General features: G+C 66.1%; 103 protein-coding genes (1 of these 103 only partly in view). 67 read left to right on the top strand and 36 right to left on the bottom strand.

What is annotated here, in order from left to right; translation table 11 throughout:
• From OC372_RS11165 to OC372_RS11150, 4 genes are all read left to right on the top strand, one after another.
• A protein-coding gene (locus tag OC372_RS11165) for a peptidoglycan DD-metalloendopeptidase family protein (RefSeq protein WP_262002070.1) crosses the window boundary here: on the top strand, positions 1-1,301 show its 3' portion. 28 nt of this gene lie to the left of the window's left edge; 1,301 of the gene's 1,329 nt are visible here — the last part of the coding sequence; its start codon lies beyond the left edge, outside the window; the stop codon is at positions 1,299-1,301.
• Positions 1,302-1,375: 74 nt separating this feature from the next.
• A complete protein-coding gene (locus OC372_RS11160; protein ID WP_262002069.1) occupies positions 1,376-2,083 on the top strand; it encodes a response regulator transcription factor in 708 nt (235 codons plus the stop codon).
• Positions 2,084-2,170: 87 nt separating this feature from the next.
• On the top strand, positions 2,171-2,788 hold the full coding sequence (locus OC372_RS11155) for a ClpP family protease (protein WP_262002067.1): 618 nt from the start codon (positions 2,171-2,173) through the stop codon (positions 2,786-2,788).
• On the top strand, positions 2,785-3,378 hold the full coding sequence (locus OC372_RS11150) for a ClpP family protease (RefSeq protein WP_262002064.1): 594 nt from the start codon (positions 2,785-2,787) through the stop codon (positions 3,376-3,378). Before OC372_RS11155 ends, OC372_RS11150 begins: the two co-directional genes overlap by 4 nt.
• A gap of 1 nt (position 3,379) precedes the next feature.
• On the opposite strand, the gene OC372_RS11145 is transcribed toward OC372_RS11150, so the two are convergent.
• From OC372_RS11145 to ribA, 3 genes are all read right to left on the bottom strand, one after another.
• The gene (locus OC372_RS11145; RefSeq protein WP_262002062.1) at positions 3,380-3,751 is read right to left on the bottom strand and encodes a helix-turn-helix domain-containing protein; all 372 of its coding nucleotides are present in this window, start codon (positions 3,749-3,751) and stop codon (positions 3,380-3,382) included.
• 107 nt (positions 3,752-3,858) lie between these two features.
• A complete protein-coding gene (locus tag OC372_RS11140; RefSeq protein ID WP_262002060.1) occupies positions 3,859-4,332 on the bottom strand; it encodes a MarR family winged helix-turn-helix transcriptional regulator in 474 nt (157 codons plus the stop codon).
• A gap of 28 nt (positions 4,333-4,360) precedes the next feature.
• Positions 4,361-5,020: a GTP cyclohydrolase II gene (ribA, locus tag OC372_RS11135; protein ID WP_262002058.1), complete on the bottom strand. Its 660-nt coding sequence runs from the start codon at positions 5,018-5,020 to the stop codon at positions 4,361-4,363.
• 128 nt (positions 5,021-5,148) lie between these two features.
• On the opposite strand from ribA, the gene OC372_RS11130 reads away from it, so the two are divergent.
• Together OC372_RS11130 and OC372_RS11125 are read left to right on the top strand one after the other, a co-directional pair.
• A complete protein-coding gene (locus OC372_RS11130; RefSeq protein WP_262002056.1) occupies positions 5,149-6,168 on the top strand; it encodes a zinc-dependent alcohol dehydrogenase family protein in 1,020 nt (339 codons plus the stop codon).
• 57 nt (positions 6,169-6,225) lie between these two features.
• A complete protein-coding gene (locus OC372_RS11125) occupies positions 6,226-6,627 on the top strand; it encodes a cupin domain-containing protein (protein ID WP_262002054.1) in 402 nt (133 codons plus the stop codon).
• An 89-nt stretch (positions 6,628-6,716) separates the two neighbouring features.
• Here the strand turns inward: OC372_RS11125 and OC372_RS11120 are convergent, their stop codons facing one another.
• Positions 6,717-7,676, bottom strand: coding sequence for a DMT family transporter (locus OC372_RS11120; RefSeq protein WP_262002051.1), 960 nt, complete (start codon positions 7,674-7,676; stop codon positions 6,717-6,719).
• Positions 7,677-7,782: 106 nt separating this feature from the next.
• Here OC372_RS11120 and OC372_RS11115 point away from each other — a divergent pair, with 106 nt between their 5' ends.
• Complete coding sequence (locus OC372_RS11115) at positions 7,783-8,622, top strand: sulfurtransferase (RefSeq protein WP_262002049.1); 840 nt, start codon at positions 7,783-7,785, stop codon at positions 8,620-8,622.
• Here the strand turns inward: OC372_RS11115 and OC372_RS11110 are convergent.
• Positions 8,610-9,533 carry a hypothetical protein gene (locus OC372_RS11110; protein ID WP_262002047.1) on the bottom strand — a complete coding sequence of 308 codons (924 nt, stop codon included), beginning with the start codon at positions 9,531-9,533 and terminating at the stop codon, positions 8,610-8,612. The two genes, OC372_RS11115 and OC372_RS11110, sit on opposite strands and share 13 nt — an antisense overlap.
• Positions 9,534-9,837: 304 nt before the next feature.
• On the opposite strand from OC372_RS11110, the gene OC372_RS11105 reads away from it, so the two are divergent.
• The 3 genes from OC372_RS11105 to OC372_RS11095 all read left to right on the top strand — a co-directional run bounded on the left by OC372_RS11105 (position 9,838) and on the right by OC372_RS11095 (position 12,342).
• Positions 9,838-10,488 carry an acyl-CoA synthetase gene (locus tag OC372_RS11105; protein ID WP_262002045.1) on the top strand — a complete coding sequence of 217 codons (651 nt, stop codon included), beginning with the start codon at positions 9,838-9,840 and terminating at the stop codon, positions 10,486-10,488.
• A complete protein-coding gene (locus OC372_RS11100; protein WP_029264364.1) occupies positions 10,485-10,838 on the top strand; it encodes a hypothetical protein in 354 nt (117 codons plus the stop codon). Before OC372_RS11105 ends, OC372_RS11100 begins: the two co-directional genes overlap by 4 nt.
• Positions 10,839-10,908: 70 nt before the next feature.
• On the top strand, positions 10,909-12,342 hold the full coding sequence (locus OC372_RS11095) for an MDR family MFS transporter (RefSeq protein ID WP_105711715.1): 1,434 nt from the start codon (positions 10,909-10,911) through the stop codon (positions 12,340-12,342).
• Positions 12,343-12,542: 200 nt separating this feature from the next.
• Here the strand turns inward: OC372_RS11095 and purB are convergent, their stop codons facing one another.
• Together purB and OC372_RS11085 are read right to left on the bottom strand one after the other, a co-directional pair.
• A complete protein-coding gene (purB, locus tag OC372_RS11090; RefSeq protein ID WP_262002105.1) occupies positions 12,543-13,925 on the bottom strand; it encodes an adenylosuccinate lyase in 1,383 nt (460 codons plus the stop codon).
• Positions 13,922-14,461 carry a low molecular weight protein-tyrosine-phosphatase gene (locus tag OC372_RS11085; RefSeq protein ID WP_029264367.1) on the bottom strand — a complete coding sequence of 180 codons (540 nt, stop codon included), beginning with the start codon at positions 14,459-14,461 and terminating at the stop codon, positions 13,922-13,924. The genes purB and OC372_RS11085 overlap by 4 nt, the downstream gene beginning before the upstream one ends.
• Before the next feature lie 148 nt (positions 14,462-14,609).
• On the opposite strand from OC372_RS11085, the gene OC372_RS11080 reads away from it, so the two are divergent.
• From OC372_RS11080 to OC372_RS19380, 3 genes are read left to right on the top strand one after another with little or no spacing between them, the layout of a single operon-like run.
• Positions 14,610-14,873, top strand: a complete 264-nt coding sequence (locus OC372_RS11080; protein ID WP_262002042.1) for a hypothetical protein — start codon at positions 14,610-14,612, stop codon at positions 14,871-14,873.
• The gene (locus OC372_RS11075; RefSeq protein WP_262002039.1) at positions 14,870-16,156 is read left to right on the top strand and encodes a hypothetical protein; all 1,287 of its coding nucleotides are present in this window, start codon (positions 14,870-14,872) and stop codon (positions 16,154-16,156) included. The genes OC372_RS11080 and OC372_RS11075 overlap by 4 nt, the downstream gene beginning before the upstream one ends.
• A gap of 42 nt (positions 16,157-16,198) precedes the next feature.
• Complete coding sequence (locus OC372_RS19380) at positions 16,199-16,318, top strand: hypothetical protein (RefSeq protein ID WP_410054863.1); 120 nt, start codon at positions 16,199-16,201, stop codon at positions 16,316-16,318.
• A gap of 35 nt (positions 16,319-16,353) precedes the next feature.
• On the opposite strand, the gene OC372_RS11070 is transcribed toward OC372_RS19380, so the two are convergent.
• The 3 genes from OC372_RS11070 to OC372_RS11060 form a co-directional block, all read right to left on the bottom strand.
• The gene (locus tag OC372_RS11070) at positions 16,354-16,758 is read right to left on the bottom strand and encodes a phage holin family protein (RefSeq protein WP_029264370.1); all 405 of its coding nucleotides are present in this window, start codon (positions 16,756-16,758) and stop codon (positions 16,354-16,356) included.
• A gap of 66 nt (positions 16,759-16,824) precedes the next feature.
• Positions 16,825-17,187, bottom strand: coding sequence for a type II toxin-antitoxin system death-on-curing family toxin (locus tag OC372_RS11065; protein WP_262002037.1), 363 nt, complete (start codon positions 17,185-17,187; stop codon positions 16,825-16,827).
• Positions 17,184-17,390: a ribbon-helix-helix protein, CopG family gene (locus OC372_RS11060; protein ID WP_091032192.1), complete on the bottom strand. Its 207-nt coding sequence runs from the start codon at positions 17,388-17,390 to the stop codon at positions 17,184-17,186. The genes OC372_RS11065 and OC372_RS11060 overlap by 4 nt, the downstream gene beginning before the upstream one ends.
• Positions 17,391-17,474: 84 nt before the next feature.
• Between OC372_RS11060 and OC372_RS11055 the strand changes: the two genes are divergently transcribed.
• The 5 genes from OC372_RS11055 to OC372_RS19375 all read left to right on the top strand — a co-directional run bounded on the left by OC372_RS11055 (position 17,475) and on the right by OC372_RS19375 (position 22,616).
• Complete coding sequence (locus OC372_RS11055) at positions 17,475-18,542, top strand: histidinol-phosphate transaminase (RefSeq protein ID WP_262002035.1); 1,068 nt, start codon at positions 17,475-17,477, stop codon at positions 18,540-18,542.
• 105 nt (positions 18,543-18,647) lie between these two features.
• Positions 18,648-19,775 carry a thiamine pyrophosphate-dependent dehydrogenase E1 component subunit alpha gene (locus tag OC372_RS11050; RefSeq protein ID WP_105711709.1) on the top strand — a complete coding sequence of 376 codons (1,128 nt, stop codon included), beginning with the start codon at positions 18,648-18,650 and terminating at the stop codon, positions 19,773-19,775.
• Positions 19,772-20,752 carry an alpha-ketoacid dehydrogenase subunit beta gene (locus OC372_RS11045; protein WP_091032185.1) on the top strand — a complete coding sequence of 327 codons (981 nt, stop codon included), beginning with the start codon at positions 19,772-19,774 and terminating at the stop codon, positions 20,750-20,752. The genes OC372_RS11050 and OC372_RS11045 overlap by 4 nt, the downstream gene beginning before the upstream one ends.
• 120 nt (positions 20,753-20,872) lie before the next feature.
• Positions 20,873-22,225: a dihydrolipoamide acetyltransferase family protein gene (locus OC372_RS11040; RefSeq protein ID WP_262002033.1), complete on the top strand. Its 1,353-nt coding sequence runs from the start codon at positions 20,873-20,875 to the stop codon at positions 22,223-22,225.
• A 121-nt stretch (positions 22,226-22,346) separates the two neighbouring features.
• Complete coding sequence (locus tag OC372_RS19375) at positions 22,347-22,616, top strand: helix-turn-helix domain-containing protein (protein ID WP_410054862.1); 270 nt, start codon at positions 22,347-22,349, stop codon at positions 22,614-22,616.
• Here OC372_RS19375 and OC372_RS11035 read toward each other — a convergent pair.
• The gene (locus OC372_RS11035) at positions 22,604-23,374 is read right to left on the bottom strand and encodes a hypothetical protein (RefSeq protein WP_262002031.1); all 771 of its coding nucleotides are present in this window, start codon (positions 23,372-23,374) and stop codon (positions 22,604-22,606) included. The two genes, OC372_RS19375 and OC372_RS11035, sit on opposite strands and share 13 nt — an antisense overlap.
• A 93-nt stretch (positions 23,375-23,467) precedes the next feature.
• Here OC372_RS11035 and OC372_RS11030 point away from each other — a divergent pair, with 93 nt between their 5' ends.
• The gene (locus tag OC372_RS11030) at positions 23,468-23,836 is read left to right on the top strand and encodes a hypothetical protein (protein WP_262002029.1); all 369 of its coding nucleotides are present in this window, start codon (positions 23,468-23,470) and stop codon (positions 23,834-23,836) included.
• A gap of 151 nt (positions 23,837-23,987) precedes the next feature.
• Here OC372_RS11030 and OC372_RS11025 read toward each other — a convergent pair whose 3' ends face one another.
• From OC372_RS11025 to OC372_RS11010, 4 genes are read right to left on the bottom strand one after another with little or no spacing between them, the layout of a single operon-like run.
• On the bottom strand, positions 23,988-26,045 hold the full coding sequence (locus tag OC372_RS11025) for a zinc-ribbon domain-containing protein (RefSeq protein ID WP_262002027.1): 2,058 nt from the start codon (positions 26,043-26,045) through the stop codon (positions 23,988-23,990).
• A gap of 43 nt (positions 26,046-26,088) precedes the next feature.
• Positions 26,089-27,147, bottom strand: a complete 1,059-nt coding sequence (locus OC372_RS11020) for a TniB family NTP-binding protein (RefSeq protein WP_262002025.1) — start codon at positions 27,145-27,147, stop codon at positions 26,089-26,091.
• A gap of 21 nt (positions 27,148-27,168) precedes the next feature.
• Positions 27,169-29,169, bottom strand: coding sequence for a Mu transposase C-terminal domain-containing protein (locus OC372_RS11015; protein ID WP_262002023.1), 2,001 nt, complete (start codon positions 29,167-29,169; stop codon positions 27,169-27,171).
• A gap of 21 nt (positions 29,170-29,190) precedes the next feature.
• Positions 29,191-29,931 (bottom strand): TnsA-like heteromeric transposase endonuclease subunit, encoded by a 741-nt coding sequence (locus OC372_RS11010; RefSeq protein ID WP_262002020.1) that lies wholly within the window; start codon positions 29,929-29,931, stop codon positions 29,191-29,193.
• Positions 29,932-30,027: 96 nt separating this feature from the next.
• On the opposite strand from OC372_RS11010, the gene OC372_RS11005 reads away from it, so the two are divergent.
• From OC372_RS11005 to OC372_RS10995, 3 genes are all read left to right on the top strand, one after another.
• Positions 30,028-30,459, top strand: coding sequence for a hypothetical protein (locus tag OC372_RS11005; RefSeq protein WP_262002018.1), 432 nt, complete (start codon positions 30,028-30,030; stop codon positions 30,457-30,459).
• 100 nt (positions 30,460-30,559) lie between these two features.
• Positions 30,560-31,591, top strand: a complete 1,032-nt coding sequence (locus OC372_RS11000) for a metallophosphoesterase (RefSeq protein WP_262002016.1) — start codon at positions 30,560-30,562, stop codon at positions 31,589-31,591.
• A 139-nt stretch (positions 31,592-31,730) separates the two neighbouring features.
• Complete coding sequence (locus OC372_RS10995) at positions 31,731-31,970, top strand: hypothetical protein (protein ID WP_262002014.1); 240 nt, start codon at positions 31,731-31,733, stop codon at positions 31,968-31,970.
• Between the two features lie 493 nt (positions 31,971-32,463).
• Here the strand turns inward: OC372_RS10995 and OC372_RS10990 are convergent, their stop codons facing one another.
• Positions 32,464-33,165: a helix-turn-helix domain-containing protein gene (locus tag OC372_RS10990; RefSeq protein WP_262002012.1), complete on the bottom strand. Its 702-nt coding sequence runs from the start codon at positions 33,163-33,165 to the stop codon at positions 32,464-32,466.
• Between the two features lie 639 nt (positions 33,166-33,804).
• Between OC372_RS10990 and OC372_RS10985 the strand changes: the two genes are divergently transcribed.
• Complete coding sequence (locus tag OC372_RS10985; protein WP_262002011.1) at positions 33,805-35,274, top strand: hypothetical protein; 1,470 nt, start codon at positions 33,805-33,807, stop codon at positions 35,272-35,274.
• The gene (locus OC372_RS10980; protein WP_262002010.1) at positions 35,271-37,661 is read left to right on the top strand and encodes a hypothetical protein; all 2,391 of its coding nucleotides are present in this window, start codon (positions 35,271-35,273) and stop codon (positions 37,659-37,661) included. The genes OC372_RS10985 and OC372_RS10980 overlap by 4 nt, the downstream gene beginning before the upstream one ends.
• 250 nt (positions 37,662-37,911) lie before the next feature.
• Here OC372_RS10980 and OC372_RS10975 read toward each other — a convergent pair whose 3' ends face one another.
• Complete coding sequence (locus OC372_RS10975) at positions 37,912-39,684, bottom strand: ABC transporter ATP-binding protein (RefSeq protein WP_262002009.1); 1,773 nt, start codon at positions 39,682-39,684, stop codon at positions 37,912-37,914.
• A 309-nt stretch (positions 39,685-39,993) separates the two neighbouring features.
• On the opposite strand from OC372_RS10975, the gene OC372_RS10970 reads away from it, so the two are divergent.
• Positions 39,994-42,660, top strand: a complete 2,667-nt coding sequence (locus OC372_RS10970) for a glycoside hydrolase family 3 N-terminal domain-containing protein (protein ID WP_262002008.1) — start codon at positions 39,994-39,996, stop codon at positions 42,658-42,660.
• 63 nt (positions 42,661-42,723) lie between these two features.
• Here the strand turns inward: OC372_RS10970 and OC372_RS10965 are convergent, their stop codons facing one another.
• Complete coding sequence (locus OC372_RS10965) at positions 42,724-43,686, bottom strand: LacI family DNA-binding transcriptional regulator (protein ID WP_262002007.1); 963 nt, start codon at positions 43,684-43,686, stop codon at positions 42,724-42,726.
• 58 nt (positions 43,687-43,744) lie between these two features.
• Positions 43,745-45,085, bottom strand: a complete 1,341-nt coding sequence (locus OC372_RS10960; protein ID WP_262002006.1) for an MFS transporter — start codon at positions 45,083-45,085, stop codon at positions 43,745-43,747.
• Positions 45,086-45,275: 190 nt separating this feature from the next.
• Between OC372_RS10960 and OC372_RS10955 the strand changes: the two genes are divergently transcribed.
• From OC372_RS10955 to OC372_RS10935, 5 genes are all read left to right on the top strand, one after another.
• Positions 45,276-47,750, top strand: coding sequence for a glycoside hydrolase family 2 TIM barrel-domain containing protein (locus tag OC372_RS10955; RefSeq protein ID WP_262002005.1), 2,475 nt, complete (start codon positions 45,276-45,278; stop codon positions 47,748-47,750).
• A gap of 22 nt (positions 47,751-47,772) precedes the next feature.
• Entirely contained in the window at positions 47,773-50,013 is a 2,241-nt protein-coding gene (locus OC372_RS10950) for a glycoside hydrolase family 3 C-terminal domain-containing protein (protein WP_262002004.1), read from the top strand.
• A 50-nt stretch (positions 50,014-50,063) separates the two neighbouring features.
• Positions 50,064-51,230, top strand: a complete 1,167-nt coding sequence (locus OC372_RS10945) for a glycoside hydrolase family 1 protein (RefSeq protein ID WP_262002003.1) — start codon at positions 50,064-50,066, stop codon at positions 51,228-51,230.
• A gap of 132 nt (positions 51,231-51,362) precedes the next feature.
• The gene (locus OC372_RS10940) at positions 51,363-52,145 is read left to right on the top strand and encodes an SDR family NAD(P)-dependent oxidoreductase (RefSeq protein ID WP_262002002.1); all 783 of its coding nucleotides are present in this window, start codon (positions 51,363-51,365) and stop codon (positions 52,143-52,145) included.
• 39 nt (positions 52,146-52,184) lie between these two features.
• Positions 52,185-53,801 carry an FAD-binding protein gene (locus OC372_RS10935; protein WP_262002001.1) on the top strand — a complete coding sequence of 539 codons (1,617 nt, stop codon included), beginning with the start codon at positions 52,185-52,187 and terminating at the stop codon, positions 53,799-53,801.
• Between the two features lie 104 nt (positions 53,802-53,905).
• Here OC372_RS10935 and OC372_RS10930 read toward each other — a convergent pair whose 3' ends face one another.
• The 3 genes from OC372_RS10930 to OC372_RS10920 form a co-directional block, all read right to left on the bottom strand.
• The gene (locus OC372_RS10930) at positions 53,906-55,531 is read right to left on the bottom strand and encodes a DUF5597 domain-containing protein (protein ID WP_262002000.1); all 1,626 of its coding nucleotides are present in this window, start codon (positions 55,529-55,531) and stop codon (positions 53,906-53,908) included.
• A 61-nt stretch (positions 55,532-55,592) separates the two neighbouring features.
• Positions 55,593-56,525, bottom strand: a complete 933-nt coding sequence (locus OC372_RS10925; RefSeq protein ID WP_262001999.1) for an aldo/keto reductase — start codon at positions 56,523-56,525, stop codon at positions 55,593-55,595.
• A 107-nt stretch (positions 56,526-56,632) separates the two neighbouring features.
• Entirely contained in the window at positions 56,633-57,274 is a 642-nt protein-coding gene (locus tag OC372_RS10920; protein WP_262001998.1) for a TetR/AcrR family transcriptional regulator, read from the bottom strand.
• A 156-nt stretch (positions 57,275-57,430) separates the two neighbouring features.
• Between OC372_RS10920 and OC372_RS10915 the strand changes: the two genes are divergently transcribed.
• The 6 genes from OC372_RS10915 to OC372_RS10890 all read left to right on the top strand — a co-directional run bounded on the left by OC372_RS10915 (position 57,431) and on the right by OC372_RS10890 (position 64,888).
• On the top strand, positions 57,431-58,768 hold the full coding sequence (locus tag OC372_RS10915) for an ABC transporter substrate-binding protein (RefSeq protein ID WP_262001997.1): 1,338 nt from the start codon (positions 57,431-57,433) through the stop codon (positions 58,766-58,768).
• 4 nt (positions 58,769-58,772) lie between these two features.
• Positions 58,773-59,708, top strand: coding sequence for a carbohydrate ABC transporter permease (locus OC372_RS10910; protein WP_262001996.1), 936 nt, complete (start codon positions 58,773-58,775; stop codon positions 59,706-59,708).
• A complete protein-coding gene (locus OC372_RS10905) occupies positions 59,705-60,613 on the top strand; it encodes a carbohydrate ABC transporter permease (RefSeq protein WP_262001995.1) in 909 nt (302 codons plus the stop codon). Before OC372_RS10910 ends, OC372_RS10905 begins: the two co-directional genes overlap by 4 nt.
• A 110-nt stretch (positions 60,614-60,723) precedes the next feature.
• Positions 60,724-62,181, top strand: coding sequence for a GH1 family beta-glucosidase (locus tag OC372_RS10900; RefSeq protein ID WP_262001994.1), 1,458 nt, complete (start codon positions 60,724-60,726; stop codon positions 62,179-62,181).
• A gap of 15 nt (positions 62,182-62,196) precedes the next feature.
• The gene (locus OC372_RS10895) at positions 62,197-64,035 is read left to right on the top strand and encodes a glycoside hydrolase family 3 protein (RefSeq protein ID WP_262001993.1); all 1,839 of its coding nucleotides are present in this window, start codon (positions 62,197-62,199) and stop codon (positions 64,033-64,035) included.
• A gap of 64 nt (positions 64,036-64,099) precedes the next feature.
• Complete coding sequence (locus OC372_RS10890; protein WP_262001992.1) at positions 64,100-64,888, top strand: SDR family NAD(P)-dependent oxidoreductase; 789 nt, start codon at positions 64,100-64,102, stop codon at positions 64,886-64,888.
• Positions 64,889-64,994: 106 nt separating this feature from the next.
• On the opposite strand, the gene OC372_RS10885 is transcribed toward OC372_RS10890, so the two are convergent.
• From OC372_RS10885 to OC372_RS10870, 4 genes are all read right to left on the bottom strand, one after another.
• Positions 64,995-66,632: an endo-1,4-beta-xylanase gene (locus tag OC372_RS10885; protein ID WP_262001991.1), complete on the bottom strand. Its 1,638-nt coding sequence runs from the start codon at positions 66,630-66,632 to the stop codon at positions 64,995-64,997.
• A 320-nt stretch (positions 66,633-66,952) separates the two neighbouring features.
• Positions 66,953-67,618: a response regulator gene (locus OC372_RS10880; RefSeq protein WP_262001990.1), complete on the bottom strand. Its 666-nt coding sequence runs from the start codon at positions 67,616-67,618 to the stop codon at positions 66,953-66,955.
• Entirely contained in the window at positions 67,615-68,757 is a 1,143-nt protein-coding gene (locus OC372_RS10875) for a sensor histidine kinase (protein ID WP_262001989.1), read from the bottom strand. Before OC372_RS10875 ends, OC372_RS10880 begins: the two co-directional genes overlap by 4 nt.
• Before the next feature lie 8 nt (positions 68,758-68,765).
• Positions 68,766-70,994, bottom strand: coding sequence for an MMPL family transporter (locus tag OC372_RS10870; RefSeq protein ID WP_262001988.1), 2,229 nt, complete (start codon positions 70,992-70,994; stop codon positions 68,766-68,768).
• Between the two features lie 220 nt (positions 70,995-71,214).
• Here OC372_RS10870 and OC372_RS19370 point away from each other — a divergent pair, with 220 nt between their 5' ends.
• Positions 71,215-71,466 (top strand): DUF2188 domain-containing protein, encoded by a 252-nt coding sequence (locus OC372_RS19370; protein WP_410054867.1) that lies wholly within the window; start codon positions 71,215-71,217, stop codon positions 71,464-71,466.
• 776 nt (positions 71,467-72,242) lie between these two features.
• On the opposite strand, the gene OC372_RS10865 is transcribed toward OC372_RS19370, so the two are convergent.
• The gene (locus tag OC372_RS10865) at positions 72,243-73,457 is read right to left on the bottom strand and encodes a HEPN-associated N-terminal domain-containing protein (protein WP_262001987.1); all 1,215 of its coding nucleotides are present in this window, start codon (positions 73,455-73,457) and stop codon (positions 72,243-72,245) included.
• Positions 73,458-73,504: 47 nt separating this feature from the next.
• Here OC372_RS10865 and OC372_RS10860 point away from each other — a divergent pair, with 47 nt between their 5' ends.
• Positions 73,505-74,410: a hypothetical protein gene (locus OC372_RS10860; RefSeq protein WP_262001986.1), complete on the top strand. Its 906-nt coding sequence runs from the start codon at positions 73,505-73,507 to the stop codon at positions 74,408-74,410.
• 139 nt (positions 74,411-74,549) lie between these two features.
• Positions 74,550-75,434 carry a hypothetical protein gene (locus OC372_RS10855; RefSeq protein WP_262001985.1) on the top strand — a complete coding sequence of 295 codons (885 nt, stop codon included), beginning with the start codon at positions 74,550-74,552 and terminating at the stop codon, positions 75,432-75,434.
• A gap of 196 nt (positions 75,435-75,630) precedes the next feature.
• Here the strand turns inward: OC372_RS10855 and OC372_RS10850 are convergent, their stop codons facing one another.
• The 3 genes from OC372_RS10850 to OC372_RS10840 all read right to left on the bottom strand — a co-directional run bounded on the left by OC372_RS10850 (position 75,631) and on the right by OC372_RS10840 (position 79,241).
• Positions 75,631-77,298 (bottom strand): SIR2 family protein, encoded by a 1,668-nt coding sequence (locus OC372_RS10850; protein WP_262001984.1) that lies wholly within the window; start codon positions 77,296-77,298, stop codon positions 75,631-75,633.
• Between the two features lie 87 nt (positions 77,299-77,385).
• Positions 77,386-78,474, bottom strand: a complete 1,089-nt coding sequence (locus tag OC372_RS10845) for an XRE family transcriptional regulator (RefSeq protein WP_262001983.1) — start codon at positions 78,472-78,474, stop codon at positions 77,386-77,388.
• A gap of 50 nt (positions 78,475-78,524) precedes the next feature.
• The gene (locus tag OC372_RS10840) at positions 78,525-79,241 is read right to left on the bottom strand and encodes a hypothetical protein (protein ID WP_262001982.1); all 717 of its coding nucleotides are present in this window, start codon (positions 79,239-79,241) and stop codon (positions 78,525-78,527) included.
• Between the two features lie 868 nt (positions 79,242-80,109).
• Here OC372_RS10840 and OC372_RS10835 point away from each other — a divergent pair.
• The 12 genes from OC372_RS10835 (at position 80,110) to OC372_RS10780 (ending at position 89,900) form a co-directional block, all read left to right on the top strand.
• Complete coding sequence (locus OC372_RS10835; RefSeq protein WP_262001981.1) at positions 80,110-81,108, top strand: metal ABC transporter solute-binding protein, Zn/Mn family; 999 nt, start codon at positions 80,110-80,112, stop codon at positions 81,106-81,108.
• Positions 81,105-81,926 carry a metal ABC transporter ATP-binding protein gene (locus tag OC372_RS10830; protein ID WP_262001980.1) on the top strand — a complete coding sequence of 274 codons (822 nt, stop codon included), beginning with the start codon at positions 81,105-81,107 and terminating at the stop codon, positions 81,924-81,926. Before OC372_RS10835 ends, OC372_RS10830 begins: the two co-directional genes overlap by 4 nt.
• Positions 81,923-82,783, top strand: a complete 861-nt coding sequence (locus tag OC372_RS10825) for a metal ABC transporter permease (protein WP_029264379.1) — start codon at positions 81,923-81,925, stop codon at positions 82,781-82,783. Before OC372_RS10830 ends, OC372_RS10825 begins: the two co-directional genes overlap by 4 nt.
• A 60-nt stretch (positions 82,784-82,843) precedes the next feature.
• Positions 82,844-83,260, top strand: coding sequence for a Fur family transcriptional regulator (locus OC372_RS10820; RefSeq protein ID WP_029264380.1), 417 nt, complete (start codon positions 82,844-82,846; stop codon positions 83,258-83,260).
• Positions 83,257-84,297 carry a permease gene (locus OC372_RS10815; protein WP_105711704.1) on the top strand — a complete coding sequence of 347 codons (1,041 nt, stop codon included), beginning with the start codon at positions 83,257-83,259 and terminating at the stop codon, positions 84,295-84,297. Before OC372_RS10820 ends, OC372_RS10815 begins: the two co-directional genes overlap by 4 nt.
• A complete protein-coding gene (locus OC372_RS10810) occupies positions 84,290-85,102 on the top strand; it encodes a TIGR03943 family putative permease subunit (protein WP_081859923.1) in 813 nt (270 codons plus the stop codon). The genes OC372_RS10815 and OC372_RS10810 overlap by 8 nt, the downstream gene beginning before the upstream one ends.
• Positions 85,092-87,005, top strand: a complete 1,914-nt coding sequence (locus tag OC372_RS10805) for a hypothetical protein (RefSeq protein ID WP_262001979.1) — start codon at positions 85,092-85,094, stop codon at positions 87,003-87,005. Before OC372_RS10810 ends, OC372_RS10805 begins: the two co-directional genes overlap by 11 nt.
• A gap of 1 nt (position 87,006) precedes the next feature.
• Positions 87,007-87,738 carry a DNA-3-methyladenine glycosylase gene (locus OC372_RS10800; protein WP_262001978.1) on the top strand — a complete coding sequence of 244 codons (732 nt, stop codon included), beginning with the start codon at positions 87,007-87,009 and terminating at the stop codon, positions 87,736-87,738.
• A 139-nt stretch (positions 87,739-87,877) separates the two neighbouring features.
• Positions 87,878-88,114: a 50S ribosomal protein L28 gene (rpmB, locus tag OC372_RS10795; RefSeq protein ID WP_017203559.1), complete on the top strand. Its 237-nt coding sequence runs from the start codon at positions 87,878-87,880 to the stop codon at positions 88,112-88,114.
• Complete coding sequence (gene rpmG / locus OC372_RS10790; protein WP_017203558.1) at positions 88,114-88,284, top strand: 50S ribosomal protein L33; 171 nt, start codon at positions 88,114-88,116, stop codon at positions 88,282-88,284. The genes rpmB and rpmG overlap by 1 nt, the downstream gene beginning before the upstream one ends.
• A 3-nt stretch (positions 88,285-88,287) precedes the next feature.
• Positions 88,288-88,593: a 30S ribosomal protein S14 gene (gene rpsN, locus OC372_RS10785; RefSeq protein WP_017829734.1), complete on the top strand. Its 306-nt coding sequence runs from the start codon at positions 88,288-88,290 to the stop codon at positions 88,591-88,593.
• Between the two features lie 482 nt (positions 88,594-89,075).
• A complete protein-coding gene (locus OC372_RS10780; protein WP_262001977.1) occupies positions 89,076-89,900 on the top strand; it encodes a DUF559 domain-containing protein in 825 nt (274 codons plus the stop codon).
• A 126-nt stretch (positions 89,901-90,026) separates the two neighbouring features.
• Here OC372_RS10780 and OC372_RS10775 read toward each other — a convergent pair whose 3' ends face one another.
• Positions 90,027-90,854, bottom strand: coding sequence for an alpha/beta hydrolase (locus tag OC372_RS10775; protein ID WP_105711701.1), 828 nt, complete (start codon positions 90,852-90,854; stop codon positions 90,027-90,029).
• Positions 90,855-91,001: 147 nt separating this feature from the next.
• On the opposite strand from OC372_RS10775, the gene OC372_RS10770 reads away from it, so the two are divergent.
• The 12 genes from OC372_RS10770 to OC372_RS10715 all read left to right on the top strand — a co-directional run bounded on the left by OC372_RS10770 (position 91,002) and on the right by OC372_RS10715 (position 106,791).
• Positions 91,002-91,583, top strand: coding sequence for a TetR/AcrR family transcriptional regulator (locus OC372_RS10770; protein WP_262001976.1), 582 nt, complete (start codon positions 91,002-91,004; stop codon positions 91,581-91,583).
• Positions 91,584-91,765: 182 nt separating this feature from the next.
• On the top strand, positions 91,766-92,053 hold the full coding sequence (locus OC372_RS10765) for an HU family DNA-binding protein (RefSeq protein ID WP_017203554.1): 288 nt from the start codon (positions 91,766-91,768) through the stop codon (positions 92,051-92,053).
• An 88-nt stretch (positions 92,054-92,141) separates the two neighbouring features.
• Positions 92,142-94,151 (top strand): bifunctional copper resistance protein CopD/cytochrome c oxidase assembly protein, encoded by a 2,010-nt coding sequence (locus OC372_RS10760; protein WP_262001975.1) that lies wholly within the window; start codon positions 92,142-92,144, stop codon positions 94,149-94,151.
• A gap of 107 nt (positions 94,152-94,258) precedes the next feature.
• Complete coding sequence (kdgD, locus tag OC372_RS10755; protein ID WP_105711700.1) at positions 94,259-95,176, top strand: 5-dehydro-4-deoxyglucarate dehydratase; 918 nt, start codon at positions 94,259-94,261, stop codon at positions 95,174-95,176.
• On the top strand, positions 95,173-96,678 hold the full coding sequence (locus OC372_RS10750) for an aldehyde dehydrogenase (NADP(+)) (RefSeq protein WP_262001974.1): 1,506 nt from the start codon (positions 95,173-95,175) through the stop codon (positions 96,676-96,678). The genes kdgD and OC372_RS10750 overlap by 4 nt, the downstream gene beginning before the upstream one ends.
• Positions 96,679-96,732: 54 nt before the next feature.
• A complete protein-coding gene (locus OC372_RS10745; RefSeq protein WP_262001973.1) occupies positions 96,733-98,085 on the top strand; it encodes an ABC transporter substrate-binding protein in 1,353 nt (450 codons plus the stop codon).
• A gap of 66 nt (positions 98,086-98,151) precedes the next feature.
• Positions 98,152-99,696: an alpha-N-arabinofuranosidase gene (locus OC372_RS10740; protein WP_262001972.1), complete on the top strand. Its 1,545-nt coding sequence runs from the start codon at positions 98,152-98,154 to the stop codon at positions 99,694-99,696.
• The gene (locus tag OC372_RS10735; RefSeq protein ID WP_262001971.1) at positions 99,693-100,970 is read left to right on the top strand and encodes an enolase C-terminal domain-like protein; all 1,278 of its coding nucleotides are present in this window, start codon (positions 99,693-99,695) and stop codon (positions 100,968-100,970) included. Before OC372_RS10740 ends, OC372_RS10735 begins: the two co-directional genes overlap by 4 nt.
• The gene (locus tag OC372_RS10730) at positions 100,967-103,954 is read left to right on the top strand and encodes a glycoside hydrolase family 2 TIM barrel-domain containing protein (protein WP_262001970.1); all 2,988 of its coding nucleotides are present in this window, start codon (positions 100,967-100,969) and stop codon (positions 103,952-103,954) included. The genes OC372_RS10735 and OC372_RS10730 overlap by 4 nt, the downstream gene beginning before the upstream one ends.
• A gap of 96 nt (positions 103,955-104,050) precedes the next feature.
• A complete protein-coding gene (locus OC372_RS10725) occupies positions 104,051-104,971 on the top strand; it encodes a carbohydrate ABC transporter permease (RefSeq protein ID WP_410054861.1) in 921 nt (306 codons plus the stop codon).
• Complete coding sequence (locus tag OC372_RS10720; RefSeq protein ID WP_105711694.1) at positions 104,971-105,864, top strand: carbohydrate ABC transporter permease; 894 nt, start codon at positions 104,971-104,973, stop codon at positions 105,862-105,864. Before OC372_RS10725 ends, OC372_RS10720 begins: the two co-directional genes overlap by 1 nt.
• A gap of 24 nt (positions 105,865-105,888) precedes the next feature.
• A complete protein-coding gene (locus OC372_RS10715) occupies positions 105,889-106,791 on the top strand; it encodes a LysR family transcriptional regulator (protein WP_262001968.1) in 903 nt (300 codons plus the stop codon).
• A gap of 9 nt (positions 106,792-106,800) precedes the next feature.
• On the opposite strand, the gene OC372_RS10710 is transcribed toward OC372_RS10715, so the two are convergent.
• Complete coding sequence (locus OC372_RS10710; RefSeq protein WP_262001967.1) at positions 106,801-107,871, bottom strand: hypothetical protein; 1,071 nt, start codon at positions 107,869-107,871, stop codon at positions 106,801-106,803.
• A 114-nt stretch (positions 107,872-107,985) separates the two neighbouring features.
• Here OC372_RS10710 and OC372_RS10705 point away from each other — a divergent pair, with 114 nt between their 5' ends.
• On the top strand, positions 107,986-109,371 hold the full coding sequence (locus OC372_RS10705; protein ID WP_181156341.1) for an ATP-dependent RecD-like DNA helicase: 1,386 nt from the start codon (positions 107,986-107,988) through the stop codon (positions 109,369-109,371).
• Positions 109,372-109,381: 10 nt separating this feature from the next.
• On the opposite strand, the gene OC372_RS10700 is transcribed toward OC372_RS10705, so the two are convergent.
• Both OC372_RS10700 and OC372_RS10695 read right to left on the bottom strand, forming a co-directional pair.
• The gene (locus OC372_RS10700) at positions 109,382-110,029 is read right to left on the bottom strand and encodes a heme oxygenase (biliverdin-producing) (protein WP_029264391.1); all 648 of its coding nucleotides are present in this window, start codon (positions 110,027-110,029) and stop codon (positions 109,382-109,384) included.
• A gap of 81 nt (positions 110,030-110,110) precedes the next feature.
• Complete coding sequence (locus OC372_RS10695; protein ID WP_262001966.1) at positions 110,111-110,422, bottom strand: DUF2470 domain-containing protein; 312 nt, start codon at positions 110,420-110,422, stop codon at positions 110,111-110,113.
• Positions 110,423-110,518: 96 nt separating this feature from the next.
• Between OC372_RS10695 and OC372_RS10690 the strand changes: the two genes are divergently transcribed.
• The 3 genes from OC372_RS10690 to OC372_RS10680 all read left to right on the top strand — a co-directional run bounded on the left by OC372_RS10690 (position 110,519) and on the right by OC372_RS10680 (position 113,504).
• A complete protein-coding gene (locus OC372_RS10690) occupies positions 110,519-111,796 on the top strand; it encodes a serine hydrolase domain-containing protein (RefSeq protein WP_262001965.1) in 1,278 nt (425 codons plus the stop codon).
• 38 nt (positions 111,797-111,834) lie between these two features.
• Positions 111,835-112,851: a magnesium/cobalt transporter CorA gene (gene corA, locus OC372_RS10685; protein ID WP_262001964.1), complete on the top strand. Its 1,017-nt coding sequence runs from the start codon at positions 111,835-111,837 to the stop codon at positions 112,849-112,851.
• Positions 112,852-112,925: 74 nt separating this feature from the next.
• Entirely contained in the window at positions 112,926-113,504 is a 579-nt protein-coding gene (locus OC372_RS10680) for an isochorismatase family protein (protein WP_262001963.1), read from the top strand.
• Positions 113,505-113,512: 8 nt separating this feature from the next.
• On the opposite strand, the gene OC372_RS10675 is transcribed toward OC372_RS10680, so the two are convergent.
• Positions 113,513-113,719 (bottom strand): multidrug transporter, encoded by a 207-nt coding sequence (locus OC372_RS10675; protein ID WP_105711687.1) that lies wholly within the window; start codon positions 113,717-113,719, stop codon positions 113,513-113,515.
• A complete protein-coding gene (locus tag OC372_RS10670) occupies positions 113,706-115,097 on the bottom strand; it encodes an APC family permease (protein WP_262001960.1) in 1,392 nt (463 codons plus the stop codon). Before OC372_RS10670 ends, OC372_RS10675 begins: the two co-directional genes overlap by 14 nt.
• Positions 115,098-115,343: the final 246 nt, after the last annotated feature.

The following is a 115,343-nucleotide window of genomic DNA, read 5'->3' as shown; positions in this document are numbered from 1 at the left end:
TCGCGGTGGGCGCGCTCGCCGCCTCATTCGCGACGCCCACGGCAGCAGCATCCCCTCAGGAAGAGGCGCGGGGGCCAGATCTCCGGTCCGCCGTGCAGAAGTCGCTCACGGACGCTCCCGGTGCGGATGCGGAAGCACCGATCGTGGAGCCCCGCGGCTACACCGCGGGGGACACCTGGGCGTTCGGCTCCGGCACCACTTTCGCAGAAGAGGATCCGCACATGACGCTGTTCGTCGCGCAGCAGGTCGATGGCGACTGGAAGGTCGCGCTCGAAGGGTCGGCGGCGTTCGGCGCCCTCGCCCGGAAGGCGCCGGATGACGTCGTCCCTCGTAGCGAAGGCAATGCCCTCGCCAAGGCTCAGGAGCACGCCGCAGGCGGCATCGAAGGCGCCGTCGACCCCGGGCTGAGTCTCCCGTGGCGCACAGGGGACAGCTGGTATCTCGGGGGTGGCCCCCACACGGACACCGGAAGCGGTGATGGTGCGCGCAACTCGGTCGACTTCAGCGGTGAGGGCAGCGTGGTCGCCCCGCGCGACGGCATCGTCTACAAGAGCTGCGTCAGCGCGACCAGCGCTCTCGTGAAGATCGTCCACGACAACGGCTACAGCACGACGTACTACCACATGGTCGATGTCACGCAGATGGCCGACGGCTCGCCGATCACGGCGGGAACTCCGATCGGACGCATCGGGAACGAGCTGCCGTGCGACGGGCACACCACCGGTGCCCACGTGCACTTCTCGCTGTTGAAGGGCGACGAGCCCGTCTCGCTGGAGGGCGTCGAGCTCGGTGGATGGGTGTTCCACGCCGGCGCGGACAACTACCAGGGCTGGGCGGAACGAGACGGTCAGCGGGTCGATGTCGGCGGACAGCTTCTGAACGATGGTCGCACCGCGCCTGCTACGGGGGAGAACCCGCCTGCCGGTGAGGAGAACCCATCCGCGGAAGGGGAGAACCCGCCGGCGGAAGAGGGGAACCCGCCTGCGGAAGGGGAGAACCCGCCGGCTGCGGACGAGAACCCGCCGGCTGCGGGGGAGAACCCCGCACTGTCGTCGGGCACTGTCCGGGCCCCGAACGCGAGTGTGAACCTTCGCGGCGCTCCTCGACTCGATGCGCCCGTCGTCGGCACCGTCGAGGTCGGCGAGACGGTGCAGATCACGTGCACGGCGCGCGGTGACGAACTGGTCGGGTACTGGGGTCAGTCGACGGATCTCTGGGATCAGCTCCCGACCGGCGAGTGGATCAGCGATGGCTTCCTCGATACCGGAACAACGGAGCCGACGGCCCCCGCCTGCGACTAAGCTGTCGCAGATCTAAAATGTTAGCCGCTGACATGTGCGGGTGACGGTCGAGCGCGACATGAAGTGGAGGCCAGATGCGAGTTCTCATAGCCGAGCCCAACGTGCAGACGGCGAATCGGATGCAGAGCACTCTCATCCGCAACTGCATGGCTGTGGACACGGTGTCCGACAGCCGGTCGGCCGAACTCCTTCTGGCCTCCACGACGTACGACGTGCTGATCCTCGAGAGGGCTCTTCCGCCGCTGCCTGGCGAGAGATCGTGCACCACTCTGATCACCGGCGCGCCGGAGGTGCGGACCCTCATGATCAGTCAGCGCGGCAGTTCCCAGGCCAAGGTCGAAGGCCTCGTCCTCGGAGCGGACGACTACCTCGCCAAACCCTTCAACCATGAGGAGCTGCTCGCACGGGTCAGGGCGCTCGGCAGGCGCCCGGCGATCAGGATCCCGCCGACACTCGTATACGGCGAGCTTCGATTCGACCTGTTCGCCCAGGAGGTGACGCGTTCTGGGCGTGCGATCGAACTCACGTCGAAGGAACGGGCGGTGCTCGAGACGATCATGGGCGCCGGCGGGGGGATCGTCAGCTCGGAGGAGCTGCTCGAGAAGGCGTGGGATATCCACACCGACCCGTTCAGCCAGGTGGTGAAGGTCACGATCTGCTCGCTGCGTCGCAAGCTCGGCGGCCCTCCGGTCATCGACACCATCCGCCGCCAGGGGTACCGGCTCAGGGGCGCGGGCGACGAGGTCGGCGGAGAAGGCGGAGTTCGCAGGCCGAGGTGTTGAAGGTCGTCCACCCGGCATCCGCTCAGGGCAGAGCCGCTCACGGCAGAATCCGTCCCGTAGCGCGAAACGGCGACGGATGCTGGGGGCATGAGCGAAGACAACCCCTCCATCCCGCAGTTCGGCCCTGAGGCCCGGCGCGCACTGTTCCACGAGCGCGTGCTCGTGCTCGACGGTGCGCTCGACGACGACAACGGCACGCTGTTGATGACGCAGCTGCTCGCCCTGTCGGCCGAGGATCCCGTCGCCGACATCGCCCTCTGGATCCACTCACCCGGGGGCTCGGTGCCGTCGATGCTCGCGATCCGCGACATCATGCGGCTCATCCCCAATGACGTGGCGACCCTCGCCCTCGGGCTGGCCTGCAGCGCGGGGCAGTTCCTGCTCTCCGCGGGCACCCCGGGCAAGCGGCGGGCGCTGCCGCACGCGCGCATCCTCATGCATCAGGGCTCGGCCGGCATCGGGGGCTCCGCGGGCGAGATCGAGACGCAGGCCGACGACCTGCGGCACATGCGCGACACGGTGCTGGGCCTCATCTCGGCCGACACCGGCCAGCCGCTCGAGCGCATCTTCGAGGACTCGCTGCACGACCGCTGGTACACCGCGACCCAGGCGCAGGACTACGGCTTCATCGACGGGATCGTGGCCTCGATCGCCGAGGTGATGCCGCGACAACGCGCGCGCGTCGGACTGGGGGTGAACGCATGAGCACGTACTCGATCCCCAACGTCATCGCGCAGCATCCGCGGGGCGAGCGCATCATGGACGTCTACTCCCACCTGCTCGCCGAGCGCGTTATCTATCTCGGTACCGGCATCGACGCGGGTGTGGCGAACGCGCTCATCGCGCAGCTGCTGCACCTCGACGCGGACAGTCCGGAGAGCGGCATCCAGTTCTACATCAACAGCGAGGGCGGTGACCCCGGAGCGGCCCTGGCGATCTACGACACCATGCAGCACATCCGTCCGGCGATCGCGACGACCTGCGTCGGACAGGCGATCGGTCCCGCTGCGCTGCTCGTCGCGGCGGGTGCGGAGGGCCAGCGCGCCGCGCTCGCGCACGCCCGCATCGTCCTGCATCAGCCGGCCGGCCAGTCGCGCGGTGCGATCCCCGATCTGATCCTCGCGGCCGACGAGGTGGTGCGGGTGCGGTCCGACATGGAGGAGATCCTCGCGAGGCACAGCGGGCGCACGGTTGCGGAGCTCCGCGCCGACACCGACCGCGACCGGGTGTTCACGGCATCCGCTGCCCTGGACTACGGACTGATCGACACGGTGCTCGGACCGCGGGGGCTGTGAGTCAGGCGGCGAGGGCGAAGGAGCCGCGCGACACCGACACCGCAGCGGACACCGACACCGCAGCGGATGCCGGCACCGCGGCCGAGCGCAGGTCATCGGCCACGGCGCTCGTGAGCTCGATCAGGCTCGTGTCGAGTGCGCCGGCGATGGCCGCGATCATCTCGCTCGACGGCTCCTTCAGCCCCCGCTCGACCTCGGAGAGGTACTGGGGCGAGACGCCCGCCTTCTCCGCGGTCTCGGTGAGGGTCTCCTCGCGCTCGTGTCGGCGGCGACGCAGCTGGTCGCCCAGCATCTGACGCCACAGCGGCTCGGGGCCGCCCGACTTCGGGCGATCGGGGCGAGGGGTGCGCGGGAACGAGATCAGGTCGGCCATGCCTCACGATAAACCGCGGCATCCGGCGGGTTCGAGCTGTTCTGCTCAGAGCAGAACAGCTGCCTGTTCAGGAGAGGAACTCGCGCACCTCGCCGCGGGTGATCGGGCTACAGCGCCGCGGTCACGCCGGGCAGGAGCTTGCCGAGGATCGCCTCGAGCTGCTCGCGTTCCTCCGCCGTGAGTGGATCGAGCACCAGTTCCCGCACCTGCTCGACGTGCACCGGAGCGGCCGTGCGCAGCATCTCGCGGCCTTCGGCGGTCAGGGTGGCCGAGAGCGTGCGCTTGTCGGACCTGCACGAGGTGCGCTCCACCCAGCCGCGCTCCTCGAGCGAGTCGAGGGCGTGGCTCAGGCGTGAGCGGCTGAGGCCGGCGATGCGCGCGAGCTCCGTCATCGTGACGGTGCCTTCGCCCTGCCCGGCCAGCGTGACGAGGATGGCGTAGCGGGCGTGATTGAGCCCGACCTCTTCCTTCAAGGTGCGATCGAGCACCTGCGGCAGCAGCTGGACGAACCGGATGACGGGAAGCCATGTCGCCATCTCTCCGTCGTCGAGTCGACGCGGATGCTGTCCTGCCGCGGTCATGGTGCCCTCCTCGAGTGTCACGTCGGTGTCACGCCGCCGACAGGTCGAGCGTGTGCGCGGTGTGGTCGCGCTTGGCCTGCAGGTAACGGGAGTTCGCCTCCGACAGGTGCACCTCGGTGGGCACGCGCTCGGTGACGCGGATGCCGAGGGCCCCGAGCTGCACGGCCTTGTCGGGGTTGTTGCTCAGCAGGCGGATGCCGTCGACGCCGACCGCGTTCAGCATCTGCGCGGCGACGGTGTAGTCGCGCTCGTCTTCGCCGTGGCCCAGGGCGACGTTCGCCTCATACGTGTCGAGTCCGGCGTCCTGCAGCGCGTAGGCGTCGAGCTTGGCGTACAGGCCGATTCCTCGACCCTCCTGGCGCAGGTAGAGCAGGAATCCGCCCTCGTCGGCGATGCGCTCCACGGCCTCGCGCAGCTGGGGGCCGCAGTCGCAGCGCTCCGAGCCGAAGACGTCACCGGTCAGGCACTCGCTGTGCGGGCGCACGAGGGGTGCGGCGCCTCCGTCGGCCGCGCGCTCGAGTGCCGCGCGCCAGTCGCCGAGGCCGAGCAGCAGGTGCTCGCGGCCGTCGATCAGGCCGTCGAAGGTGACGACGTCGGCGGTGGTGGAGAAGCCGTCGCCGAAGCGCAGCGGCACGCGGACGCGGGTGCGCTCCGTGGCGACCGGAGCGACGGTTGAAGTTTCAATCATGTCGGGTGCAACGCGCGGCCCGTCGAACTATTCCCGTCCGCCGTGATCCCAGGGGTGCCATGAGAGAGCCTCCCACGCGTGGCGGAATCGGCGTTGACTGGATTCACACGACAGAAGGAGCAGTAAGAATGCGTGGAGTAGTCATGTACGCCCCCGGCGACGTCCGGGTCGAGGAGCGCGAGAAGCCGACGATCACCCGGCCGACGGATGCCGTCATCCGGCTCGCCGCGACCTGCATCTGCGGGTCGGACCTGTGGCCGTACCGCGGCGACGACGACGTCGATCACACCCCGATGGGGCACGAGTACGTCGGCGTCGTCGAGGAGATCGGCGCCGAGGTGCAGACCCTGAAGGTCGGCGACTTCGTGGTCGGCTCGTTCATGGCCTCGGACAACACCTGCGAGATCTGCCAGGCGGGATACCAGTCCCGCTGCGTGCACGTCGTCCCGATGGGGAAGTACGGCACGCAGGCCGAGTACTCGCTCATCCCGCACGCCGACGGCACGCTCGTCGTCACGCCGGGGCAGCCCGACGCCGACCTGATCCCCTCGCTGCTCGCGGCATCCGACGTGCTCGGCACGGGGTGGTTCGCGGCGGTCGCCGCCGAGGCCGGACCCGGCAAGACGGTCGCCGTCGTCGGTGACGGAGCGGTGGGCCTGCTGGGCATCCTCGCCGCCCGCGAACTCGGGGCCGAGCGCATCATCGCGATGAGCCGGCACGCCGACCGGCAGGCACTGGCGCGCGAGTTCGGCGCCACCGACATCGTCGAAGAGCGCGGGGACGAGGGCGTGGCGCGCATCAGGGAGCTCACGAACGGGCTCGGCGCGCACTCGGTGATCGAGGCGGTCGGCACGCAGGAGTCGATGATGCAGGCGATCCGTTCGACGCGTCCCGGCGGACATGTCGGCTACGTCGGCGTCTCGCACGACGTGGCACTGCCCGGCGAGGAGCTGTTCTTCTCCGGCGTGCATCTGCACGGTGGCCCCGCGCCGGTGAGGCGCTTCCTGCCCCAGCTGATCCAGCTCATCTGGGACCGCAAGATCGACCCCGGCAAGGTGTTCGACCTCACCCTCCCACTCGAGGATGCCGCCGAGGGATATCGCGCGATGGACGAGCGTCGCGCCACCAAGGTGCTGCTCACGGTCTGAAAGCCCGACTTCCGCGCATCCGCACATCCGAACATCCGAACATCCGAAGGAGATCTCATGCACATCGAACCTCGCACCCCGACGGTGAAGAATCCGCCGGAGCAGTTCACCGGAGACGTCTGGCTCGACGTCATCGCCGCGCCGAAGGAGGGCGATCAGCGGATGTTCGCCGGTCTGGTGCGCTTCGCCCCCGGTGCGCGCACCGCCTGGCACTCGCACGCGCGCGGACAGTTCCTGCGCGTCACCGAGGGGACGGCGCTGTGCGGCACCCGCGACGGCGCGGTCGTCGAGGCGCGGCCCGGCGACACCATCTACACGCCGCCGGGGGAGGAGCACTGGCACGGCGCCACCGCGGACTGCTTCATGTCGCACATCGCGATGATCGAGAACGCCGATGACCCCGCGACGTCGACGACGTGGCTCGAGCACGTGACTGACGCGGAGCACTCCCGCCGCTGACCTTGCGTCGGCACCCTCACTCTGCGCACCGCCCCGCGCTTCGTGCGGTGAAATCCATCTCTGACGGCCGGATCGACCAGATCCGGCCGTCAGAGATGCGATTGGCCGTCGGAAGGTGCCGGGGCTTCGGGGGCTCCCGGCCCCGGCCCCGGCTCCTGCGCCTGCGCTCGCCGCCGCCGCCGCACGAGCTTCAGCTCGCTCGCGAGGATCCCGAGCACGACGAGCGCTCCGCCGATGAGCGCGGTCGCGGGCAGTCGCTCACCCGCGATGCGCCCGATGACCCCTGCCCACACCGGCTCTCCGGCGTAGATGATGGTCGCGCGGGTGGGGGAGACCGACTTCTGCGCCCAGTTCATGGTCAGCTGGATCAGGCAGCTCGCCGCACCCAGCCCCACCGCGCAGCCGACCCAGATCCATGAGAACTCCGGCACGCCCTCACCCACCACCGGCATCGTGAGCAGCCCCAGCACTCCGGCGGTCAGCAGCTGGATGACGGTGATGCGGCCGAGGTCGATCTTCCCGGCGAACAGGCTGATCAGGATGATCTCGGCCGCGATGGGCAGAGTGCTGATCATGGTCGCGATCTCGCCCATGCCGAGGGTGAGCGCGAAGGCGTCGGGCCCGGCGATCAGCAGCAGCCCCACGAACGCCAGCCCGGCACCCGCGAAGGCCGTGGCCGGCGGTCGCTTTCGGAACACGGCCCACTGCGCGAACGGAACCAGCGGCACGTACATCGCGGTGATGAAGGCCGAGGTGCTGCTGTCGATGGTCTGCAGCCCGAGCGTCTGCAGCCCGTAGCCGAGGTAGATCATGACGCCGATCGCGACGCCGGCGCCGACATCACGCCAGCGGATGCCGCGCAGCACGCGGCGGAAGATCACGACGCTGATCAGTCCCGCGATCAGGAACCGGATGCCGACGAAGAACCAGGGCCCCGAGTGCTCCATCGCCCAGTGCACGAGCAGGAACGTGCCGCCCCACACCGCGGTGATCGCGATGAGTGCGGCCTCCTGCGGGCGGAGCCGCATCCACCGAAGACGAGAGGGCATCGCTGCCCCTTCCTCGACGTTGCCGGATCGAGCATAGTCGCGCGGATCGTGACGGGATAAGACGGCCCCGAACCGGATGCTGCCGCAGACTCGGTAGCCTCGCAGGATGAGCGACTTCGTGAGTGCATCCGAGCTGAATGACCTGCTGAGCCGAGGCGCGCCGGTGCGTGTGATCGACGTGCGGTGGCGGCTCGATCGGCCCGACGCCGGGCATGACGACTACCTGACGGGCCACATCCCCGGTGCCGTTTTCGCCGCGCTCGACACGGAGCTCGCCACCCACGGCGAACCGTCGGAGGGGCGGCATCCGCTGCCGTCGACGGCCACCCTCCAGGCCGCGGCTCGTCGCTGGGGCGTCCGTGCGGGCGACACCGTCGTGGCCTACGACGACTTCACGGGCATCTCGGCGGCACGCGCCTGGTGGCTGCTGCGCCAGGGCGGTGTCGATGTGCGTGTGCTCGACGGCGGCATCCGGGGCTGGCAGGCCGAAGGCTTCGAGGTCGCGACCGATGATGTGGTGCCCGAGCCCGGCGATGTCGTGCTCGACGAGATCGGCGGCGACGCGCTGTCGATCGACGAGACGGCCGCATTCCCGCAGTCTGGCGTGCTGATCGACGCGCGAGCGGCCGACCGGTACCGCGGCGAGTCGGAGCCGTACGACCCGGTCGCCGGACACATCCCCGGCGCGCGGAACCTCCCCGAATCCGTGCACTTCGATGCGGCGGGCCGGATCCTCGACCGCGAGACGATCCTGGCGTCCTTCGCCGAGATCGGGGTGACACCCGGCACGCCGGTCGCCGCCTACTGCGGGTCCGGCGTCACGGCCGCCCACACCGCACTCGTCCTGCACGAGGTCGGCATCGACGCCCGGGTCTTCCCCGGCTCGTGGAGCCAGTGGTCCAACACTCCGGGCCGGCCGGTCGCCACGGGAGATCAGCCCGGCTGATCCTCCCGTGTGCCGTACCCCCAGTGCAGCCCGAGCGCGCCGGGACCGAACGCGCGCCGCACCAGGTGCACCGACGTCCCGCGGGTGAGCGGCACCGCGGTCACGGTGACGCCCTCCGGGGTCTCGACCCGCTCCTCGCACCAGTCCGGCACGGCATCCGGGTGGAACCGCGTCCACACCAGCAGCTCTCTGGCCTTCTGTGCCAGGGCGTGACCGGTGTCCCGCATCGGCGGGTAGTCGGGCGGATACGTCACCGACCACTCGACCATCGCCGTGTCCGGTGCGGTCAGGGGCACGTCGAGCTCGAAGAGCACCCCGTGCACCTCGCCGTCGGGGTGCGAGTACCGGGCGGTGATGCGTCCGCCGGACACCGCGCTCAGGATCGGTGCCGGCGTGCTGACTCCCGGCGAGATCTCGAGGAACGGGATGGCCGTGATGGTGCCGATCGTGGACTGCACGATGCTGCGGGTGATGCTGAACGCGACGTTGCCGTCGGCGTCGACGTCGGTCACGGAGTGGGTCGTCAGCTCGCGTGAGGTGTCGGGGTACGAGGCGCCCAGCGCGTCGAAGGCGACCATGACAGCACGTTCCAGTTCCTCCTCGTCGAGGGGGAACCGGTTCGGTCCGAGGGGACCTGTCCGGTTCGTGGGGCCGAGGTGTCGACGCAGCGCCCCGGCGTCGAGGCAGAGGAGGTCTTCGATGTCGACCAGCGCGGCGAGCGACTGCGCACCTTCCGGGCGTCGCGCGCCCGAGCGCCAATAGCTCAGCGTGGCCATCGACACGCGGTTCCCGCGCATGTTGAGCTGCTGATGCAGCCAGGACAGGGTCACGTGCCTCGCGTTGATCGCGTCGCGCAGGGCCGCCGCGAAGGCATCGGATACGGACCTGCGTTCGTCATACTCGTAACTCATCACAGCCCCCGTCCGGTATGTGAAGACCACCGCCCTAAAGTGAGCATACGACCGCACGCGCGCACCTCAGGGGACCGGGTGGGCATGTGGGGTCACTTGGCCGTCATCGCAGGCAGGGTGCCCGACCCTGCGAAGGCCGGCCTGACGCAGTGATGCCCCCCTTGCTGCGTACGTCGTGAAGCCCGGCAATCGATCTGGGGAGATCAGCCGGGCTTCACGAATCCTCCTCCGCACGCCCGCGGGCGCTGCGGCTCCGCGCCCCCGCGTAGACTGGGAGGAACACCCCGGAGGACTCTGGACCGTCATGTCTGCCCCTGTTCGCGCATTCACCATGCGCCACGTGCAATTGCTGCGCGCGCTGTTCGCCGCCGTCGCCGCATTGATGATCACGTTCTCATCGGACCACTCCGCTCCTGTCGGCCTCTCGGTCTTCAGCGGCTTCGTCTTCACCACCGCGCTCGTGCAGCTGCTCGCGGCCTGGCTGGTGCTCCCGGCGGGCTCGCGCTGGTCGTACATCCTGCTCGCCGCGCTCGGCGTCGTCGCCGGTGGCGTGAGCGGCATCCCGGCCTGGCGATCCGACGACCTGTTCTTCATCGTCGTGTCCTCCTGGGCGATCGTGAGCGGCGGCATCGAGATCCTCGCCGGCATCCGCTCGCGTCGTACCGCTGATCCGCTCTCGCGCGACGCGATCACCGTCGGCGCGCTGGGCGTGCTGCTGGGCGTCGTCCTGCTGCTGATCCCGGCCGGATTCCTGCAGGAGTACACGATCGAGAAGGCCGGCACGTTCGTCCTGTCCGGCATCATCCTCGGTGTCGGCATGTTCGGCGGCTACGCGGCGATCGTCGCGGTCTTCCTCGGCATCGCCGGACTCACCCCGAAGCGGGTGGATGCCGCCGCCGCGGCCACCGAATCGAACGACAGCACCGCCCCTGCGGAGCACGGAGGAGAGCGATGAGCGACGAGAAGCCCACCCGTCGGGACATCCTGCGCCCGCTGCACCTCCTGCTGATCGCGCTGGGCTGCGGCGTGTTCGCCATGGTTGTCACGCTCGTCTCCACCGGCGCTTTCACCACGCGTGTGAACACGGCGATCGCGAACGGCACCTACGACGGGCTCACGCCGATCGCGCTCGGGCTCGTCGTCGGCGGAGGGGCGTTCATCGTCACTCTGCTGATCCTGGCGATGCTGATCCTCGCGGTCGACCCCGCCGACGTCACCAAGACCATCGACCGTCCGGTGCTGTACGACCCGGAGCCCGAGGGCGAGGCGGAGGGCGACGAGCCCGGCCGCACGTCGTCCTCGTGACGGGCGAGGGAGCCGCGCCTTTCGCGGCACTCGTCGGAATAGTCCCGGCGCCACGGGGCTTGTCCCTGAAGTGACTGCCTCCGTCGACCGCGCCTCCATCGGACTCCGGTCGCCGAGAGGCCCCATCCTCGGCGCGTTGATGCTCGCGACCGGGCTCATCGCGATCGATGCCACGATCCTCGCCACCGCGGTGCCCAGCATCGTCCGCGATCTCGGCAGCTATCAGCAGTTCCCGTGGTTGTTCTCGGTGTATCTGCTGGCGCAGGCCGTGAGCGTCCCCATCTACTCCCGGTTCGCCGACACGGTCGGCCGCAAGCCGATCATCCTGCTCGGCATCGCCCTGTTCCTCCTCGGCTCGATCCTCTGCGGCTTCGCGTGGAGCATGCCCGCGCTGATCGTCTTCCGCATCATCCAGGGGCTCGGCGCGGGGGCGGTCGCGCCGATGGCCATGACGATCGTCGGAGACATCTACACCGTCGCCGAGCGCGCCAAGGTGCAGGGGTACATCGCGAGTGTGTGGGCGATCTCCTCCGTCGTCGGCCCGGCGCTCGGCGGCGTCTTCGCCCAGCTCGACGCGTGGCGCTGGATCTTCTGGGTCAACATCCCGCTGTGTCTGATCGCGGCCTGGATGCTGCAGCTCAAGTACAAGGAGCAGAAGCAGACCGAGCGGCACCGGATCGACTACGCCGGAGCCGTGCTGCTCACGGTCGGGTTGACGGGCTTGATCCTCGGGATGCTCGAGGGGGGCAACGCCTGGGCGTGGATCTCCGTCCAGAGCGCCCTGTGTTTCGGGATCGGCATCGTGGCTCTCGTGCTCTTCGCGATGGTCGAACGCCGCGTCGCGGAGCCCATCGTCGACCTCCGCCTCGCGGCGAGGCCGCTGATCCTGACCACCACCCTCGTCTCGCTCGGGGTGGGCGCGCTCATGATCGGCGTCACCAGCTTCGCCCCCGCCTACCTCGAGGGCTCGTTGGGCATCGCGCCACTGCTGTCGGGTCTGGCGGTCGCCGCGTTGACGCTCGGGTGGCCGATCGCCGCAGCGAACGTGGGGCGTCTGTATCTGCGCATCGGGTTCCGTCGCACCACACTCATCGGGATGAGCATCGCCTCGGTCGCGGCGATCGTCCTCGCCTCGGTGTCGGCTTGGCCGAACCCCTGGGTGCTGTCGCTGATCGCGTTCGTCCTCGGGTTCGGGCTCGGGTGGAGCGCCGCGCCGACCCTCATCGCCGCCCAGTCCTCCGTGGGGTGGGGCGAGCGCGGAGCCGTGACGGGCATGAATGCGTTCGCGCGCTCAGCGGGCAGCGCCGTGGGAGTTGCGGTGTTCGGGGCGATCTCGAACGCGGCCATCGCGCAGGGCGCCGGCCCCGATGACCCCGACACGATCATCCACGCATCGGTCTGGGTGTTCGTCGCGGTCGCCGTAACCGCCCTGCTCACGCTGCTCGCCGCCGCGTTCATGCCGAAGGACAAGGTCGAGGACCACTCCGGGGAACCCGCCTCCTAGCCCGCTGCGCGTCCGTTCCCGCTCCCCCGCGCCCGCTCCCCCGCTCCCGCCATCCGTCGCCGAGTGCACGGGATCGTGTCGACTGCACGGGAACCCTGCGTGAATCGGCGGTGTACTCGGCAACAAGCCGTGCACTCGGCGATCCTGCGTGGCGGGACCGGGACCGGGACCGGGACCGGGACCGGGTGCGGGTGCGCGTGTTAGCGGGCGAGGCGCTCGGCGATGCCGGTGTACGTGGCCGGAGTCAGCGCGAGGAGGCGCTGCTTCGCGGCATCGCCGATCTCGAGCCCCTGCACGAACTCGGCGAGGTCGGCGGCGCCCACCCGGTGGCCGCGCGTCAGCTCCTTGAGCAGGGCGTACGGGTCGGTGATCGTGGACCGACCGGCGACGACCTCGGCACGGATGACGGTCTGGATGGCCTCGGCGAGCACCTCCCAGTTCACGTCGAGGTCGGCCAGCAGCACGTCGCGCGAGAGCGAGATCGCATTGAGGCCGCGGCGCAGGTTGTCGAGGGCGAGCAGCGAGTGCCCGAACGCGACGCCGATGTTGCGCTGCGTGGTGGAGTCGGTGAGGTCGCGCTGCAGGCGGCTGGTGACCAGGGTCTGACCGAGCGAGGCGAGCAGGGCACCCGAGATCTCGAGGTTCGCCTCGGCGTTCTCGAAGCGGATCGGGTTGATCTTGTGCGGCATCGTCGACGAGCCGGTGGCCCCGGCGACCGGGATCTGCGCGAAGTAGCCGAGCGAGATGTAGGTCCAGATGTCGGTGGCGAGGTTGTGCAGGATGCCGCCGGCGTGGCGCACGCGGTCGTAGAGCTCGACCTGCCAGTCGTGCGACTCGATCTGGGTGGTGAGGATGTTGAAGCCGAGTCCGAGGCCCTCGATGTACTCGCGGGCGATGGTCGGCCAGTCGGCGTCGGGGTCGGCCGCCAGGTGCGCCGACCAGGTGCCGGTCGCGCCCGAGAACTTGGCCAGGTAGTCGGATGCGGCGATCTGGCCGCGCACGCGCTCGAGGCGCCATGCGAAGACCGCGATCTCCTTGCCCATGGTCGAGGGCGTCGCGGGCTGGCCGTGCGTGCGGGAGAGCATCGCGGCGTCGGCGTGCTCGACCGCGAGTTCGCGGAGCTTCGCGATCACGGTGTCCAGGGCCGGCAGCCAGACCTCCTCCACGGCGCGCTTCACGGTGAGCGCGTAGGAGGCGGAGTTGATGTCCTCGCTGGTGGCGGCGAAGTGCGTGAGCTCGGCGATGGCGTCGAGTCCGAGCGTCGAGAGGCGGTCGCGCACGAGGTACTCGATGGCCTTCACGTCGTGCTGGGTGACGGCTTCCTTCTCGGCGAGCCAGTCGATCTCGGCCTGCCCGAAGTCGCGGTACAGCGCACGCAGGCGTTCCTTGTCGGCATCCGACAGCGGGGTCGTCTCGAACAGCGAGCGGTCGGTGAGGGCGATCAGCCACTCCACCTCGACCTCGACCCGTGCGCGGTTGAGCCCCGCCTCGGAGAGGAAGTCGGCGAGACCGGTGACGGCGCCGCGGTAGCGACCGTCGAGAGGGCTCAGGGGCTGCGGCGGGAGCGAAGGCTGGAAAGTCAGGGGAGTCCTCCTGATGAGGCCCCGAAGGTTCGGGGCGAGCGGGGGAGACGGAGAGCGGGTTCGAGCTGGCGGAACAGGCCCCGAGTCGCCGCCTCAATCATACCGAGCACCGAATCGAACATCGCCGCCCCCGCGTAGTACGGGTCGGGGACGTCATGGGTGGAGGCGTCCGGGTCGAACGCGAGGAGCAGCGTGACCTTGCCCTCCTCGTCCTCGTCGTGCGCCCACTCCCGCAGGATGCGCTCGTGGGTGCGGTCGAGCGCTACCACGAGGTCGTTGTCGGCGAAAGCCGCGGCGGTGAACTGGCGCGCCCGATGCCGAGAGCCGTCGTATCCGCGCCGGGCGAGGGAGTCGATCGTGCGGTCGTCGGCGCGCTCGCCCAGATGCCAGTCGCCGGTGCCGGCGCTGCGCGAGACGATACGCGAGCCGAGTCCCTGCCGCTCGGCGAGGTCGCGGAAGACGACCTCGGCCATGGGAGAGCGGCAGATGTTCCCCGTGCAGACGAAGATCACGCGGAAGGGATCCGGGGATGTCACAGATACATTCTGCCCGCCTCCGACGATCCTGCACAGCGCGGGGTGCTCAGGCGCGCCCTCTCTGCACACCCAGATCCGGGTTTCCTCTCTCCACTGACCGCGAGAATCCGGTCGGGCCCGGACCCGTCGAACGCAGAGGCTGAGGGCCATGTACTCCCTCGCGCAGAATCATGCCATCGCCTCCGAGGCCAGCTGGGTCTGGATGCTGACCAGTCGCGAGATCGGTTCGGCGATCTCGCTGATCGAAGACGCGGGAGCCGTGCTGGTGTCGCTCGTCGATGCGTCGGATTGGGAGTCCGAGGGGTTCCGCGCCCTGCATGAGCGGCTGGCACGACTGCGTGAAGACTGCGGCGCCGAGATCGGGCATCTCCACGTGCGTCAGTGGGAGCTGAACGCCGGAGGAGCGGAATGAGCGGCCTGGAGATCGGGCACGGCGGGGTGATCGCCGTCGACACCCAGCAGCTGCGCGATGTCGGTTCCCGGATGCAGACGGTGGCGACGCAGTGCGAGGAGGCTCGGGCCGCGATCGCCCGCGCCGGTGCGCTCCTGGCCTCTGCGCCGGAGGCCGCCCCGCAGGTCGATATCGGTGCGCTGCATCGCAGCGGGGAGCGTGTCGGAGAGCTGCGTGCCGAACTCGAGGATGCCTGCGCGGGCACCCTCCTGATGGCGGACGCGTTCGAGGTGGTGGAGCTTCGGGCGGAGGCCGAAGCTCTCGCCCTGGGGGATCGCGCGGGCGCGAGTGCCCTTCGGGCGCGTATCCATCGACTCCTCGACGGCGACGCGCGCGTCGGAGTGATGGCCGACTGGCTCGTTGCCGACTGGGCGGGGCGACGTCACGGAGGCGTGCCCGAACCGATGGGCGTCTTCGGACTGCTGCCGTCACTGCTCCTGGCCGGGGCGTTCGCCGGCCTCACGTCCACGCTCGGGAAGGTGCCGTCGGGAGCCCGGCTCACGGGGGCCGCAGATCCCGTGCGGGTGACTCCGACCGCCACATCGACCCCGGCCGGTGCGCCGAAGGGCGTGGCCGGTGCACTGAAGCGCATGCCGTCGTCGAGTGCGCAGGTGGCGGTCGAGAAGTACACCATGGCCGACGGCGCGACCCGCTACGTGACCTACGTCAAAGGGACGCAGAACTCCGTGCCCTGGGAGGGTGGCGAAGAGGATCCGTGGGACATGAAGTCGAACCTGGAGCTCTATCAGGGGCAGCGGTCGGCGTCGTATCAGGCGACCGTCGACGCGCTGGCCGCCGCGGGCGCGGAGCCCGGAGACCGGGTGGACATCGTGGGCTACTCGCAGGGCGGGATGATCGCGGCGCACCTCGCGATGGAGAGCGACTACGACGTCGCGATGCAGCTGACGGCGGGAAGCCCGCAGGAGTCGTCGCTCGGTGACGGCCAGACTCTCATCCAGCTCTCGCACTCCGACGACGTCGTCGCGAAGCTCGCTGCGGGAGGATCGGCCACGGGCACCGGTTCTCCCGACAGCTTCACCGCGACACGCGAAGTCGACCCGCAGGACGGCCTGTACGACCTGTCGCTGCAGCCGCACGCGCTCGAGGCTTACATCGAGACCGCACAGATGGTGGACGACTCGTCCGATCCGCGTGCCGAGGCGCTCGACGCGTACTGGCGGGAGCTCGGCGATGCCGTCGAGATCGAACGCACCGAGTTCCATGCCGAGCGGGTGAAGCAGTGACCGCGATGAGCCTCGGCGGCCAACGGCCACCCGATCCGCAGCATGATCGACTGCCTGATCGCCGCCGTCGCGATTCGCCGTGACATCCCGCTCCTGCACGGCGACCGCGACTTCGGATTCCTCGCCGAGATCAGTCCGCTTCGCCTCGACGTTCCGGCGTGATCGCCGGGCTCAGTCGCCGGGCTCAGTCGCCGGGTTCAGTCGCGGCGGGCGGCCTTCTTCTGCGGGCGCAGGATGAAGCCGAAGATGCCGTTGATCACCGAGATGATGAGCGCGGCGAGCACGCCCCACCAGAAGTCGCCGACCGTCAGGCCCCAGCCGAAGCCGCTCGTGATCCACGCGGTCAGCCACAGCAGGAATCCGTTGATCAGGAAACCGATCAGGCCGAACGTGATGATGTAGAGCGGGAACGCGACGATCTTCACGACCGTGCCGATGATCGTGTTGACGATGGCGAAGATCGCGGCCACCGCCAGCAGCGTCAGCACCACCTGCAGGGTCTCGCCGGGCGGGAACGCCCTGATCGTGACCTGGAGGGCGGGGATCAGCGTGACGACCCAGATGGCGAAGGCGTTGACGACGACGCGGATGATGAAGCGCATAGTCCGACCAGTGTCGCACGGACGCCGGCGAGAGTCAGCCTGCGGTGTCGTTACCCACTGCTGTTTTCAGCGACGATGGTCGCGGAGTAGGGCGGCGATCTCATCGAGGCTGGCTTTGCTCTGTGCCGTCCGAAGGATCAAGTCGAAAGCAAGCTCCGTGTCCATATCGATGAGGACACCGTTCATCTCGAGGAACGTCAGGGTGAGAACCCAGGAGAAGCGCTTGTTCCCATCGAACAGCGGGTGATTCTGGCTCAGGGATGACAGCAGAGATGCGGCCTTGACCTCAAGATCCGGATAGGCCTCGACGCCGAACATAGAACTCGACGGCCTGGCTAGCGCCGAGGAGAGCAACCCGATGTCTCGGATGTGGAGGCCCAGTTCCTCGGCGACTCCCACGGCGTGCGGAAGCTCCACGTACCGCGTCACGCGTCTTCGAGCTTCTTGAGGAGATCGGCGTACCGGTCGGCCACGCCTCGGGCGATCGTCACCGCTTGTTCTGTCGTCACCTCTTCGCGGAGAAATCGATCTGCGGCCTCGATCAGGAGTGCATGCTTGGACGTGTGTCGTCGCGATGCCAGCTCACTCAGCTGTACATCGAGTTCTTCGGGAAGTCGCACTGTCATCGCCATACCAAAATGGTACCACCGCAGATGTCGCGTGAACAGGGCCATCCCGGGCCATCCCCGCCTCCGTCACCCTCGTAGACTCGACCCGTGACCGAGCCGATCCTGCCCCGCATCCGCCCCGCCATCGCTGCCCTTGCGCCGTATCGACAGGGCAAGCAGGCAGGACCCGATGCGTTCAAGCTCTCCAGCAACGAGAACCCGTTCGATCCGCTGCCGTCGGTGCTCGAAGCGCTGCAGCGCACGACCCCGATCAACCGCTACCCGGACGCCACCGCCGGTCGTCTGCGTGAGCGCCTGGGTGCGCGCTACGGCGTCGACCCCGAGCAGGTGCACGTCGCCTCCGGCAGCGTCTCGATCCTGCACCAGCTGATCCTCGCGACCGCCTCCGTCGGCGACGAGGTCATCTACGCCTGGCGCTCCTTCGAGGCATACCCGAGCCTTCCGCTCGTCGCCGGTGCGACAGGAATCCAGGTGCCGCTCACCGCCGACTCCCGCCACGACCTCGACGCGATGGCGGATGCCGTCACCGAGCGCACGCGCGCGATCATCCTGTGCACCCCGAACAACCCGACCGGACCGATCATCACCTCGGCCGAGTTCGCGGCCTTCGTCGAGCGTGTCCCGAGCGACATCCTGATCATCCTCGACGAGGCGTACGCCGAGTTCGTGACCGCACCGGATGCCGTCGACGGTCTCGCCGAGCGCGTGTTCGACCAGCACCCGAATGTCGTGGTGCTGCGCACCTTCTCGAAGGCCTACGGTCTCGCCGGCCTCCGCATCGGGTACGCGATCGGCCACGAGAAGGTGCTGGACGCCGCACGCACCACCGGCATCCCGCTCTCGGTCACCTCCGCTGCCGAGAACGCCGCCATCGCGAGCCTCGACGCCGAGGGCGAGCTGCTCGAGCGCGTCGCCGTCATCGTCGAGCGGCGCACCCGTCTCGTGGCAGGACTCCGCGCGCAGGGCTGGGACGTCCCCGACTCCCAGTCCAACTTCGTGTGGCTGCCGGCCGGCGAGCGCACCGACGAGGTGGCTGCCGCGTTCGTCGAGAACGACCTCATCGTGCGTCCCTTCTCGGGCGACGGCATCCGCATCTCCGTCGGCGAGGAAGCCTCCCTCGACCGCGTGCTCGAGGTCGCCGCCGCGGTTCGCTGATCCGCGCTCGCCGCGGCTTTCCGCGGTTTTCTCCGGCTTCCGGGCAGTTACGAGGGTGTCCTAGGTATGCGTGACCGGGCATGCCGACGCGGGTAGCGTGAGAGCGTGACCACCCCCGAGACCCCCCTTGTGAGCGTTCTGGACGAGACCGGACGGTTCGCGCCGTCCGCCGCCGCCGAGCGGTATCTCCCCCTGATCGAGGCGATCAGCGATGCGGAGCTCGAGCAGTTCTACCGTGACATGGTCGTCATCCGCGCGATCGACACCCAGGCGACGAACCTGCAGCGGCAGGGCCAGCTCGCCCTGTGGCCGCCGAGTCGCGGGCAGGAGGCGGCGCAGGTCGGATCCGGTCGTGCGGCCCGTGCGCAGGACACGATCTTCCCCTCGTACCGCGAGCACGCCGTCACCCGCATCCGCGGCGTCGACCCGGTCGACATCATCAAGCTGATGCGCGGCGTCTCCCACGGCGGGTGGGACCCGACCGACCCGAAGAACGGCAACACGCGGCTCTACACGCTCGTGCTCGGCTCGCAGGTGCTGCACGCCGCCGGCTACGGGATGGGGCTCGTCTTCGACGGGCGCACCGGCACGGGTGAGATCGACCGCGACGAAGCCGTCATCACCTACTACGGCGACGGGGCCTCCAGCCAGGGCGACGTGCACGAGGCGATGGTCTTCGCCGCGAGCTACCAGGCGCCGACCGTCTTCTTCCTGCAGAACAACCACTGGGCGATCTCCGTGCCGGTGTCGACGCAGTCGCGCGTCCCGCTCGTGCAGCGCAGCGCCGGATACGGCATCCCGAGCGTCCGCGTCGACGGCAACGACGTGCTCGCCAGCTACGCCGTCTCGCGGGTGGCACTCGACGAGGCCCGCAGCGGCAAGGGCCCGCAGGCGATCGAGGCCGTCACCTACCGCCTCGGCGCGCACACCACGAGCGACGACCCGACGAAATACCGCGGCAGCGACGAGGAGCAGTACTGGGCCGGTCGTGACCCGATCGTCCGGATGCGCGCGTTCCTCGAGAACCGCGGTGCATCCGCGCAGCTGTTCGCCGATGTCGAGGCCGAGGCGGCGGATGCCGCGGAAGACCTTCGCGCCCGCAGCGTCGAGCTCGGACCCCCCAGCGTCGGCAAGATGTTCGACCACGTGTACAGCGAACCGCATCCGCTGATCGATCAGCAGAAGGCCTGGCACGCGCAGTACGAGGCGTCGTTCGAAGGAGAAGCCCGATGACCCTCGAGACGATGCCGCTCAGCAAGGCGCTGAACGCGGGGATGCGCAAGGCGATGGAGAACGACCCGAAGGTCCTGCTCATGGGCGAGGACATCGGCAAGCTCGGCGGAGTGTTCCGTGTGACCGAGCACCTGCAGCGCGACTTCGGCGACCGTCGGGTGCTCGACACCCCGCTCGCCGAGTCCGGGATCGTCGGCACCGCGATCGGCATGGCGATGGTCGGCTACCGCCCGGTCATCGAGATCCAGTTCGACGGATTCGTGTTCCCGGCGTTCGACCAGATCACCACGCAGCTCGCGAAGCTCACCAACCGGCACGAGGGCGCGCTCAGCATGCCGATCGTGATCCGCATCCCCTACGGCGGGCACATCGGCGCGGTCGAGCACCACCAGGAGAGTCCGGAGGCGTACTTCGCCCACACTCCCGGCCTGCGCGTGGTGTCGCCGTCGACGCCCAACGACGCGTATTGGATGATCCAGGAGGCGATCGCCTCGAACGACCCCGTGATCTTCATGGAGCCGAAGAGCCGGTACTGGCAGAAGGGCGAGGTCGACCTCGACGCCTCCGCCGTTCCGCTGCACTCCTCGCGCGTCGTGCGGACCGGCAGTGACGTGACGCTCGTCGGCCACGGCGCCATGGTCACCACGCTGTTGCAGGCCGCCGCGCTCGCCGAAGCCGAGGGCACGAGCTGTGAGGTCGTCGACGTGCGCTCGCTCTCTCCGGTCGACTACGAGCCCATCCTGGACTCGATCCGCAAGACCGGGCGCATGGTCTACGCGCAGGAGGCCCAGGGCTTCGCCAGCATCGGCGGTGAGATCGCGGCCACCGTCATGGAGCGCGCCTTCTACGCGCTCGAGGCGCCGGTGCTTCGCGTCTCCGGCTACGACACCCCGTTCCCGCCGGCGAAGCTCGAGGGCGTGTACCTCCCGGATGCCGACCGCATCCTCGAAGCCGTCGACCGTTCCCTGGCCTACTGACCGACGTTCCATGTTCACAACTCCTCAGAAATCCAGCGAGCGGGGCTCCGATGCGCCTGAGTCAGGGCGATTCGCCTCGCTTTTGAGGAGTTGTGCACACGGTCCACGAGAGGATCAATCATGAGCACGCAGAACTTCAACCTCCCCGACGTCGGGGAGGGCCTGACCGAGGCGGAGATCGTCGCCTGGAAGGTCGCCCCGGGCGACACGGTCGCGATCAACGACGTCATCTGCGAGATCGAGACGGCCAAGTCGCTCGTCGAGCTGCCGTCTCCGCACGCGGGCGTCGTTGGCGAGCTGCTCGTCGCCGAGGGGGCGACGGTCGAGGTCGGTGCGCCGATCATCACCTTCGTGACGGATGCCCGTGACGATGCCGGCCCCGGCGTCGTCGCGACGGCCGAGGCCCCCGCGCCGGAGGAGGGCGGCGGCTCGGTGCTCGTCGGCTACGGCACGGGCGGCGGTGCGACCTCGCGCCGCAAGCGCCCGGCCGAGCGTCCGGTGCGCTCCTCGGTGGGCGTGATCGCCAAGCCGCCGATCCGCAAGCTCGCGCGCGATCTCGGCGTCGACCTCACCGCGGTCGCCGCGACCGGTGCCGACGGCGAGGTCACCCGGGACGACGTGGTCAAACACGCCTCGCAGGCGAGTGTCTTCCGCAACATCGAGACGCCGGAGTGGGGCGACGTCCGTGAAGAGACCGTGCCCGCGCCCCAGGCCGCTCCGGCCGGACTCGCGCGGGGCCTCACCGCGACCCGTCCCTCCGCCGCCGGCGACGACCGCACCGAGTCGATCCCGGTCAAGGGTGTGCGCAAGGCCACCTCCTCTGCCATGGTGCAGAGCGCGTACTCGGCTCCGCACGTGACGGTGTGGAAAGAGGTCGACGCGAGCCGCACGATGGAACTCGTGAAGCGGCTCAAGGCCTCGCCCGACTACGCCGACATCAAGGTCTCGCCGCTGCTCATCGTCGCCCGCGCCGTGATCTGGGCGGCTCGTCGCACGCCGATGGTGAACGCCGCCTGGATCGAGACGGATGCCGGTGCCGAGATCGCCGTGCGCCACTACGTGAACCTCGGTATCGCCGCCGCCACCCCGCGCGGCCTGCTCGTGCCGAACATCAAAGACGCGCAGGACCTGAGCATGAAGGACCTGGCGCGGGCGCTGAACCGCCTGACGATCACGGCCCGCGAGGGCAAGACGCCGCCGGCCGATCAGCAGGGCGGCACGATCACGATCACCAACATCGGTGTGTTCGGGATGGATGCCGGCACCCCGATCATCAACCCCGGCGAGGCCGGCATCGTGGCGATGGGCACCATCAGCCAGAAGCCGTGGGTCGTCGACGGCGAGGTGCGCCCGCGCTGGGTGACCACGGTCGCCGGGTCTTTCGACCACCGCGTGATCGACGGCGACGGCATGAGCCGCTTCATCGCCGACGTCGCCTCCGTGCTCGAGGAGCCCGCGCTGCTGGTCGAGTGATATTGGCCGTCACTGAAGGTGCTTTCTCTCCAATCGAAGTTGAACCACTCAGACGAAGGTGATCCAAGACGACGTAGTTGATCCCGGCAAACACTGGGATCGCAGGTTCGGAGGCTGTGAGATGGCACGTAAGGAAGCACGGGAGACACCAGCCATGCTCTCTTCGCGGTGGCCGGACGCGCCGTCGACTGATCCCGTCGGAGAGGCAGCACGTCGGTTTGCTCTGAACCTGAAAGCAGCCATTGGAGAGCGTTCAGTGCGAGAGGTCGCGCGCGCCGCGGGCATCGATGAGGGGACCATTCGAAAGATCTTGCTGGGTGAGTCATGGCCCGACCTCCGCACTATCTGGAAGCTGGAGTCGTCGCTCGACGCAGAGCTCTACGCGCGCTGACCCTTGCCACGCAGTCGTTCGACGCGGCGCCGATGACGTTGTCCGTTTCCGCGGTCCGTGAAGATGCGTGGCTCGACCGTGAAGGTCGACTGCTTGCTTCGAATCGCCTGCTTGACGTCACGGACCTCGTAGGCGACTGATTCGATGTACTTGCCGGCCTGGATGAGCGGGTCCGCTTCGGCGATGGATCGACGCCATGGCTCGACATCGAGGTGGAAGGTCTCTCGAAACGCTCGGCCCTCAGCGTCTTCGTACGATACCTGCACGCTCCAACGCGGAGCGGCTTCGTCACTCACTCCGAATAGGGCTTCGTCGTCGATGTAGTACTTCAGCGGGCGGGCCGCGGTGAGGGAGCGGATCACCGATTCGCCATTCATCATTCGGTTCAGATCCTCCAGGCTCTTTCGCCATCCCTCCCCGTCGGGCTTGGATACGGGAGTGAACGGGCGGTCGACCTTCATCGTGATGTTGTGCGCGGGGGTGCGTCCGTCGTTGCGGATGACGACGAACACTGAGCTACCTGTGGTCCCGCCTCGCCGACTTACCGACGGCCGGAACTGATAGTCAACTATGACGTAAGGGCGGGTGACCGCAATGTTTGATTCGACCATCGCGTCGTTCGACTCGGCGAGAAGCCGGTTTGATGCGATGAGCTGGCGGAGCTGGCTTCCCGCGATGATGAGGGCGATGATGGCGGCGACGGCCGCGATAACGGTGCCGATGCCTTGAACGGCGGACCAGAAGACTGCTTCAGTCATGGGTCCGTTATATCGAGAATCACCGACACCGTCGGTGATGTCGGCGCTCTCCTCTATGCTCGACGAGTCCGGCCGGAGGAAGGATCACCGGCCATGGGGACCAGCAAGCGCCTTGCGCCGCTATACGACATGCAGATGCAGCACCGTTCCATCATTCAGGCGTCGCGGGCAGGCCCACTGCAGTCGTTGAGTGACCGAGAGCTCGCGCTCCGTGAGCACCCGGTGACGATTTACCCGCGGCCCTACACAAAGGTGCAGGCTTGGGTGAGGTTCGGGCCGGAAGCGATCCGTGTCGATGCGGTGTTGATGCGCTCGACCCCGCTTGCGGCCGGAATCGCGTTCCGTGCAGAGGGCGAGACGTTCCGATGCTGGGTGTGGGGGAATGCGGTGACAGTAGCGGAAACGCGTGAGCTATCCTCGCCCTTGCACAAGGACGTTGAACCGGTCGGCAGACGACCGTGAGAGGTCCGCCGTCACGCGTTCGTGGCGGCGGTACTCGGAAAGGCGTCAAACTCAGGGGTAACGACACGTGTGCATCCGGCGGTGTAGACCCAGGAGAGGAGTGCGTGGACACTCGCTTCCGCGCGCGGGCCTCACGAGGGCAACCGACCACTCAGCGCTGGCGGCGGCGGGGTTTCGTTCGGAAGCACTCCGGGCACCCGCTCCCGCGGACGCGGTCGTTACCGCGGGCAGGCCATCGGTGACTGCAGGTGGCGCACTTCCAGGCGATGCGCTTGCCAGTGCCAGCCATGACCGTGGTGGGGTCGAGCTCCCCATTCATGTCCCAGTCCCAGTCCGCCGCGAGGTCGGGCCGCGTCGTGGCCATGTCATTCCACCCGGTCCAGCAGGAGAAGTTGGCACAGAACGGGCAACCCGTGCCCTTGGCTCGGTTCAGGCCGGTCGCCGACCAGTCATGGCCGTGCTCGCACACCCAGATGATTTTCTTGTACGTGGACGCGTAAGTGTTGTCCGGAGTCAACGAACCGTTCGCGGTCGGATGGAATTCACGGGCGAGGTCAGGGCGCAGAGTCCGCATGCAGTTCTGCTCGTCGACGACGCGGCCGGTGCAGATGTTGCAACCACCGCCGCGCGACTGGGTGATGACCGGTGCTTCGTAGTGGTGACCTTCCTCCTCGCACAGGAACCAGTACTTCTTCTTCGTCCCGAAGAGGACGTCGGAGGCGAGCACCGTGCCGTTCTTCGTCGGATGCCAGCGCGAAGCCGCCCGCGGGTGGGTGGCAGCGAAGGAAGTCGTGGGATGCGCCCTCTTTCGGGTGCAGACCTGACACTTGTCGCCGCGGCACCGATAGTAAATGGTCATCGGGAAGTCATGCCCTTCCTCCTCGCACCGCCACCACATCTCACGGGACGAACCCGAGGTGAAGTCGTTCGGGGTGAGGTCACCGTTGCGGTCAGGGTGCCAGGTGGCGGCGGCTGCTGGGTGAGTGACCGAGAACGCGTTAACCCGAGGGTCCACCCGGTGGTTCGAACAGACGGAGCACCCTGCGTTCCTCTTGGCCTTATCGAGAATCACCATCGGGTACTCGTGTCCTTCGTCGCACGTCCACATCACCTCAGTGTCCGACCCGGCGACGACCGTTTCAGGACGCAGGTCGCCATTCGCGGAGGGGTGCCAGAAGCGACTTAGGTGGGGGTGCGTGTCGGCGAGCGAGTTGAATCCTTGGAGAGCCTCCTTGTTTGCACACACACGGCAACCCACCGCCTTCTTGACCCTTCGCAGTTGCTGCAGAGTCTGGTTGAATCGGTGCCCGCGAGAGCACACGTAGTTGTTCGAGATGCCTTTCTTTGCACGTGACTGCCGTGTGCCGGCGACGTCTGTGGATACGAACTGCGACATGTGCAGATGGAGTCCCCGCGGGTAAAAGGAGCTGCGGAGCTGTTCGAGCTCTGCCCGCTCGTCGACGTTCTCGGGTTTCGGCGTGCAGACGAACGCGTGCGGCTCGTCCTGGTCGTGGTGGCCCGCCGCACGGACCAGCAGCCACAGTGCGTCGATGAGTACGATGCAGTCGTCGGTTCCGACAATTCGCTCGGCATCCGACGCAAGGCGCGAGTAGCGGATGGCCGCGTCGCTGTCGTGTGAAGCGAGGGCGTCAATGGCGTGAGGGTGAAGAGCAATCTTCGCCAGCCGCACAGCGAGGGTGAATCGCGAGACCGAGGTCAGCGTCACGTCGGACGAGGCCTCCCACACCTCGAGACACCCGACGACTTCTGCAAGGCGTTGCGCATCAAGGAGGCCCTGCCGTCGGAGGCGCCGATACATGCGGTCGGCGCGGAGCGCGTCCACACCGACGACATGCTGCTGCTCGGGCGCCGTGCCGGGGCCGACCCACATCATGTGCTTGGCGCACACCCGCGGGCCGTCGTGCGAACCCTGTGCGACGCGCTGTCCCGGGTGGCAACGCACACAGGCGAACCTTTCGTCGAGCCCGGTGGCGCAGTTCCCGCAGCGGGTTCCGTCTGGGTGATGCGGCAGGGCAGCGTGGTCGCGTTCGAAGTGCCCGGGGCGCAGTCCGGCGACGGCTTCGACGATGAGGGGGAGAGCCGCGGGCTTGGTGAGGCCGGTGGCGCGCACTACGGGCGCGACCCACGCGCCCCACGCAGCGTCGCTCACGAGGTTTGCGACGCGCAGACGCTGCAGATAACTCGCCACGGTCTCGAACGCACCCGGGCGGACGCGGAACGGCCAGGAGCGCTCAGGCAGCATGGGAAGCCTCCTCGTGCTCGCGGCTCGCGGCGGACAGCAAGCGCTGGGAGGTTAGGTCCAGAGGGATGGAATCCAGCAGCTCCTTCGTGATGAGTTCGCTGTCTGGGTCTCCTGCTTCGATGAGGTCGAGAGCCGCGGTCGTCAGGAGACGGGAAAGAGCCGCGATGGAGCCGCGCGTGCGGTTCCAGAGGTACATCGCATCCTTCAGCAGCGTCTGGGGCGGGTGCGCCAGCAAGGCGAGTTGTTCCTCGAACTTGACGATGACGCCTCCCCACAGCTGGCGGCCCTTGGGCGTCGTGATGTCCAGCTTGTCTAGGCGAACCGGTACGCAACGCGAGGCGAACTGTGCGCCCAACTCTTCGTTGGTGAAAGCGGAGGATTCCAGGTCGAAGCCGACGTACATTGGGACGGCTTTGACGTGGTTCATCAGGTTCTTGATGGCCTGCGCGCTCTCGAAGCGGCCAGTCGAATTTGACTGAGAGAGGTTCTGAATCTCGTCGAATATGACCAGCGACGTGTGCGCCCTGGCGAACAGCTTGGTCGCCAGGGTTGTGCGCTCCTCCAGCGTCATGCGTGGGACGACGGGCTCTCCGAAAAAATTGATGATGCGGCCCATCACGGTCTTGCCGGTGCAGTTCGGCGGGATTTCCAGATATACCGCCGGCACGTGCCCGTCCTCCTTCCACCTCGGATGGCGGTCGACGTGGCGGCGGAACGCTTCCCCTGCGAGTCTGATAGCGGCGGTCGTCTTCCCGGTCGTCGGTTCCCCGTCCAGGATGATGCCCGTCCTCCCGACCGGGCGGTGGGCGACGCGGGCGGCGCGCTTGTACGCCAGGCTGAGCTGCTCCAACGCTGGGGTGATGATGACGATGGAGTCCGCGATGCGGTCGCTGCGCTCGATGTCGAACGCGCGCTTCTTGGCGCGGGTCCAGCTCTTGTACTCGTCGGCGGTGACGTGCTCGGTGTTCAGAGCCACCTCCTCCTCGAGGAGCTGCTGGAGTGCCTCTCGCTGGTCGAAGTGGCCGAGGGGTTCGATGTTGCTGTTCATTGTTCTGCTCTTCCTGAGGGGCTAGCGGGCTGCGGCGTCCAACGCCGCGAAGTTGGCGAAGTCGTTGCTGCTGTCGGTGTCGGGAGTGAGGATGGCGGCGAGTGTGTTCGCCGCTTTCCGCTCTTTCTCTTCCTTCTTCTTGTCGAGCGCGGCCTGCGCGACCGCGTCGATGGATTCAGTGACGGCCTGGTTGCGGAAGCGGACCATCATCACGTCCGCCTCCGCGTCGTTGAACGAGGTGTTGTCGAGCGCGGTCCGGTGCGCTTCCAGCGCGATGGCCTCGTCGAGCGGGCGCGCCATCCCCCGCTCCTTCGACCAGTGGCAGGTAATCCAGCCGCCATCGTTGGGGGAGCGAAGCCAGATTCGATACTCGTCACTCGGGTCGTAGTGGATGACGACCTTCGGGGTGGCGTTGTCGCGGCCGCGCTTGCGGTTGCGCATCGGCGCGAGGTGCGGGCTGTCGTACTTGCGGCCGTTGAACTCGATGCCACCGGCCTGCACGGTGCGCTCCTCGGTCGGTAGGAGAGCGATGAAGTCTTCTTCCTCGAACGCAAGAACGAAGTGACCGGTGAGGTCGATGCACGCGGCGTACATGCTGTTCGGCGAGTGGTCCAGACCCTCCTCGTAGTCATCCTCGAGACCCCCGTGACGACGGTTCTGCCAAACCACACACGTCCATTTCTCGAGGAGCTCGCTGAGCTCGGCGAGGGTGAGGAGTGCGCCCTTGACCGTGTCCGCGCCCTTGTTCGCGACATTGCCGCCGGAGAAGCCGGGAACGAACTGGCAGAATTTGGTCTTCACGGTGCCGAAGAAGCGCTCGACGACCGCCTTCGCCGTGGGGTCATGAATGGGTGCCTCTGTCAGGGAGATGCCGTATCTGTCGCATGCCATTCCGAAGACGGTGCCTTTGAAGTCCTGCCCGTTGTCGATGAGGATGCGGCTCGGGAAGATGTAGGGGCAGTACGAGTCGAAGGTCTGCATCTGCTTCTTGGTCAGGTGCTTCGTCCACGGCATACGTGGCAGCCCGAACGAGTCGTAGTCCTTCGCCCACGGGCGGAGCCGACGGGGTACGAGCGCCTTCGCGAGGAGTAGCGCATGGTCGATGCTCGTTGGCGCGGATTCGGTGAGGTTGAGCCCGACGACCGAGCGGGTGCGCTTGTCGACGAGCGCCGTGAGGTGGGGGCGGTCCACCTTGCCGCTGGGCATGCGAACGAAGATGTCGAGGGTGGTCGCGTCCATCTGGCACTCGTCTCCCGGGCCGAACACCAGACGGGGGCGGTGCATCCCGCTCGGGGAGAGCGCCGCCGTCTGTCGGCGCTTCGCCTGCGTGGTCGGGTTCTGGTTTCCGCTCATCTGCTTCACGTGACGTTCGAGCGTCGACAGTGACGGGGTCTTCGGCCGGTCCTCCGGGTTCGGGAACCGGTCCATCAGCAGAACTTCGAGCTCGGCGCGGATGGCGGTGTAGGTGACCGTGGACTTGTTCTTGTAGCCGACGAGGACTTCGGATAGCGCCGCGCGAACATCGCGGTGGAGGCGCGCGAACGGGGCCTCCTTCCGGCCGACCCGGCGGTCTACGAGGCCTGCAGCGCCCTTCTTCTCGAAGTTGCTGAGACGACGCTTCAGCGTGCCGAGGGGCATCTCGATACCGACCTTGCTGAGAGCCGAGATGGTCGAGTCGAGACGCTTGGTCTTGGAGATGTCGAGCGCGAAGGCCGGGTTCGGCTCTCCGCCATCGACGGGGCTGCCGTCGACGAGCTGCTGGAGGTAGGGGAGAAGAGTGCGGTTCGCCTCGTCAAGACCATCCACGACGTCCTGGAGCGGCCAGCTGTCGACGGGGTCGGCCTTCTCCAGCGACTCGCCGGGCGGGAGCTGCTCGGCGAGTTCCGTGTGGTGGACGACCTGGTACTCGCCGGTCAGCTCGTCTCGGAGGCGGAAGCTGCCGTTCGCGTAGCTGACGATGGTGAAGTCGCCGACTTCGAGGTGGACGGTCTGTCCGAGGGCGATGGTGCGTGCTGCAATCATGGGTTTCTCCTTGTTGGCGGTTTAGGCCGCGGTGAGCGGCGTGTGTTCGGTGAAGCGGTCGGTGAGGTCGAAGTTAAGTTCGCCCTTCCACATGAGGTGAAAGAGGAACGGCATGAGCTCGCCAGGCTTGTCGGTGGCGAGTGCGCGGCGAAGTTCGCCGAAGGTCTCGTGCTTCTTCGCGGTGCCGAGAATGTGGTCTGCGATGTCGGGGGCCGGCGTGTACCGGTGGTGGCGGTAGCGGCTCATCATCTCCACGTTCATGCGGACGATGTCGCTGAGCTGGTCGATGAGCGTGTATCGCCATCCCAAGACCTCGCACACACGCGCGGTGTGGGCGAACTTTTCGGGGTCACCAGGCTTCGTGAGCGCTTTCGGGTGAACGTCGACGACGTGTCGAGTTCCGTCGGCTTCGATGACGAGAAAGTCGGGGTAGTGGTAGAGGCCGTCGAAGAACGTCATCAACATGGGCTGTGCGTAGACCTTGACAATGTCGTACAGGTGGTCGATGAGCATCATGCCGGCGTACTCGGTCATCGACTCGTGGAAGACGCTCGCTCGGGCTCCGGCGCACCAGTAGTGCCCCTGGTAGGGCTTCTGGCCCTTCCACTTGCCGGGCTTCCGCGTCCGTTCCTCGGGAGCGACCGTGCGTGCGGTGACGGGGTCGTCTGCTCTGATGGTGTGCGTGTTCAGCTTCGCGTCGTACCACTGGATACGGTCGTAGCCATCGCCTCGGGTTTTCTTCAGAGTTGTGTACTTGCTCATGTCGTCTTCCATGCGCCTGAAAATCGTCGAAAAGCCGAGGATCCGCGCTTCTTAGGGCTTTTCGATCCACTTAGGTCTTTTCGATACACTTCCGAGGTGTCTGACCCTCGATATGTGCCTAGGAACTTCCTTGTTGAGCCACGAGACTTCGGGCGGACTCCGTTCCCGCAGTGGCACCAGGCCGCAGGCGACTGGTCGCTGGAGATGCGAGCCCGGTTGGACGCGTCGATCTCTCAGCACCAGGTCACGTATGGCGTCCGTGACATCTATATGCAGAAGCCGCGGGCGACGAAAATCACGCATCTTGCCGTGGAACTGGAGATTGAGTACTACCGACTGCAGAAGATGTTCAGTGGGCAGATCGTCATGCAGATGGTCGACTTGGCTCGATTGCGACTGCTTGTTGGTCCCCGGCTCGACTACTGGATGATGCGGGGGGAAAACGCGCAGTACATCCGAGAGAAGGAGCGGGTTCTTGAGCGCGAGCGCGAGAGGATGCGCCAGGCGCAGCGGTGGTCCGCTGGCTGAACACCCGTCCGCGCCGTCCTCGAACACGCCAAGATGATTCATGTGCGGAATCCTTTCCGCACTTCGGCTAAGATGCAACCACTTCTTCGAAGGAGGGTTCATGAAAGCGCTCGATTACGCGTCCGACATCACGCTGCCGGACGAACGCGTCGCGGTGTGCGGAGACTGGCACGGCAATGTTGGATGGGCGCGAATCATTGCGCGGGCGTTGCCTGCGCTGGCGCCCGAGGTCACCACGATGCTGCATCTCGGCGACTGGCAGATGCCGCCGATAGAGACTGACGAGGTCTTCGCCGAGACCAACATCAACAAGATCTACGTAACTCTCGGCAACCACGACAACTGGGGCGAGATCACACCGCTCCTCAACACGCGACCCGGCGCCGCTGTACGTGTCTCCGACATCACCTGGTTGCTCCCGCGTCCTGCGCGCTTGACCATTGGTGGGCGACTCGTGTTATCGCTCGGCGGCGCAGCATCGGTTGACCGTCAGTCCCGAATCGAGGGGCTGACTTGGTGGCCAGATGAGGCCATTACGGACGAGCAAGTTGCCGCGGCCATCGCCGGGGGGCCCGCCGACCTCATGCTCACACACGAGACTCCAGCGCGAACTCCCGTTCGACGCGTTCGCGACATCCTCCGCACAAATCCCCATCGGTTCCCGACAACTGCACTTGCGGAATCTGCGGCCTCCCGCATGCGCGTGACGGAAGTATGGAACGCCGTGCGTCCGGAACTGCTCATACACGGGCATATGCATGCACCTGGTGGCGGCAAGATTGAAGACGGTCGCCGGGTAGCAAGCCTCGGGCGGGATGTTCAGGTTGGGAACCTCGGCATCCTCGACATGGACACCCTGAGGATGGCGACGCCCCACCCCAGCATCCTTCGTGGGCTCGCGGAGCAGTGGGAAGACGACTACGTCGAGAGAGAGAAACGGGCAGCAAGCGCGGCGAAGTCGCTGGACTCCATGGCCGTGGACGGGCGTGCTCCGAGTCCGGATGCTCTCCGTGACGCGCAGGACTATGTCGACGGGCGGCGTTCTCTTGACGAGCTCATCGAGGGCGTTCGTCGTCGGCACACGCGTCCGGCCGAGGAGGAGGGCGAAGAGGATGGACTTGACGCACGATGAGCAACCGAACCCCTGGGCCGAGATTGTTGGTCCGTGCTATACCACCGCCTCCATTAGGCGCACCCTCCGTTGGACGTCAGCGCAGGTGGCGGCGGCGGTCGAATCGCTCTCTCTCCTCGAGCTTGAGGCAGACGACGGCGTGCGCCTCTACCCCGCGTTCCAGATCGCGGAGGGTCGCGTCATCGACGGCGTCGGAGACGTCCTCCGCGTGCTGAGCACGGGAACCTCGTCTGCATGGACATGGGCCCAGTGGCTCAACACCCCTGTCGACGACGAGACCGGCGAAGAAGCGCCCAGCTCTATCGAACAGCTTCGCACCGGACAGATCGAAGACGTACTCCGCGACGCTCGCCACGCGGCTGCGGCGTGGAGCAGTTGAGGAACCGACGGGCACCCGTTCGACAGGATCATCGGCGAGCAGGAACCCGATCCTCGTTGACCTCCCCGACTGAAGGACGGGGTGGAGGAGGGCGTGATCTCGACACCCTCCTCCACTGCGGTCGAGACGGATACTCGTACGACTTATCCACACGTGACATGCCATGACACCGCGGAACTGTGAGCCCCTGTGGAGAAGAGAGCCTCGGCGTGTCGCGCCGGGACTCGATGGCGGTGGGTGCGTCTAGAGATAGTCGCGCCGGAGGTCGTCTTCGGTGAGGAAGGCCGATGCGGCGACGCTCGTGATGCTCTCGCCCGCACCCACGCGCGTCTTCACAGAGTCGCTGACGCGAGACGAGCAGGGAAGAGGATTTCGATAGAAAGGGGGAACAGGCAGGGTCCGTAGTCGGCGGTAATCGGTCGCCGTGATGAGGCGAACGCGACGGGCGTGTACCGCGAACTTGGCCGGCGGTACCGCGAAGGAGCCGGGGAGGTCATCGGCGTCGACACCTGCGTCGAGCAACTTCCGGAGCTCGGATCGGGGGGGCGAGGAATTCGCCGGCGAACTCCTCGGCCCGATCCTCCTGGTCGCCGTCCATGGCCTCTTGCAGCGCAAGATGACCGAGTTCATGGGCGACGGCCCACGACGCATCCTCTGCGTCTGCTCTCGGGTCGATGAACATGAGCGCCCGCCATCGCCCTGACTTCGCAGCCAATGCGTTCACCCTCGTGCCGCTAAGGTCCCGCCGCAAGCAGATGACGCCGTGCGACTCCAGCATGGTCACGATATCGAGAACTCCGCCGGGCGCCGCCGCCCACTGGAGGCGAAGGCGCTCGGCCTGAGCTGAGGCGGGTTCGTCTTCGATGTCTGGAGTGCCGATGGTATGACGCGTGACAGGCAGGAGACGCTCGATCCGAAGAAAGGCGAGAGTGAACTCGGCCGTTATGCGCTTAGTGACCCTCGCCGGGACGGATTCCTTCATGGTGTGCAGCAGCTGCACCGGCGGGGCGGGGGGGATCAGCAAGGCCGCCGGAACGTCGAGCTCCGCAGCTATGGCGTCGAGTGAGGCCGTCGATGCCGTCGAGTGTCCAGATTCGAGGAGCGAGATCGTCGTCTGCGACACGCTGGCCGCTCTCGCCAGCATGATTTGAGTGAGGCCGCGCGAGATACGAACTGCCTCGAGGGTGGACATCATCTGCTCACCGTACGACGCGTGCACCGAACGCGCCAAAATATTTCACCGAATTCGGTGTGTGAGCGTCCGACCCAGGGCCATGCCCGGAGCTAATACTTTGGAGCATTTCGCGTCGACGGACGCCGGAACCCCTGATTCTGCCAAGCCGGGCAAGCGCTGCCAAGGAGACCTTGGCTGGAGGTAGCCCTACTCTCCACTGGGATCGGAGGGCCCTGCCAAGGCTGCCAAGTAGTAAGTGTTATTCATGAGAGATCAAAAAGAAGAAGTAAGAGATAGGGGCCAGCTTCTCTTCTCAAACTCTCTACTATGCACTCCCCGCACTTGGTCACCTTGGCAGGAGGACTGCCAGGCCTACTCTCGACAGGGATATCGGCTCATCGGGACCTTGGTAGGGACCTTGGCAGGAGCTTGGATCGTACTCATCTGAAGAATTTCCGCGAACCGTGCGCTGAATCCCCGTTTCCGCCGCAGGGTAGAGAGCGAGAGAGAGTCGCGGAGAACTCATCCCCGGTTGAAGCAAGTCATAGAACTGCCGAGCGGCCGCGACCGATGCAGGAGGGGAAGCCCTTGCGCCGGGGCCAGAGTTCACACAACAACTACACAGCGCACACGGGAACCAGCTGCACGTAGCCCGAGCCGATGTCGGGCCGCCTGATGCCCGCCTCGCTCGATGACGCGGTCGCCGCGTACATGGAGATCACGGGTAACACTAGGCTGGCCGCGACCGAAAGCGTAGGACTCATGGAACAGATCCGGCTGGATGCGGCCACCACGCGCCACGATCTCCTGGCCACCCACCGACTCCTCGCCGCCGTGGACGGAGGACCGGTCGCGTTGACCCTCGGCGATGATCTCCATCCGACGAGTCCCGGTCAGTTCAGCGCGTGGCTCCAGTTGGTCTTCACGTGGGGGCAGGACACTCTGAATCGGGTCCTCGTCCTTCCTTCCATGACGGTGGCTCGAGTTCGGCACCGACACCCCTTGTCGGACGTGGAGCTCGTCGCCGTCCTGCTCGCCGACACCATCATCAGCGACAACATCGTTGTCACGGCGGAACTGCAGCCGCTGGCGAAAGCAGCACTGACCGAGAGACGAGTCCTGACGTCCCACAGTGGTGATGGAGACGGCGCCACCCAGTCCTTGCTGCTCGCTGCCCACACCTTCACCAACCGTTCCAGCCCCGAGCTGCATGCACCTGCAGACGGCCGTCTAGGGATCGAGGAAACGGCTCGGACGCTCTACCACGACCTATGGCCGTCACCGGCACCGGTGCGCAAACCGCTACTCGAGTTCGGCGAGCAGGCACGACGTGTCGGCGATGACGTCTACGTCACACGTACGCTTCCGACATCCGATGTTCCAGGCACACCGTTCCGAAACCTGGGGTCGCGAGCGCCGCAGGTGCGTGGACTCGCACTGGAGCTCGCGTCGAAGGTGAGGGTGCGACAGAAGCCGTTGCACGACGAGGTCGGGGAAATCCTCTTCGAGCTCGTACAGAACACGGAATGGCACGCGTCGCAAAGGGCCGGAGGCCGAACCGGCGCCAACTATCGGAGTCTGACATTCCGCGAGTACACCTACACACCGCAAACGCTCAACCGTGCAGGCGAGTTCGACCGGAACTTCGCCGCGTACCTCCGGGACGTCGCCAGAGACGCCCAGACCGAGTCGGGGCGGTCCATCACGCGGATGACATTCGGCAGCATCACGGTCGTCGACAGTGGCGTTGGCCTCGCGCGATCTGTAGCCCGCAGTCTGGGGGAAGAGCACCTCTTGAACGAGGGTACAGAGGTCAAGTACCTCACTCGCGCCCTCGCCAAGCATCTCAAGCGCCGTCGGGTTGATCTGGGGAACATCGGCCTAGCGCGAGTCCAACAAAGCCTCACCACACTTCGCGGCTACATGTCGGTGCGCACCGGCAGCGTGGAGATCCTTCGCAACTTTGTCGACCGTCCCTTCGACCCCGTCATGCCCGATGTCGTCAACCATGCACAACCGCCTCTGATGCTCGACTGGATTCCCTTAGATCCGGACGACTTCGTCGTGGGCCCACGTCTGGGTACAGCGGTCACCATCACGTACCCGGTCGACTTCGAGGTGAATCCGTGACAGTGCAGCGAACGTTCGTCAGCGAGGACGCGTTCAGTTTCGTCACAGAGATCGACCGCCGCGACGTCCCGCTGTTCGTTGCCGTTCACTGGACCGGAGTCCGGTTCACGCCGGGCGACGACTTCACTCAGGGCCTCCGAAAGTTCTTGACGACCCGCCCAGAGGTGTCCGAGGTGTGGTTCGTCTTCCCCTCGGACATGGTGGACGTCTACGAACAACTGCGTACTTCTGACCGCTTCACCTTTGGCGGAACGGGCATCCCCCAGGAGTACCGCTTCTTCGCCGTGGGCCACAACGGTCGGCTTACCGAAAAGTTTCGACCCCGCACCTCGCCCCTCCCGAGAGTAGTGAAGAGCGTGGAGTCCGACGTTCTGGCCGAGGGGCTTAGGCAGATCTTCCGAGATACGGATTCACTCGCGGCCGCCGCCGCTGGCTTTCACTTCACTCATCCGAGCGGCAAGCACTCGAAATACTTCATCCGCGCTTCCCAGGCGGTCTCCCGAGTCCAGCACGCGTACTACGTCGCCTGGGCAATGCTCCGCACCTTCCCCGAGTGCACGGACGAGTCCACCTTGTGGATCGATACGGCCGCCATCTCCGCGGCCGCGTACGCATACATGGACCTGCAACGACGTCTTGGCGCCGTCAGCATTCGGCGAGTGGAAACGTTCGGCGGCTACTCCGGAATGGCGGCGGGTCTCCACCCTGCGGTAGAGGACCTCGTCCTGATCTCTGGCTCCACATCCGGCTCGCTCTCTCGTCACGTTGTTGGCGCGAAGAACGTTCCCTCCGACCGAGTCGCCACACTGTTCTACCTCGCCGAACCGGTCTGGCCCAACGGCGCCGGGAAGCTCATCTGCGACATGAGCGACCGCGACCCCGAAGCCTTCCCGACCATCCGTCAGTCGCGGATTCGTCCGTACGACGCGCACGACGCCGAGGAGTGCGAAATCTGTGACCGCGGTAGCGGAACCATCGCGTTGGCGGGCGACTCGTTCTTCCCCGCAGGCGGTGAGCTGGATCTCCGGATGCCGAGCTTCATTGATAGGCCACTAGGAGCTCTAGAGGGTCGCGAGCGACTCGCGCGGATGACAGAGTTCGACGGCTCCACGTACTTCAGCGACCTTCTCGGATCCGGTGTCATCGCGTTCCCCGACACCCCGTCGCCCCACGGCGTCACGACACTGTTCGGCGATGTGCTCACAGCTGGCACCCACCCTCATATCGTCGAGCGCATCATCGAGGCAGCCGAGGCAGCCGTTGCCGAGGACGAACCGGTCGCCGCCGTCATCTCTCTCGTCGACCCCGACTCCACCGCCCTCGGCCAACTTCTTGCCGACCATTTCATCGGCGCAAGCACGGATAACAACCTCGGTGAGACCGAAGCTCTACGCCGTGAATGGCGGACCGCGGGCGCCGCGACCCTGGCGGAGATCGGAGAGCGGACGGTTCTCGTCGTAGCCGCCGTGGTTGGGTCCGGTCGAGCGCTCACCGCCATCAGCCGGGAGCTGCGCAAAGAAGCAGGCGACTTCCACCCCGAATACTTTGTGGCCGCGGCACATCCAGAGTCGTCCACGGCGTGGACGATTCTCACGCGCACCCTCGAACGCCAGAGCAGCGACAAGACCACCAACCTCGCTCACATCTGGAGACTGCCCCGTGAGCCTCGATTCCCGGGCGCTCTCACGCCCTGGGCCCGCGAGGCGGATGTGCTCGACCAGGTCGGCGGCTGGCTCGCGGCGCACCCCCCGTTCAGCGCATTGGCACCGGCGCTCGAGCCGCGGCTGCACGAACTCAACCGCTTAGACAGCAACACTCTCTTCGTTGGAGCGCTGCACGGTTCGTCCATCGAGCAGCTGAACGCCGACTTCGCGCTCTGGCCGTTCGACTGGACAGATCACGACAGCGGCGCGGTGCCAAGCCACGCGGAGATCTACGCGACGGTCGCGCACCTGCTCTACGAGTCCCGTCGCCGGAACTCCCGCATGGACGGTCGCGTTCTCACTTCTAGGCGCCATGGCTATGCGCTCAACCCCGCCCTGTTCGACCGCTTCAACGATCCAGTGATCCAGGCTGCGGTCATTCGCGCGGCCGAGCCCGGCGAATTGAACTATGAGGCCGACGATGACGCCAGCCACGCAGTGGCAGATGTGCTGTGGTTCGTGCTGGACAACATCGGAACCGAAGCGGGTGGGGCTGCATACGAGTTCCTGTTGGCGTTATGCGAAGGTCGCCAGGAGACTCGAGCCGCGGGGATCCGCATCTCGGATCGGTGGCGTCGCGTGGTGCTCGACGAAGTAGCCAAACGGTATGGCAGCGACTTTGTCGACCTCGCAACTCCCGCGCCTCACCTGCGCGCGCTACTCATCTACCTGCGAGACGCCTGAGGCGAATGCCCAGCCGCGGGGACTGGCGCCTGCTCCTACTGCGTGGGCACCTCGTGGTGAATTCCGGAGGACGCCGTCGGGCGGGGAACGCCGTCGGGCGGGGAAGCTCTTCGGATCTGCTTCATGCCTTCCACGAGGTCGGTGGAGTTCGCTGACGTTCTCCGACGGACATGACTCGGCTTCGCGGTCCAATCATGTCAACGACACAGTGTCACAGAAAGCGGCGGTCAAGAGGGTGACCAAGGCGGCCTCAACTCTGACTTCGAGAATGCAGTTCGGCGTACCGTCCACCCCGAGCCACGAGCTCTTCGTGTCCGCCCGACTCGACGATCTGCCCGCGCTCCATCACGAGGATCCGATTTGCCTGCCGGATCGTAGACAGACGGTGCGCGACGACTAGCGTCGTGCGTCCTTCCATCAGCCGGCTGAGGGCGTCTTTGACAGATGCCTCGGACTCGGGGTCGAGGGCGCTCGTTGCCTCATCGAGGAGCAAGATCCGGGGGTCACGAACAAGAGCTCGGGCAATCGCCAAGCGCTGGCGCTGGCCCCCTGAAAGTCGCGCCCCGTGCTGTCCCACTCGGGTGTCCCACCCGCTGGGAAGGGCGCGGACGAAGTCGAGGGCGTTAGCCGCGGCCAACGCCCTGGTCACTGCCGTGTCCTCGACACGTGACAGTCCATAGGTAACGTTCTCCCAGATGGTGCCCTCGAAGAGGACTGATTCTTGCGGGACGACGGAAATGTGCCGGCGGGCGGTGCGGAGGTCGAGCTGCTGCATATCGACTCCGTCGAGAAAGATCTGACCGGACGTCGGGCGGACAAAACCGAGGACGAGGTTCAGCAGCGTGGACTTGCCGGAGCCGGATGAGCCGACGAGGGCGACTGTTTCACCCGGCGCAATGTCGAGGTCGAGGTTGTGCAATGCATCCACCCCCGCGTCGGCGTAGCGGAACGTCGCGCCTCGGAGTGCGAGGCGGCCTTCAACCCTCTCGACTGCTTGCTTGCCTTCGTTGAGCTCAAGATCGGGTTCTTGCATGACCTCGGCGATGGAGCGTACCGACTCCATACCTCGCGCTGTCACCGGGATAAGCATCAGAAGCTGCGTGAGGCCCTGAGTCAGTAAGGCGAAGTACGTCGAAAGCAGCACCACCTCTCCTGGGGTGATCTCGACAAAACCAGTGAGCGCGAAGATTGCAGCGAGGACGAGGCAGGCGACGCCGAGGAGCTGCATCGTGATCCAGGAGATCGTCGAGACCCGCGCGTTGAGTATGTCCAAGCGCAGGCCCGCTCGCCGTACGCCATCGGCGCCCCTAGCGACGCGAGTGACCGCGGTTTCTTCGAGCCCGTGTGCGCGGGTCACGGGGATCAGGGAAGCCATCTCGCCCACGCGGCTGGCAAGTCCCTCCATCTCCCGCCTGAAGTCCGCGTTGGGCGCGAGAGTGAGCTTTCGGAGAGCAGCTCGAAGGACAATCGCGATGGGCACCGTGAGAGCGTAGATCGGAAGGAACGCGGGCACCGTGAGGGCAGTCATCCCCAGCGCGCCCGCCAACACGATGGCCGACGAGAGTGCGGGCGGGGTGACCTGCTGCAGCATCAACTCGATGTTCTCGACGTCGCGGACCAGCTTTGTCTGTACCACGGCTGCGCTCACTCGGCCGTGGTAGCCAATGGACAAGCTTTGCAGTCGTGCGGCGAGGCCGTTCCTCAGAGTCGCGCCTATGTCGCGAACCACAGTCATGAAGCTGCGTGTGTACAGAAGCGTGTTCGGATAGTTCTGAATCAGGAGGACCGCGGCGACACCCAGCCATCCGAGCACCTCCCACACCTCGCCGGGCCCGGCCACGATGTCGATGATGGCCGCCGTGACAACGGGAAGGAACCACACGGGAATCTCTTTCACCGCGAAGGCCGTCACCGCGACAGTGATGCGCCCGCGGCGACGTCCCAGCAATTTGAACAGTGAGCGCACGGGGTGAGCACCGTCGATTTCCAGTGCGTGAGCGTCGAGAGGCGTGTGGTCTCTCATCTGATTGTCACAGCAGCACGTCGTGAAGCGCTTGCCGGGCGCTGGCCCGTCGGCATCTCGCGAGTCATGACCGTGCCGCCTCCGTTGTCGTTCGGGTCCCAGACCCGATTCGCATCGTCGCTCGCCGGATCTCTGACAAAATGTAGCAGGTGCACCATTTTCACGGAATGATGGAGTTGCGGCCTTCTTCACACCGTCGGACCGCCCAGCGGTACGACCAGCGTGAGTGTTACGCTTGCTCCATTTCCGGCGATTGACGCGCGACAATGGACGGCTAGCGCCGTTTTCTCAGCCAAAGCAGAACGGACGATGATGACCACCCACGGCGATCCCCAGACCCCACCCGTCGACGACGAGGCGCGTTATCGAGACGGCGCGCTCCCGGTCGGTGACCGTGTGGCAGATTTGCTGTCGCGGATGACAGTTGAAGAGAAGGCGGCTCAGATCGCGGCACCCTTCGGTACTGCCGTCAACGTGCACCAGCCACCCGCCGAAGGGTGGGGGGCGACCGTCGCCGGTCTTGCCGCACTCGGAGTGGTACCTCGCGAGGCCGCCGCTGCCGGGAACGAGCTGCAGCGTAAGCACGTGGAAGAGACGCGGCTCGGCATCCCGGTGCTCATCTCCGAAGAGGCTCTCGTCGGGTTGAAGGTCCGGGGCGCCACCACGTTCCCAGATGCCATCGCCCAAGCTGCGACGTGGGACCCTGAACTCATCGAGGCAATGGGGCGCGTAATCGGCACGCACATGGCACGCATGGGGGTTCGTCAGGCACTGTCGCCCCTGGCCGACGTCGCACGCGACCCCCGTTGGGGCCGCGTCGAGGAAACGTACGGCGAAGAGCCTTACCTTGTCGGTTCGATGGCGACGGCATTCATCCGTGGTCTGCAGAACGCCGACCCCGAAGCGCCTCTTGTCGCTGCGATGAAACACTTCATTGGCTATGGCGCAAGCGATGGCGGACGCAACACGGATGCCGCGCACATCGGCCCGAATGAACTACGCGAAGTTCACGCCACTCCCTTCGAGATGGCGATCCGCGTCGGCGGCGCCCGGGGCATCATGCCGTCGTATAACAGCATCGACGGGGTCCCCGTGACAGGGTCCCGCAGGATGCTACGAGATCTCCTCCGAGACGAGCTAGGCTTCGACGGCATCATCATCTCGGACCTGGAAGCCGTCTCCCAGCTCCATTCCAAGCACGGCACTGCTCCTGATGTCGTGCATGCCTTCGCGCAGGCGATCCAGGCGGGCGTCGACCTCGACCTCGACAACCACGTGTCCACCGAGGTCATCCTCGAAGCCGTGCGCGAAGGGATCCTGGCCGAGGCGGAACTCGACCGCGCGGTCAGCAGTGTTCTGCGAACGAAGTTCGAGCTCGGCCTGTTCGAGAATCCGTACGTCGACCTGGATGCAGTTCCGGAGTCTCTCGATTCGGATTCCGAGCGCGCTCTGGCACGGACCATCGCTGAAAAGTCGACGATCCTTCTCAAGAACGACCCGGTCAGCGGCACGCCGCTCCTGCCGCTGACCGATGAGCCGCGAAATATCGCCGTCATCGGTCCAAACGCCGACCGACCGATGGGTCAGCTCGGCAATTACAGCTACCAGGTGCTCGACAGCATGACGAAGAAATTCGCGCTTGCTGCGAACCCCCAGGCGCGCATGGAGACGAATGAGGATACGGGTGCGGACAGCGCCGAGTTGCTAGTCGAGACGGTTCCGCTGACAACGTTCCTCGACGGGATCCGCAATCGTGCCGCTGATGGCACCACCGTCACCTACGCGCAGGGAAGCCCCGTGGCTCGTGAGGACCGCTCCGGCTTCGACGAGGCCGTTCAGGTTGCGAGCTCGGCCGACATCGCTGTGCTCGTCGTCGGTGACCAGTCCGGAATCGGCAACTATGCGACCGTCGGGGAGGGCATCGACAGTGTTGACGCGGCGCTGCCCGGCGTTCAGCGCGAACTCATCGAAGCTGTCGTCGCGACCGGAACCCCGACGATCCTCGTCCTCAGCCACGGGCGCCCCTACGTGCTCGGCGACCTCGCCGAGAAGGTGCCCGCCATCGTCTCCTCCTTCTTCGCGGGAGAAGAAGCCGGATCCGCGGTGGCAGCTGTCCTGTTCGGTGATGTGAACCCCGCTGGACGCCTGCCCATCGCCATGCTGGAGGATGTGGGCGCCGCTCCCATCCCGTACTGGCGGACTCTGCAGCCGGCAACGTATGTCAACGGGTCGACGGCGGCGACGTTCGGATTCGGACACGGGCTGAGCTACACCACCTTCGAGTACCGAGATTTGGCGGTATCCGACCGCGAGGTGCGGACCGACGGCTCCCTTGATGTGAGCTTCACCGTCGTCAACACCGGCGAGCGCACCGGAGACGAGGTCGTTCAGGTCTACGGTCGCGACACCGTCGCACGAACTGTCCGCCGCGGCCGTGTGCTCGTAGGGTTCCAGCGAGTCACGCTCGAACCCGGCGCTGCCGCTCGCGTGACTGTGACGGTGCCTACCTCGATGTTCGCGGTCTGGGACGCCCGCGACGGATGGGAGATCGAACCGGGCGAGCTTCGCTTCTACGTCGGTGGATCGTCAGTCGACACACCGCTGCAGACGTCGGTGCAAGTTACCGGTCCGGCGCAGTCGCTCCAGGCGGCAGATAGAGCGTTGTTCAGCACAGTGGCGGTTGAGCCGACCTCGCCGGACGCTTGGACTGTCGCAGGAGGCGGCTTCGATCTTCAGGGCATCGTTCCGGTGACCGCTGGAAGCACGGTGAAGGAGTGGCTCGCGCATCCGGTCGGAGGAGCGCTGCTGCGCGAACTCCTCGGTGGCGTCAGCGAGGATGCGCTCGCCCCCGCTTTCGGAGTGAGCCTCACGCAGATGGCGCAGTACAGCCAAGGGCAGATCACCGAAGAGACGGTGCGGTCGCTCGCGCAGCACGTCGAGGCCGCGCACGTGGCTGCGGAGAACGTGACAGCTTAGACCCCGCAGGGCTCGCGAAGGAGGGCAGGGATCCGAGGGATTCCTGCCCTCCTTCGTCAGCGCTCAGCGGCGGGTGGTGTCGCCTTGGATGACGCGCAAGCGATCTCGAATCATCTCGACCGGGTCGTCCACGTCGGCCACGCTGGAATCGCGCATCAGAAGGGCCACGATGCCGTGTGCGCTGAAGTCGATGTCGTAGTCGATGGTGGTTATCGTCGGAGTCATTGCGGCTGCGACGGGTGAGTTGTCGATTCCGATGATGCCCAGGTCGTTCGGCACGGTCCGGCCGAAGAACAGCGCGGCCGAAAGCACGGACATCGCGACTTCGTCGTTATACGCGGCTAGACCGATAGGTGTCGATGGCAGCCCGTGTACGGCGTTATGGGAACCGCCACGTTCCAGCGACACGTGACGCGTCGGCAGAACGGTCAGCCCGTGCTCTGTTGCCCATTCATGCACGCCAGCTTCGCGAGCGCTCGCGAACCCTTGCTCGCGAGCGGCCTCCGGGACGACAACAGCGACTGTGTCGAACCCGCACTCGGCCAGGTGCTGTGCCTGCAAGCGGCCGATGGCATTGTCGATGCCGATCTGGATGTCCTCGCTCTGGCTGACCAAGCGCACGCCTTGCCCGAGCAGACGCTCGTTCTGCGCTTCGCTGAGAGACGCCAAACTGATGACACCGTAGGGCTTCAACCCAAGCACGGCGTCTTCCAATAGCCCGTCGGAGCCCATGAACCGGACGAGATTTGTCAGCCCGGCGATGGCGAGTTCAGCGGTCATCGTGTCTACCAGCTCGCGTAACCGAGGGTTGAAGGTGACATCCGACAGGAGAGTGATGACGATGTCGCTACGTCCCCGTGCCAGCGTCCTGCCCGCGAGCGACGGGCGGTAGCCCAGCTCGGAGGCGGACGCTCGCACGCGAGCGATGGTGTCTTCGCTGAAGAGGTGCTCTCGGCCGTTGAAGATCTGGCTGACCGTCGAGCGGGACAGGCCGGCGTGACTGGCGACATCCGCGCTAGTAGTCATGCTGTGCCTTCCCGAGAATCGCGTTGAGCGATATCCCAACTTCACCTGGCGACTCGGCTCAGCGCACCCCGCGGATGCGCCAGGTGGTGATGCCTGTCCCGATGGCAAGGATAGCGCCGGCGACGAACAGCGCGGCGTAGTTCCCGCCGCCACCGATGGCGATGATGAGCGGCGCGATGATGGGAGCGACGACTCCGGGGATGCCGGACGACAGGTAGTAGATGCTCATGTACTTGCCGGCCTTGTCCTTTTCTGGAAGGAGGTCGGTGGCCATTGCCAGGTCGACGGAGTTGAACGCGCCGGTTCCGGCGGCGAGCAGGGTTCCGCCCACGATGAACACGAGCAGGCTCGTCGCACTCGCAGTGGTAACGAGCCCTGCGGCAATGAGGCCAGCAGCCAGCCAGATGAAGGGCTTCCGGCGGCGTAGCTTGTCAGAGAGGAACCCGCCGAGAACGGCGAAGCCCATCAGTGCCAGCAGGCTGATCCCGCCTGCAGCGGCGAGGCTCTGCGCAGCCTGTTCCGGAGTGAAACCGAGGCGCTCGAGGAGGAAGTACAGCTGGTAGGTGCTGAAGAACGTGAACCCGAATTGCAGGAGGAACTTACCGAGGAAAACCATGGCGAAGTCCGCGTAGCGCACCGGGTTGAACCAGAAGCCCTTGAACACTGCGGTGACGGACGGCGTCGCCGTGTCGGCAGCTGCGGGGCGGTCCTTGAGGATCAGCACGAGAACGATAGCGCCGAGCGCGAACACAGCCGGTGGCAGGAGGAACAGCAGGAAGATGTTGCCGGTGAGGAAGCTGCCGATGAGGCTGGCGCCGACGCCAGCGAATGCTGCGGAGACGCCCCCGAGCGAGCCGACCTTTCCACGCTGGGAGGACGGAACCTGTTCTGCAAGAATCGGATTGAAGCCGGCGCTGATAGTGGCTACGGCGAACTGGCAGATCGCCCACCCGAGAATCATCAGCGGAATGTTGGGTGCCAGCGCGAGGACGAATGCGCCGAGCGCGGAGATCAACAGCCCCCCGATGATCCACGGGCGACGGCGACCCCAGCGCAGACGAGTGGCGTCGCTGAGCACACCAGCGACCGGCCCGAAGACGAGTCCGAGTATGCTCCCCAAGCCGATGACCAAGCCAAGGCTCGTGTCCTTGCCCTCAGGGTCAATGACCTGCACCTTGTAGGCCAGGCTGAACAGCGCTGGCATCAGCATCACCAAGTTCAGGCCGAAGTAGGCGAACATGTATGCGGCGATGAAGCCGCCACCTACCTTCGCCGGCTCTGAGCCCGATTGGACAGGGGACTGGTCGTGGTCAAGGGCGAGATCCGCCGCGGACTCCGAGACATTCTCGTAAGTCTGCGCGGGGGTGATGTCCGGCGAATGGGACGACTGATTGTTCACGATGGCTCCGTTGGCATCCGATAGAGGTCGGGTTCGGCAGTCGGGTCGGCTGCACGTCTGAAGGGAACTGTAACCCCCTCTTTGACGCGCGTCAATTGTTTCATCAGTTCGCGTTGACGCGCGTCAAAAGATGTGGTTCTCTGAGGTGGCACGTCAGCCGCGAGCAACGAAGCGCGAGAGAAGGACAACGATGACCACGGCACCGCCCATGCCCACATCCCGACACGAGCTGGGTTCCTGGAGCTTGTCCTCGTCCACGTCGCCCAACCCTGCAACGGTGCGCTTGCCGCACGATGCGATGCTCGCCGAAAAGCGCAGCCCTGAAGCCGCGGGCGGGTCCGATACCGCCTATTTCCCGGGAGGGTCATACACCTATACGACCCAGTGGACGGCGCCACACACGGCATCTCCCTATGTCGCACTGAACTTCGAAGGAGTGCAGGGGGAAGCCACCGTGCTCGTCAATGACGCTCTCGTCGGTGAAGTGCGCAGCGGCTACTCCGAGTGCGACATCGAGATCACCGAGCATGTGCGCTGGGGTGAGGTGAACGACATCCGAGTTGTCGTGGACAACCGGCAGCAACCGTCCAACCGCTGGTATCCGGGCTCGGGACTCTATCGCGCCGTTTCGGTCATCCTCCGTCCGGACGTTCGCTTCAAACCCGACGGTGTCAGACTGCGTACTCGCTCGATGAGCTCCTCCGTTGCGCACGTCGACGTGGCATTCCAGCTCGAGCACACCCCCCAACTGCGCAGAGCATTGTCCGAGACCCATGTGTCCGTGACGCTGTGGGACGACGACCGCCGCGTCGCATACGGTGAGGGATTCGGCATCGACGGGCTCGTATCGTTGCGAGTGCCCGAGCCTCGCGGGTGGTCGGCCACTACGCCCCACCTCTACGAACTCGTGGCGCAGGTCGAACGAGACGGCGTCGTGCTAGACGAGTGTCGAGAGCGCGTCGGACTGCGTACCATCTCGGTTGATGCGCACCAGGGCCTGCGGATCAACGGAGAGTCCGTTCTGCTGCGCGGGGCATGCATCCACCATGACAATGGACCAATAGGCGCCGCCACGTTCCGAGCCGCGGAGTACCGCCGCATCCGTCTTCTCAAAGAGGCGGGGTTCAACGCCATCCGTAGCGCGCACAATCCGATGTCACGTCACCTGCTCGATGCATGCGACGAGATCGGCATGTATGTCCTCGACGAGCTCGCCGACTACTGGGTTGTGTCCAAGACGGCGCACGATTTCGCCTGGCGCTTCCGAGACACATGGCGAGAAGACGCGGACCGTATGGTCCAGAAAGACCGCAACCGGCCGAGCGTCATCATGTACGCATCCGGCAACGAGATCCCCGAGACGGCTACCGCGGAGGGAATTGGTCTGACCCGCGAGATCACCGAGTACCTGCACGAGATCGACCCGGAGCGACCAGTCACCGTTGCCATCAACTTGTTCCTGAACACGCTGGTCTCCCTGAACCAATCTCCGTACAAGGAGCGGCCGGACGATGCGCCGTCGATGGCCGGAAGCACCGAGGCGAACGTGATGATAAATCAGATCGGTCGCATGATGGACGTCGTTTCGCGCCTGCCGCGCGCGGACAAAGCTTCGCGGGCCGCATTCGCGAATGTCGACATCGCGGGCTACAACTACGGCCTCGGCCGCTACCGGCGAGATGTCCGCGCCTACCCAGAGCGTGTCATCCTCGGATCCGAGACGCTACCGGGTGATGTCGCGCGGGCCTGGCGGCTCGTGAACAAGTACCCCGCCGTCATCGGTGATTTCGTGTGGGCAGGATGGGAGTACCTCGGCGAGGCAGGTGTCTCGGTCTGGGTGGAAGGGAAGAAGGCCGGGCTCTCCAAGCCATACCCTTACCTGATCTCCGGGCCCGGAATGTTCGATCTGACGGGCCGCCCCGACATCACCCTTCGTCTCGCCCAAGCCGCATGGGGAAACCTGAATGCCCCAGCGATAGGTGTTCGACCCGTCAATCTCAGTGGCGTCCCCATGGTGCGCTCTGCATGGCGCAAGACCGACGCGGTGGAGAGCTGGTCCTGGAGAGACTGCGAAGGAAAACTGGCCCAGATCGAGGTCTATAGCGCGGACGACCGCGTCACCCTGCTTCTCAACGGTCGACGCATCGGCTCACGACGTACAGGACGCCGCCGAGGCTACGTTGCTAAATTCGTCACGCCGTACGAGCCAGGGACGCTGACGGCTATCGCCTTCCGAAACGGCATCGAAGTCTCTCGGACGACGCTTCGCAGCGCACGCGGCCCGCTTCACGTCACCCTCGACACAGAGGCAGACAGCATTGCCGCAGATGGCGATGACCTTGTCTTCGCGCACATCGCACTCCAGGACGAGATCGGCACCGTCGAGATGCTCGCGGACGAAGAGGTGGAGATCGAAGTCAGCGGGCCCGGCGAACTCATCGGTTACGGCACCGCGGCGCCGGCAACAGAGGAAGAGTTCATTGCCACCACCCGCACCACCTTTCGTGGGCGAGCCCTCGCGGTTGTCCGCTCCACCGGCGAACCCGGGACCATCACCATCACAGCACGTTCGAAGACAGCCGGCGATGCCATCGCCCGCGTCGATGCCGTCGCGTCTGCTGCCCCAGACCACGACACGACGACCCTCAGCAAAGCCATCAACTGACCCATCCAACGAAAGCCCTCTCATGACCGACCAGACAACTTCCGCGGCGTCGCGCGACGTGACGTCCCTCCCCGCGGAGCGCAAGGCGCAGCTCCTGTCCGGACAGAACTTCTGGGAGACCGAACCGATACCCGAACTGCAGCTCCCCGCTGTCAAACTCGCAGACGGCACTTACGGACTCCGCCATCAGTCCGGACGGCACGACCACCTCGCCGTCTTCGAAAGCGATCCCGCCACCTGCTTCCCCCCGGGGGTCGCTATCGGCTCGAGTTGGAACCCCACGGTCGCCGCACGCCTGGGCGCCGCCCTCGGCAAAGAAGCGCTCGCGCAGGGAGTGCACATCGTGCTCGGCCCGGGTATCAACATCAAACGTTCACCGCTGTGCGGTCGCAACTTCGAGTACTACTCCGAAGACCCTCACCTGACTGGCGTGCTGGGCGCGGCGTTCACGAAGGCTCTGCAAGCGGAGGGACCCGGAGTGTCGGTGAAGCACTTCGCCGCCAACAACCAGGAGACGAACCGTCAAACCATCAGCTCCGATGTCGACGAGCGCACGCTTCGGGAAATCTACCTTCCAGCTTTCGAGCAGGTCGTGAAGGAGGCGCAGCCCGCGACCGTCATGGCGTCATACAACAAGATCAACGGTATCTTCGCGTCCGCCAATCCATGGCTTCTCACACGGGTTCTGCGCGAGGAGTGGGGCTTCGACGGAGCCGTCATCTCCGACTGGAACGCCGTCACCGACCGGGTCGCGTCTCTCATCGCGGGGATGGACTTGGAGATGCCTGGCGGCACAGCAGCACACGATGACGACATCCGCGGAGCGCTCGCATCAGGATTGCTGGCGTCCGCCGACTTGGACACCAGCGTGCAACGCATCGCCGCCCTCACAACGCACGTCCCGTCAGAGCAAGGGGTCGCTGACTACGACGCGCACCATTTCATCGCTCGGGAACTTGCTGCTGAGTGCGCGGTCCTTCTACGCAACGAGCACCAGGTCCTCCCCATACCGGACGGTGTGCGCGTAGCCATCATCGGCGAGTTCGCCGAGGCTCTCCGCTACCAGGGCGGCGGTAGCGCGCACGTCAACGCGACTCGGATCGACCAGCCGCTGGATGCAATCCGCGATCTTGCCATCGAGAAGGGCGTGTCCGTCACGTACGCTCGCGGGTTCTCCATCAACGATGACGCAGACGAGGCGGCACTTTCGCTTGAAGCTCTCGAGGCGGCGCGGCGGTCCGACGTCGCTGTCGTCTTCGCCGGCCTCAGCGAGATCGTCGAGTCGGAGGGCATCGACCGTTCAGATATCGATCTGCCGACTGCCCAAGTGGCCCTCATCCGCGCGGTCGCCGACGTCGCGCACCGCACCGTCGTCGTTCTCGCCAACGGGGGCATCGTCTCGCTGGAAGGATGGCATGACGACGTCGATGCAATCCTCGAAGGATTCCTTCTCGGACAGGGCGGCGGCCACGCCATCGCGGACATCCTTTTCGGGCGTGCGAATCCCTCCGGAAAGCTTGCCGAGAGCATCCCGCTTCGCCTCAATGACCACCCCAGCGCCCTGAACTTCCCCGGAGAGCAAGGGCACGTTCGCTATGGCGAAGGCGTCATGGTTGGTTACCGATACTTCTCCACCTTCGACCAGCCTGTGCGCTACCCGTTCGGTCATGGCCTGACCTACACGCAGTTCTCCACGAGCAACCTCCGCGTGGAGTTGACCGCAGACGACACCGCCCGGGTAAGTGTCGACGTCACCAATACAGGCAAGCGTGCCGGCCAACACGTCGTGCAGGTCTACATCGCTACTGAAGCGGGTCCCGTGCAGCGTCCCGCCCGCGAGCTTCGCGGATTTGACAAGGTCGCCTTGGACCCGGGGGAGACGTCAACAGTGCACCTCGACCTTCCGCGTCGAGCATTCACGTACTGGGATATTCAGCACGAGCGCTGGGTGGTCGCGGCCGGCGACTATCGCGTCCAGGTTGCCGCGGACGCGAACACCGTCCTGCTCGAGAACGTTATCCGCCTCGCGGGAGACCGTATCGTGACCGAACTGACGATGGACACTCCGATGGGTGAGTGGTTTGACCACCCCAGTGTGGGCGGAAAGGTCAAGGAAACGCTCGGTTTCACCGCCGTAGAAGTGTCGCCAGAGCACCTCGCGATGATGGCGTCGATGACGATGCGGCAGTTCGTCAATATCTCTGGCCTCGACATTCCAGCCAGCGCTCTTGATGAGCTCATAGTCGCTAGCCGACCCAACTGACCACGTTTCTCCACCTTTGCGAATCATCGCTTTCAGCCGATAGGAACAACATGACCCGACACTTCCCGGACAGCTTCCTCTGGGGAGCTGCCACCGCTGCCCACCAGGTCGAAGGCAACAACCTCAACAACGACTGGTGGCAGCTAGAACAGCTGGCGGTCGGATACATCGACGCCAGCGGCGACGCTCTGGACAGTTACCACCGGTACCGCGAAGACATGCAACTGCTCGCTGACTCAGGCCTCAACACCTATCGGTTCAGCATCGAGTGGGCTCGCATCGAACCGCTCCCCGGACAGTTCTCTCGCGCCGAGCTCGGCCACTACCGACGAATGATTGAAACGGCCTTCGAGCTCGGCCTGACCCCGGTCGTCACCCTTCACCACTTCACGCACCCGATCTGGTTTGGGGAGCGAGGCGGCTGGCTGGCCGAGGACGCAGCGGAGCTCTTCGTCCGTTACGTGCAGCAGGCCTGCACCATCCTCGACGACGTCAAGTGGGTGTGCACCATCAATGAGCCGAATGTGGTGGCGATGAACCATGGAGCCGCTCGCATCATGGCTGCTGGCCACCCGTATCCCTCCACACCCTGGCCGGATCCAGAGATTGGCAGAGCTCTCATCGCCGCTCACAAGGCGGCTGCTCCCGTCGTACGCGAGCTCACGGACGCGAGGGTTGGTTGGACTGTTGCCAATCAAGCGTTCACAGTCACGCCCGGAGCAGAAGATAAATTCGCGGAGGTAGTCGAGGAATGGGAGGACATGTACCTCGTTGCTGCCCGAGAAGACGACTTCGTGGGCGTCCAGTCCTACACCAGCCAGCCCATCGATAAGGACGGCGTCGTCCCGCACCCCGAGAACCCAAACAACACGTTGATGGGGTGGGCTTACCGACCCGACGCACTGGAAACTGCCATCCGCCACACCAGAGCAATCGTCGGCGACGTTCCCATCGTCGTCACCGAGAACGGCATCGCCACAAATGACGACGAGCGTCGCATCGAGTACACCGCTGAGGCCCTCGCCGGCGTACTCGACGCTCTCGAGGACGGCATCGACATCCGCGGCTATATCCACTGGAGTCTTCTCGACAACTTCGAATGGGGCCGCTGGCATCCGACCTTCGGGCTTGTCGCGGTTGACCGCGAAACGTTCGAGCGCACGCCGAAGCCGAGCCTGGCGTGGCTCGGCGAGATCGCTCGCGATAACCGGATGTAGTTCACGACGCCCGTCCGCGCGACTTTCCGCGTGGACGGGCGTCCACGTCCAGCGTCGATGACGCTGGCGGCCCGCGGCGCGACCGCTGCTGGCGCCCTCCCGACCCCCTGCAATCACAATCAAGGAAGACCAATGAACAGACTGACAGACCGCGTTGCAATCGTCACTGGTGCAGCGTCCGGTATTGGCCGCGGAACTACACTGCGCCTCCTTGCAGAAGGCGCAACAGTCTTTGCCGTTGACGTCAACGGGCAGGCGCTGGAGGCACTCCACGCGGATGACGTGGTGGATGCGGAGGCGAAGGCGCGCCTTCACTCTCAGGTCATCGATATCAGCGACGAACGGTCGGTGAAGGAGGGAGTCGCTCGTATCGTCGAGTCTGCGGGCCGCCTCGATATTCTCGTCAACGCAGCCGGCATCCTGACCGCTGGACATACGCATGAGTTCACCCTGGATGCGTGGAACCGCATCATTCAGATCAACCTCACGGGGACCTTCCTCATGGTGCGAGAGACTCTTCCTCTTCTGCTGGAGTCGGCACACGGGGGACGAGTCGTCAACTTCAGCTCGACCTCGGCGTTCTTCGCCCACCCGTATATGGCGGCATACTCCGCGACCAAGGGCGCGATCACGTCGTTCACACACAGCATTGCTCTGGAATACGCGGGACGTGGCTTGCGCGCCGTCAACATCGTTCCGGGCGGCATCGAGAGCGGCATCACCGCAGCCACGCCGGGCCTCCTGCCCGCTGACGCCGACTACTCGCTGCTCGCGAAGCTGTCCGCGGCTTTGAAAACTGACGGTGGGCTCGGTGCGCCGAGCGATGTGGCAGCAGTCATCGCCACGCTGGTTTCCGATGACGGGGCGTTCATTACTGGTACTGAGATTCGCATCGACGGCGGCGCCCACATGTGACTGGCTCTTGGCCCCGACTTCACTGACGAGGAGACGAAGATGAGAACGACAACCCACACTCAGGAGTACGACCTGATAGTCGTCGGTTTCGGGGCCGCGGGAGTTTCCGCCGCCATCGAAGCCGCTGACGGGGGCGCACGGGTGCTCGCACTGGACCGTGGCTTCGGCGGCGGCGCTTCAGCCCTGTCTGGCGGCATCGTGTATGCGGGGGGAGGCACGCCCTACCAGCGTGCCGCGGGTGTCGACGATGACCCAGACAACATGTTCCGGTATCTCAAGCAGGAAGTTCGCGGTGCTGTCAGCGACGAGACCCTTCGACGGTTCTGTGAACAGAGCCCCGGCATGATTGCATGGCTGGAGAAGCAGGGCGCGTCGTTTCAGGCGTCCCTCGCTCCCTACAAAACCTCCTACCCGACAGACCGGCATTACCTCTATTACTCCGGAAACGAGAAGGCCCACCCGTTTAAGGAGCAGGCGAAACCGGCAGCACGCGGCCACCGGCAGGTAGCGAAAGGTCTTGACTCCGGGAAGGTGCTGTACGCCGAGCTGAAAGCCAGCGCGCTCCGCAAAGGCGTAACCTTCCTTCCGCACTCGAGGGTAGATGAGCTTCTCGTCGAGGACGGCGTCGTCGCCGGCGTTCGATTCCGCACTGCGGATCCTTCGTCGCTGCCCTCGACCTATGCCCGCCGCAGCCTCGTGGCAGCGAAACTGGGAAACTGGGCTCCGGCCGTCGGCGCACGGATGGCGGCCACTCTGGATGCCGAGTGGCAAGAAGTGGCTGAGGTGAAGGAAGCTCGCGCGCGCGGAGTTCTCCTCGCCGGTGGTGGTTTTGTGCGAAACCGCGCATGGATGGCGACCTGGGCGGGACCGTACCGTGATATCTCCCCGCTGGGTACGGCCGGCGACGATGGCAGTGCCATCGCCCTTGGCCTATCCGCGGGTGGTGTCACCGACCACATGGACAGAATGACGGCATGGCGTTTCATCAATCCGCCGAGCGCTATGACGGAAGGGGTCGCGGTCGATGGGCGAGGTCAACGCATGGTCAACGAAGACCTCTACGGAGCGACGTTCGCGGATCACATGGTCCGGTCGCACGATGCGCGCGGATATCTGATCCTGGACGCCAAACAGTGGCGAAAAGCGCGTCGGCAGATCTTCACACAGACAAACACGTTCCAGCTCGCGCAACTGCTATACCTCTACACAATCGGGCACCGCAGGGCACACGATCTCGCGGCCCTCGCCCTCAAATTGGGGCTCCCAGTAGCGGAACTTGAATCGACCGTCACCGCGTACAACGCCGGCCTCCTGTCCGGAGCGGGTGACCCCGCCGGGAAGGCTCCGGAGTTGTCGTCCACGATTCTCTCCGGGCCCTACTTCGCCGTGGATATCTCCGTCAAGAACACATCGTTTTACCCGGCGCCTGGCCTCACCTTGGGGGGACTCAAGGTCGATGAGACGACGGGTCACGTTCTCGATGGCGCAGGCCAGCGGATCGAAGGATTGTTCGCTGCTGGTCGTAGCGCTGTCGGGGTCTGCTCCATCGGCTATATCAGCGGCCTCTCCCTCGCCGACTGTCTCTTCTCCGGGCGACGCGTGGGTCGGGAGATCGCCGTTTCCACCCGGCCCGCCGAAGAGAGCGGTCAAGAGTAAGGATCGTGTCTCGGCCGGCGGCGCGGGCTTATAGTCACCCGCACCGCCGGCCGAGAGGCATAACTGCTCCTATCGCCGGACAACACGTCAGCCGGCGGCCTGGGTCACGCCGCAGCGGGCGGATGCGCGAGCGTGAATCGAAGGACTCCGCTGCGGCGTCGGATCGTCGGAATGTGATAGTCGTCTGACGCCGGGCGCGTCTGCAGGGAAGGGAGCACGATGAAACTACCGCTCTCGGTCTCGTCGCCGTTCAATTCACGATAGACCTCGACCCCATCGCCGGCGGCCTTGAGCTCCTCGACCTTCACCAACTCAGCTCGTCCTTGCGGGCTCTCGAAGGACAACAGTGCTCCTCGTCCGACAACGAGGAAGGTGTCCTCTGACTCCTGGACCACGAGGCCGTATCCCCAGTCGTAGAAGCCGCCGACGCGGTTGGGTTCGCGTCTCACGGTCGCGGAGAACTCGCCGAGCGTAATGGTCTGCTCGGTTGTCGCCTCGTCAAGCCGGAATCCGGCGACGGGCGGAGAGGTGGTTGCCCGCATCAGGACGTCCAGACACCCGTATGCGTCGATGAGGGCGTCACCCTCAGGGGCCTCGGTCGTGTCGATGCCGAACGGGGACAGGCCAATTGCGGAGAACGACCCGAGCGCCACGAACCCGTCAGCGACGCCCGCGATATCCCGACGCATCTCTGGAATGAGCAGTCCGCCGCTGAGGGCTTGGTAGTCCTTACAGATCTGGGGGAAATCGCCGAAGTAAATGTCCGGAGTGAAGAGGTCGAGAGAAGGAGCAAGGGATGCCCAAATGCTGCCGACGTGGGGGAGCGGGCCGCCGCTCGGGTAGACGCCGGGCTGCTGGCCGCCCGCTGGATTGCCTTCCGCCACCTCGTCGTAGAGTTCGGTGTACAGCCACGCGTTGGCGAAAAGCGGAAGCGAATACTCGGCCTTTCCTGCCGCAGCGACCTTCTCGAGGTGCCGGGCGTATGCGGCAGCCATGAAGGCTTCGTCCGTGTCCGGACCGTCGCCGAACAGCTCCGCCCAAGATCCCGCCGTCTGTTTTCCTCTTGCTGCCCACGCATCGCGGATCCGCAGTTCGTGCGGCGCTGTCAAGGCGCTGATTACGTCGGCCGGCACGTCCTGTGTGTAGGCCGCTTCGGCGAGTGCGCTGCGGTCGCGCGTGTCACCGAGGATTCCGACCTCGTTCTCGACCTGCACCATGATGACGGTGCCCGCATGCTCATCAATCTCCCGGATGTGAGACATGAGCGCAGCGAAGGCGGTCGCATCCGCGTCCCCGATCTCATCCGAGAAAGGCGATACGCACTCCCGGTGCTCTCCACTGCGCATCTCTGCTCGAGGGAAGCGCTCAGCGTCTCCGCGCACCCAGGAAGGGACGTAGGTTGAGCGGCCGTTCTTCCAGGAGCCGAACCAGAGAGGGATGAGCTTGACGTCGTGCTGTCGCGCTGTGGCGATGAGCTGGTCGATGAGCGCGAAGTCGTAGTGTCCTTCCCTGGGTTCGAACTGCCCCCAGGCAACAGGTGCCAGCACGGTGTTGAGGTTCATGCCTCTGATGCGCTCGAACGCATCTCGGATGGAGGCGCCGCTACTGCTGGACGAGTTATGAAGTTCGCCCCCAAGAACAAGGAATCTCCGTTGATCTACGAACAGGTGCGTGATGCCGTCTTGTTCGACGAGCTGAGCGCGTGGGGATGCGGTGGTGGAGTGTGCCATCAGTTCCTTTTCGGGATGCGAGCGTTGCGGAGTGCGCGTCCGCGACCGCTCTGCGGGCTTGTTATCTGGCGGGCGGGTCGTCAATGGGAGATGGTGCCGGCCCCAGGGTCGCCAGGTCAGCCCACAGCTCCACGGGGATCTCGACTTTGGTGAGTTCGACCAGGCTCGCCAGGCGGGACGAGGATGAGACTCCTACCACGGTGGAGTCAACCAAGGCAGAGCGAAGAGAGTAGTGCAGTGCGACTGCGGGAAGCGTGACGTCGTATTCACGACAGATCGCCTCCACGGCACGGACCCAGGCGAGTAGGGAATCCGACGCGGGCATGTAGGCATAGTGGGCGCCGGGGTGGGCTCCAGTCGAGAGCAGTCCCGCACCGAACGGCGCGGCGTTGAACACCGTCATTCCCTGTCGCTTCGCCTCTTCAAAGAGCGACGATGCGCTCTGGTCCACGAGGGTGAACCTGTTGTGGCAGAGGACGGCGTCGAACACCTCCGTGTCGACGTAGGCCCGCATCATGGGCAACGACCCGGCGGCGACGCCAATGGCATCAACCACGCCGGAGGATCGAAGCTCCAGCATGCCCTCGACCGCCCCACCCGGCCCGAGCGACTCCGCCATCGTCAACATGTCCGGATCGTGCAAGTGGACCAGCGGCAAACGGTCCACGCCCAGGCGCATGCAACTTTCTTCGAACGAGCGAAGAACGCGCTCGCGGTCGAATCGGGCGGTCACAGGATCGATGTCAACTTTGCTGATGATTTTCGTGGTCCGGCTGGGACCGACCCGCCGCGCCGCGACACCTAAGACCGCTTCAGAGCGACCCTCCGCGTAGTTGTTTGAGGTATCGACATACGCGATGTCAGCGGTGAGGAGCTCTTCAGCGAAGTCCACCGCGCTGGCCTCTTCGCGAGAACCCGGCAACGTCCCCCGACCGAGCGACGACAAGCCGACGGTGATACGGCTGGGCACGGCGAAGCGAGGGGTGGCCATCATCGGGAACCTTCGGTACGGTCGCGGCTGCCCGGAGGAGTCTCAGGGCAGTAAGCGACACCCTACGACGAAATTAGTACAGTTGCCACTTTTTCGTGAGGACGTTCGATTCAACTGCTCGAAGCGGACGCTGAGTCGAGGGCTTCCGGTACGGCGGATTCGAAGAACAGGCGCATGGCTGAATCCATGTCGAACGACGGGTCAATCAACCATTGCAGCTGAACGCCGTCCCATGTCGCGATGAGCAGACGTCCCAGCAGCGGCGCATCGCGGTCCGGCGCGATACGCCCGACCTGCTGGTCGTATGCGAATGCATCACCGAGTTCTCGAGACTTGCGGTGATAGCGGGTGACGAACCACTCGTGTGCGGGGTGTGCCGGAGCGGATGACTCGGCGGCGAGGATCGCGAAGAGTCGAAGAAGTTCCGGTCGTTCGACGCTTGAGTGCACGCGTTCGAGCGTTGCCGCAACGATGCCTCGCTCGACGCATGCTGCGTCGAAGTCGAACGCCTCGTTGCCGGAGGTGGTTCCGTCGGACCGTTCGAGCACGGCCTCGAGAAGTTCGTACTTGCTGCCGAAGTGGTGAACGATGCTGGTCAAGCTCACGTCGAGCTGGCGTGCGATGTCACGGAGTGACCCGCCGTGGTAGCCGTGCGTGCCGAACACCGTTGTAGCGGCATCGAGGATGTCGCTCGAGCGCTGCGCGGACTTCGCATACGGTCCGCGGGTGCCGGCGGTCTTCGGTCCAGTCATGAACGTGACCCTACTCACTTCCTGCGCCGACGTCACGCTGGGGGCGGTGGAGAAGGCCGGCGAATGAAAATGTAGCAGTTGTTCCCATTTCGATGTATGGTGACTTCACCAAGGGTGGCCCGCGTCCGGGCCTGCCATGTTCACAAGGAGGTTGACATGACCACACGCACGTCCCGTGTCCGGCGCAGCGCCGTCGTTCTCGGCTCGTTCGTCACCGCATCGGCTCTGCTCGCCGGATGCACCGGTGGCGGCGCCGGAGGAAGCAGCTCGGGCGAAACGACGCTCGACATCATGGTCGGGGCGGGAGATATCTCGGAGGAGCAGATCGCCGCCTTCGAGGAAGCGAACCCCGACATCAAGATCAAGATCGTTCTGTACGACCTCACCCGTCTGAACACGATGCTCACCTCGGGCAACACACCTGACGTCGCTTTCGGCAACGCTGTCGGCAGCGCCAACTTCAACGCCCGGGGTCTGGCAACCGACCTTACGCCATACCTCGAGAAGAGCGAGGTGCTGAAGGAAGACGACCTCCAGCCCGTGAACGACGCTTTCCGTTGGGACGGCACCAAGAGCGGCGAAGGGCCCATCTACGGCATCGTGAAGGACTGGAGTCACGACAACGCGCTCTGGTACAACACCGCACTGTTCGACGCAGCAGGCGTCCCGTACCTCAGCGACACGGAGCCCATCAGTTACGACGAGCTGCTCGAGATCTCGAAGAAGCTCTCCAAGTTCGAGGATGGCACCACCACGGTGTACGGCCTCGGCATGGAGTGGCAGTGGAGCCTCTACGGGCCCATCGCCGCGATGGTCGAGCAGCAGGGCGAGAGCCTGTTCAACGACGACCTCTCGGAGATCGACTTCACTTCGGACGCCGCGCAGAAGGCCCTGCAGTGGTTCGTCGATTACGGCCAGTCCGGTGTCGGACCCACGTCTCTGAACCCGCTCCCGGACGGTTCCGACTACTCGACCTTCGCCGCGGAGCGCATGGCGATTAGCCAGGACGGTTACTGGTTCGGCGGGAACTTCGCCGCGGAGGACGCGCTGAAGACCGTGCGTTTCGCACCCGCCCCCACCATGGGAGACGAGCCGGCGGCCATGAGCTTCGGCGGTGCCGGACTGTGGATCCCGGAGCAGGCCAAGGACAAGGACGCTGCCTGGAAGTTCATGGAGTGGTACATGGCCGGTGAGCCGGCGGAATCTCGTGCCTCCAGCGGCTGGGGACTGCCGTCGCTGAAGTCGCTCTCCGACAAGCTGCCGCAGGAACAGCCGTTCCAGCAGCAGGCCTACACGGTCGTGCAGTCGCAGTTGGAGAACACCGTTCCGCTGCCTGACTCGCCCTACGTCTCGGCTGGGCTGCTGCAGGACACCATCGACAAGTACCTGCAGCTCGCCATCAAGGGAGACCTCAGCGTCGAGGAGGCCGGCGCGCAGCTTACCGATGAGTTGAACGACGCGCTCGCCAAGGGCGTGGATCAGATCAAGGAGTAGTTCGATGGCTCGCAAGTGGACCCGGTACCCGAAGGGGGCGTTCTACGCCTTCGTGGCACCGTGGGCAATTGGTTTCCTGCTGCTGACCGCAGCGCCCATGGTGTACGGGTTCGTTGTGAGCCTGACCAACTTCGATGGAAGTTCGCCCCGCTTCAAGTGGGTCGGACTGGAAAACTACATCGAGCTGTTCTCCGACAGCGACGTGTGGGCGGCACTTCTGAGAACACTGGGCTTCGCAGCCCTCGTGGTGCCGCTCACCGTCGGCGGGTCCTTGGGCCTCGCCGTGCTCATCAACCGCCGACTGAGGGCAGTGGGGCTCTGGCGCACCGTCTTCTTCCTACCCTCAGTCGTTCCGGTTGTTGCGATGGCAATCATGTGGAAGCTCGTCTTCAACAAAGACTCAGGCATCCTCAACGCGATTCTCGGAACCGTCGGCATCGACCGCATCGCCTGGCTCATCGACCCGATGGTGTTCTACTCCCTCATCGTCCTGATGCTCTGGGGCCTCGGTGGCGGCATGATTATCATGCTTGCTGCGCTGCAGGGAGTGCCCGCAGAACTTGAGGAAGCAGCCATCGTAGATGGCGCGGGAAGATGGACGGTTTTCCGCCACGTTACAGTCCCGATGATCTCCCCGATTCTGTTCTTCCAGCTCGTCACGGGCGTCATCACCGCTCTTCAGGTGTTCGTCCAGCCGTTGCTGCTGACGAACTCCTCAGGGATCTCCGCCGCGGGCGGCGTTCCGGACAGCACCACGCTGTACATGGTGCAGGTCTACCAGGAGTTCTTCCTCAGCAACCGGTTCGGCTACGGGTCGGCGATGCTGTGGATCTTCTTCATCATCATCCTCGGCCTCACCTTGGTGCTTCTGCGCTCCAGTAGGTCGTGGGTGTACTACGAGGTCGATACCGAAGCCGAAAGCGAAGGGGCGAAGCGATGACCATGGAAGACACCTCTACCCGGGCCATGGTCGCGCCTGCGGTTCGTCGTCCCACGCGTAAGCGGAACGTGCTCACTAACGCGAAGAAGCGACCGACGGCGTGGACGTACATCCTCATCCTTGCGCTGACCGGTTTCTTCATCGGGCCCTTCATCTGGCTGGTGCTCGCCGCCTTGAAGACACCTGCCGAGTGGGCGTCGCTGCCGATCTCGATTCTTCCGAAGGAAGCGCAGTGGAATAACTTCGTTGACGCGCTCACGGACATGAACTTCATCGGGTATGCAGGCAACTCGCTGTTCGTCGCGACGACATACTCGGTCCTCATCACCCTGTCGAGTGCCGCCGTGGGCTTCGGATTCGCTCGTCTTCGCGCTCCCGGCAAGAAGGCGCTCTTCATGGTCGTTCTCGCGACAATGATGATCCCCCAGATCCTCACGCTGTTGCCCACTTACGTCATGTTTGCGCGGATCGGACTGCTGAACACCTACTGGCCGTGGGTGTTGTGGGGCCTGGCTGCGTCCCCATACATGGTGTTCCTCTTCCGCCAGTTCTTCTCATCGCTGCCGAAGGAGCTGGAAGATGCGGCCATCATTGATGGTGCGGGATGGTTCCGAATCTTCGCGACCATCTTCCTTCCCCTGTCGCGACCGATTCTCATTACGTCGTTCCTGCTGTCGTTCACGTGGACGTGGGGCGACTACATCGCGCCGGCGCTGTTGCTGGACCTCGACCGCACAACACTCGCGGTAGCCATCACCGCCTGGTATCAGGACCCGAACGGCAACGTGATTCCGACCATCCAGGCCGCCGCCGCGGTGATGTACATCATCCCCGTGCTGCTCATCTTCTTCTTTGCACAGCGGTACTTCGTGCAGTCAAACGTTTCCTCCGGCATCAAGGGCTGACTCACCTCCCGGCCGGGCATCACACCAAGCCCGGCCGGGGCACCAACATCTGCGCGAACGGTCACCAGCCGTGCGTTCAGACTCGTTTCACATCGACAGGATCTTCCTCCATGCTTGACCACTTCATCGAAACGGGAACGCTCTCCTTCCCGCCGTCCTTTGTCTTGGGCGCGTCCACGGCCGCGTATCAGATCGAGGGCGGAGCCCGAGAAGGCGGTCGGGGTGCATCCATTTGGGACACGTTCAGCCACACTCCCGGGAAGACCGAGGGGGGAGCCACCGGAGACGTCGCAGCGGACCACTACCACCATGTCGAGGAAGATCTGGAGCTCATGGCGTCGCTCGGGCTCGACGCCTATCGGTTCTCCATCTCCTGGCCGCGCGTCATGCCGACCGGTGAGGACGAGGTCAACCCGGAAGGGCTCGCGTTCTACTCGAACCTCATCGACGGACTCCTTCAGCGCGGGATACAGCCGGTGGTCACACTCAATCATTGGGACCTGCCGCAGGCGCTCGAAGACAAGTACGGGGGATGGCGAGGTCGGGAAACCGCGTTCGCGTTCGAGAAGTACGCGGAAGTCGTAGGCGCGGCACTGGGAGACCGGGTGGCCATCTGGTCCACCCACAACGAGCCGTGGAACAACTCCTTCTCCGGTTATGGAAGTGGCGCCTTCGCGCCCGGCGGCACGAACCACGAGGACGCGCTGAAAGCCGCCCATCATCTGAACCTTTCCCACGGCCTTGCCGTGCAGGCTCTTCGCCGCACCATCTCGAGAGCTGACGCTCAGGTGTCCGTGGCCCTCAACATCTTCCGCGTGGAAGCGGAGACCCCCGCTGACGCGGACGCCGCACGTCGTTTCGACGCTGTCGCCAACCGCGTGTTCACCGGTCCGATGCTGCGCGGCGTATACGACCAAGACCTCTTTGAAGACACCAAACTTTTCACCGACTGGGGCTTCGTTCTTCCCGGTGACCTCGAGATCGCGCACCAGCCGCTCGATCTCATCGGCGTGAACTATTACGAAGTCATGCACATCCGTCAGGCGCCCGGCTTTGTGCCGGGCACTGAGGAGCTCGGCGGTTCTGCGTTCCCCGGCTCCGAGCAGGTTGAGTTCGTGCGCCGCGGCGAGCTGGAGCGCACAGGCATGGACTGGGGCATCGAGCCCCGCGGCCTCGAGGATCACCTCGTCGCGTTGTCTGAGGAGTACCCGCACCTGCCCATCATGGTGATGGAGAATGGCGCTGCGTTTCCTGACGAGGTCACTGAGGTCGACGGCGTGCGAACCGTCATCGACTTGGATCGCACTGCCTATCTCGTCTCCCACGCTGCCGCTGTGCATCGGGCGCTCGCACGCGGAGCCAACGTCGTCGGCTACATCGTGTGGTCTTTGCTGGACAACTTCGAATGGGCAGCCGGATATGGCCCTCGCTTCGGCATCATCCACGTGGACTACGACACGCTGGAACGAACCCCGAAGGTAAGCGCGAGCTGGGTGCGGGAGCTCTGCGACAGCCGCGCTGTCCCGGAGCTTGCCGTCGGCGCACTTGCCCCAACCCAGCAACAGTAGAAGGACGACGACTTTATGAACCCCACGCGCTCGACGAGCGACGAAGGTGTGCAGTACCGGGACCTCAACGGGAACGGCGTCATGGACCCATACGAGGACCCCCGCCTGACGCCCGAAGCACGAGTCGCTGATCTGATTCCCAGACTCTCACTGGAGGAGAAGGTCGGCTTGCTCTTTCAAACTGTCATCGAGGTGGGGCCCGACGGCGCACTCCTCGAGACTCCTGGGAACATCAGCAAGTCTCCTACGAGCACGGTCGTGCTCGCGAAGCGCATGAATCACTTCAACGTGCATCGCCTGGAGTCGGCACGCGTCGCCGCATCCTGGAACAACGCTTTGCAGGCTCTCGCCGAGCAGACACCGCACGGTATCCCGGTCACGATCTCCACTGACCCGCGACACTCTTTCACTGAGAACAGCGGAGTTGCCTTTTCCGCCGGTCCGTTCTCGCAGTGGCCAGATGCTCTGGGGCTCGCCGCTCTCGACGACGTCGACACCATCCGCGACTTCGCCAGGCGTGCGGGAGAGGAGTACCGCGCCGTCGGAATCCGCGCGGCATTGCACCCCCAGATCGACTTGGCGACGGAGCCGCGGTGGGCGCGTCAGCTGCAGACCTTCGGCGCCGATGCGGAACGCGTCTCCCGCTATACCCAGGCGTACCTATCCGGATTCCAGGGCGACGAGATTGGGCCTGACAGCGTCGCATGCGTGACCAAGCACTTCCCCGGGGGTGGACCGCAAAAAGACGGGGAAGACGCCCACTTCCCTTACGGCCGCGAGCAGGTCTATGCGGAAGGCGCGTTCGAGTACCATCTGCGCCCGTTCGTCGCCGCGATTGAAGTGGGGACCGCCGCGGTCATGCCGTACTACGGAATGCCGGTCGGACTGGTAGTCGACGGCGAGCCCATCGAAGAGGTCGGCTTTGGGTATAACCGCCAGATCCTCACCGGATTGCTCCGTGAGAAGCTCGGATACGAGGGAGTCATCCTCACCGACTGGGAACTCGTGAACGATAACTTCGTCGGGGACCAGGTTCTCCCTGCACGCGCATGGGGTGTCGAACACTTGGATGCCAGAGGCCGGATGCTGAAGATCCTCGACGCCGGCGCAGATCAGTTCGGCGGTGAGGAGTGCACAGACATCCTCCTCGACCTGGTCGGCGAAGGGCTCGTTTCCGAGACGCGCATCGACGAGTCCGTGCGCCGTCTCCTTCTGGTCAAGTTCCAGCTTGGTTTGTTTGACGATCCGTATGTCGATGTGGAGCGTGCCGAGGCCATTGTCGGCTCGGCTGCGAACGATGCAGCTGCGTTGAATGCACAGGCCCGGTCGCTCACGATTCTGGAGAACCGGGACGACCTGCTTCCGCTGTCGGGGCATCTGCGCATCTATGTCGAAGGCATGCAGACGCACGCGCTCGAGGGGCGCGCCACCGTCGTCGATGACCCCGCTGACGCCGATCTGGCAATCGTCCGTGTCAGCGCCCCATACCAGCCCCGGGACGACCTGTTCCTCGAGGACTACTTCCACCAGGGAGACCTCGCGTTCGCCCCGGGGCTGATCTACCGCCTGAACCAGATCGCGAAGATGACTCGTCTTCACATCGACGTCGCTCTGGACCGCCCAGCGATCTTGACCCCGTTCAGCGAGTTCGCTTCCGGCTTGAGCGCCAGCTTCGGCGTCAGCGACGAGGCTCTCATGCTCGCGCTTACGGGAGTAGTCCCACCGCTTGGGGCGCTACCCGTCGAAGCCCCGCGGTCCATGGACGCGGTTCGTTCGTCGCACGAAAGCGTTCTCGGAACGCCTGACCCGTTGTACCCGGTGGGACACGGGCTGCGGCTCACGCCGCGAGACTGAGCGGCTTCGTCCTGAGCTCCCGGTCAACGACGATGGCGCCCGCACCAGATTGAAAGGAACCATCATGCAGATTGAGGGCAAAGTATTCGCGGTCACCGGCGCCGGCAACGGAATGGGGCGAGAGGTCGCTTTGCGGATCGCGAGTAAAGGTGGCCGCGTCGCTGCCATCGACCGCGACGAACAGGCTCTCGCCCGCACCGTGGAACTCTCTGGCGCTCCACACCTGGTCAGCACCCACCTGGGTGACGTCACGGATGCGGAAGGCGTGTCCACGCTGCCTGACGTCATTGTCAAAGCACATGGCCAGGTGGACGGCCTCATCAACATCGCCGGCATCATCCACCGCTTCACCCCGTCGTACGAGCTGTCAGAGGAGGAACAACGGCGAGTGATGACCGTGAACTTCTGGGGCACGGTGAACATGTGTCAAGCGTTTCTGCCGGTTCTGCGTAGCCGACCGGAAGCGCTGGTGACCAACATGTCCAGCCTTTCCGCGTTGGTGGCGTTCGCTGGCCAAACCGCATATGGAGCGAGCAAGGGAGCGGTGAAGCAGTACACCGAGGGTCTCTATCAAGAGCTTCGCGGATCGTCTGTGCATGTAAATGCAATCTATCCAGGGAACATTTCCACCGAGATCAGCAAGAACTCTGGTGTCGAGATGATTGGCAGCGGTGGCAAGAAGGTCCGCGCAACCACGCCGCATGACGCGGCTCGAGAGATTGTCACGGGTATCGAGCGTGGACGTTTCCGAATCCTGGTCGGGCAGGATGCGCGTCTTCTCGACCGCTTGGTTCGAATCGCACCACGGTGGACCACGGACCTGATTGCGAAGCAGATGGCCTCGGTGCTGTGAGAGGGCTGGTCACGTCCGCTGATGGGGGAATCCGGACGTGACCAGCGGTCATCGTTGGCCGGCGGGAAGAGATCCAGCGTGACCTCTCCCCGCCGAGCCAGACGGATCAGTTGACCGTCACGGCGACCGGGTCCGAGGTTGTAGACCCATTGGCGTTCGTGAACGTCACTGTCAGGCTGTGCTTACCGGGGGCGACCCCCTGGAGCACCGCCGTCGCCGTCTGTGCCTGCGGGGTGTTCGCGGTGAGTTCGCCCTCCGCTACTTCTGTGCCATCGAGGTAGAAGGCGTACGACGTTGCGTTTGTACCCCACCACAGATTGGCGGTAGCGGTGAAGTTGCCGTCCTTGTCCCAGTTGTCGGTGCTGACCACGGGCTTCGCGGGCGCTGCATCCGTAACTGTGACGGTGGCGGTGCTCGTCTGCGTGACGCCCTCGGAGTTGATGAGTTCCGCTCGGTACGTGTACGTCCCGTTCGGCTTGTTGGTGAAAGCTGTCGTCGCCGTCTGCGAGGTCACGTCGACCGCATTCAACTGCTTGCCGTCGACCAGTACGTCGTTCTCATACAGGCGGTAGTAGCTTCCAGGCGTCCCGTGCCAGAGGTTCATCTTGACCTCGTAGTTACCGTCCTTGAGCCCGTTGGCCCAGCCGCTGGTGGTGGACAGGACCGCAGCGCTGGGAGCGGTGTCGTTGTGCACCCACGACTTGAGTGCGTCGCGGACAGCGACGTACGCGGGCTTGGGGTTGAACTCCTCGTCGAACATGGTCGGCTTGGCGCCAGGCAGCCAGGTGTAAAGGTGCTTGTCGGTGAAGCCCCAGACGCTGATGTCGGTGATACCGGCAGCGAGCCCCTCCGCGACCACATCGCTGTAGATCTGAGCCTGCGAGATCGGGTCGTAGGTGTGGACGTCGAGCTCCGCGATGGTCACTTCGAGTCCGAGGGCTTCATACTCGTTCACGATCTCGGTGAGCACTCCGGGGGGCGGGCCCTGGAACGTTTCGTGCATCTGGAGTGCGACTCCGTCAATGGGAACACCATCCGCGACCATCCCGGACACCAGGTCGTACAGCTCTTGGCGCTTGGCGGGGTAGAACTCGACCATGTTCTCGTTGATGAAGAGCTTTGCGCTCGGGTCTGCATCGTGGGCGATGCGGAAGGCTTCCGCTACGTATCCAGGACCCAGTCGGTCATAGAACAAGTTGTGTTCCAGCCCCTCGCCGCCGAACGTGGTGAACGCCTCTGTGACGACGTCCCAGCGGTCCATCTTTCCGGTGTACCTCTGCATGATGGTCTCGAAATGAGTCACCATCGCGGCCCGGAACTCGGCGGGATCCGTCTTGGCGACGAGGTAGTCGGGGTTGAATGCGCGAGAGATGCCGCTGTGAGCTTTCACCTCCATGTCGTGTTCTTCGGCGAACGCGACGAGGCGGTCCAGGCCTTCGAAGTCGAACACGCCTTCCTCGGGCTGCACCATGTTCCACTTGAACTCGTTCTCTGGCGACAAGCTGTTGAACTGCGCCGCAAGCGTCGCCCCGTAGCGGGGGTCGGTGAAATAGTTCGCAGGCCGGTCGTCCGCCGTGGATTCAGATGCTTTGACTGAGCCCGAGCCGAACAAAATACCGGCCTCGGCGGCGAGCTCGCGGATCGTAGGTTCGTTGTCGGTGTCTGCCATGGCGGGTGCGGCGAAGATGAGTGGTGCTCCGAGGATGAGTGTAGAGGCAAGGGCGATCTTGCTGAGCTTTCGCATGAATCTCTTTTTCTGGTCTTCCGCCTCGAGCCTGATGCTCGCGGCGGGCGTTGAGACTGCAGTGTCTGAACTTCGACGTGTATTGCATGAAGTCTGGTCTGGACCTCCTGACTCGTCGTTGAGCGGATGATGGCCGACAACAGCCGGGTAGGCAAAATGTAGCAGGTGTACTCAATTCACGATACCCAGGCCTCAGGCCCGCCGGGCACGACACTGCTTCTGTGCCCGGACGGCGCGCTTAAGCGGGCTCCAGCGACGGGCTGGGCGGGCGCCCTGCCTACGGGCGCAGGTGCTGCGCCGGCAGCAACTCGCGGAATCAATCAGTTGTGAGCGACGCCGCTGCGGTACGCGAGAGCCACGAGTTGTCCGCGGTCTCTCGCGTCAAGCTTCGTCATCGCCCGGTTGAGGTGTGTCTTCACCGTGAACGGCGAGATGTGCAGTTCCTTCGCGATCTGCTGGTTGTCCAGACCTCGCGCGGCCGCCGCCACCATGTCCCTCTCCCGAGCGGTCAACAAGTCGACGCGAGCTCTCAGCCCGGGATCTAGGGGAGGAGGGGCCAGGGCGGTGACCTTCCGCATGAGCGCGCGCGTCGCATCGCTCGACAGTGCGGCGGCGCCTCCGGCTATGGCAATGACGGCGGCGACGATGTCATCGGGTACCGCTGTCTTGCTGATGAAGCCGCGGGCGCCCGCTTGCACTGCGGCCAGCACGTCATCGTCCCCATCGAACGTCGTGAGGACGAGGACAGGTATCGAAGCCAGCGCCGAGTTGTCACGCAACACTCTCACCGCGACGACGCCATCCATGACAGGCATCCGCAGATCCATGAGAACGACGTCTGGAGCGGTTCGAGCGATGACAGATAGCGACTCGCGGCCGTCCCCGGCTTCTCCCACCACCGCGATACCGGCATCTTCGAGGAGGTCGCGGAGGCCATTGCGGATAAGCGGTTGGTCGTCGACGAGCACAACACGGACATCGGTCATGTGGACTCCTCGCTCCTGGGGACCTCGACTCGGACAGTGAAGGCACCGAGCTCCTGAGCCACCATCAAAGACCCGCCTGCAAGCTCGGCGCGTTCGCGCATCCCCACCAGCCCGAAGCCGCGACCGCTCGGGGGAGTGTTGAGATCGACACGATTGTGAACTTCGAGCCACGCGCTACGGGGTGTCGCCCCAGTGCGGAGCGACACCGGCGGTCTGCCGTGGCGCTGGGCGTTTGTGAGAGCCTCCTGAGTGACGCGATACAGAGCGGCGCTCGACGCAGCCGGCAGACCGGCGGTCGGCAGTTCGCTCAGATCAGCATCGAGCATGTCCGTCGCTGAGAAGAGCTCGACGAGGTGGGGGATGTTCGCCGCCGACGGCAAGCTATGGTCGTCCAGCTGCGTGTCATCTCGGAGAACTGTGAGCAGTCCCGCCAGTTCGACGACGGTTCTGCGGCTGACTTCCCGAATGACGTCGATGGCTTCCTCAGAACGGGGGTTCGGGCTGCCGAGGTGTCGTTGGGCCGTTGAGGCCTGCAGATTGATGACCGTTAGCGAGTTGGCGACCGAGTCATGCAAGTCACGCGCGATGCGCAAACGCTCCTCGCTCACGCGGCGCTTCACGTCTGCCTCTCGAGTGGCTGCCGCCTCTCGCATGCGTTCCTCGACCGCAGCGACGTAGTCATGTTGCGAACGAAGGGCCAAAGCGAAAGCGACGACCGCTGCCGTCCACAGCGGGAGTACCAGCGCGAGCGGATCGTACGGGGGCACCTGGAACACGACGAGTGCTCCCAAGTACAGCAACAAGGCGTGCGCACAAGTGATGAACAGTGTCCACCGTCGATGAGCTCGAAGAGCAACAGAGAACAGCACGATCTCCGCGAGAACCCAGACAGGCAAAGCGCCGCCAGCGGTGAGCAGCACCAATCCACTGATGGCGACGGCACCGATGCCGGAGAGGATCGGCGCACGCCGGCGCACCAGGACGAGGCAGGTCGCAGCTGCCAGTAGCGCCGCTGCTCCGAACTCCGCCGCTGTGTCCCATGTGCTCTTCGAGATCGAGGTGAAGACGGTTACGACGACCGTGACAGCGGCGACGACATCGAAGAACCGCTCCCAGCGAGAGGTCCACGATGTCGTCACCGCTCGCCTCACTTCTGTACCGGGCTCATGTCATGCGTTGCCTGCATCTTGTCCGGTTCAGGGACAAGAGAAGGTTCCTTCAGATTATGTCCCTCCACGTCGATCTCGGGGAGGATCCGGTTGAGCCAGGCGGGATTCCACCATGCGGCCTTTCCGAGAATCGTCAGCATCGCGGGCATCAGGACCATGCGGACCAGCAACGCGTCTGCAATAACTCCTACGGCGAGTGCAAGGGCGATAGAGCCGACTAGCGACGAATGACTGAGTGCGAATCCGCTGAACACGGCGGTCATGATGAGTGCCGCCGCGACCACGACCGGCGCCGACTGCGCAAAGCCTGTCCGGATGGCTGCTACCGGGTCTTCGCCGTTGCGGTGCGCCTCGTGGATGCGCGAGACGAGGAACACCTCGTAGTCCATGGCCAGGCCGAAGAGGATGCCGGTGACGATGATGGGTAGCAGCGACAGGAGCGGATTTCCTTGCGGCGCGGAGATGAGGCCGTCGAGCCATCCCCACTGGAAGACGGCGATGGTCGCTCCCAATCCGGCTCCGAGCGACAGTAGGAATCCGAGCGTTGCGATGAGCGGTACGAGTAGGGACCGGAACAGGATGATGAGCAGAAAGAGTGCTAGGCCCACGATGAGGATGATGTAGGTCAGCAGAGCGTTGCGGAGCTGTTCGTCGGAGTCCAGAGCAATCGCCGTCGAACCCGTGACGCCGAGCGTCGCATCGTCGACGTCCAGCCCGCGGATGTCCTGCACGAGGTCTTTCGTCTCCTCGTCGAGGGCCCCTGAATCGGCGAGCACTGTCAACAGTCCGGAGCGGCCATTGTTGGAGACGCCGGACGGAATCACGGTGGCGACGCCGTCGAGGTCGCCGATCTCCCGGTTGGCGTCTTCCATGGCTGCAGCGACGTCGTTCTTCGCCGACACGAGAACGACAAGGGGATCCTGCGCTCCGTCGCCGAACTTGTCGGCAATAAGGTCGTAGGCCTCGCGCTGCGAGGATTCGGGGTCCTCCCCTCCAGGAGTGATGAGAGAGGTCTGCATGCTCATCACGGGAGCTGCGACCACGAGGAGCGCGGCAGTGGCTACCACAACCGCCACCCATGGGCGGCGCACGACGGAGTCGGCCCACGAGGTCACCCACTTCGGCGAAGTGGCCGGGAAGTTAGTCCGGACGCGCAGCTTCTTGGGCAGCGCGTTTCGTCCCATCGCCCCCATGAAAGCCGGGAGGAGCGTGAGGGACATGAGGACCGCGACCGCCACGGCGAACGCGGCAGCCAATCCCATCTCTCCAAGGAAGGGGATACCCACAACGGTGAGCCCGACCAGAGCGATGATGACGGTAGCGCCAGCGAAGACGACCGAGGAGCCGGCCGTGCCGGTCGCCCGGCCGATAGCGGTTGATGTATCGGTGCCGCTCCGCAGTTCGGATCGGAATCGGGAAAGGATAAAAAGGGCGTAGTCGATGCCGACGGCGAGTCCCAGCATCACGGCGAGGATCGGCGTCACAGAGCCGATGGGGGAGAACGCGGAGAACGCGAGGACGCCGAGGACACCGACGCCCACGCCCAGCAACGCGCCGAGCATGTTCGCACCCGCTGCAACCAACGAACCGAAGGTGATGAGGAGAACCAAGAAGGCGACTGCCGCCCCGACGATCTCGCTCGGCCCGAGGATGTCCGGCACCCCGCCGGAGAGCGACCCGCCGATTTCGGCGCTCATCCCCGACTTGTCATCGAGTCCCTGCGCGATGTCCGCAACGCGAGTGGCCGCCAGCTCGGCCTGCTCCTCATCCATCTCAGCGAACGTGATGGTCGCGACAGCCGTGGACTGGTCTGCCGAGATGTACGGCCGGGTGGGGTTGAACGGTTCGGAGACTTCGTCCACGAATGGGAGCGAATCGAGGCGCTGAAGGGCCGTCCGAACCTCTTCCGCGTCATCGGAGACCGGTCCGTTCGACGACTCGACTACAAGCTGGAGCGAGGGGGCCTGTTCCTGCGTGCCGAACGCATCCTCCATCGACTCCATCGTTCGACTCGAGTTGGTTCCGGGGACGTCGAACGCGCCCTCGCCGAACTTCATGCCGGTGAGAGCGATGAGACCCGCAGTAAGGAGAACGGCTAGCCATAGCGGGATCACTATCCATCGATGGCGGGCCGAGAATCGGCCGAGACGAGCGAGAAATGAGGCCATGAAGACGGATCCCTTCGAGTCTTTCGGGTACGTCTTCAAGCCTCCAGAATCAAAGTCCGGAGCGCGTCGTCTCGTTGCTTGCTTCTCTATACTGCATCGGCAGTAGATGTATGGGACTGTCCGACGATGCGGCTCGAGGAGGGGGCCGAGTAGGTGAGCGACACAGCGAGGACGGTGGCACTAGAGTCTGGGGTTGGATGCAGCAAGGTCGCCGTGCAAGCGGTTCAAGAACGAAGAAGTTCGACAGAGAGGCAGAGTCATGGCAAAGAATGACGAGGATCGTTATGTCGTCCCCAACAAGGAGCGCGGAGGCTGGGACGTCGTGAAGGAAAACCATGAGAGGTCTTCCGGACACTTCGACACCCAGCGCGAAGCAATCGACCGGGCGCGCGAGATCGTGGACAAGTCGGGCGGAGGTCGCGGTGACGTCCGAATCCAGGGAAGAAACGGCCAATTCCGGGACTCGGACTCGGGTCGACGCAACGAGAGTACGAAGAAGGACACGAAGTAGTGCAGCTCAGCGCTTCGAGGTGTGTCGCACCGCGGCCGCGGAAGCTAACTTCGCCGACGGGCTGGGACCCGGCGAACGACTCGCTGCGGTAATAAGTCAGCCTGCGGCGGAAACCTTCCGAGGCCACCAGTTGGCGCCTGCGGCGGGCTAGAGCTTCCTGCGGCCGGGGCTCGTTCTGGCTGCTGCAGAGAACTCGTCGGACAGTAAGCCCCTTGACCGGATCCGTGCGCAACGCCGCCGTTGTCATCGCGAGCAAGGATCTCGCAGATGCCTTCGGGGAAACAGGGGTCACGGTCAACGTCGTGAGTCCCGGCATCGTCGCCGACGAACCGGCCGACGCAATACCAAGCGGAGATTCGGGCCAGATGTCGCCGTCAGAGATCGCCGACATCGTGGCGTTCCTGGCGTCATCCCGCTCGCGGGAATCTCAGGGAGTCCATCGCCGTCGGTCACAAGCTGTCGGGCGTCTCGGGACTCTGCTCTCCGACGTCGACCGTCAGCCCACAGGCTCAAGCTAAAGCTATTCGCTCACTCACGGAACTCTGTGCCGATATCCTCGCGTTCCGAAGTGACGCATCGACGCCTGGAGTAGCAGCCGGGACCGCCGCGTCCGAGCGGCGGCCCCGGCAGCTGACTCCGCGGACGCCTTATACGGAGCAGAAGACATGCTGCGCTGAGACTGCAGCCCAAATGACCGTTCCGGGACTATCAACTGGAACCTAAGGCCGAGATCGGACTTCTCCTGCAACCGAGGTTCACTGAGCCTCTGCGGCCAATCAGAGACTTACCCTTTGTACCGAGGCCGGATCCAGGACCAAAGCTGGTTCATGACCGGTGGTCGGATCCGCCGATTCCAGACAGTTCTCGTGAGGGATGTCGATGACCACCGACCTGCCGCCGGCGCGAACAGCGCTCGCGTACGCGAGGCCCGTGATGGTCGCACCGCTCGCGGGCTGGAGCACCCGGAGAAAGAACTCTGTCACGACCTGAGTTGGCACGTACTCGATCCCCTCATCGCCTGGTGCCACGGGGGCGCTCATCTCCTTCACGAACTTGTGGAGAAACGCAATTTCGCGACGAAGATATCCCAGGGTCGGATGAAAGATCGTCGGCTCCTCGGGTAGACGGTCGAAGTCGACGACTGTGATGGGCGAAGACAACGCGAAAGCCCCCAGCGTCGCGTACGGCTCATGGGCCAGGTTGTGCCGGACGACCTCGTCTAGGGCGGTCTGCTTGTCCAGGGCGCCGTAGAACATGGGGATGCCCGCCGGGCTCATCCGGTTCGGCTGCTTTGCATACTCCCGAGGGGAGGTCCCGAGCCGTGAGGCGTTCGGCATTGGCTCTAGTGAGTCCGTGGAATGGATCTGCGCGCGCCAGAGGGAAGACCCGGCCGGAATGACGGTCAGCATGGCGAGTTCGTCGAGGAGGCGACCGATGTCGTGCAAGACGTCGCCGACAGGAATCTCGCCGGTGTAGCGCGTCTCGCGTCGGGAGGCGTCATCCTCAATTAGCCAGATCACGTACCTCGTCCGGTACTTCACCTGGTCACTAAATGCGGCCCAAGCATCGTTCAGCACGACATCACGGTCGCGCCATGCCCAGTCGCGTGATGCCCAGGCGACGTCTGCGAGGGAGTCCGCTACGGCCTCCGCGAGGCCATCCGCGGCGAACGCGTCGACGAAAAGGTCGACGAGCTCCCAGCGGTCATAGGTTCGCGCTTGATAGCCGCCCTCGCGTCCGTCCCAGGGGACGAGCGCAGAGTCTGCGTCGGTGTACTCCCAGGACACGCCCCGGACGAACGCATCGAGGAGCACATCAAGGGCCGCTGCGCCCTTCTTTCCGCAGAAATCGCACACTTCTTCGGCGTCTGCACCCGTGGCGACGGCATCTGCGAGGCTCGGGTCTGCGACGCAGCGCTCACACACCTGCTTCTCGGAGTACGACCACCCCTGCTCTTCTTCAGCCATCTGCATATCCTTCGCCATGCCCATCGCACCATCTTGTCGTGTCGGGCCGGCGAGTGGTTATCCTCGACGTCATGACGTTCAACAGGCTCGAGCACTTCCTGCGCGGGGAGATCCTTCTCGCCCTCGCTCCTGCTGACGGGTCATCGGCTCCAGGGCCGTCTGGGGTGTTGCTGACGTTGCAGGAGCGACACCCGACCTTGACGGAAAATGACTTCCATCTGCATGTGGACCTGCTGGAGAGCCGTGGCCTGGTGCGCGCGCAGCGGGCGGCCAACAACATCCCGTACGTGCTAAACACCACCGCCGAGGGCCGTGAAGCTGCTGCGGACTTTGCACGCAAGCGCGAGGACCGTGTCGCACGCGTGCGTCAGCTGCAGGACGAGTACCTCCAGTGGCTGTACGTGGAGATCGAGCATGAGGACCGCTCTCCGACTCCGGATGACTATCTCGCAACCACACCGTCGTTCTACGGGCTCCCGTATACGGATAGGGAGCTCCTCAAAGCCGGGGCGCGGCTCCGGGACGCCGGTTTCATCACAGGCCCGGAAACCGACCAGTACGACGCGCCTCTGCGACCCGCGTTGACGGTGAAGGGCAGGCGCACCATCGAGTTGAAGCATTCCGTTCATGATGAAGCGCCCAGTGCTCCCTCCATCCACAACTACGTTGGGGCGAACGCGAACGTCAACTTCGGCGACAACGTCACCCAGAACATGACGGTGAGCGCCCCGTGGGCGGACGAGGCGCGGGCGTTCCTCGACGCGGTCGCACAGGCCGCGCCGACCCTGCCGGAGGACCTGCGGGCAGACATCGAACTACGTGTGGAGGACGCACGTCGGGGCATCGCCGAACAGCAGCCGTCGAAGGTGAAGGCGGCCATCGAAGGCATGCAGAGCTTTCTGAGCGCGGCCACGTCTGGCGCCCTCGGGAGCATCCTGGCTGCCCAGGTCCCCGCTCTGCTTTCGCTCCTTGGCTAGGTGTTCGAGATGAACCGGAGGCACAGTCCAGCGCGACTCTCGCTCTGATGCGCGGGAGGACCTGATTGCGCCGGCCTGCCGCAGCCGTCAACGAGGCGATGTGTCGCGCTCGTAGGCGCGGACACGCTACATTTTCCGCATGCATACAGCGCCGCCGGGGTCGACGCCGCTGTCGCGCACCGTCACGGAACCCTGGGTCCAGGTGGCGCTCAGCGCTCGAGTCATGCAGCAGACGTTGCGCTCCGTCCCGGAGGTGCGTTCTGGCGCCTATCTCGACGTGCTCCGTCGCTTCCTTCCGCAGGAACCCGTAGACGTGTGGTGTCGAGGATTCTTGGAAGCTTCGCTTGAGCACCTGGTCATGTGGGCCGACTACGCAACGCCGCTCAAGTACCACCCAGAAGCCAGTGTGGAATTCACTCTCCGGCCGGCCCAGACGTTAGCGCGGGCAGCGTTGGAATCCGCTGCTCAGGCCGTCTGGATCTTGTCGGCGGCGGACTTCCGAGACGCCGCACGACGCCATGCCGCCCTGGTTCTCGCCGACTGGGACGAGCAACGCAAAGCTGCACTCGACGATGCAACCAAGGCAGGGTTGAAGCGGCGGTCAGAGTCCTTGAGGGAAGGGCTCGGCTTTACCGACAACGAGACCCGACCTCCCACCTACTTGACGTTGGTCCGCGACGCATCGGCCCACGTGCGAGAGCAGCTGCCCGCCGCTCTACTTGGATCCGACGATGCGGTGGAGAGGCTATGGCGAGCGTCCGCGGGATCTGCCCATGGTAAGCAATGGCCGGCATCAGAGCTGGTCGTTGTCAACCCATCGACCGGGTCCACGATGCCCGATCCGGCAGCTATTACGGCGATATTGAAGCTCGCGGACGCGGTTGTCACGTACGGAGTCATGCGTTTCGCTGACCGCTCGGGGTACGCCGCAGAGCTGTCCTCGATCCAGCAGTCTGCGCTAGCCCAGGTGTACGCCAAGATTCCCTTGCTCCCGGGGGCGCCTTCGAGTCCGCCGTCTCGGTGAAGCCAGGGCCCGCGAAGATCATCTCTTCGCTTGCGGGAGGTGCGAGTCGTGCTATCTCGACCCTGCCGGGCATAGCACGCAATCGAAGTCGGCCTCCGTATGGCGTCGCTCACATCGCTCCTTCCTCGGGAGAGGGGCTTGAGACCGTCGACGCCCACCTCCCGCCCCTCGTGCGGCCCAGTTCCTGCAGAGGGGTTCAACCTCGTCGTCGGCTGCCCCTTCCCGAAGACTTCTCCTTCTGGCGTCCTCGCGAAGAGTTTGACTTCGCCGTCCAGCGGTCACCGACTGCCCGCTTGTTCATCAGATAGTCGTATAAGAAGACACACTTAATCCACTTCGTTGAGGCATCAACCGTGCCTTCTGAGTACAGGCGTTGATGCTCGAGGAGATACGACCGTAGCTTCGATGGATCTACTGAGTCCGGGGTGAGGAATGGGATGGCCAGCAAGGCGTCGCCCGGCGGAAGGTTCGCCACCAGAGAGTCGAAGTCGGGGTGCTCTTCAAGCAAGCGATGAGCTCGCTTTCCGAAGTACCCGTTGGGTCGGAGCATTTGGATGCTAAGCCGGAGGCGAGCACGGATGCCTGGGGCGACGTCGGCATCGGATACGAGGTCGCCGTTCTCATCGAGCAGTCCCGCTCCGCGAAGCCATTGATGGATAGGGGTGTGTGTGCGCTGATGTGCGAGCGACGGTAGGACGTCCGTCACGATCTGCGGGTAGTTGCGAAGTTCGATCTTTGGATCGAGGACGTCAAGTATCAAGTCGCGACGGGTGAGTCCGGTGACGCCCTTGTCTTGGAGTCTCTTCGATACTCCGACCCCGATGACGACGTCCACTTGGTCGAGGTTGGTGTCGGACTCGAGGTCGGACACCACAACGGTCTTCGAAGGCTCGCTCGTTCGGGCGAGCTCGTACACCTCGTGCTTCAGGTGCCGGAGGATCTTGGCGGGGAAGCGACGATGAAGCTGGCCGAGGACGTGGAACGTCGATAGGAAGTCTGGTGCGGTTATCAGGCGGATGGGGATGCTTGTGTCGTCCAGAGCAAAAGTAGACGGTGCTACTGTCGGCGCCGACGCATCCGGGTCCCAGTTGAGGAAGATCAAACGATTCTCAAGCTGATGGATGTTGTCGTTGGTGAGAACCGAGGCGATGCTGGTGATGATGGAGCGGACATTGGGGTCGCTCAGGGAGTAACCCACGAAGATGACCGGATGCTCGACGAAGATGGTGAGCAGCTTCGCTGCAAGGTAGGGATTACGGGGTCGGAACCGCTCGAAGTCGGACGACGTAATCACAAGGGACTCTGGCTGAGCGGCGCTTCCGTGGATCTTGTAGATCTCCGCCACGCCCTTGGGGTCTTTGAAGAGAAGCTCGTCTTGGCCGACGTAGGGCACGAAGTCTGGGAAGACGTACTCGAGAATTTCGTCGAAGTTGGTGGTGATGATGCCTTCGACAGTTGCTACACGAAGCGCTTCCAGCTCATCGTTCAGAGGACCGACGTCCGGCAGCCTTGACGCGATGCCCTCAAGAGACTTAGCCACCTCGTATTTGAACGGAGACTCGCGACCAGAGGGATGAGGGAAGGCCTCGCGGCTTTCGGCAAACTCGGGTGCGGACCACCAGTGTTCCCGGAGGTCTTCGGCTATGAGAGTTGCAGTCTGTAACGGATCGCCGTTCGCGCTCGAGGAGTAATAGGCGTAGGGCTTGCCCGCGAGTCCTGCCATTCGTTCGAGGAGTTGCGTCCAGTTGTCAGATTCGGCGTAGCGGAGGGAGAACCCGCTTCCGACGAAGAGGAATGGTGCACTTGTGAACTGATTCAGGTGTGCTAGAAGTTCATTTTCGAAGGCGTCGGTGGCCTCGGTCATCGGCGGATCCTTCCTGCTGTTCAATGAAGCGTATGGGGAGCATGAGTGAGCTCTGCGGATCCGGTGCGTAACCGTCTTAAGAGGGCATCACAGAACCAGGGACAAATTGGGTCGGAGGTCTGCTTCTCCGAGCATCGACCTTAGGTGAGACGGCGTCCACGCTAGCTCGTGGGCCAGGGTGGGGACGTTGATGCCGATCTGCTCTGCAAGACCTATTGCCTTCTTCAGCAAGAGGGGCTGCTCCCCAGGGAACTTCGCGACGGGCTCAATCGTGACGTTCATCTGCTGGAGGCGAATGTATCCACGTCGCGCCGACGCTTCCGAGACCTTCCCCAGCTCACGGCTGCGACGAATGATGGAGGAAGCCTCGACCCCCCAGCGGTTGCTCATCTTCAATACGTGAGCCATGTCGAGACGGGAAGGGAGTTCCGCGTCCATCATCTGAACGGGCGTCAAGAACTCGGCGGCGAACCTGTTAGCTTCTCGCTCCAGATCAATGGTCCCCGAGGCCCTCCCGCCATGGAGGATCAGGTGCCCGAGCTCGTGGGCGACGCTGAAGCGGTGACGATAGACATCATCGGCACGGTCAGGAGACAAGACCATGATGGGGCGTCCGAGGGCGGACGTTGAAAACGCGTCGATTCGCGCCACCTCCGCTTCCACCATCGGCACCAACACGGTGACGATGCCCTTGGACTCCACAAGCCGCAGCATCTGCGGGATAGGGCCGTCGCCCAGGTCCCATGCCAGGCGCAACTCCTGTGCGGCGGTCACCGGGTCCGATGCGAATGTGTCCGGGGCGATCTCGCCTCCCGCAAAACCGGGAATGCTGACAGGGGGGAAGCGAACGTGAGTCTCAAGCATGTTCGCCAGCTCCCAGACCTGCTCGGTATAGGCGACGGCTTTGTTCCTCTGCTTCGCCGCGGTGGCCCTCAAGCTGCGGAAGAACACGCTTCCTGACTCGAGTCGCGCCTGGGGTCGCCCTGCCGCGAAGTAGCTGATAGGCACGCGGAGGAACCGTGCGAGGCTCTCAATTAGCTCGGCTCGAGGAGCGAAGACCCCGGACTCGTACTGACCGACGGCCGCGGGAGACACCCCGATGGCCGCGGCGACGTCCTGCTTCGTCTTCAACGCCAACTGGCGCGCTTGGCGGAGCCGGTCGGGGTCGAATGCCATTGCCACCTCGTCGGCGGAAGGCGAAGGCAAAGCGGAGGGAGTCAATGGCTTCATGAATCCTCCGTGTCTTCCTTTTCTTGTGCAAGGCCCATGTCGAGGTTGAAATCGCCCGGGGCAGAGTCGAACCGGTCGGAGGGCACGGTCAGGGTGTTGTCGAGTTCGACGAACTCGAGGCGAATGGGAATCTCTTCGACATGCACCCAATGGACGTTGTCATTGCGGTCGATGTAGCCGTCTCCGATGTAAATCCTCTCGAGACCTCCGCTCGCGGAGGCGACGAAGGCAGCGAGGACGACGGCGTCTTCTTCGGATGACGGAGCCTCCGCGAGGTGGTCGCTGCCGGCATCCGCCAACCACTCCTCAAGCGGCAGAACCTCATCACTGAGGCGTTCGACGTGTGCCAGGGAGTCGTCGCGTGCTTGAGACCAGTTGAGCTTCAAGCGGTCGGAGCGAGAGCCGGAGCGCGACGAGCACTTCAGCGCGTGAACGGTCGTGCCGTTGATGACCGGAATCTCGTAACGGAACCCTTTGGGCTTTGCCGTGCCGATGCCCTGAACTTCCGAGAGGTGCTCCAGGAAGCCGATGGCCAACACCTGCCAGAAGGTCGCGCCATAGGGCTCATCGGTATTCAGACCGCTTGCGGTCTTCGTGTCGCTGGAACGATTGTGGGCCCCGTGGCCCGCCCGGATGAGGGCACGTGCGGTCGCTGGTCCAGCGTCGCCGAATCGTTTGCGAAACCAGGAGCTGTCCCCGAGTCCTGCATCCATGTGATGTTCCTTCCCCAAGAAACCGTCGTTGAACCTACGCTCTTAGTTTAGAACCGCGCACGAATTCGTCAACATGCGCGTCGGCGTGTCGCCCGGGGTTCCGCACCGTGAGGCGCGGCGCAGGGGTGAATAAGTCGGAATGGTCTCGATGGTCGCGTGAGTTCAGGTCCCGGGATGCGGGCTGTTTCGGCCGCCTCTGTCGGATCTGGCGCCCGGCGAGTCCGGCATGGGAGGCGGCGCACCGTCCGGAGACATATCGAGTGGCGATGCGTTCGGCGAAGGCTGGCATGCATCCTCAAGTGGCGCTGGACGACAAAAAGACCCTCTGCAGATTCAGGCCGATGCGCAACGCGCAGTCCGAGAGGCTCGGGAGATGGGAGTACACGTCCCGGGCGTTGTCTTCACGGAGTCGGACTTCGACCTTCCTCCGACGACGCCCGGTGAGCTCGCCGTTCAGCTTGGCTACTCGGACGGTGGCGGCGCGGTACGACGTGTGCTTCGCACCGGGTTCCTGAGCGTGAGAAGAATGCACGATGGGATCCAGTGACTGAGCATCAGATCAACTATGTGTGGGAGCACCTCCGCTCCCGTCGTTAAGTGCCAGTCTCGTGGAGAAGGATCCTAAAGGTGGGATGACCTCTTCCATGGACCCCAGGCACACTGCTTACGGGGGCGCTACACCGGATCACATAGTTTGACGATCCCGGTCGGACGGGCTTCTCAGTGACTCCAGTGTTTGCCTGAATCAGATATGACAGATCTGGATCATGATGAAGGACGACCCATAAGTGAGCCCGCGGCGTCGAGCCCGAGGCGCGGCATCCGGCTCAACTTGATAATGGTTCTCATTAGCGTTTAGAGTGAAGGCATGAAGAAGCCCGTCGTCGCCCTCGCCCTCGCATCCGTCGCCGCCCTCGCGCTGGCCGGATGCTCCACCACCCCGGCAGCGGGAGAGGGCGACGACGGCACCATCACGGTCGTCGCGAGCACCAACGTCTACGGCGACATCGCCGCGCAGATCGGCGGCGACCGCGTCGAGGTCGAGTCGCTCATCACCTCGGCCTCGCAGGACCCGCACTCCTACGAGGCGACCGCGCGCGATCGCCTCACGGTGCAGAAGGCCGACCTGGTGATCGAGAACGGCGGCGGCTACGACGCCTTCGTCGACACCCTGCTGCAGGACGCGAAGGACCCGCACGTCGTCACGGCGGTCGAGTTCTCGCACGATTTCCCCGGCAACGAGGGGCACGACGAGGCCGAGCACGACCACGCCGACGAAGAGTCCCACGACCACGATCACGCCGAGGGCGAAGAGGGTCACGAGGGGCACAACCACATCGAGGGCTTCAACGAGCACGTCTGGTTCGACCCGCACACGATGATCCATGTCGTCGAGGCGATCTCCGACGAGCTGGCCGAGCTCGACCCCGACGGCGCGAAGGAGTTCGCGGCCAACGCCGACGAGATCGTCGCCGACCTGGAGGGCTTCGAGGCCGACCTCGAGACCATCAAGACGGATGCCGCAGGGGCCACGGTCTTCATGACCGAGCCGCTGCCCGGCTACCTCGCCGCCGCGGCCGGCCTGACCGACGTCACCCCCGAGGGGTTCGCCGAGTCGGTCGAGGAGGGCACCGATGTGGCTCCCGCCGTGCTGCTCGAGGCGCTGAAGGTGATCGAAGACGGACAGGCCACGGCCTTGCTGACCAACGCGCAGACCGGAGGAGCGGAGACCGAGCGGGTGGAGGCGGCCGCGAAGGATGCCGGCATCCCCGTCGTCGCCTTCACGGAGCTGCTCGAGGACGGATCGTCGTACTCTGAGTGGATGAGTGACGCGATCAAGAGCCTCGCCGCCGCCGTCCAGCCGTGAGTGGGGGCGCTCCGGTCCTCGAGATCACCGACGCCGCACTCCAGCGCGGGGATCGCGAACTCTGGTCAGGGCTCGACCTGACGGTGCAGCCCGGTGAGTTCATCGCGGTGCTCGGCCCGTCCGGGTCGGGCAAGACCACCCTGCTGCGCAGCATCCTCGGCCTGCAGCCGCTGTCTTCGGGATCGATCCGTGTCGCGGGGGAGCCCGTGCACCGTGGCAACCCCCGCATCGGCTACATCCCGCAGCAGCGCAACCTCGCCCCCGACACCAGCATGCGGGCCCGCGACCTGGTCGGGCTCGGCGTCAGCGGCAGCCGGTTCGGGTTCCCGATCCCGCACCGCGGCGACCGCGCCAAGGTCGACCGGCTGCTCGAATCCGTCGGAGCCTCGCATTTCGCGGATCGGCGGGTCGGCCTGCTCTCGGGCGGCGAGCAGCAGCGACTCCGGGTCGGGCAAGCCCTCGCCGACGAGCCGGCGCTGCTCCTCTGCGACGAGCCGCTGTCGAACCTCGACCTGGCCAACCAGCTGGCCGTGACCGACATCATCGACCGTCAGCGCCGTGACCGCCAGGCCGCGGTGCTGTTCGTCACGCACGACATCAACCCGATCCTCGGCCGTGTCGACCGCATCCTCTACATCGCGGGCGGCCGGTTCCTCCTGGGCACTCCCGACGAGGTGCTGCAGACCCGCGTGCTCAGCGACCTCTACGGCACCCCGGTGTTCGTGCTCCGCGCGGGCGACCGGCTGGTCGTCGTCGGTGTTCCGGATGCCGAGCCGCACCACGACCACGGCGACCACGAGCACGGAGGAGCGGCATGAGGCCCCTGGTCGACTGGAGCGACGTCTTCTCGTTCCAGGACTACGGCGAGCTTGTCGCCCTGCTGTCGAACTCGATCATCGCGGGTGCCGTCCTCGGCATCGTCGGCGGACTGATCGGCGTCTTCGTGATGCAGCGCGACCTCGCGTTCGCGGTGCACGGCGTGAGCGAGTTGTCGTTCGCGGGTGCCGCCGCCGCCCTGCTGTTCGGCGGCAGTGTGGTGTTCGGGTCGTTGGCCGGCGCCCTGATCGCGGCGATCCTGATCGGCATCCTCGGCGCCAAGGCCAGGGACCGCAACTCGATCGTCGGGGTGCTGATGCCGTTCGGCCTGGGCCTCGGCATCCTGTTCCTCTCCCTCTACGACGGCCGCAGCGCCAACCGGTTCAGCCTGCTCACCGGCCAGATCGTGTCGGTGTCGAGCCCCGACCTCGGCTGGCTCATCGGCATCAGCATGGTCGTGCTGCTGGGGCTGCTCGTGATGTGGAACCCGCTGCGCTTCGACTCGCTCGACCCGGAATCGGCTGCTGCGCGCGGAGTGCCGACCCGTGCCGTGAGCCTGCTGTTCATGGTGCTGCTCGGCCTCATCGTCGCGGTGAGCGTGCACATCATCGGTGCGCTGCTGGTGATGGCGCTGCTGGTCACACCCGCCGCCGCCGCGATGCGGGTCACGGCCGGCCCCATCGCGGTGCCACTGCTGTCCGCCCTGTTCGGATTCGTCTCGGCCGTCGGCGGCATCCTGCTCGCCCTCGCCGGCACGCTGCCCGTGAGCCCGTACATCACGACCCTGTCGTTCACCATCTACGTCGTGTGCTGGATCGTGCAGAAGACACGGGCCCGGGTGAAGCGCGTCCGGGCCTGAGCCATGCACGGGCGCGTCCACTCCCAGCCCTCGCCAACCCCTGCGGCCTAGACTCGTCTCATGGCTCAGCGGAACACCTGGCAGCGCGAACGCGTGCGCGAAGCACTCGCCGACGCGCGCGGTTTCGTGAGTGCGCAGAATCTCCACGCCTCGCTGCGTGACGACAACACCGGCATCGGCCTCGCCACCGTGTACCGCGCGCTCGCCGGCCTCGCCGCTTCCGGTGACGCCGATTCGCTGCAGAGCCCCGAGGGCGAGGCGCTGTACCGCGCCTGCACGACGCAGGGTCACCACCACCACCTCATCTGCCGGTCCTGCGGCCTGACGGTCGAGATCGAGGCCAAGGACGTCGAGCAGTGGGCGCACCGCACCGCGGCGCTGCACGGATTCACGGATGCCGCACACGTGGTCGACATCTTCGGGCTGTGCACGCCGTGCACGAACAAGCGAGACGCCGAAAGGGCTGCGAACGCGTGAGCCCCTCGGCAGGTACGGCGACCCGTCACGGTCACACGCATCGCCCGGCGCCGTCCGCGCGCTCGGCCTGGATCGGAGTCGGTCTCGGCGTCGTCATCATCGCGGCGCTGTTCCTGATCGACGCCTTCGTGCCCACGCTCTTCCCCGCAGCCCTCCCCACCCGCGCGCAGGACGGCCTCACCCTCGCGCTGAGCGTGCTCATCGAGGCGCTGCCGTTCGTGATCCTCGGCGTGCTGCTGTCGATCGTGGTGCAGGTGTGGCTGCCGCCCGACGTCATCCACCGCTGGCTGCCTCGGCGCGCCTGGGCCCGTCGAGCCGTGCTGTCGCTGCTCGGCATGTTGATCCCGGTGTGCGAGTGCGGCAACGTGCCCTTCGCCCGCGGGTTGATGATGCGCGGGCTCGCTCCGGCCGAGGCGATGACCTTCCTCATCGCGGCGCCGATCGTGAACCCGATCGTGATCCTCACCACGCACGCGGCATTCGGCTGGGACGGCGGCATCCTGGTCGCCCGCCTCGTCGGCGGCTACCTGATCGCGAACCTGATCGGCTGGATCTACAGCCGCCATCCCGACCCGGACGGCATGCTCACGCAGCGCTTCGTCGACACGTGCGACCGCGTGACGCACGAACCGGGCACGCCGGTGCGCCGCAGCCTGACGCAGTTCCTCGTCGAGCTGCGCGCCGTGATGCCCGCGCTGGTGATCGGCTCGGCGCTCGCCGGAGCCGTGCAGGTGCTCATCCCGCGGGAATGGCTGCTGGCCATCGGGTCGAACCCGGTGCTGTCGATCGTCGCGATGATGATCCTCGCGATGACCGTCGCCATCTGCTCGAACGTCGACGCCTTCTTCGCGCTGTCGTTCGCGTCGACGTTCTCGTCCGGTGCCATCGTCGCCTTCCTCCTGGTCGGCCCGCTCGTCGACGTCAAGATGCTCGCGCTCATGCGCACCACGTTCACGACGCGCACCCTCGTCGGCATCGTGGGCATCGTGCTCGCCTCGGCGTTCGCCATCGGGATCGGGGTGAACGTCCTTGTCTGAGCAGACCGCCATCCGCGCCCGCGCGCTCGGCACCCGCTGGCTGGGTGTGGGGCTCGCCGCCGTGATCTCGGTCGTCACGCTCGGCCTCGGCCTCACCGGGCGTCTCAACCTCTACATCAGCCCCGAGTCGGTGTGGTTCGCGTGCACCGCCGCGGTCGTGACCCTGGCCGGTGCGATCTGGTCGTGCACGCTCCCGCTCGGCGAGGAGGGCGATCACGGGCACGATCACGGGCCTGCCCCGGTGGTCGCAGAGGGCTCGGATGATGCCGATCACGGCTCGCACCCCGCGTCGCCTCGACGTTCGCTCGCGGGTGTCGGTGCTGTCGCGGGCGGAGTGATCGCCACGGGCGTCGTCGCGGCTGCCCTCGTGCTGCCGCCGGCCTCGCTGTCGGTCGAGCTGGCGATGTCGCGCGCGGGCGAGCAGAGCGCACTGTTCGCGGGGTCGGACACTGTCGCGCTCGGCGTCGCCGACACCTCCACGTTCGGCGTGGGGGACTGGGCGAGCGTCTTCGCCGCGGCCACGAACACCGCCGCCTATGACGGCGCACCGGTGACCCTCACGGGCTTCGTGACACCCGATTCCTCGGGCGATGACGGCGTGAACCTCACCCGACTGGTCATCACGCACTGCGTGATCGACGCACAGACCGCCGCACTCCCGGTCGACGTCGACCCGGATGACTACGCGACCGGACAGTGGGTCGAGATCACCGGGACCGTGCGCGCGGATGCCGACGGAAAGCTCCGTATCGAGCCGACCGATGTCGTCGCGATCGACGAGCCGGGGGATCCGTATGAGTACTGACGACGATCGCCCCGAGGTGCCCGCCGTTCCGCAGACTCGTGCGGAGATGCGCGCGGCCAGAGAGGCAGCCGAGGCGGCCGAGGCGGAACGGATCGAGCGCGCGCTCGCGACGCACCATGAGCCCGAGCCGAGCGCCGAGGAGCCGCGTGCCGATGCGGGCGAGACTTCTGCTCGCGAGGCCGCTGCCCGTGAAGCCGCTGCTCGCGAAGCCGCCGCCCGTGAGGCCGCTGCCCGCGAGGCCGCGGTTCGAGAGGCAGGCGATCGCGAGGTCGCGGAGCAGGAAGCCGCCGCCCGCAAGATGGCCGCCTTCGAGGCCGCTGCGCGGGAAGATGCCGAGGCGACGGCGCTTCCGTCCGTTCCTCTCCCCACGGAGCCCGTCGTCGTGGGTGCGGCCCCTTTCGTCGCGTCCCCTGACGCTCCCGATGCCGAGGCCGGCGCCGAGGCCGAAACTGATGCCGAGACTGAGCCGCGCGATGCGGCGTTCGATCCGGCCGATTCCCGCGAGCCGTCCGCACGCGAATCTGCCCGCACCCCCGCGACGTCGCGCCGCTTCCTCCTTACGATCGGCGCGGTCCTCGGCATCCTGGTGCTCGTCGGCACCGCGTTCGGGATCGTGAGCCTCCTGCAGGGGCCACGGATCAGCGAGGTGCAGGTCGACACCGCGCAGGCGATCGAATCGTCCGGGAGCCGGGTCATCCTCACGGCGAACCAGGCGCTCGCGGACATCGATCCCGAGCAGGTCACCGTCGAACCGGCCGTGCCGTTCACGGTCGATGCATCGGGTCGGGGCGTCGGTGTGCGCTTCACGGTCCCGCTCGACGACTCCACGAAGTACACCGTGCGTGTCGCCGATGTCACCGGTGCCGGTGGGGGTCCCTCGACGACCCTGACGACGAGCTTCGAAACCCCGGCATCCCACATCTTCATCCTGCGCCGCGATGTCGACGGCAAGGACAAGATCTTCCTCACCGACCTCAAGGGCGATGGGGTGGCGGTCTACGAGCACGACAAGATCAACGACTTCCGGGCGACCTCGAACCAGCTCGTCGTCGCGGTCGAGGAGGGCGAAGGGTCCCGGCTGCTCGTGATGGACCGCGACGGGGCGAACCAGCGCGAGCTGAAACTGCCCGGTGACGGCTACGTCGGCGCGATCCAGGTCTCCGAGCGCGGCGGCCTCGTCGGCTACAGCTACTCCGACCGCGAGCTCAGCGACGACGAAGGGCGAGCGAGCGTGCTGGTCACGCAGTCGCTGAACGGCAAGGACGACCCTCAGGTCATCGAGGTCGCGGGCGAGGAGGCGAGCGTCTTCGTCTGGCAGTTCGTGCCCGACAGCGCCGCCGTGCTGTTCATCGACTTCGACGGAGCGCTCTCGCTCGTCGACCGCTCGAGCGATGCGGGCGTGCAGTCCCTGGGGCTCGCCGCGACCATCCAGGGCATCTCCCGAGGTACCTACACCGCGATCGTCGAGCGGCTCGACGCCACCGTGGTCGAGCTCGACCTCGCCGACGGATCCGAGAAGCCGCTCGCGGCATCCGATCCCGACTACGGCACGGCCTCCTCGATCACGCCGTACCCCGGTGGCACGCTGCGGCACGTGGTCTCGCGCGACGATGCCGGACTGCCGGTGGGGCAGGCGGTGATCCGCGTCGACGACGACGGCACGGCGACCCCGCTGGTCGAGGTCAGCTCGGCGGATTCGATCCTGCAGGCGTGCGCATCCCCGAGCGGCCAATATGCAGCAGTCGTCGTCGCGCCGGAACTGGCGAGCAACCCCTACGACGGGATGCTGCTCCCGCTGCCCGAGAACGTCGAGACGCATCTGATCGACATGGAGTCGGGCAAGGAGATGGTCGCCCTCACCGGCTTCGACGTCTCCTGGTGCCAGACGGCACCGCGGTTCTGACATGTCGCCGCGCGATGCCCTGCGCCGTGCCGCGCGTGCCGATCTGGGCGGCTCCGCGGTCGACGTCGCGCCGCGACTGCTCGGGGCGGAACTGCGCACGTTCGTCGTCGGGTCCGAAGCCACAGACCCGGTCGAGGTGCGGCTGCGCATCACCGAGGTCGAGGCGTACCACGGGCGGGGCACCGGCGAGATCGCGGACCCCGGATCGCATGCGCGAATGGGGCCGACCGCCCGCAACGCCACGATGTGGGGTGAGCCGGGGCACCTCTACGTCTACCTGAGTCACGGCATCCACTCGTGCGTCAACGTCGTGTGCGGGCCGGAGGGACAGGGCGACGGCGTGCTGCTGCGGGCCGGCGAGATCGTGGCCGGAGCGGATGCCGCGGCTCGGCGGCGCGGCGCGGTGCTGCCTCTCGGTCGGATCGCCTTTCGCGACCTCGCCCGAGGACCGGGGCGTCTCGGTCAGGCCGTCGGGTTGCGGCATCCGCTGCACGACGGGATCGACGCCGTCACGGGGGAGGAGCAGCACGGGGCGCGCGCCGAGCTGTGGTTGGGCGTGCCGCGGGATGACGTGGTGCGCGGCCCGCGGGTCGGCGTCGCCGGAGTCGCCGGCACGCACGCGTTCCCCTGGCGCTTCTGGATCGATGGCGACCCCACCGTGTCGCCCTTCCGCTGGGGGCGGGGCGCGGCCGAGGCCGCGGCGCTCGACGGCACTCCGCCCGTGCTAAACTGACTCTTTGTCTGCGCACACTCCTGTGCGCAGTTCGCGTGCTTCCCCTTCTGCGGCCGAGAGATCGGCGGGTCGAGGTTGCGTGCAGACAAGGGATCTTGGGTGAGGCCGTCCGGTCTCACGGTATAGAAGGAGTCACATCATGGCAGCAGTGTGCCAGGTGACCGGAGCTGTTCCCGGCTTCGGACACAATGTCTCGCACTCGCACCGCCGGACGAAGCGCCGCTTCGACCCGAACGTGCAGAAGAAGACGTATTTCGTTCCGTCGCTCGGTCGTAAGATCACGCTCAACGTGTCCGCCAAGGGCATCAAGGTGATCGACGTCCGCGGCATCGAGAACGTGGTCAAGGACCTCCAGGCGAAGGGTGTGAAGCTCTAATGGCCAAGAAGGCTCAGGACGTTCGTCCGATCATCAAGCTGCGTTCGACGGCAGGTACGGGTTACACGTACGTGACGAAGAAGAACCGCCGCAACACCCCCGACCGCCTCGTGCTCAAGAAGTACGACCCGGTCATCCGTCAGCACGTCGAATTCCGAGAGGAGCGTTGATCAATGGCTAAGAAGAGCAAGATCGCTCGCAACGAGCAGCGCAAGGTCATCGTCGAGCGTTACGCCGAGCGTCGCGCCGAGCTGAAGAAGACCCTGGTCGACCCGAACGCCACCGACGAGGCCCGCGAGGCTGCACGCGTCGGCCTGCAGAAGCTGCCGCGCAACGCGTCGCCGGCTCGCGTGCGTTCGCGCGACGTCATCGACGGCCGCCCCCGCGGTGTCCTCACGAAGTTCGGCATCTCGCGTGTCCGCTTCCGTGACATGGCACACCGTGGCGAGCTGCCCGGTGTCACCAAGTCGAGCTGGTAAGTCTCAGCTGACAAGGGGCGAGGATCTTCGGATCCTCGCCCCTTCTGCGTGCCCCGCGCTTCGTCTTGCGTTGTGGTGCCCCTGCGTTGTGGTGCCCCTGCGTGGTGATGCCTCGCGTGGGGTGCCCTCGCGTGGGGTGCCCTCGCGTTGTGAAGGACTTCTCGCGCTTTGAAGGACGCGAGGCAGTATCCACTCCTTCATTCCGCGTCTTCTCCTTTATTCGGTGCGCGGGCGCGGGCCGCGCGGGTGCTCTGAAGGAGTTCTCACGCTCTGAAGGCCTGCCGACGGCGTCCACTCCTTCGCTCCGTGTTTTCTCCTTCAGATCGTGAGATCAGACGTGCCCGGCGGGAGAGCGGGCGCGTTCGTGGGGGCTGGATGCTCCGCAGGGAGCTGTCCTGCACAGTAACCGCTCGCTGAAGAACAGTGCCCGCTTGCCGGGATGGCGGTCACCCCTGCGCCAGGCGGGCGGGCACGATCGTTCGATGGATCCCGTGGATGAGCTGAGCCGTCGTGGAGGAGTCGCACGAGTGCGCACGCTTCGAGAAGCCGGTGTGAGCGAGTACGCGCTGCGGCGGTCGAAGGAGCAGGGCGAGATCACGACCGTGCGCCAGGGGTGGGTGGCGCTGCCCGACGCCGATCCGCAGACGGTCGGAGCGGTGTCCCGCGGAGTCGTGCTGAGCTGCGTGACGGCGGCGGAGCGGTACGGGCTCTGGGTTCCCGCGAAGGCGGCGCTCCACGTCGCCGCCCGCCCGAACTCTGCGCGCATTCGGGTGCCGTCGCAGGTCGTCGTGCACTGGTCGAAGCCTGTGGTCCTGCGTCCTCCGGACGCCGCGGTCGACGAACTCGTGAACGCCCTCGCTCTGATCGCGCAGTGCCAGCCGTTCGAGACCGCCCTCGTCATCTGGGAGTCGGCGATGAACAAGGGGCTCATAGACGACGCGAGGCTCCGAGGCCTCGAGCTTCCGCCGCCCGCCCGAACGCTTCTCGCGAGGGCGCGCCCCTTCGCGGACTCCGGGCTGGAGACCATCGTCTTCCATCGGCTCCGGTGGATGGGGCTCCGGATGCTGCCGCAGGCGTGGGTCGTGGATCGCCGGGTCGATCTCCTCATCGGTGACCGGCTGGTGATCCAGCTCGACGGCGCGACCCACACAGGGGCGCAACGGACCAGGGACATCGCGCATGACGCGCAGCTGCTGATCCGGGGTTACCGGGTGCTGCGTTTCAGCTACGAGCAGGTGATGGAGCGCTGGCCCGAGGTGCAGTCGGTGATCATGGAGGCCGTTGCGCAAGGAGCGCACGTTGCATGACGGCGTACCACCCGCGCAACGCGAAGGAGATCTCGCGGCATGAAGGAGCGGATGCCGTATCCACTCCTTCATGCCGCGAGATCTCCTCCATTCCGTGTCTTCGAGTCTGCCCGGCGCAAGCCGGCGTCACGCGACGGGTGCGGTGGTGTGCGCGACGGCCCAGGTGAGGGCCTCATCGGCGATCTCTTCCCAGCCGTCCTGGCTGACCAGGCGGTGGGTGCGCCCGGGGTACTCCTTGTACTCGACGACGGCGGGGCTGCCGGTGGAGCGGTACTTCTGCACGATCGCACGACCGATCGCCGGCGGCACGACGTGGTCGATCTCACCCGTGATCACATACAGCGGGGCCCGGTCGGTGCGCGCGTAGTCGACGTGCGTGACGCCGCCCTTCTCGTTGAACGCGGATGCGACGCCCTCGAAGAAGACCCGGTTGTAGGAGTTCACGGCCGATTCCTCCCAGAGGCGGTCGGACTCGGCGCGGCTCAGGTCGTTGCCGAACGTGAAGTGGAAGTGGCGCTTCGACAGCGGTTTGGCGCCGTTGCGGCCGAAGGGGTTCGCGAGGATCGGGGTGCCGGTCCAGAGCGTCGACAACGGCAGGGTGGTGATGCCGGCGGTCTGTCCCGGGGCGACGCCCACGTATGCCGCGCCGACGCCGCGGTCGGCCAGCATCTGCGTGATGACCCCGCCGAAGGAGTGGCCCATGACGATCGGCTTCACGGGCAGCGAGCGGATGATGCGCTCGTAGTGGTCGACGATCTGCTTCAGTCCGATGCCCTTCAGGGCGGACGGGTCGCGGCGGATGTCCTCGACCGAGCGGTCGTCGATGCCGGGCCATCCCGGGACGATGACCTCGTGGCCCTTCGCGCGGAAGCGCTCGGCCCAGGTGTTCCAGCTGGTCGGGGTCATCCACAGCCCGTGGATGAGGACGATGGGGGTCTTGTCGGTGGTGTTCATGATCTTCTTCTCTCTGTTCGGCTCCCGCTGATCGGAAGTGCGTTACGCTGATAGTAGACCGAACGTTCTATCTACCACAACCTATTCCCAAAACCGGGAAAACGGATTCGGATGCCGGGGTTCGGATGACACGATGAGAGGAAGATCATGGACACCACGACGAAGCGCCCCAGCCCCGCCCGCGCACGGCTGATCGATGCCGCCACCCGCCTCTTCTACGAACAGGGCATCCACGCGGTCGGCGTCGACCGTGTGATCGAGGAGGCCGGGGTCACTCGCGCGACCCTCTACAAGCAGTTCGGCGGCAAGGAGAACCTCGTGCTCGCCTATCTCGGCCACGAGGACGAGATGCTCCGCGCGATGTTCACGGAGGCGGGAACGACCGTCTCCGATCCTGACGCGCTGCTGGATGCGGTCGTCCAGGGCATCGCCGCCGACATCCGCGAACACCATACGCGGGGCTGCCCCTTCATCAACGCGGCCGCGGAGTATCCGGATGCCGGTGGGGCCGTGCGGCAGCTCATCGACGAGCACCGGGAGTGGTTCCGCTCGACGCTGCAGCAGGTCGCCGAGGCGGCCGATCTCGAGCGTCCCGAGGAGGTCGCAGCCTCCCTCGTGCTGCTGCGCGATGCCGCGCTCGTCGGCGGATATCTCGACGGCGAAGGCCGCGTCAGCCCGGCGTTCGAGCGCACCGCCCGGGCCGTGATCGACGCGCACCGCGCTCGCTGACGACCCTCGAATCTGTGACTGGAGTGGCCAAAGTGGTGCGACACGCCCAGTAATTGCCCAAAACCCGCGAAATGACGCGGAAATGCGGGTGGTGGTTGATACATTCGAGGCGGTCACTAGACCAGGAGCATCCGCTCCGATACCCACAACGATGCGACGGGATCTCGTCGCTGGAGGATGACATGGCTGACAAGTCCATCACCAAGACCGAGCTCGTCGCGAGCATCGCAAGCGCCACGGGCCAGAGCCAGGCCACCGTCTCCGGTGTCCTCGACTCGCTGTTCGCCACGGTCTCCGACGCTGTTGCCAAGGGCAGCAAGGTCTCCATCCCGGGCTGGATCTCCTTCGAGCAGGTCGACACCGCTGCTCGCACGGGCCGCAACCCGCAGACCGGCGCCGAGATCAAGATCCCGGCCGGCAAGCGCGTCAAGGTGACCGCTGGCTCCAAGCTCAAGGCTGCCGTCAAGTAATCTGACCGCACCTCATCGAAGGCCGCTCCCGTTCCGACGGGGGCGGCCTTCGTGCTTTCCCCCCTCCGGGCGCGCCTAGGCTGGAGGGGTGAGTTCCCGCAGCGAGTCGACGAGTCGGATCTCGGCGTATCGCGTCGCCGGGATCGTCATCCTCCTCATCGCGGCGCTGGTCGCCCTGACGCTCGCGCTCCTCGTCGGCGGAGGCGCGAAGCCTCCGCTCCTGCAGGACCCCGGCCCGTTCGTGCTCTGGGGCACGCCGATCGCCAAGCTCGTGATGAACATGTCCGGCGCCGTGATGCTCGGCTCGCTCGTGCTGGCGCTGTTCGGGCTGCGCGCGGGGGATCGCTCGTTCGACGCCGCGCTGAACATCGCCTCGGTCGGCGCCGCCGTGTTCACGATCTCGGCTGGCCTCGCCGGGTTCCTCGCCTTCATGGCCGCGTTCAACCCGAAGCTCAGCATCGAGCGCGAGTTCGGCACACAGCTGGGCCGCTTCCTGCTGGAGCTGCCGCTCGGCCAGTCCTGGCTCATCACGACGCTCTTCGGTGCGATCATCACGGTGCTCGCGTTCGCCTGGCGTTCATGGACGCCCACGCTCATCACGGCGCTGCTGGCCGCGGCATCCTTCCTCCCGCTCGCCACGCAGGGCCACGCGGGCGATCTCGCCGGGCACAACATGGCGGTCAACTCGATCCTGCTGCACACGATCGGCGCCGCCGTCTGGCTCGGCGGACTTCTGCTGCTGATCCTGCTGCGCGGACGTGCCGACGTCGACACCGCGAGGCTCGTCGGGCGCTACTCGTCGCTCGCGATCGCCGCCTTCGCCGTGGTCGCCGTGTCGGGAGTCACGCGATCGATCGTCGCCGTCGGCGACTGGAACGCGCTGTGGACCACGCCCTACGGCTGGATCGTGCTCGCCAAGGTCGCACTGCTGGGTGGCATGGGCCTGCTCGGCGCCTGGTACCGCGCGCGCCTCATCCCGAAGCTCGCCGGAGCCCGTGCCGCCGGCTGGTTCTGGCTGCTCGTGCTGTGCGAGGTCGCGCTGATGGGCCTCGCCTCCGGCGCCGCGGCCGCGCTGGCCCGCACACCCCCTCCCACCGGCGAGACCGCCGCCTTCCTGCAGACGCCCGCCCAGATCCTGACCGGAGCGACGCTGCCGCCGGAGCTCACCCTCGAGCGCTGGTTCACGGCATGGGACATCGACGTGCTCTGGCTCATCGCCGCGGGCCTCGGACTGTTCTTCTACCTGGCCGGCGTGTGGCGCCTGCACCGGCGTGGTGACCGCTGGCCGATCCATCGCACGGTCTTCTGGGTGCTGGGGGCGCTGCTGCTCGTCTGGGTCACCGGCGGGCCGATCAACGCCTACCAGGAGTACCTGTTCAGCATCCACATGATGGGCCACATGATGCTGTCGATGGCGATCCCGCTGTTGCTCGTCTCCGGGGCCCCGATCACCCTCGCGCTGCGTGCCATCCACAAGCGAGACGACGGCACCCGTGGCGGCCGCGAGTGGATCATGTGGGCCGTGCACTCGCCGTTCGCCCGCGTGGTCACGCATCCGTTCGTCGCGGCGGCGATCTTCATCCTGTCGCTGTGGGCCTTCTACTTCACCGATCTCGTGCGCTGGTCGATGTTCGAGCACCTCGGTCACGAGTGGATGGTCATCCACTTCCTGATCTCGGGCTACCTGTTCGTCATGAGCCTCATCGGCGCGGACCCGGTTCCCTACCGTCTGCCGTATCCCGGACGCCTGATCACGCTGATCGCCGTCATGGCGATGCACGCCTTCTTCGGCATCGCGATCATGATGCAGGAGGGGCTGATGGTCGCCGACTGGTTCGGGGCGATGGGTCGCGACTGGGGTGTGGACCCGCTGCAGGACCAGTACGTCGGCGGCGGCATCGCGTGGTCGATCGGGGAGATCCCGACGCTGATCCTCGCGATCACGGTCGCCATCCAGTGGAGCCGCAGCGACACCAAGCTGCAGCGTCGGGCGGACCGGCACGCGGATCGCACGGGCGACGCGGAGCTCGAGGAGTACAACGCCAAGCTCGCCGCGCTCGCCGAACGTGACCGACGTGAGGCCGAACGCACGTCTTAGATGCCGACAGGGTATCGCGTAATGCAATAACGATACTTTACAAGTATCACTGCGTCTTCTTACGGTGGAGGTTCACACGACTTGCCACGACGAAAGAGGTCTCCACAGTGAGCCAGTACAGCCCCGCAGAATTGGCCCAGCAGCTGGGCGGCGGGCTCCTCTCATTCCCGGTGACCACCTTCGACAGCGCTCTGGAGTTCGACGAGAAGGCGTACCGCGACCACCTCGCGTGGCTGAGTGGGCACCCGGTGGCCGGGCTCTTCGCCGCCGGCGGCACGGGGGAGTTCTTCTCGCTCTCGACCGCCGAGGTCGCCCGGGTCGTGAAGACGGCTGTCGAAGCATCCGCCGGAGCCGTGCCGATCCTCGCCCCCGCCGGTCGCTCGACCCGCGAGGCGATCGAACTGTGCGCCATCGCCGAAGAGGCCGGAGCCGCCGGCATCCTGCTGTTCCCGCCCTACCTGACCGAGGTCTCCGACGCCGGAGCATACGAGCACATCGCCGCGGTGCTCTCGGCGACGCGCCTTCCCGTCATCGTCTACGCCCGCGCGAACATGATCCCGGCGCCCGAGACGGTCGCTCGCCTGGCCGAGAACTTCCCCAACTTCATCGGCTACAAAGACGGCATCGGCGACCTCGAAGCGCTCGCGCGCGTGATCGACGCCGCCGGCGACCGCCTGCTGTACATCGGGGGGCTTCCCACCGCCGAGACCTTCGCGCTGCCGCTGCTCGAGCTGGGTGTCACGACGTACTCATCGGCGATGTTCAACTTCGTGCCCGAGTTCGCCCTGGGCTTCTACGCCGATGTGCGCGCCCGCGACCACTCCGCCGTGCGCGCCAAACTGCGCGACGTCGTGCTCCCCTACACTCGCATCCGCGACCGCGGCAAGGGCTACGCCGTCTCGATCGTCAAGGCGGGGCTCGACGCCGTCGGCCGCCAGGGCGGCCCCGTGCGTCCCCCGCTCAGCAACCTCACCGACGCGGAGCGCGCCGACCTCGCCGAGATCGTGCTGCGGGCCAACGCATGACCACAGTGCAGGCGACCGCCGGATCGTTCATCGCCGGTGACGAGGTCGTGCAGGGCGCCGGGCAGATCCAGTCGGTCGACCCCGCCACGGGCCGGGCTCTGGAGCCCATCTTCGCCCTCGCCACGGCCGAGCAGGTGCAGGATGCCGTGGATCGCGCTCGCGAGGCGGGCGAGGTCTACCGGGCCACGACCGCTGCCGAGCGTCGCGCGCTGCTCGAGTGCATCGCCGCGCAGCTCGAGGCCGTGGGCGATGAGCTCGTCGAGCGAGCCCACCTCGAATCCGGTCTGCCGCTCGGTCGCCTGCGCAGCGAGCTGGGGCGCACCACCGGGCAGCTCCGCTTCCTCGGCTCGACTCTCACCGACGACACGCTGCACGTCGACGACGCGCTACCCGAGCGCACGCCGCCGCGGCCCGAGTTGGTGCTCCGGTCGGTGCCGATCGGCACGGTCGTGGTGTTCGGATCGAGCAACTTCCCCCTGGCGTTCTCGAACGCGGGTGGCGACACGGCATCCGCTCTGGCCGCCGGATGCCCCGTCATCGTCAAGAACCACGAGGCGCACCTCGGTACGACTCGCCTCGTCTCTCGGGCCATCAGCGCCGCGGTCAAGGAAGCTGGCCTCCCCGGTGGCGTCTACTCGGCGCTCACGATCGACCGTGAGCTGGCGGGCGCGCTCGTCGCGAATCCCCTCGTCGATGCGGTTGGGTTCACCGGTTCGCGCCGCGCCGGGCTGGCGCTGCGCGCCATCGCCGACCGGCGCCCCGTGCCGATCCCGGTGTACGCCGAGATGAGCAGCATCAACCCCGTCGTTGTGCTTCCGGGAGCGGCGACCGCAGAGACCGCCGACGGCTTCGTCGACTCGCTGACCCTCGGTTCCGGCCAGTTCTGCACGCAGCCGGGTGTGCTCTTCGTGCCGAACGACGCCGACCGTTTCCTCGGCCGTGTCGCCGAGCGCATCGATGATGCGGCCGGTCAGACGATGCTGACCTCGGGCATCGCTGCGGCATTCGCCGACGGCATCCGTCGCCAGGCCGAGAGCGCGACCCTGCTCGCGGAAGGCCGCACGGGTGAGGGGGCGAACGCGCCCGCACCGGTCGTCTACGACGTCGCCCTCGACGCCTTCGACCACGAGGGTCCGCTCAGCGAAGAGGTCTTCGGGGCGAGCTCGGTCATCGTGCGCTACGACTCCGTCGACGATGTGCTCGCCGCACTCCGCCGACTCGACGGACAGCTCACGGGCACGGTGCATGCGACCGACGCGGAGATCACCGACGCGGGTCGCGTCGTCTCGGCCCTCGAGCGCATCGTCGGACGCATCGTCTTCAACGGGTGGCCGACGGGAGTCGAAGTCGCCGGGGCGATGGTGCACGGCGGACCGTACCCCGCGACATCCGAACCGCGAACGACGAGTGTCGGCGCGCTCGCGATCGAGCGCTTCCGGCGCCCGGTCTCGTACCAGAACGTACCGGCGGGCCTGCTGCAGCGGGTCGGACGCCGGGACTGAACAGACCGCCCGGGCCGACGGCTGGGGCGATGGAACCATGAGAAGGGAAATGCAATGACGCACAGAGCTACCCGAAGGAAGGCGCGCGCGACGACCGCGCTCGCCACCCTCGTGATCGCAGGGCTCGCCCTCGCCGGATGCTCCTCCGGCGGAGGCGCGAGCGACCAGAGCCTCACTCCGGAAGACCTCGACGCCGCTCTCGAAGCGGGCGGCGAGATCACGTACTGGGGCTGGAGCCCCTCTGCGCCCGCACAGGTCGAGGCCTTCGAGGCCGCGTACCCGAACGTGACCGTCAAGTACGTCGACACCGGTGGCGGCGGGGCGCACAACCTCAAGCTGCAGAACGCGGTGACGGCCGGTCGAGGCGCCCCCGACGTCTCGCAGCTGGAGTACCACATCCTCCCGCAGTTCGTGCTGGGCGAGTCGGTGCAGGACCTCACGTCGCTCGGCTTCGACGAGCTCGAAGACGACTTCACCGAGTCGACGTGGGATTCCGTCGCGCTGTACGACGGCATCTGGGGCCTTCCGCAGGATGCCGGCCCCATGGCGCTCTTCTACAACAAGGACGTGTACGACCAGTACGGGCTGACCGTGCCGACCACGTGGGACGAGTTCCACGAGCAGGCGGCGAAGCTGCAGGCGGCCGACCCGTCGAAGTACCTCGCCGGAGACTTCGGCGAGCCCTCGTTCACGACCTCGATGATCCGCCAGGCCGGCGGCCACCCGTTCACCGTCGACGAGACCGACGTGACGATCGCGCTCGACGACGAGGGGGCGCAGCGCTGGACCTCGGCGTGGAACCCGCTCCTCGAGGAGAACCTGCTCGACACAAAGACCGCGACGTGGAGCGACGAATGGTACGTCGCCCTGGGCGACGGCTCGATCGCGAGCATCGTGTCGGGTGCATGGATGGCCGGTGTTCTCACGAACAGCGTCGCCGAAGGCTCCGGCTCGTGGCGGGTCGCCCCGATGCCGACGTACGGGGATGACCCGACCACCTCGGAGATGGGCGGAAGCTCGCACGTGGTGATGAACCAGAGCGAGAACAAGGCGCTGGCCGCCGCGTTCGTGCGCTGGCTGAGCCACGACCCCGAGAGCGTCGCGATCTTCATGGAGTCCGGCGGATTCCCCAGCACCGTCGCCGACCTCGAGTCGGATGCCTTCCTCGGCGCGACCCCGGACTACTTCGGTGGCCAGCAGATCAACGAGGTGCTTCTCGACTCGTCGAAGAACGTCGCAGAGGGCTGGCAGTTCCTCCCGTGGCAGTCGTACGCGAGCAGCATCTTCTCCGACACCGTCGGCCCGGCGTACGTCAACCACACCGACATCAACGCCGGACTGGAGGCGTGGCAAGCCGCCAACGTCAAGTACGGCAACGAGCAGGGATACACGGTCAACGCAGACTGACCGCCGGCAGGGCCATCCACCACCCCGGGGGATGGCCCTGCCATCGTCGTGAAAGGCATCACCATCGTGCAGCAGGTCGCAACTCTCCGCCTTCGCTCCGACGAGACCGTCGCCCCGGTCTCGCGTCGTTTGTTCGGCACCTTCGTCGAGCACATGGGGCGCTCGGTCTATACGGGCATCCATGAGCCGGGGCATCCGACGGCCGATGCGGCCGGGTTCCGCGGCGATGTCGGCGCGCTCGTGCGCGAGCTCGGTGCCACGTGCGTGCGCTATCCGGGCGGCAACTTTGTCTCGGGGTACCGCTGGGAAGACGGCGTCGGGCCGGTGGAGGATCGCCCGGTGCGGGTGGATGCCGCGTGGCGGAGCCTCGAATCGAACGCCGTGGGTCTGCACGAGTTCACCGGGTGGGCAACCGAAATGGGCCTCGAGGTCATGATGGCGGTCAACCTCGGGACGCGCGGCGCCGCCGAAGCCGCCGAGCTGTTGGAGTACTGCAACCTCGATGAACCGACGGCGCGCGTCGCCGAACGGCGGAGGAACGGTGCGGATGCCGCGTTCGGCTTCGACGTGTGGTGCCTCGGCAACGAGATGGACGGCGAGTGGCAGATCGGCCACAAGACCGCCGACGAGTACGGCCGCCTCGCCGCCGAGACCGCCCGCCTGATGCGCTTCATCGATCCCAGTGTCGAGCTCGTCGCCGCGGGCAGTTCGTCGGCCGAGATGGCGACGTTCGGCGAGTGGGAGCGCACGGTGCTGCGTCACACCGGCGATCTCGTCGACCACATCTCTCTGCACGCGTACTACGAAGAACTCGACGACGTGTCGGACTTCCTCGCGTCGAGCGCCCGACTCGACCGCTTCATCGACGAGGTCGCGACGATCGTCGCCGACGTCGAGCAGGAGCTGGGTCTGACCAAGCGCATCGGCATCAGCGTCGACGAGTGGAACGTGTGGAACACCACGCGCTTCAACCAGGTCGACAAGGAACCGCTGCTCACGGGGCCGTGGCGCTTCCACCCGCGCATCATCGAAGACGAGTACACGGTGACCGACGCGGTCGTCGTGGGATCGCTGTTGAACTCGCTGCTGCGTCACGCCGACCGGGTCTCGATCGCCAACCAGGCCCAGCTCGTCAACGTGATCGCGCCCATCCGCAGCGAGCCGGGCGGTGCCGCCTGGCGGCAGACGATCTTCTACCCGTTCGCGATCACCGCCGCCCACGCGCACGGGTCGGTGCTGACGGTGGGAGTGGAGGCGGCGACGCTGACCACGCCCACCTACGGAGACGTGCTGCAGCTCGACGCCACCGCCACGTTCGACGACGACCGCATCGAGGTGTTCGTCGTGAACCGTTCGCAGACCGATGCCGTCGACGTCGCGCTCGACACCGATGGGTTCGTCGTGGAGTCGGCGACCACCCTGACCGCTCCCGACGACGGTGACCGTCGCACGACGAACACGGCGGATGCGCAGCCGGTGGCGCCGCGCGCGCTCGCCGTCGAGCCGGGCAGTGCGACCGTGCAGCTGCCGCCCCTCTCGTGGAACCACCTCCGTCTCGTGCGCGCCATCGAAGCCGGTGCCCGCACCGAAACCCAGGAAGAGAACGCATGACCGTCCCCGTCATCACCGACGTCCGCATCACCCCGGTCGCGTTCGCCGACCCGCCCCTGCTCAACGCCGCGGGCGTGCACGAGCCGCTCGTGCTGCGCTCGATCGTCGAGGTGCGCACCGACACCGGGCTGACCGGTCTCGGCGAGACCTATGGCGATGCCGACATCCTCGCGCTGCTTCGCCGCGCGGGCGAGGCCGTCATCGGCGCCACGCCCTACCAGGTCGGCCGCCTCTTCCCGGTGTTGGCCGCGGCGCTCGGGGCCGGCGATCCGGATGCTCCGACCGGGATGACCCGCAAGCTGCTGGCCACGATCGTCGCTCCGTTCGACACGGCCTTCCATGACCTGCAGGGGCAGATCGCGGGTGTGCCGGTGTGGGCGCTGCTCGGCGGCAGGCAGCGCGACGCTGTCGACTACAGCGGCTATCTCTTCTACAAGTGGGACCGGCATCCGGGTGCGCAGCCCGACGCGTGGGGCGCCGCCCTCGACGCCGAGGCGATCGTCGCGCAGGCGCAGCGCATGATCGGCACATGGGGCTTCCGTTCGCTGAAGCTCAAAGGCGGGGTGTTCCCGCCCGACCAGGAGGCGGAGGCCATCGAACGCCTGCACGAGGCGTTCCCCGAGGTGCCGCTGCGCATCGACCCGAACGGCACGTGGGATGTGCGCACGGCGGTGCGCATCGCCTCCCGCCTCGAGCGCGCGCTGGAGTACTACGAAGACCCGACCCCGGGTATCACCGCGATGGCCGAGGTCGCGCAGAAGACGTCGCTCCCGCTGGCCACGAACATGTGCGTGGTCGAGCAGGGGCACATCAACGAGGGCTTCCGTCGCGACGCCGTGCAGGTCGTGCTGATCGACCACCACTACTGGGGCGGCTTCCGGCCGTCGATGCAGCTCGCGGCGACGTGCGCGGCGATGAACGTGGGCATCTCGATGCATTCGAACAGCCACCTCGGCATCAGTCTCGCCGCGATGCTGCACCTGGGCGCCTCGGTCGAGAAGCTCGACTACGCGCTCGACACGCACTGGCCGTGGAAGCGCGCCGAAGACGATGTCGTCGCCGACACCTCGCACCTCACGATCCGGAAAGGCGCGATCACGGTGCCCGATCGGCCGGGGCTGGGCGTCGAGATCGACGAGTCCCGCCTGCAGCGACTGCACGAGGCGTACACCGAGACGACGATCCGTCGCCGCGACGACACTGGATACATCCGGCAGTTCCAGCCCGACTTCGACAGTCGGTTGCCGCGCTGGTTCGAGGAGGACGCCCGATGACGTTCGTGCACGACATCGAGACCGCGGCTTTCGTCGCCGCGGTCGAGCCCGGTGAGGGTCGTCGGGTCGCCGCCCAGATCGCCCCGACGGATGCACCGGTGCTCTCCCTCGACGGCCCGTGGCGCTTCCGCCTGGGCGAGGGGCTGCATGATCTGACGCCGTCGTTCGGGGCGGAAGCGCTCGACGACGCGAACTGGGACGAGATCGCGGTTCCGTCGAGCTGGCAGATCGCCGGTCTGCGCGACGCCGACGGCGCGCTGCTGCCGCGCGGCGAGTGGCGCTACGGGGCTCCTGCGTACACGAACATCCGCTATCCGTTCCCCGTCGATCCGCCCGCCGTGCCGAACGAGAACCCGGTTGGTGAGTATCGGCGTCGATTCGAGCATCCGGGTCTCGCCGAGGGCGAGCATGCCGTGCTGCGCTTCGAGGGTGTCGACTCCTCGTTCTCGGTCTGGGTCAACGGCGTCGCCGTCGGCTGGGGCACCGGCAGCCGACTGGCGACCGAGTTCGATGTGACCGCACTGATCCGGGCCGGCGAGAACACCGTCGCGGTGCGGGTGCTGCAGTGGTCGGCGGCCACCTACCTCGAAGACCAGGACATGTGGTGGGTGTCAGGCATCTTCCGTTCGGTGTCGCTGCGCACGCGCCCGGTCGGGGGCATCGACGAGCACCGCATCCGCGCCGACTACGACGCGACGACGGGAGAGGCCCGCCTGCTCGTCGAAACCGACGTGCCTGCCACGGTGCGCATCCCCGAACTCGCCGTGAGCGGTACGGCCGGCGAACCCATCGTGATCTCGTCGGTCGAGCCGTGGACGGCCGAGACGCCGCGCCTGTACGACGCCGAGATCGCGAGCCCGGGCGAGACGCTGCGGGTGCGCATCGGATTCCGCACGCTCAAGATCGTCGACGGCGAACTGCTGGTCAACGGCAGCCCCATCCGCCTGCGCGGTGTGAACCGGCACGAGTGGCACCCCGACACCGGGCGCACGCTCGACGTCGCCACGATGCTGCGCGACATCGAGCTGCTCAAGACGCACAACATCAACGCGGTGCGCACGAGCCACTATCCGCCCGACCCGCGGTTCCTCGATCTGTGCGACGAGCACGGTCTCTACGTGATCGACGAGTGCGATGTCGAGACGCACGGCTTCGTGCATGCCGGATGGGTGCAGAATCCGCCCGCCGATCCCCGCTGGCGTGCGGCGATGCTCGATCGCGCCGAGCGCATGCTGGCGCGTGACCGCAACCACCCGAGCGTGATCATGTGGTCGCTGGGCAACGAGGCCGGTGCCGGCGACAACCTGCAGGCCATGGCCGATCTGCTGCATGCGGGCGATGACCGCCCTGTGCACTACGAGGGCGACCAGAACAGCAGCTATGTCGACGTTTACAGCCGCATGTACGCCGCGCCCGACGAGGTGGCGCTGATCGGTGCAGGAGTCGAACCCGGGACCCCGGACGTGGCGGCGGATGCTCGCCGCCGCCGACAGCCCTTCCTGCTCTGCGAGTACGCCCACGCGATGGGCAACGGCCCGGGCGCGCTCATCGACTACGAGCGGCTGTTCGATCGGTACCCGCGATTGCTCGGCGGTTTCGTGTGGGAGTGGATGGACCAGGGCATCACGCAGGTCGATGCCCGCGGTCGCGAGTTCGTCGCGTACGGCGGCGACTTCGATGAGGCCCTGCACGACAGCACGTACATCATCGACGGGTTGGTCTTCGCCGATCGCACTCCTTCGCCGGGACTCACGGAGTACGCCGCGGTGATCTCGCCCGTGCGTCTGACGGTGGGTTCCGACGCGGTGCGCGTCGAGAACCGTCACGACCACGTCTCGCTCGACGGGTTCGAGCTCGCCTGGCGGGTCGAGGTCGACGGAGATCAGGTCGCATCGGGCATGCTGGCGCTGCCCGAGATCGGGCCGAGGGCGGATGCCGACATCGCGCTCCCGATCCTCGACGCACCGGCGCTCGCCGACGGCCAGCAGGCGTGGCTCACGATCGACGTCGTGCGCCGGGCCGATGCCGACGTCGTGCCCGCCGGTCATGTCGTCGGAACCGGGCAGCGCCTGCTCGCCGAGCGCACGCGCACTCTGCGCAGCGCGACCCCTGCGGTCGCCGCAGGCGACGGATGGCGCCTCGGCCCGGCCGAGATCGATGACCGGGGCCGACTGGTCTCCCTCGGCGGGCGCGCGGTCACGACGCCGGTGCTCGACATCTGGCGGGCACTGACCGACAACGACAGCCATGTCGAGGGTCAGGGTGCTCGATGGCTCGAACTCGGCTTCGATCGGATGCTGCATCGCACCGTCGAGGTCGTAGAAGACGATGGAGCGATCCGCGTGGAGACGGTCACGGGCGCGGCGGGCGTCGATTCCGGATTCGCCACCACCTGGGTGTGGACGGCGGTGGGCGACGCGGTGCATCTGCGGGTGCGCATCCGCCCCCACGGGCAGTTCCGTGCGGGGATCGAACCGACGACCCTCGGAGTCGCAGCTCCCGGGCCTGTGGTGACCCTGCCGCGACTGGGCATCACGTTCGCGCTCGACGGCCTCGACGACCGCGTCCGCTGGTTCGGACTCGGACCGGGGGAGTCGTATCCCGACTCCCGTCAGGCCGTGCGCGTGGGTGCGCATGAGACGTCCGTCGCGGCGTTCCAGACGCCGTACGCGCATCCCCAGGAGAACGGTGCACGACAGGATGTGCGCTGGGCGGAGATCAGCGGGTCGGAGATCACCGGTCGCAGTCCGCGCCTGCGCATCGAGGCCGACGAGTCCCTCGGGTTCACCGTCCGGCCCTGGCGCACCGCCGACCTCGAGCGGGCGACGCATGCCGTGCAACTGGAGCCTTCGGACCGCACCTGGATCACGCTCGATGTCGCGCAGGCCGGGCTGGGCACGGCATCCTGCGGTCCCGACACCCTGCCGCCCTACTGGCTGCATCCGCAGGAGCGCGAGCTGGGTGTCACGTTCATCGTGGATTGATACCTCTGGGGCATTGTTCAATGCCAAATAGATGCTTTACAGATATCAGTCGGTCTTTCTAGGCTGACTGAGCCAGGACCCGACGAAGGGATGCGGATGTCCACGACGATGACGCCGAGCGTGACGCGACGAAGAAGAGGATCCGGGACGGAGCGTGCCCAGATCCGGGCGGGATACGGCTTCCTCACCCCGTTCCTCATCGTCTTCGCGCTGGTCATGCTGGCTCCGGTGGTCTACTCGATCATCCTCAGCATGTTCCAGACGAAGCTGGTGGGTGGCACGATCTTCGTGGGTGTCGACAACTTCGTCGCCGCGTTCACCGACCCGCAGTTCCTCGAGGGCGTCGGTCGCGTGCTGCTGTTCCTCGTGGTGCAGGTGCCGGTGATGCTGATCCTGGCGCTCGTCGCCGCCCTCGCGATCGACAGTGCGCGTCTGCACGGTGCGAGCTTCTTCCGCCTGGCGATCTTCCTCCCGTACGCGGTGCCCGCGGTCGTGGCGGTGCTGATGTGGGGCTTCATGTACGGCGAGCGCTTCGGCCTCGTCGGCAACATCAACAACGCCGTCGGGTTCGACCTGATTACCCCGTTCGCCCCCGAATGGATGCTCCTGTCGATCGGCAACATCGTCACCTGGCAGTTCATCGGCTACAACATGCTTATCTTCTTCGCCGCGCTCAAGGCGATCCCGCACGAGCTGTTCGAGGCCGCGGAGATCGACGGAGCAGGACAGTTCAGCATCGTCACGGCCATCAAGCTCCCCGCCATCCGCGGGTCGCTCGTCATCGCCACGATTTTCTCGATCATCGGCAGCTTCCAGCTGTTCAACGAGCCGAACATCCTCAAAACGATCGTGCCGAACCTGATCCCCACCTTCTACACACCCAACATGTACGCCTACAACCTCGCCTTCCTCGGTCAGCAGCAGAACTACGCGGCCACGATCGCGATCATCATGGGCCTGCTCACCGCCGTGATCGCCTACATCGTGCAGCTGCGCGGAAGCCGGAAGGACGTCTGATGCCCGCCTCCTCTCTCCGATCCCGGTCGCCCCGCGCGTCGCTCAGTCGCAAGCCGCGTCGTTCGGTCGCGCTGACGATCGCTATGTCGCTCTTCGCCCTCTACGCGCTGCTGCCGCTCGTCTGGCTGCTCATCAACGCCACGAAGACGCAGTCCGAACTGTTCTCGTCGTTCGGCCTCTGGTTCTCGGGCCCGTTCGCGCTCTTCGACAACATCGCGCAGGTGCTCACCTACGACGACGGCATCTACGTGCAGTGGCTGCGCAACACGCTGCTCTACGTCGTGGTCGGCGCCGGTGGTGCCACACTGCTCAGCGCCATGGGCGGGTACGGCCTGGCGAAGTACCGGTTCCCGGGCAAGAAGGGCATCTTCGCGGTCATCCTCGGTGCGGTCGCCATCCCGGGCACCGCGCTCGCCGTGCCGACGTTCCTCATGTTCAGCGAGCTGGGGTTGACGAACACCGTCTGGGCGATCATCATCCCGTCCCTCGCCTCGCCGTTCGGGCTCTACCTGATCTGGGTGTACACGCAGGAGGCGATCCCGACCGAGCTGCTCGAGGCCGCCCGCATGGACGGTTCGAGCGAGGCCCGCACCTTCTTCACGATCTCGCTGCGCATCCTCGCGCCGGGTGTCGTCACGGTGCTGCTGTTCTCGGTCGTGTCGACCTGGAACAACTACTTCCTCCCGCTGATCATGCTCAGCGATCCCGAGCTGTTCCCACTGCCGATCGGTCTGCAGCAGTGGAACGCGCAGGCGGTCGGTGTGGGCGCGAGCCCCATCTTCAACCTCGTCATCACCGGGTCGCTGCTGGCACTCATCCCGATCATGATCGTGTTCCTCGCCCTGCAGCGGTACTGGCGGGGTGGGCTGAGCGCCGGAAGCGTCAAGCAGTAGCGCGCGCCGGGATAGGATCGGGCGATGTTCAGCTTCGAGCAATTGCGCGCCTTCGTCGCCGTCGCCGAGCATCTGCATTTCGGCAATGCCGCGCGGGAGCTGCGCATGACGCAGCCCCCGCTGAGCCGCCAGATCCAGAACCTCGAGACCGATCTGGGCGTGCAGCTGTTCGTCCGCACCAATCGCAAGGTGTCTCTGACCGTCGAGGGCGAGGCCTTCGTCGAGCGGGCCAAGCAGCTCCTCGATCTCGCCGACAGCAGCCGCTCGCTGATGCAGGGCGTGGCGCGCGGAGATCGCGGTCGGCTGGTCGTCGGGTTCACGTCGGGGGCGTCGCTCGCGGTGCTCGGCGACATCCTGACCGTCTGGCAGGAGCGCCTGCCGGACGTCGACGTGGTGCTGCACGAGCACGTCAGTCGTGACCAGCTCGCCGAGCTCGCGGCCTACCGGTACGACATCGGACTAATCCGTCCGCTCGCCGACCCCGACATCTTCGAGACGCTCCGCATCCACGAGGAATCGATGGTGGTGGCGATTCCCGAGGGGCATCCGCTGGCCGATGGTGCCGGCGAGATCTCGGTCGACGAGGTCGCCCGCGAGTCGATCATCGGGTACGCCCGCCCGGACTCGGAGTACTTCGTCCGAAAGCTGGAGGGCATCTTCGCCGACCGCAGCGTGCGGGTGGTGCAGCGAGCCGCGCAGATCCACAGTGTTATCGCGCTCGTCGCCGCCGGCTTCGGACTGGCGATCGTGCCGCGTTCGGCTGCGCGCATGGAGTACGCCGGGGTCGTCTACCGCGATCTGGCGGCGGCCGAGGGCCAGCCCGCCGCCTACACCGCGGCGGTGGATGCCGTCTGGCGCCGTGACTCGAGCAACCCCGGGCTCGCGCGGGCGATCTCGGCCATGCGCGACGCACTGGGAACCGGCTGAGCCAAAGCCTCAGTCGGCGGCGGTGTCTTCGGGAGAACCGACCCGGATCGACGCCGAGCCGTTCGGCAGGATCACGATCGTGCCGTTGAGCTGGAACGGCACGTCTTCGGAGAGCGGTGCGATCGACCCGTCGAACAGCGACTGGATCTCGACGTCGATGTGCGCCACGGCCTCGGTGGTCGGGATCTGCCAGTGGCCCTCGTCGGGGATCACCGTGACCTGAGGCTGGCTCGCGATGGACCACTTCGGCGGGGCGGTGATCCGGTTCGTGACCCGCAGTCCGAACGGGCAGGCGGTCGGCTGCAGCACCTCCTGCGTCGTGCACTCGGTGAGGAACTGCTCGACCTGCTGCTGCACGACTTTGACGAACTCCTCGGTCGGTTCGGTCTGCACGTCGAGCGGCGTGACGGCCAGGGGCGTGTCGGCCAGCACGCCGTGTCCGGATGCGGTCGCGATCGGGGTGTCGACCGTGACCGAGTAGAGCCCGGGGGTGAACACCAGAAGCGGCAGGGGATCGAGCGCGCCCGCCTCGGGCCCGAGGGCCGACACCTGGCGACGGTCGACCTCGAAGCCGTTCACCGCGAACTGGTCGGCGCCCCGCACGGTGAGGTCGATCACGGCGAGTGGGCTGGTGGTGAAGCGCCAGTTGGGGGTCACGCCCGCCCAGCCGTCCTGCTCGATCAGGAACGTGCTCGTGCCGGAGTGGCCGCTCGCCTGGTAGCTCACGGTGACCGCGGTACCGCCGTCTGCGGGCTTCTCCGACTCGACCTTCACATCGGTCAGCGGTGCGAGTGCCGACCGACGGAGCATCGCCTCCGAGGCTGCCGGGTCGATGCCCGCCTTCTCGAGGGTCTCGCGGTCGATCGCGACGCCGGGAATGCGGAGCGCATCGGCGGCCCGACCGGCGGAGAGCAGGTCGAGATAGCGGACCACGAAGGCGGACGGACCGTAGAACTGCTGGTACAGAGTCGCGCCGCCGGCACCGAGTGCGGCGACCAGCATGAGCCCGACGACGGCCAGCATCGCCAGATCGACGCCCAGGCGCGATCGCCGGGGCGCGCGCGTGCAGGCCCGTCCCATGGCGTCAGTCTAGGAGGGCGTCCTGGGGGGACGCCGAGCGTCGGCGGCCCCGGGCGGATGCCGGGACGTAGCATGGGTGGCGCCCCGTTTCCGTCTGCTTCCCCTGTGAGTGCCGTGTCCCTTCCCGCCCTGTCCGAGGAGCAGCAAGAGCTGTTCCGGCTCATCGAGGACACCGGCGAGCACGTCTTCATCACCGGGCGTGCCGGCACCGGCAAGTCGACGCTGTTGCAGCACTTCGCCTGGAACACCAAGAAGCAGATCGCCATCTGCGCGCCGACGGGTGTTGCGGCGCTCAACGTCGAGGGCCAGACCATCCATTCGCTCTTCCGGTTGCCGATCGGCCTGATCGGTGATGCCGACATCGATCAGAACGATGCGACGCGGCGCATCCTCAACGCCATCGAGACGCTCGTGATCGACGAGATCTCGATGGTCAACGCCGACCTGATGGATGCGATCGACCGCTCCCTGCGCCAGGCCAGAGGCCGCAGGGGCGAACCGTTCGGCGGCGTGCAGGTCGTCATGTTCGGCGACCCGTACCAGCTGGCGCCCGTCCCCCCTCGTGGTGACGAGGCGCGCTACGTGCAGGACCACTACCGCTCGTTCTGGTTCTTCGACGCCAAGGTGTGGGCCGGCGGGTCCGGGATCTCCGATCAGGGCGGCCTGTTCGAGGTCGACACCCGCGCCGAGCTGCACGTGCGCGAGCTGGTGCAGATCCACCGCCAGTCCGACGACGGGTTCAAGGCGATGCTGAACGCCGTGCGCTACGGGCGGGTGACCGCCGAGATCGCCGGCGTTCTGAATACGCAGGGGGCGCGGACGCCGCCGGATCCGGAGCCGGGCGAGGTGCCGATGATCACCCTCGCCACGCGCAACGACATCGTGAACAGCATCAACAGCAGGCATCTTGCTGCGCTGCCCGGCAAGGAGCAGACCGCGCGCGCCGAGGTCAGCGGCGACTTCGGACGCGGCGAGGCGTCGCTGCCGGCCGAGAGCGAGCTGAAGCTCAAGGTCGGCGCGCAGGTGATGTTCCTGCGCAACGACACGGCGATGTCCGGGGAGCCGCCCCGCTGGGTCAACGGCACCATCGGGACGGTCGTGCGCATCATCGGCAGCGCGGTGCGCGTGGACATCGACGGCGAGGAGGTCGACGTAGAGCCTGCCGTCTGGGAACGGTTCCGCTACGCGTACGACCAGAACACCAAGAAGCTGTCGCGCGACGTGGTGGCCGAGTTCACCCAGTTCCCGTTGCGGCTCGCCTGGGCGGTCACGATCCACAAGTCGCAGGGCAAGACCTACGAGCGCGCGATCATCGACCTCGGCTCCGGGGCGTTCGCGCCGGGGCAGACGTACGTGGCGCTGAGCCGGCTGACCTCGCTCGAGGGGCTCTATCTCTCGCGCCCGCTGCGACCCCGCGACATCCGGGTGGACGAGGATGTGCGTCGGTTCATGCGCGACGCCTGGCTCGCGGCGTCGACACCGGAGCTGCCGAAGAGCTGACGCCGGCGCCTCAGGCCGCGGCGCGCGCCCGGTCGAGGTCTTCGAAGAGCTCGGTGTTGAAGCGGTAGGCGAGGAGCACCTCGTCGATCACCCGCTCGCGCTCGGCGTCGTCCCACGGTGCCGCATCCAGCTGCTCGCGGTACACGTCCTTGAAGGCCGACGGGTCGGCGATGTCGTCGAACAGGTAGAAGCCGATGCCGTTGGTCTCGAAGCCGAAGCGACGGGCCATCACGCGGCCGATGAAGATCCCGCCGGAGAGGTCGCCGAGGTACCGCGTGTAGTGATGTGCCACGAAGCCGCCGGCCCAGGTCGCCCCGACCTGACGGATGCGGTCGACGTAGCGCTGCGTGGTCGGCAGCGGCACGATCTGCTCGCGCCAGTCGGCCCCGAGGAGGAACTCCAGGTCGGCCTCGAGCGCGGGAAGGCGGGTGAGCTTGTCGCTGATGAAGACCGAGGCGATCGGGTCCTGGCGCATGCGGTCGCCGGCGCTCTCGAGTGCTTCGTAGATGAAGTAGTGCTGAGCGACGAGCGAGATGTAGTCCTCGCGGGAGCCCTCGCCCTTCAGGAGGTCGGACATGAAGCCGGCGGTCTCGCTGCGGGAGTGGGATCCGGACGAGCGCTCGCGCAGGGCGGCGGAGAAGGAGAGGATCTCGGGCATGACCTCAGTGTAAGGGGAGCCTTACCTCAGAGGAAAGCCCGGAGTTGTGGGAAGTCGTCCGGAGACCCGCCTCCGCGGCGATCAGGCGTGCGGGCGAGGCTCGACACCGAGGCGGGCGCAGGCCTCGTCGTAGAGCGCCACGACCTCGCGACGCACAGACGGGCGGTCGGCGATCGGTCCTCCGGGCCACGGCACGCGCAGCTCGGACGCGGCGCCGCCGGCGGTGATCTCCCACACTCCACCATCGCCGTCGAAGCCCGTCATGACGGATCCGGTGATCTCGGCGTCGGTCTCGGCGAAGGCGCGGGCGATGAGCAGATTGTCGTCGGTGTGGTCGCCGTTCATGTGGCGGAGAACGGCGATGATCACGTCGGCATCGAAGAGGTGGGGCACGATTCTCACCTTACGCGCGCGCACGATCGCCCGGCTCGATGCCGTCTTTCAGGATCCGCGTTCTAGACTCGGGAGACACATCTTCGGGGGTTCTACATGCAGCTTCTCTCGTCGCGCCGTTGGCGCGCCGCAGCGGCCAGTGCGGCCGTGCTCGCTCTCGTCCTCACCGGATGCTCCTCCGAAGGCTCCTTCACGTACACACCACCGGCTCAGGTCGACGGCGCTCTGCCCGATGCGACGGTCGACGCGATGCAGGCGGCGGTCGACAACGCGCTGACCGCGTCCGGCGCCTCCGGGGCGATCGTGGGCGTCTGGGTCCCGTGGAGCGGCAGCTGGGTCACCGCATCGGGCACACAGGGCCGCGACGGCGGTGAACTGTCCACCGACATGACGTTCCGCGTCGCGGACGTGACCCGCCTCATGACGTGCGATGTGCTCTACGCCCTCGCCGACGAGGGGACCGTCAAACTCGACGCCAAGGTGCCCAAGTACGTCTCGGGCGTCGCCGACATGAAGGACGTCACGCTCCTCGACCTGTGCAACGGCACGAGCGGCGCCGGATCGTCCGAGCCGACGATCAAGGGTGCGCTGATGAACACCCCGGAGCGGATCTGGTCTCCGCTGGAGCTCGCGGGCTACGGGCTGGGCCGCGAGCGGCTGGCACCGGCGACGGCCTTCCGCGACTCCGATGCGGGGTACCTGCTGCTCGGCGTCGCGCTCGAGCGCGCCACGGGCATGTCGGCATCCGAGCTGATCGCGGAGTACGTCACCGAGCCGCTCGAGCTCTCCGCCACCTCGCTCCCCGGCTCGACGCCGGCCGCGCCGGGCGACACCCCGATGAACGGGCACTACCTGTCGGCCGTCGAGGGCGGCTTCAACTGCGCCGCCCCGGTCGACATCACCACGCTCTCGGCGAGCTCCGGCTACACCGACTCCGGCGTGGTCTCGAACATCACTGATCTCGGCCGCTACGTCCAGGCGGAGGCGCAGCAGGCGCTGCGCACGAAGGAGAAGCCCGATCGCTTCGGAGCCCCACTCCCGGTCAGCGAGAAGGGCCCTTCCTGGTACCAGGCCGCCGGGGGCGCCTATCTCGCTGGGTCGATGGTCGGCCAGCACGGCTGGGTTCCCGGCTATGCGACTTCGGCCTACTCGGATCCCGCAACCGGCTTCACCGTCGCGGTCGTGCTGAACGACTCGACCGGAGGCTCGCGGTTCGCCCAGCAGCTGTCCTGGGAGCTCGCGGCGATCGCGTCGAAGGCCGCACCGGCCTCCGGTCAGACAGCGCCGGAGTTCGGGCTTCCCTTCACGGCGGAGACCTACCACGAGTCGATCTCGAAGTCCGCGCTCGCCTGCGTGCCGCCGCCTGCGGAGTGATCACCGGCCCGACCTCGGTGCGGAAGGGAAGGGCGACGATGGCGATCATCGACAACGCGATCTACGTGGACGGTGTGCGCACCGAGAATCCACAGAGCCTGAGCGAGACGTTCGAGCGCATGCGGGAACGCGGCGGGATGAGCTGGATCGGGCTGTACCGGCCCAGCGAGGAAGAGATCCGCGAAGTCGCCGACGAATTCGGTATCCACGCCCTCGTCGTCGAGGACGCGCTGTCGGGACACCAGCGCGCCAAGCTGGAGCAGTACGGCGATGTGCTGTTCATGGTGCTGCGCCCGGCTCGCTACCTCGACGAGGCCGAGGAGGTCGAGTTCGGCGAGGTGCATGTGCTGGTCGGCCCTGATTTCGTCGTGACGATTCGGCATGCCGAATCTCCGGACCTCGGACGCGTGCGGCACCGGCTGGAGAACGACCCGGCGCTGCTCGCCCATGGTCCCGAAGCCGTGCTGTACGCCATCCTCGACGAGGTGGTCGACGAGTACGCGCCGGTCCTCGCAGGGCTCGAGAACGACATCGACGAGATCGAGAGCCAGCTCTTCGAGGCAGACGTGGATGCCACGCAGCGCATCTACGAGCTCGGCAGGGAGGTCATCGATTTCCAGCGCGCGACGCAGCCGCTCTCCGGGATGCTCGAGGCGCTGCTGCGCGGCTCGGACAAGTACCTCGTGGGGGAGGAACTGCGCAGCTACCTGCGCGACGTGCTCGATCACACGCTCCGGGTGAGCGACCGTGCGACGACCTTCCGCACCGTGCTCGACAACGCCCTCACCGTCGAGTCGACGATCGTGGCCCGTCGGCAGAACGAGGAGATGCGGCGGATGACGGAGCTCAGCATCCGTCAGAACGACGAGGTCAAGAAGATCTCGGGCTGGGCGGCGATCCTCTTCGCGCCGACGCTGGTCGGCACGATCTACGGCATGAACTTCGATCACATGCCCGAGCTGCACTGGCTGCTCGGCTATCCGATGGCCATCGGCATGATGGTCGTGCTGGGCTTCGCCCTGTACGCGGTGTTCAAGCGCAAGGGCTGGCTCTGACGCTGTCCGGAACCGTGCGGTCGTTGGCCGGATCGGATCTTGCCCGGCGCCTCGGCGGCGATCACGATGAGTCCATGACGACTTCTCCCGACACCGCCCTGCTGGTCATCGATGCGCAGGAGTCGTTCCGCCAGCGCGCCGACGACTGGGCGGCGACCGCGAACCCGGCAGCGCTCGACAACATCGCACTCCTCGTCGCGCACGCCCGCGAAGTCGGCGACCCGGTCGTGTGGGTCACCCACTCCGAACCGGGCACCGGGGGCGTGTTCGATCCCGCCAACGGGTTCGTGCGGGTGATCGAGGAGCTCGAGCCTCGGGAGTCCGAGGACGCCGTCACCAAGACGACCGTCAACGCGTTCGGCTCCACCGATCTCGAGGAGAGACTGCGGCGCGCCGGCATCGGCCGCGTGGTGGTCTGCGGCATCCGCACGGAGCAGTGCTGCGAGACGACCACCCGTATCGCCGCCGACCTGGGCTTCGAGGTCGAGTTCGTGACGGATGCGACGACCACCTCCGCCATCCCGGCGCACGGTGCGCTCGCCGCCGTGTCGGGGGAGGACCTCATGCGCCGCACCGAGAGCATCCTCTCGGCCCGCGGGTTCGCGACCGTCACGAGCACACAGGAGCGGATCGGCGCGACCGCCGGGGTCTGAACCGCGGCTCAGTCCTCGTCGGCCTCGACCCCCGGACCAGGGCCCGGACGCACCGGAGCGTCGGGGGCGATGTCGATCCGGGTGTTGCCGTCGTGCTCGCTGACCTCGATGCGCGGGGCGGCATCGGCCTCGGTGGCGTCCGGCGCGGCGGTGAGCTGATCGTGTCGCTTCTCGGCGCTCGTCATCTCATCGGCGTTGTTCTCAGGCGTGCTCATGGTTCTCCTTCGGGTCGGTTGCGGTGTCAGGTTTCGGGCCGGTCCCGAGCGGTGCGCCGCCGGTGCGCTTCCGGTTCCAACGGGCCAGCAGGTACAGGACGCCGCCGACGACGAGCAGGATCGCGCCGAAGAGCCAGACGACCGGGCGCTGCTGGGTGAGCAGCAGGATGCACGAGGCGATGCCGAGCACGGGGACGAACGTCCAGACCCGGAAGTGATCGTGCTCGACGTGATCGCGCCGGAGGACCAGCACCGAGATGTTCACGCTGAGGAAGACGACCAAGAGCAGCAGGACCACGGTCTCGGCGAGCGTCGCCAGATCGCCGACGAGGGTCAGCCCCATCGCGACGAGCGTGGTGGTGAGGATCGCGACCCACGGCGTCTTCCGCTTCGGCAGCACGCGGCCGAGCACCGGCGGCAGCAGGCCCTGCTCGGCCATGCCGTAGGTCAGGCGGCTGACCATGATCATGGTCAGCAGGGCGCCGTTCGCGACGGCGACGAGGGCGATGAGGCTGAACAGCCAGGAGGGGATGCTGACGCCGGTGGCCTCGACCACCGCGAGCAGCGGGCCGCTGGACTCCTGCAGCTCGGCGGGCGGGAGGGCGATCGAGCTCGCGAGGCCGACGAGGACGTAGACCGCGCCGGCGGTGATGAGTGCTCCGAACAGGGCACGCGGGTAGGTGCGCCGCGGATCCTTCACCTCCTCGATCATGTTGGCGGAGGTCTCGAAGCCGACGAACGAGTAGTACGCGATGACGGCTCCCGAGAGCACAGCCATGGCGACGCTCGTGCCCTCGGGCGCCTGGGTCACGCGCGACACGTCGCCGCCTCCGCCGCCGAGGAAGATCGCGACCACGGCGATGACGATCACGAGTCCACTGAGCTCGATCGCCGTCATCACGAGGTTGGCCCCCAGGGACTCGCGGATGCCGCGGGCGTTCAGCAGTCCGACCAGGGCGAGGAAGGCGATGGCGACCGGGATGGTCGGTAGGTCGAGGAAGGTGCCCAGGTAATCACCCGCGAACGCGATGGCGAGCCCCGCCGCGCTGGTCACACCCGCCGCGAGCATGCTGAAGCCCACGAGGAACGAGACGAGCGGGCTGTGGAACGCGCGCTCGGCGAAGACCGCGGCCCCGCCCGCGCGTGGGTACTTGGTGACCAGTTCGGCGTAGGAGCCGGCGGTGAGCATGGCGAGCAGCAGCGCCAGGAGCAGCGGCGCCCACAGCATGCCGCCCACCTTCTCGGAGAGCACGCCCATCAGCGCGTAGATGCCCGCACCGAGCACATCTCCGAGGATGAAGGCGAACAGCAGCGGGCCGGTGATCGCTCGTCTCAGCCGCGTGGGGGCCTCGGCGCCGGAGGCAGTCTCGGTGGTCATCCTCGCACGCTACGGGGAAGGGGGGAGCGCGGGCCACGGGGTTGACATCACCGGCGTGATTCCGGCATCCGGACGCTGTGGATGTCGCCGCGATCGGGGCACGCACCTGAGTTCAGGGAATTCACAGCAATACCGCGCGGCTTCCCGATATTCCGGTGCGCGCAGCGATAGCGTCGGTGCCGCACGAGGGGTGCGTCGGCCAGGGTGCGCGGGCAAACGGGTGACTTCCCCTCTCCTGAATTCCCA

The organism is Microbacterium sp. Mcb102 (genome assembly GCF_024519805.1).
Lineage (GTDB): Bacteria > Actinomycetota > Actinomycetes > Actinomycetales > Microbacteriaceae > Microbacterium.
Note: the sequence above shows the minus strand (reverse complement) of the source record. Positions and strands in the feature narration are given on the sequence as shown.

Coding starts and splice junctions, on each gene's coding strand:
- OC372_RS11160 (WP_262002069.1), top strand. CDS start 1,376: ATGCGAGTTCTCATAGCCGAGCCCAACGTGCAGACGGCGAATCGGATG.
- OC372_RS11155 (WP_262002067.1), top strand. CDS start 2,171: ATGAGCGAAGACAACCCCTCCATCCCGCAGTTCGGCCCTGAGGCCCGG.
- OC372_RS11150 (WP_262002064.1), top strand. CDS start 2,785: ATGAGCACGTACTCGATCCCCAACGTCATCGCGCAGCATCCGCGGGGC.
- OC372_RS11145 (WP_262002062.1), bottom strand. CDS start 3,751: ATGGCCGACCTGATCTCGTTCCCGCGCACCCCTCGCCCCGATCGCCCG.
- OC372_RS11140 (WP_262002060.1), bottom strand. CDS start 4,332: ATGACCGCGGCAGGACAGCATCCGCGTCGACTCGACGACGGAGAGATG.
- ribA (WP_262002058.1), bottom strand. CDS start 5,020: ATGATTGAAACTTCAACCGTCGCTCCGGTCGCCACGGAGCGCACCCGC.
- OC372_RS11130 (WP_262002056.1), top strand. CDS start 5,149: ATGCGTGGAGTAGTCATGTACGCCCCCGGCGACGTCCGGGTCGAGGAG.
- OC372_RS11125 (WP_262002054.1), top strand. CDS start 6,226: ATGCACATCGAACCTCGCACCCCGACGGTGAAGAATCCGCCGGAGCAG.
- OC372_RS11120 (WP_262002051.1), bottom strand. CDS start 7,676: ATGCCCTCTCGTCTTCGGTGGATGCGGCTCCGCCCGCAGGAGGCCGCA.
- OC372_RS11115 (WP_262002049.1), top strand. CDS start 7,783: ATGAGCGACTTCGTGAGTGCATCCGAGCTGAATGACCTGCTGAGCCGA.
- OC372_RS11110 (WP_262002047.1), bottom strand. CDS start 9,533: ATGAGTTACGAGTATGACGAACGCAGGTCCGTATCCGATGCCTTCGCG.
- OC372_RS11105 (WP_262002045.1), top strand. CDS start 9,838: ATGTCTGCCCCTGTTCGCGCATTCACCATGCGCCACGTGCAATTGCTG.
- OC372_RS11100 (WP_029264364.1), top strand. CDS start 10,485: ATGAGCGACGAGAAGCCCACCCGTCGGGACATCCTGCGCCCGCTGCAC.
- OC372_RS11080 (WP_262002042.1), top strand. CDS start 14,610: ATGTACTCCCTCGCGCAGAATCATGCCATCGCCTCCGAGGCCAGCTGG.
- OC372_RS11075 (WP_262002039.1), top strand. CDS start 14,870: ATGAGCGGCCTGGAGATCGGGCACGGCGGGGTGATCGCCGTCGACACC.
- OC372_RS19380 (WP_410054863.1), top strand. CDS start 16,199: ATGATCGACTGCCTGATCGCCGCCGTCGCGATTCGCCGTGACATCCCG.
- OC372_RS11070 (WP_029264370.1), bottom strand. CDS start 16,758: ATGCGCTTCATCATCCGCGTCGTCGTCAACGCCTTCGCCATCTGGGTC.
- OC372_RS11060 (WP_091032192.1), bottom strand. CDS start 17,390: ATGGCGATGACAGTGCGACTTCCCGAAGAACTCGATGTACAGCTGAGT.
- OC372_RS11045 (WP_091032185.1), top strand. CDS start 19,772: ATGACCCTCGAGACGATGCCGCTCAGCAAGGCGCTGAACGCGGGGATG.
- OC372_RS11040 (WP_262002033.1), top strand. CDS start 20,873: ATGAGCACGCAGAACTTCAACCTCCCCGACGTCGGGGAGGGCCTGACC.
- OC372_RS19375 (WP_410054862.1), top strand. CDS start 22,347: ATGGCACGTAAGGAAGCACGGGAGACACCAGCCATGCTCTCTTCGCGG.
- OC372_RS11035 (WP_262002031.1), bottom strand. CDS start 23,374: ATGACTGAAGCAGTCTTCTGGTCCGCCGTTCAAGGCATCGGCACCGTT.
- OC372_RS11030 (WP_262002029.1), top strand. CDS start 23,468: ATGGGGACCAGCAAGCGCCTTGCGCCGCTATACGACATGCAGATGCAG.
- OC372_RS11020 (WP_262002025.1), bottom strand. CDS start 27,147: ATGAACAGCAACATCGAACCCCTCGGCCACTTCGACCAGCGAGAGGCA.
- OC372_RS11015 (WP_262002023.1), bottom strand. CDS start 29,169: ATGATTGCAGCACGCACCATCGCCCTCGGACAGACCGTCCACCTCGAA.
- OC372_RS11010 (WP_262002020.1), bottom strand. CDS start 29,931: ATGAGCAAGTACACAACTCTGAAGAAAACCCGAGGCGATGGCTACGAC.
- OC372_RS11000 (WP_262002016.1), top strand. CDS start 30,560: ATGAAAGCGCTCGATTACGCGTCCGACATCACGCTGCCGGACGAACGC.
- OC372_RS10990 (WP_262002012.1), bottom strand. CDS start 33,165: ATGATGTCCACCCTCGAGGCAGTTCGTATCTCGCGCGGCCTCACTCAA.
- OC372_RS10985 (WP_262002011.1), top strand. CDS start 33,805: ATGTCGGGCCGCCTGATGCCCGCCTCGCTCGATGACGCGGTCGCCGCG.
- OC372_RS10975 (WP_262002009.1), bottom strand. CDS start 39,684: ATGAGAGACCACACGCCTCTCGACGCTCACGCACTGGAAATCGACGGT.
- OC372_RS10970 (WP_262002008.1), top strand. CDS start 39,994: ATGATGACCACCCACGGCGATCCCCAGACCCCACCCGTCGACGACGAG.
- OC372_RS10965 (WP_262002007.1), bottom strand. CDS start 43,686: ATGACTACTAGCGCGGATGTCGCCAGTCACGCCGGCCTGTCCCGCTCG.
- OC372_RS10955 (WP_262002005.1), top strand. CDS start 45,276: ATGACCACGGCACCGCCCATGCCCACATCCCGACACGAGCTGGGTTCC.
- OC372_RS10950 (WP_262002004.1), top strand. CDS start 47,773: ATGACCGACCAGACAACTTCCGCGGCGTCGCGCGACGTGACGTCCCTC.
- OC372_RS10945 (WP_262002003.1), top strand. CDS start 50,064: ATGACCCGACACTTCCCGGACAGCTTCCTCTGGGGAGCTGCCACCGCT.
- OC372_RS10940 (WP_262002002.1), top strand. CDS start 51,363: ATGAACAGACTGACAGACCGCGTTGCAATCGTCACTGGTGCAGCGTCC.
- OC372_RS10935 (WP_262002001.1), top strand. CDS start 52,185: ATGAGAACGACAACCCACACTCAGGAGTACGACCTGATAGTCGTCGGT.
- OC372_RS10930 (WP_262002000.1), bottom strand. CDS start 55,531: ATGGCACACTCCACCACCGCATCCCCACGCGCTCAGCTCGTCGAACAA.
- OC372_RS10925 (WP_262001999.1), bottom strand. CDS start 56,525: ATGATGGCCACCCCTCGCTTCGCCGTGCCCAGCCGTATCACCGTCGGC.
- OC372_RS10920 (WP_262001998.1), bottom strand. CDS start 57,274: ATGACTGGACCGAAGACCGCCGGCACCCGCGGACCGTATGCGAAGTCC.
- OC372_RS10915 (WP_262001997.1), top strand. CDS start 57,431: ATGACCACACGCACGTCCCGTGTCCGGCGCAGCGCCGTCGTTCTCGGC.
- OC372_RS10910 (WP_262001996.1), top strand. CDS start 58,773: ATGGCTCGCAAGTGGACCCGGTACCCGAAGGGGGCGTTCTACGCCTTC.
- OC372_RS10905 (WP_262001995.1), top strand. CDS start 59,705: ATGACCATGGAAGACACCTCTACCCGGGCCATGGTCGCGCCTGCGGTT.
- OC372_RS10900 (WP_262001994.1), top strand. CDS start 60,724: ATGCTTGACCACTTCATCGAAACGGGAACGCTCTCCTTCCCGCCGTCC.
- OC372_RS10895 (WP_262001993.1), top strand. CDS start 62,197: ATGAACCCCACGCGCTCGACGAGCGACGAAGGTGTGCAGTACCGGGAC.
- OC372_RS10890 (WP_262001992.1), top strand. CDS start 64,100: ATGCAGATTGAGGGCAAAGTATTCGCGGTCACCGGCGCCGGCAACGGA.
- OC372_RS10885 (WP_262001991.1), bottom strand. CDS start 66,632: ATGCGAAAGCTCAGCAAGATCGCCCTTGCCTCTACACTCATCCTCGGA.
- OC372_RS10880 (WP_262001990.1), bottom strand. CDS start 67,618: ATGACCGATGTCCGTGTTGTGCTCGTCGACGACCAACCGCTTATCCGC.
- OC372_RS19370 (WP_410054867.1), top strand. CDS start 71,215: ATGGCAAAGAATGACGAGGATCGTTATGTCGTCCCCAACAAGGAGCGC.
- OC372_RS10865 (WP_262001987.1), bottom strand. CDS start 73,457: ATGGGCATGGCGAAGGATATGCAGATGGCTGAAGAAGAGCAGGGGTGG.
- OC372_RS10860 (WP_262001986.1), top strand. CDS start 73,505: ATGACGTTCAACAGGCTCGAGCACTTCCTGCGCGGGGAGATCCTTCTC.
- OC372_RS10855 (WP_262001985.1), top strand. CDS start 74,550: ATGCATACAGCGCCGCCGGGGTCGACGCCGCTGTCGCGCACCGTCACG.
- OC372_RS10850 (WP_262001984.1), bottom strand. CDS start 77,298: ATGACCGAGGCCACCGACGCCTTCGAAAATGAACTTCTAGCACACCTG.
- OC372_RS10845 (WP_262001983.1), bottom strand. CDS start 78,474: ATGGCATTCGACCCCGACCGGCTCCGCCAAGCGCGCCAGTTGGCGTTG.
- OC372_RS10840 (WP_262001982.1), bottom strand. CDS start 79,241: ATGGATGCAGGACTCGGGGACAGCTCCTGGTTTCGCAAACGATTCGGC.
- OC372_RS10835 (WP_262001981.1), top strand. CDS start 80,110: ATGAAGAAGCCCGTCGTCGCCCTCGCCCTCGCATCCGTCGCCGCCCTC.
- OC372_RS10825 (WP_029264379.1), top strand. CDS start 81,923: ATGAGGCCCCTGGTCGACTGGAGCGACGTCTTCTCGTTCCAGGACTAC.
- OC372_RS10820 (WP_029264380.1), top strand. CDS start 82,844: ATGGCTCAGCGGAACACCTGGCAGCGCGAACGCGTGCGCGAAGCACTC.
- OC372_RS10805 (WP_262001979.1), top strand. CDS start 85,092: ATGAGTACTGACGACGATCGCCCCGAGGTGCCCGCCGTTCCGCAGACT.
- OC372_RS10800 (WP_262001978.1), top strand. CDS start 87,007: ATGTCGCCGCGCGATGCCCTGCGCCGTGCCGCGCGTGCCGATCTGGGC.
- rpmB (WP_017203559.1), top strand. CDS start 87,878: ATGGCAGCAGTGTGCCAGGTGACCGGAGCTGTTCCCGGCTTCGGACAC.
- rpmG (WP_017203558.1), top strand. CDS start 88,114: ATGGCCAAGAAGGCTCAGGACGTTCGTCCGATCATCAAGCTGCGTTCG.
- rpsN (WP_017829734.1), top strand. CDS start 88,288: ATGGCTAAGAAGAGCAAGATCGCTCGCAACGAGCAGCGCAAGGTCATC.
- OC372_RS10780 (WP_262001977.1), top strand. CDS start 89,076: ATGGATCCCGTGGATGAGCTGAGCCGTCGTGGAGGAGTCGCACGAGTG.
- OC372_RS10775 (WP_105711701.1), bottom strand. CDS start 90,854: ATGAACACCACCGACAAGACCCCCATCGTCCTCATCCACGGGCTGTGG.
- OC372_RS10770 (WP_262001976.1), top strand. CDS start 91,002: ATGGACACCACGACGAAGCGCCCCAGCCCCGCCCGCGCACGGCTGATC.
- OC372_RS10765 (WP_017203554.1), top strand. CDS start 91,766: ATGGCTGACAAGTCCATCACCAAGACCGAGCTCGTCGCGAGCATCGCA.
- OC372_RS10750 (WP_262001974.1), top strand. CDS start 95,173: ATGACCACAGTGCAGGCGACCGCCGGATCGTTCATCGCCGGTGACGAG.
- OC372_RS10745 (WP_262001973.1), top strand. CDS start 96,733: ATGACGCACAGAGCTACCCGAAGGAAGGCGCGCGCGACGACCGCGCTC.
- OC372_RS10735 (WP_262001971.1), top strand. CDS start 99,693: ATGACCGTCCCCGTCATCACCGACGTCCGCATCACCCCGGTCGCGTTC.
- OC372_RS10730 (WP_262001970.1), top strand. CDS start 100,967: ATGACGTTCGTGCACGACATCGAGACCGCGGCTTTCGTCGCCGCGGTC.
- OC372_RS10725 (WP_410054861.1), top strand. CDS start 104,051: ATGTCCACGACGATGACGCCGAGCGTGACGCGACGAAGAAGAGGATCC.
- OC372_RS10720 (WP_105711694.1), top strand. CDS start 104,971: ATGCCCGCCTCCTCTCTCCGATCCCGGTCGCCCCGCGCGTCGCTCAGT.
- OC372_RS10715 (WP_262001968.1), top strand. CDS start 105,889: ATGTTCAGCTTCGAGCAATTGCGCGCCTTCGTCGCCGTCGCCGAGCAT.
- OC372_RS10710 (WP_262001967.1), bottom strand. CDS start 107,871: ATGGGACGGGCCTGCACGCGCGCGCCCCGGCGATCGCGCCTGGGCGTC.
- OC372_RS10700 (WP_029264391.1), bottom strand. CDS start 110,029: ATGCCCGAGATCCTCTCCTTCTCCGCCGCCCTGCGCGAGCGCTCGTCC.
- OC372_RS10690 (WP_262001965.1), top strand. CDS start 110,519: ATGCAGCTTCTCTCGTCGCGCCGTTGGCGCGCCGCAGCGGCCAGTGCG.
- corA (WP_262001964.1), top strand. CDS start 111,835: ATGGCGATCATCGACAACGCGATCTACGTGGACGGTGTGCGCACCGAG.
- OC372_RS10680 (WP_262001963.1), top strand. CDS start 112,926: ATGACGACTTCTCCCGACACCGCCCTGCTGGTCATCGATGCGCAGGAG.
- OC372_RS10675 (WP_105711687.1), bottom strand. CDS start 113,719: ATGAGCACGCCTGAGAACAACGCCGATGAGATGACGAGCGCCGAGAAG.
- OC372_RS10670 (WP_262001960.1), bottom strand. CDS start 115,097: ATGACCACCGAGACTGCCTCCGGCGCCGAGGCCCCCACGCGGCTGAGA.